The organism is Vibrio porteresiae DSM 19223 (assembly GCF_024347055.1).
Taxonomy (GTDB): domain Bacteria; phylum Pseudomonadota; class Gammaproteobacteria; order Enterobacterales; family Vibrionaceae; genus Vibrio; species Vibrio porteresiae.
On the sequence record NZ_AP024895.1, the window covers coordinates 2,248,461 to 2,360,337 of the forward strand.

133 protein-coding genes, 5 tRNA genes and 2 pseudogenes (2 of these 140 only partly in view) are annotated in these 111,877 nt (G+C 44.0%); 53 read left to right on the forward strand and 87 right to left on the reverse strand.

From position 1 onward, the window contains the following. The 20 genes from OCV11_RS10130 to OCV11_RS10225 all read right to left on the reverse strand — a co-directional run. Positions 1-1,030, reverse strand: partial view of a terminase large subunit gene (locus tag OCV11_RS10130; protein WP_261892741.1) — the 5' portion only. 683 nt of this gene lie to the left of the window's left edge; the window shows 1,030 of its 1,713 coding nt (coding positions 1-1,030); the start codon lies at positions 1,028-1,030; the stop codon falls past the left edge of the window. Continuing rightward, positions 1,027-1,503 (reverse strand): phage terminase small subunit P27 family, encoded by a 477-nt coding sequence (locus tag OCV11_RS10135; RefSeq protein ID WP_261892742.1) that lies wholly within the window; start codon positions 1,501-1,503, stop codon positions 1,027-1,029. Before OCV11_RS10135 ends, OCV11_RS10130 begins: the two co-directional genes overlap by 4 nt. A 7-nt stretch (positions 1,504-1,510) precedes the next feature. Continuing rightward, positions 1,511-1,870 carry an HNH endonuclease gene (locus OCV11_RS10140; RefSeq protein ID WP_261892743.1) on the reverse strand — a complete coding sequence of 120 codons (360 nt, stop codon included), beginning with the start codon at positions 1,868-1,870 and terminating at the stop codon, positions 1,511-1,513. Further along, positions 1,870-2,175, reverse strand: coding sequence for a hypothetical protein (locus OCV11_RS10145; RefSeq protein ID WP_261892744.1), 306 nt, complete (start codon positions 2,173-2,175; stop codon positions 1,870-1,872). The genes OCV11_RS10140 and OCV11_RS10145 overlap by 1 nt, the downstream gene beginning before the upstream one ends. Positions 2,176-2,460: 285 nt before the next feature. Next, the gene (locus OCV11_RS10150) at positions 2,461-2,673 is read right to left on the reverse strand and encodes a hypothetical protein (protein WP_261892745.1); all 213 of its coding nucleotides are present in this window, start codon (positions 2,671-2,673) and stop codon (positions 2,461-2,463) included. Between the two features lie 339 nt (positions 2,674-3,012). Then, a complete protein-coding gene (locus OCV11_RS10155; RefSeq protein WP_261892746.1) occupies positions 3,013-3,207 on the reverse strand; it encodes a hypothetical protein in 195 nt (64 codons plus the stop codon). 4 nt (positions 3,208-3,211) lie between these two features. Further along, positions 3,212-3,688, reverse strand: coding sequence for a lysis protein (locus OCV11_RS10160; RefSeq protein WP_261892747.1), 477 nt, complete (start codon positions 3,686-3,688; stop codon positions 3,212-3,214). Next, a complete protein-coding gene (locus OCV11_RS10165; RefSeq protein ID WP_390903397.1) occupies positions 3,667-4,089 on the reverse strand; it encodes a lysozyme in 423 nt (140 codons plus the stop codon). Before OCV11_RS10165 ends, OCV11_RS10160 begins: the two co-directional genes overlap by 22 nt. Positions 4,090-4,139: 50 nt before the next feature. Beyond that, complete coding sequence (locus tag OCV11_RS10170) at positions 4,140-4,331, reverse strand: phage holin family protein (RefSeq protein WP_261892749.1); 192 nt, start codon at positions 4,329-4,331, stop codon at positions 4,140-4,142. Between the two features lie 110 nt (positions 4,332-4,441). Beyond that, complete coding sequence (locus OCV11_RS10175; RefSeq protein ID WP_261892750.1) at positions 4,442-5,125, reverse strand: hypothetical protein; 684 nt, start codon at positions 5,123-5,125, stop codon at positions 4,442-4,444. A gap of 115 nt (positions 5,126-5,240) precedes the next feature. Then, on the reverse strand, positions 5,241-5,465 hold the full coding sequence (locus OCV11_RS10180; RefSeq protein WP_261892751.1) for an Acb2/Tad1 domain-containing protein: 225 nt from the start codon (positions 5,463-5,465) through the stop codon (positions 5,241-5,243). An 8-nt stretch (positions 5,466-5,473) separates the two neighbouring features. Beyond that, positions 5,474-6,484 (reverse strand): DUF968 domain-containing protein, encoded by a 1,011-nt coding sequence (locus tag OCV11_RS10185; protein ID WP_261896272.1) that lies wholly within the window; start codon positions 6,482-6,484, stop codon positions 5,474-5,476. An 18-nt stretch (positions 6,485-6,502) separates the two neighbouring features. Further along, positions 6,503-6,694, reverse strand: coding sequence for a helix-turn-helix domain-containing protein (locus OCV11_RS10190; RefSeq protein ID WP_261892752.1), 192 nt, complete (start codon positions 6,692-6,694; stop codon positions 6,503-6,505). 61 nt (positions 6,695-6,755) lie between these two features. Beyond that, complete coding sequence (locus OCV11_RS10195) at positions 6,756-7,244, reverse strand: hypothetical protein (RefSeq protein WP_261892753.1); 489 nt, start codon at positions 7,242-7,244, stop codon at positions 6,756-6,758. Further along, positions 7,241-7,525, reverse strand: a complete 285-nt coding sequence (locus OCV11_RS10200; RefSeq protein WP_261892754.1) for a hypothetical protein — start codon at positions 7,523-7,525, stop codon at positions 7,241-7,243. Before OCV11_RS10200 ends, OCV11_RS10195 begins: the two co-directional genes overlap by 4 nt. 377 nt (positions 7,526-7,902) lie before the next feature. Then, on the reverse strand, positions 7,903-8,760 hold the full coding sequence (locus tag OCV11_RS10205; RefSeq protein WP_261892755.1) for a phage antirepressor KilAC domain-containing protein: 858 nt from the start codon (positions 8,758-8,760) through the stop codon (positions 7,903-7,905). Positions 8,761-8,813: 53 nt separating this feature from the next. Further along, positions 8,814-9,518, reverse strand: coding sequence for a replication protein P (locus tag OCV11_RS10210; protein ID WP_261892756.1), 705 nt, complete (start codon positions 9,516-9,518; stop codon positions 8,814-8,816). After that, positions 9,502-10,293 (reverse strand): helix-turn-helix domain-containing protein, encoded by a 792-nt coding sequence (locus tag OCV11_RS10215; protein WP_261892757.1) that lies wholly within the window; start codon positions 10,291-10,293, stop codon positions 9,502-9,504. Before OCV11_RS10215 ends, OCV11_RS10210 begins: the two co-directional genes overlap by 17 nt. Further along, positions 10,293-10,577, reverse strand: coding sequence for a hypothetical protein (locus tag OCV11_RS10220; RefSeq protein ID WP_261892758.1), 285 nt, complete (start codon positions 10,575-10,577; stop codon positions 10,293-10,295). The genes OCV11_RS10215 and OCV11_RS10220 overlap by 1 nt, the downstream gene beginning before the upstream one ends. Position 10,578: 1 nt before the next feature. Continuing rightward, positions 10,579-11,277, reverse strand: a complete 699-nt coding sequence (locus OCV11_RS10225) for a phage N-6-adenine-methyltransferase (protein WP_261892759.1) — start codon at positions 11,275-11,277, stop codon at positions 10,579-10,581. Positions 11,278-11,766: 489 nt separating this feature from the next. Here OCV11_RS10225 and OCV11_RS10230 point away from each other — a divergent pair, with 489 nt between their 5' ends. After that, on the forward strand, positions 11,767-12,231 hold the full coding sequence (locus OCV11_RS10230) for a hypothetical protein (protein ID WP_261892760.1): 465 nt from the start codon (positions 11,767-11,769) through the stop codon (positions 12,229-12,231). An 82-nt stretch (positions 12,232-12,313) separates the two neighbouring features. Here OCV11_RS10230 and OCV11_RS10235 read toward each other — a convergent pair whose 3' ends face one another. Next, positions 12,314-12,760: a YmfL family putative regulatory protein gene (locus tag OCV11_RS10235; protein WP_261892761.1), complete on the reverse strand. Its 447-nt coding sequence runs from the start codon at positions 12,758-12,760 to the stop codon at positions 12,314-12,316. 28 nt (positions 12,761-12,788) lie between these two features. Further along, complete coding sequence (locus OCV11_RS10240; RefSeq protein WP_261892762.1) at positions 12,789-13,016, reverse strand: helix-turn-helix transcriptional regulator; 228 nt, start codon at positions 13,014-13,016, stop codon at positions 12,789-12,791. A gap of 102 nt (positions 13,017-13,118) precedes the next feature. Between OCV11_RS10240 and OCV11_RS10245 the strand changes: the two genes are divergently transcribed. The 22 genes from OCV11_RS10245 to OCV11_RS10350 all read left to right on the forward strand — a co-directional run bounded on the left by OCV11_RS10245 (position 13,119) and on the right by OCV11_RS10350 (position 27,009). After that, on the forward strand, positions 13,119-13,841 hold the full coding sequence (locus OCV11_RS10245) for an XRE family transcriptional regulator (RefSeq protein WP_261892763.1): 723 nt from the start codon (positions 13,119-13,121) through the stop codon (positions 13,839-13,841). A gap of 18 nt (positions 13,842-13,859) precedes the next feature. After that, positions 13,860-14,435, forward strand: a complete 576-nt coding sequence (gapS2, locus tag OCV11_RS10250; RefSeq protein WP_261892764.1) for an anti-phage protein GapS2 — start codon at positions 13,860-13,862, stop codon at positions 14,433-14,435. A gap of 9 nt (positions 14,436-14,444) precedes the next feature. Then, on the forward strand, positions 14,445-14,855 hold the full coding sequence (locus OCV11_RS10255) for a DUF2846 domain-containing protein (RefSeq protein WP_261892765.1): 411 nt from the start codon (positions 14,445-14,447) through the stop codon (positions 14,853-14,855). Positions 14,856-15,002: 147 nt separating this feature from the next. After that, positions 15,003-15,524: an Ail/Lom family outer membrane beta-barrel protein gene (locus OCV11_RS10260; protein ID WP_261892766.1), complete on the forward strand. Its 522-nt coding sequence runs from the start codon at positions 15,003-15,005 to the stop codon at positions 15,522-15,524. 1,492 nt (positions 15,525-17,016) lie between these two features. After that, complete coding sequence (locus OCV11_RS10265; protein WP_261892767.1) at positions 17,017-17,208, forward strand: hypothetical protein; 192 nt, start codon at positions 17,017-17,019, stop codon at positions 17,206-17,208. Continuing rightward, positions 17,201-17,344 (forward strand): hypothetical protein, encoded by a 144-nt coding sequence (locus OCV11_RS10270; RefSeq protein ID WP_261892768.1) that lies wholly within the window; start codon positions 17,201-17,203, stop codon positions 17,342-17,344. Before OCV11_RS10265 ends, OCV11_RS10270 begins: the two co-directional genes overlap by 8 nt. Before the next feature lie 11 nt (positions 17,345-17,355). Then, on the forward strand, positions 17,356-18,363 hold the full coding sequence (yejK, locus tag OCV11_RS10275; RefSeq protein WP_261892769.1) for a nucleoid-associated protein YejK: 1,008 nt from the start codon (positions 17,356-17,358) through the stop codon (positions 18,361-18,363). Next, positions 18,363-18,614, forward strand: coding sequence for an adhesin biosynthesis transcription regulatory family protein (locus OCV11_RS10280; RefSeq protein WP_261892770.1), 252 nt, complete (start codon positions 18,363-18,365; stop codon positions 18,612-18,614). The genes yejK and OCV11_RS10280 overlap by 1 nt, the downstream gene beginning before the upstream one ends. Before the next feature lie 63 nt (positions 18,615-18,677). Continuing rightward, positions 18,678-19,400 carry a hypothetical protein gene (locus OCV11_RS10285; protein ID WP_261892771.1) on the forward strand — a complete coding sequence of 241 codons (723 nt, stop codon included), beginning with the start codon at positions 18,678-18,680 and terminating at the stop codon, positions 19,398-19,400. A gap of 24 nt (positions 19,401-19,424) precedes the next feature. Continuing rightward, positions 19,425-19,637: a hypothetical protein gene (locus tag OCV11_RS10290; RefSeq protein WP_261892772.1), complete on the forward strand. Its 213-nt coding sequence runs from the start codon at positions 19,425-19,427 to the stop codon at positions 19,635-19,637. An 8-nt stretch (positions 19,638-19,645) separates the two neighbouring features. Further along, complete coding sequence (locus OCV11_RS10295; RefSeq protein WP_261892773.1) at positions 19,646-19,915, forward strand: hypothetical protein; 270 nt, start codon at positions 19,646-19,648, stop codon at positions 19,913-19,915. Between the two features lie 124 nt (positions 19,916-20,039). Continuing rightward, positions 20,040-20,480 carry a hypothetical protein gene (locus tag OCV11_RS10300; protein WP_261892774.1) on the forward strand — a complete coding sequence of 147 codons (441 nt, stop codon included), beginning with the start codon at positions 20,040-20,042 and terminating at the stop codon, positions 20,478-20,480. Beyond that, on the forward strand, positions 20,470-21,150 hold the full coding sequence (locus tag OCV11_RS10305; protein WP_261892775.1) for an ASCH domain-containing protein: 681 nt from the start codon (positions 20,470-20,472) through the stop codon (positions 21,148-21,150). The genes OCV11_RS10300 and OCV11_RS10305 overlap by 11 nt, the downstream gene beginning before the upstream one ends. Continuing rightward, complete coding sequence (locus OCV11_RS10310; RefSeq protein ID WP_261892776.1) at positions 21,140-21,970, forward strand: DNA adenine methylase; 831 nt, start codon at positions 21,140-21,142, stop codon at positions 21,968-21,970. Before OCV11_RS10305 ends, OCV11_RS10310 begins: the two co-directional genes overlap by 11 nt. After that, positions 21,963-22,346, forward strand: a complete 384-nt coding sequence (locus tag OCV11_RS10315; RefSeq protein WP_261892777.1) for a hypothetical protein — start codon at positions 21,963-21,965, stop codon at positions 22,344-22,346. Before OCV11_RS10310 ends, OCV11_RS10315 begins: the two co-directional genes overlap by 8 nt. Positions 22,347-22,395: 49 nt before the next feature. Beyond that, positions 22,396-22,905: a hypothetical protein gene (locus OCV11_RS10320; protein WP_261892778.1), complete on the forward strand. Its 510-nt coding sequence runs from the start codon at positions 22,396-22,398 to the stop codon at positions 22,903-22,905. Between the two features lie 2 nt (positions 22,906-22,907). After that, entirely contained in the window at positions 22,908-23,186 is a 279-nt protein-coding gene (locus OCV11_RS10325) for a hypothetical protein (RefSeq protein WP_261892779.1), read from the forward strand. Positions 23,187-23,258: 72 nt separating this feature from the next. Then, positions 23,259-25,322: an SNF2-related protein gene (locus OCV11_RS10330; protein ID WP_261892780.1), complete on the forward strand. Its 2,064-nt coding sequence runs from the start codon at positions 23,259-23,261 to the stop codon at positions 25,320-25,322. 42 nt (positions 25,323-25,364) lie between these two features. Beyond that, positions 25,365-25,652 carry a helix-turn-helix transcriptional regulator gene (locus OCV11_RS10335; protein ID WP_261892781.1) on the forward strand — a complete coding sequence of 96 codons (288 nt, stop codon included), beginning with the start codon at positions 25,365-25,367 and terminating at the stop codon, positions 25,650-25,652. A 2-nt stretch (positions 25,653-25,654) separates the two neighbouring features. Then, complete coding sequence (locus OCV11_RS10340; protein ID WP_261892782.1) at positions 25,655-25,972, forward strand: hypothetical protein; 318 nt, start codon at positions 25,655-25,657, stop codon at positions 25,970-25,972. Positions 25,973-26,228: 256 nt separating this feature from the next. Beyond that, the gene (locus OCV11_RS10345; RefSeq protein WP_261892783.1) at positions 26,229-26,441 is read left to right on the forward strand and encodes a hypothetical protein; all 213 of its coding nucleotides are present in this window, start codon (positions 26,229-26,231) and stop codon (positions 26,439-26,441) included. Further along, complete coding sequence (locus OCV11_RS10350; protein ID WP_261892784.1) at positions 26,434-27,009, forward strand: 3'-5' exoribonuclease domain-containing protein; 576 nt, start codon at positions 26,434-26,436, stop codon at positions 27,007-27,009. Before OCV11_RS10345 ends, OCV11_RS10350 begins: the two co-directional genes overlap by 8 nt. On the opposite strand, the gene OCV11_RS10355 is transcribed toward OCV11_RS10350, so the two are convergent. After that, the gene (locus OCV11_RS10355; protein WP_261892785.1) at positions 27,006-28,178 is read right to left on the reverse strand and encodes a tyrosine-type recombinase/integrase; all 1,173 of its coding nucleotides are present in this window, start codon (positions 28,176-28,178) and stop codon (positions 27,006-27,008) included. The two genes, OCV11_RS10350 and OCV11_RS10355, sit on opposite strands and share 4 nt — an antisense overlap. Before the next feature lie 173 nt (positions 28,179-28,351). Here OCV11_RS10355 and sbcB point away from each other — a divergent pair, with 173 nt between their 5' ends. The 5 genes from sbcB (at position 28,352) to purT (ending at position 33,530) form a co-directional block, all read left to right on the forward strand. Beyond that, a complete protein-coding gene (gene sbcB, locus OCV11_RS10360; protein WP_261896273.1) occupies positions 28,352-29,779 on the forward strand; it encodes an exodeoxyribonuclease I in 1,428 nt (475 codons plus the stop codon). Positions 29,780-29,813: 34 nt separating this feature from the next. Then, complete coding sequence (locus OCV11_RS10365) at positions 29,814-30,236, forward strand: CidA/LrgA family protein (protein WP_261892786.1); 423 nt, start codon at positions 29,814-29,816, stop codon at positions 30,234-30,236. Then, entirely contained in the window at positions 30,236-30,925 is a 690-nt protein-coding gene (locus tag OCV11_RS10370) for a CidB/LrgB family autolysis modulator (RefSeq protein WP_261892787.1), read from the forward strand. The genes OCV11_RS10365 and OCV11_RS10370 overlap by 1 nt, the downstream gene beginning before the upstream one ends. 242 nt (positions 30,926-31,167) lie before the next feature. Then, positions 31,168-32,061, forward strand: a complete 894-nt coding sequence (gene cdd, locus OCV11_RS10375; RefSeq protein WP_261892788.1) for a cytidine deaminase — start codon at positions 31,168-31,170, stop codon at positions 32,059-32,061. Between the two features lie 293 nt (positions 32,062-32,354). Continuing rightward, positions 32,355-33,530 carry a formate-dependent phosphoribosylglycinamide formyltransferase gene (purT, locus tag OCV11_RS10380; RefSeq protein ID WP_261892789.1) on the forward strand — a complete coding sequence of 392 codons (1,176 nt, stop codon included), beginning with the start codon at positions 32,355-32,357 and terminating at the stop codon, positions 33,528-33,530. A 70-nt stretch (positions 33,531-33,600) separates the two neighbouring features. Here the strand turns inward: purT and OCV11_RS25065 are convergent, their stop codons facing one another. From OCV11_RS25065 to OCV11_RS10395, 3 genes and pseudogenes are all read right to left on the reverse strand, one after another. Beyond that, entirely contained in the window at positions 33,601-34,110 is a 510-nt protein-coding gene (locus OCV11_RS25065) for a methyl-accepting chemotaxis protein (protein ID WP_261896274.1), read from the reverse strand. A 30-nt stretch (positions 34,111-34,140) separates the two neighbouring features. Next, positions 34,141-34,917 (reverse strand): annotated as a pseudogene (locus OCV11_RS25070) (PAS domain-containing protein); the annotation flags it as partial. A gap of 134 nt (positions 34,918-35,051) precedes the next feature. After that, positions 35,052-35,699 carry a thiopurine S-methyltransferase gene (locus OCV11_RS10395; protein WP_261892790.1) on the reverse strand — a complete coding sequence of 216 codons (648 nt, stop codon included), beginning with the start codon at positions 35,697-35,699 and terminating at the stop codon, positions 35,052-35,054. 312 nt (positions 35,700-36,011) lie between these two features. On the opposite strand from OCV11_RS10395, the gene OCV11_RS10400 reads away from it, so the two are divergent. Next, on the forward strand, positions 36,012-36,785 hold the full coding sequence (locus tag OCV11_RS10400; protein ID WP_261892791.1) for a nucleotidyltransferase family protein: 774 nt from the start codon (positions 36,012-36,014) through the stop codon (positions 36,783-36,785). Positions 36,786-36,853: 68 nt separating this feature from the next. Here the strand turns inward: OCV11_RS10400 and ihfA are convergent, their stop codons facing one another. The 3 genes from ihfA to pheS all read right to left on the reverse strand — a co-directional run bounded on the left by ihfA (position 36,854) and on the right by pheS (position 41,017). Beyond that, positions 36,854-37,150, reverse strand: coding sequence for an integration host factor subunit alpha (ihfA, locus tag OCV11_RS10405; protein WP_261892792.1), 297 nt, complete (start codon positions 37,148-37,150; stop codon positions 36,854-36,856). A gap of 465 nt (positions 37,151-37,615) precedes the next feature. Then, a complete protein-coding gene (gene pheT / locus OCV11_RS10410; RefSeq protein WP_261892793.1) occupies positions 37,616-40,003 on the reverse strand; it encodes a phenylalanine--tRNA ligase subunit beta in 2,388 nt (795 codons plus the stop codon). A gap of 30 nt (positions 40,004-40,033) precedes the next feature. Beyond that, positions 40,034-41,017 (reverse strand): phenylalanine--tRNA ligase subunit alpha, encoded by a 984-nt coding sequence (gene pheS, locus OCV11_RS10415; RefSeq protein WP_261892794.1) that lies wholly within the window; start codon positions 41,015-41,017, stop codon positions 40,034-40,036. Positions 41,018-41,315: 298 nt separating this feature from the next. On the opposite strand from pheS, the gene OCV11_RS10420 reads away from it, so the two are divergent. Further along, positions 41,316-41,798, forward strand: coding sequence for a GNAT family N-acetyltransferase (locus OCV11_RS10420; RefSeq protein ID WP_261892795.1), 483 nt, complete (start codon positions 41,316-41,318; stop codon positions 41,796-41,798). Between the two features lie 105 nt (positions 41,799-41,903). Here the strand turns inward: OCV11_RS10420 and OCV11_RS10425 are convergent. Beyond that, positions 41,904-41,990: transfer RNA gene (locus OCV11_RS10425), tRNA-Leu, on the reverse strand. Between the two features lie 220 nt (positions 41,991-42,210). After that, entirely contained in the window at positions 42,211-42,390 is a 180-nt protein-coding gene (locus OCV11_RS10430) for a hypothetical protein (RefSeq protein ID WP_261892796.1), read from the reverse strand. A 564-nt stretch (positions 42,391-42,954) separates the two neighbouring features. Between OCV11_RS10430 and OCV11_RS10435 the strand changes: the two genes are divergently transcribed. Next, the gene (locus OCV11_RS10435; protein ID WP_261892797.1) at positions 42,955-43,854 is read left to right on the forward strand and encodes a bestrophin family protein; all 900 of its coding nucleotides are present in this window, start codon (positions 42,955-42,957) and stop codon (positions 43,852-43,854) included. Between the two features lie 154 nt (positions 43,855-44,008). Next, a complete protein-coding gene (locus tag OCV11_RS10440) occupies positions 44,009-44,902 on the forward strand; it encodes a LysR family transcriptional regulator (RefSeq protein WP_261892798.1) in 894 nt (297 codons plus the stop codon). Between the two features lie 357 nt (positions 44,903-45,259). On the opposite strand, the gene OCV11_RS10445 is transcribed toward OCV11_RS10440, so the two are convergent. The 7 genes from OCV11_RS10445 to uvrY form a co-directional block, all read right to left on the reverse strand. Then, positions 45,260-45,335, reverse strand: a tRNA-Gly gene (locus tag OCV11_RS10445). Between the two features lie 31 nt (positions 45,336-45,366). After that, positions 45,367-45,453: transfer RNA gene (locus tag OCV11_RS10450), tRNA-Leu, on the reverse strand. Between the two features lie 82 nt (positions 45,454-45,535). Further along, positions 45,536-45,611, reverse strand: a tRNA-Gly gene (locus tag OCV11_RS10455). Positions 45,612-45,613: 2 nt separating this feature from the next. Then, positions 45,614-45,687: transfer RNA gene (locus OCV11_RS10460), tRNA-Cys, on the reverse strand. A gap of 327 nt (positions 45,688-46,014) precedes the next feature. Then, positions 46,015-46,572, reverse strand: a complete 558-nt coding sequence (gene pgsA, locus OCV11_RS10465) for a CDP-diacylglycerol--glycerol-3-phosphate 3-phosphatidyltransferase (protein ID WP_261892799.1) — start codon at positions 46,570-46,572, stop codon at positions 46,015-46,017. 46 nt (positions 46,573-46,618) lie between these two features. Further along, a complete protein-coding gene (gene uvrC / locus OCV11_RS10470) occupies positions 46,619-48,448 on the reverse strand; it encodes an excinuclease ABC subunit UvrC (protein ID WP_261892800.1) in 1,830 nt (609 codons plus the stop codon). Further along, on the reverse strand, positions 48,448-49,092 hold the full coding sequence (gene uvrY, locus OCV11_RS10475; protein ID WP_261892801.1) for a UvrY/SirA/GacA family response regulator transcription factor: 645 nt from the start codon (positions 49,090-49,092) through the stop codon (positions 48,448-48,450). The genes uvrC and uvrY overlap by 1 nt, the downstream gene beginning before the upstream one ends. 461 nt (positions 49,093-49,553) lie before the next feature. On the opposite strand from uvrY, the gene OCV11_RS10480 reads away from it, so the two are divergent. Continuing rightward, positions 49,554-51,917 carry a DNA polymerase II gene (locus OCV11_RS10480; protein WP_261892802.1) on the forward strand — a complete coding sequence of 788 codons (2,364 nt, stop codon included), beginning with the start codon at positions 49,554-49,556 and terminating at the stop codon, positions 51,915-51,917. An 8-nt stretch (positions 51,918-51,925) separates the two neighbouring features. Here OCV11_RS10480 and OCV11_RS10485 read toward each other — a convergent pair whose 3' ends face one another. Then, entirely contained in the window at positions 51,926-52,693 is a 768-nt protein-coding gene (locus OCV11_RS10485) for a nucleotidyltransferase domain-containing protein (protein ID WP_261892803.1), read from the reverse strand. Between the two features lie 298 nt (positions 52,694-52,991). On the opposite strand from OCV11_RS10485, the gene yeiP reads away from it, so the two are divergent. Together yeiP and OCV11_RS10495 are read left to right on the forward strand one after the other, a co-directional pair. Further along, positions 52,992-53,558: an elongation factor P-like protein YeiP gene (gene yeiP, locus OCV11_RS10490; protein ID WP_261892804.1), complete on the forward strand. Its 567-nt coding sequence runs from the start codon at positions 52,992-52,994 to the stop codon at positions 53,556-53,558. Positions 53,559-53,565: 7 nt separating this feature from the next. After that, complete coding sequence (locus tag OCV11_RS10495) at positions 53,566-53,886, forward strand: HI1450 family dsDNA-mimic protein (RefSeq protein ID WP_261892805.1); 321 nt, start codon at positions 53,566-53,568, stop codon at positions 53,884-53,886. 45 nt (positions 53,887-53,931) lie between these two features. Here the strand turns inward: OCV11_RS10495 and yqfB are convergent, their stop codons facing one another. After that, positions 53,932-54,249, reverse strand: a complete 318-nt coding sequence (yqfB, locus tag OCV11_RS10500) for a N(4)-acetylcytidine aminohydrolase (RefSeq protein WP_261892806.1) — start codon at positions 54,247-54,249, stop codon at positions 53,932-53,934. A gap of 650 nt (positions 54,250-54,899) precedes the next feature. On the opposite strand from yqfB, the gene OCV11_RS10505 reads away from it, so the two are divergent. Continuing rightward, on the forward strand, positions 54,900-55,628 hold the full coding sequence (locus tag OCV11_RS10505) for a DUF3581 domain-containing protein (RefSeq protein WP_261892807.1): 729 nt from the start codon (positions 54,900-54,902) through the stop codon (positions 55,626-55,628). A gap of 80 nt (positions 55,629-55,708) precedes the next feature. Here OCV11_RS10505 and OCV11_RS10510 read toward each other — a convergent pair whose 3' ends face one another. Both OCV11_RS10510 and ydiJ read right to left on the reverse strand, forming a co-directional pair. Beyond that, a complete protein-coding gene (locus OCV11_RS10510; RefSeq protein ID WP_261892808.1) occupies positions 55,709-56,176 on the reverse strand; it encodes a methyltransferase family protein in 468 nt (155 codons plus the stop codon). Positions 56,177-56,290: 114 nt separating this feature from the next. Beyond that, complete coding sequence (gene ydiJ / locus OCV11_RS10515; protein WP_261892809.1) at positions 56,291-59,326, reverse strand: D-2-hydroxyglutarate dehydrogenase YdiJ; 3,036 nt, start codon at positions 59,324-59,326, stop codon at positions 56,291-56,293. Between the two features lie 209 nt (positions 59,327-59,535). On the opposite strand from ydiJ, the gene OCV11_RS10520 reads away from it, so the two are divergent. From OCV11_RS10520 to OCV11_RS10545, 6 genes are all read left to right on the forward strand, one after another. Continuing rightward, positions 59,536-60,219, forward strand: a complete 684-nt coding sequence (locus OCV11_RS10520; protein WP_261892810.1) for a DUF3334 family protein — start codon at positions 59,536-59,538, stop codon at positions 60,217-60,219. A 116-nt stretch (positions 60,220-60,335) separates the two neighbouring features. Continuing rightward, positions 60,336-61,019: a DUF2786 domain-containing protein gene (locus tag OCV11_RS10525; protein WP_261896275.1), complete on the forward strand. Its 684-nt coding sequence runs from the start codon at positions 60,336-60,338 to the stop codon at positions 61,017-61,019. Between the two features lie 192 nt (positions 61,020-61,211). Next, on the forward strand, positions 61,212-62,303 hold the full coding sequence (locus OCV11_RS10530) for a J domain-containing protein (protein WP_261892811.1): 1,092 nt from the start codon (positions 61,212-61,214) through the stop codon (positions 62,301-62,303). Between the two features lie 178 nt (positions 62,304-62,481). Beyond that, complete coding sequence (locus OCV11_RS10535) at positions 62,482-62,679, forward strand: hypothetical protein (RefSeq protein ID WP_261892812.1); 198 nt, start codon at positions 62,482-62,484, stop codon at positions 62,677-62,679. 372 nt (positions 62,680-63,051) lie between these two features. Continuing rightward, the gene (locus tag OCV11_RS10540; RefSeq protein ID WP_261892813.1) at positions 63,052-63,447 is read left to right on the forward strand and encodes a hypothetical protein; all 396 of its coding nucleotides are present in this window, start codon (positions 63,052-63,054) and stop codon (positions 63,445-63,447) included. A gap of 310 nt (positions 63,448-63,757) precedes the next feature. Beyond that, complete coding sequence (locus OCV11_RS10545; protein WP_261892814.1) at positions 63,758-64,864, forward strand: phosphoribosylaminoimidazolesuccinocarboxamide synthase; 1,107 nt, start codon at positions 63,758-63,760, stop codon at positions 64,862-64,864. Between the two features lie 97 nt (positions 64,865-64,961). Here OCV11_RS10545 and OCV11_RS10550 read toward each other — a convergent pair whose 3' ends face one another. Beyond that, on the reverse strand, positions 64,962-65,363 hold the full coding sequence (locus OCV11_RS10550) for a transporter (protein ID WP_261892815.1): 402 nt from the start codon (positions 65,361-65,363) through the stop codon (positions 64,962-64,964). A 468-nt stretch (positions 65,364-65,831) separates the two neighbouring features. Here OCV11_RS10550 and OCV11_RS10555 point away from each other — a divergent pair, with 468 nt between their 5' ends. Then, on the forward strand, positions 65,832-66,836 hold the full coding sequence (locus tag OCV11_RS10555; protein WP_261892816.1) for a substrate-binding domain-containing protein: 1,005 nt from the start codon (positions 65,832-65,834) through the stop codon (positions 66,834-66,836). Between the two features lie 119 nt (positions 66,837-66,955). On the opposite strand, the gene OCV11_RS10560 is transcribed toward OCV11_RS10555, so the two are convergent. Beyond that, on the reverse strand, positions 66,956-67,255 hold the full coding sequence (locus OCV11_RS10560) for a PAAR domain-containing protein (protein ID WP_261892817.1): 300 nt from the start codon (positions 67,253-67,255) through the stop codon (positions 66,956-66,958). 416 nt (positions 67,256-67,671) lie between these two features. Between OCV11_RS10560 and OCV11_RS10565 the strand changes: the two genes are divergently transcribed. Beyond that, entirely contained in the window at positions 67,672-68,967 is a 1,296-nt protein-coding gene (locus tag OCV11_RS10565) for an L-cysteine desulfidase family protein (RefSeq protein WP_261896277.1), read from the forward strand. A 77-nt stretch (positions 68,968-69,044) separates the two neighbouring features. Here OCV11_RS10565 and OCV11_RS10570 read toward each other — a convergent pair whose 3' ends face one another. The 4 genes from OCV11_RS10570 to galE all read right to left on the reverse strand — a co-directional run bounded on the left by OCV11_RS10570 (position 69,045) and on the right by galE (position 72,996). After that, on the reverse strand, positions 69,045-69,428 hold the full coding sequence (locus OCV11_RS10570; protein ID WP_261892818.1) for a VOC family protein: 384 nt from the start codon (positions 69,426-69,428) through the stop codon (positions 69,045-69,047). A gap of 226 nt (positions 69,429-69,654) precedes the next feature. Beyond that, positions 69,655-70,809, reverse strand: a complete 1,155-nt coding sequence (gene galK, locus OCV11_RS10575) for a galactokinase (RefSeq protein ID WP_261892819.1) — start codon at positions 70,807-70,809, stop codon at positions 69,655-69,657. 58 nt (positions 70,810-70,867) lie between these two features. Further along, a complete protein-coding gene (locus tag OCV11_RS10580) occupies positions 70,868-71,920 on the reverse strand; it encodes a UDP-glucose--hexose-1-phosphate uridylyltransferase (protein ID WP_261892820.1) in 1,053 nt (350 codons plus the stop codon). A gap of 59 nt (positions 71,921-71,979) precedes the next feature. Continuing rightward, on the reverse strand, positions 71,980-72,996 hold the full coding sequence (gene galE / locus OCV11_RS10585) for a UDP-glucose 4-epimerase GalE (RefSeq protein ID WP_261892821.1): 1,017 nt from the start codon (positions 72,994-72,996) through the stop codon (positions 71,980-71,982). A gap of 471 nt (positions 72,997-73,467) precedes the next feature. On the opposite strand from galE, the gene OCV11_RS10590 reads away from it, so the two are divergent. From OCV11_RS10590 to OCV11_RS10600, 3 genes are read left to right on the forward strand one after another with little or no spacing between them, the layout of a single operon-like run. Continuing rightward, the gene (locus OCV11_RS10590) at positions 73,468-75,156 is read left to right on the forward strand and encodes an NAD-dependent malic enzyme (RefSeq protein ID WP_261892822.1); all 1,689 of its coding nucleotides are present in this window, start codon (positions 73,468-73,470) and stop codon (positions 75,154-75,156) included. A 47-nt stretch (positions 75,157-75,203) separates the two neighbouring features. Next, entirely contained in the window at positions 75,204-75,533 is a 330-nt protein-coding gene (locus OCV11_RS10595) for a DUF3392 domain-containing protein (protein ID WP_261896278.1), read from the forward strand. Then, entirely contained in the window at positions 75,506-76,282 is a 777-nt protein-coding gene (locus tag OCV11_RS10600) for a SanA/YdcF family protein (RefSeq protein WP_261892823.1), read from the forward strand. Before OCV11_RS10595 ends, OCV11_RS10600 begins: the two co-directional genes overlap by 28 nt. Positions 76,283-76,373: 91 nt before the next feature. Here OCV11_RS10600 and arsJ read toward each other — a convergent pair whose 3' ends face one another. From arsJ to OCV11_RS10690, 18 genes and pseudogenes are all read right to left on the reverse strand, one after another. Next, positions 76,374-77,594 (reverse strand): organoarsenical effux MFS transporter ArsJ, encoded by a 1,221-nt coding sequence (arsJ, locus tag OCV11_RS10605; protein WP_261892824.1) that lies wholly within the window; start codon positions 77,592-77,594, stop codon positions 76,374-76,376. Positions 77,595-77,599: 5 nt separating this feature from the next. After that, positions 77,600-78,109: a cyclin-dependent kinase inhibitor 3 family protein gene (locus tag OCV11_RS10610; protein WP_261892825.1), complete on the reverse strand. Its 510-nt coding sequence runs from the start codon at positions 78,107-78,109 to the stop codon at positions 77,600-77,602. A 12-nt stretch (positions 78,110-78,121) separates the two neighbouring features. Next, positions 78,122-79,123 carry an ArsJ-associated glyceraldehyde-3-phosphate dehydrogenase gene (locus OCV11_RS10615; protein WP_261892826.1) on the reverse strand — a complete coding sequence of 334 codons (1,002 nt, stop codon included), beginning with the start codon at positions 79,121-79,123 and terminating at the stop codon, positions 78,122-78,124. Positions 79,124-79,132: 9 nt separating this feature from the next. Then, entirely contained in the window at positions 79,133-79,477 is a 345-nt protein-coding gene (locus OCV11_RS10620) for a metalloregulator ArsR/SmtB family transcription factor (RefSeq protein WP_261892827.1), read from the reverse strand. A 142-nt stretch (positions 79,478-79,619) separates the two neighbouring features. Further along, complete coding sequence (locus OCV11_RS10625; RefSeq protein WP_261892828.1) at positions 79,620-80,408, reverse strand: AraC family transcriptional regulator; 789 nt, start codon at positions 80,406-80,408, stop codon at positions 79,620-79,622. Positions 80,409-80,427: 19 nt separating this feature from the next. Then, on the reverse strand, positions 80,428-80,961 hold the full coding sequence (locus OCV11_RS10630; protein ID WP_261896279.1) for a YbhB/YbcL family Raf kinase inhibitor-like protein: 534 nt from the start codon (positions 80,959-80,961) through the stop codon (positions 80,428-80,430). Between the two features lie 212 nt (positions 80,962-81,173). Further along, complete coding sequence (locus OCV11_RS10635) at positions 81,174-82,466, reverse strand: histidine-type phosphatase (protein ID WP_261892829.1); 1,293 nt, start codon at positions 82,464-82,466, stop codon at positions 81,174-81,176. A gap of 18 nt (positions 82,467-82,484) precedes the next feature. Beyond that, on the reverse strand, positions 82,485-83,174 hold the full coding sequence (locus tag OCV11_RS10640; RefSeq protein ID WP_261892830.1) for an oligogalacturonate-specific porin KdgM family protein: 690 nt from the start codon (positions 83,172-83,174) through the stop codon (positions 82,485-82,487). 588 nt (positions 83,175-83,762) lie between these two features. Then, a complete protein-coding gene (locus tag OCV11_RS10645; RefSeq protein ID WP_261892831.1) occupies positions 83,763-84,950 on the reverse strand; it encodes a carbohydrate-binding protein in 1,188 nt (395 codons plus the stop codon). Between the two features lie 247 nt (positions 84,951-85,197). Next, the gene (locus OCV11_RS10650; RefSeq protein WP_261892832.1) at positions 85,198-86,013 is read right to left on the reverse strand and encodes a 6-carboxytetrahydropterin synthase; all 816 of its coding nucleotides are present in this window, start codon (positions 86,011-86,013) and stop codon (positions 85,198-85,200) included. Positions 86,014-86,190: 177 nt separating this feature from the next. After that, positions 86,191-86,832, reverse strand: coding sequence for a glutathione S-transferase family protein (locus OCV11_RS10655; protein ID WP_261892833.1), 642 nt, complete (start codon positions 86,830-86,832; stop codon positions 86,191-86,193). A 23-nt stretch (positions 86,833-86,855) separates the two neighbouring features. Next, on the reverse strand, positions 86,856-87,266 hold the full coding sequence (locus OCV11_RS10660) for a GFA family protein (protein WP_261892834.1): 411 nt from the start codon (positions 87,264-87,266) through the stop codon (positions 86,856-86,858). Between the two features lie 292 nt (positions 87,267-87,558). Further along, the gene (locus tag OCV11_RS10665; RefSeq protein WP_261896280.1) at positions 87,559-87,984 is read right to left on the reverse strand and encodes a bifunctional diaminohydroxyphosphoribosylaminopyrimidine deaminase/5-amino-6-(5-phosphoribosylamino)uracil reductase RibD; all 426 of its coding nucleotides are present in this window, start codon (positions 87,982-87,984) and stop codon (positions 87,559-87,561) included. Between the two features lie 60 nt (positions 87,985-88,044). After that, positions 88,045-88,449: pseudogene (locus OCV11_RS10670) on the reverse strand (GNAT family N-acetyltransferase); the annotation flags it as partial. Positions 88,450-88,468: 19 nt separating this feature from the next. After that, the gene (locus OCV11_RS10675; protein ID WP_261892835.1) at positions 88,469-88,795 is read right to left on the reverse strand and encodes a hypothetical protein; all 327 of its coding nucleotides are present in this window, start codon (positions 88,793-88,795) and stop codon (positions 88,469-88,471) included. Further along, positions 88,792-89,223 (reverse strand): GNAT family N-acetyltransferase, encoded by a 432-nt coding sequence (locus tag OCV11_RS10680; protein WP_261892836.1) that lies wholly within the window; start codon positions 89,221-89,223, stop codon positions 88,792-88,794. The genes OCV11_RS10675 and OCV11_RS10680 overlap by 4 nt, the downstream gene beginning before the upstream one ends. A gap of 193 nt (positions 89,224-89,416) precedes the next feature. Continuing rightward, the gene (locus OCV11_RS10685) at positions 89,417-89,665 is read right to left on the reverse strand and encodes a DUF3297 family protein (RefSeq protein ID WP_261892837.1); all 249 of its coding nucleotides are present in this window, start codon (positions 89,663-89,665) and stop codon (positions 89,417-89,419) included. A 148-nt stretch (positions 89,666-89,813) separates the two neighbouring features. Beyond that, a complete protein-coding gene (locus OCV11_RS10690) occupies positions 89,814-90,266 on the reverse strand; it encodes a GNAT family N-acetyltransferase (protein ID WP_261892838.1) in 453 nt (150 codons plus the stop codon). A 256-nt stretch (positions 90,267-90,522) separates the two neighbouring features. Between OCV11_RS10690 and OCV11_RS10695 the strand changes: the two genes are divergently transcribed. Continuing rightward, complete coding sequence (locus tag OCV11_RS10695) at positions 90,523-91,227, forward strand: outer membrane protein (RefSeq protein WP_261892839.1); 705 nt, start codon at positions 90,523-90,525, stop codon at positions 91,225-91,227. Between the two features lie 63 nt (positions 91,228-91,290). Here the strand turns inward: OCV11_RS10695 and OCV11_RS10700 are convergent, their stop codons facing one another. The 9 genes from OCV11_RS10700 to OCV11_RS10740 form a co-directional block, all read right to left on the reverse strand. Next, positions 91,291-91,677: an NUDIX hydrolase gene (locus OCV11_RS10700; RefSeq protein ID WP_261892840.1), complete on the reverse strand. Its 387-nt coding sequence runs from the start codon at positions 91,675-91,677 to the stop codon at positions 91,291-91,293. A gap of 45 nt (positions 91,678-91,722) precedes the next feature. After that, positions 91,723-92,322 (reverse strand): pentapeptide repeat-containing protein, encoded by a 600-nt coding sequence (locus tag OCV11_RS10705; RefSeq protein WP_261896281.1) that lies wholly within the window; start codon positions 92,320-92,322, stop codon positions 91,723-91,725. 179 nt (positions 92,323-92,501) lie between these two features. Further along, positions 92,502-93,134: an HAD family hydrolase gene (locus tag OCV11_RS10710; protein ID WP_261892841.1), complete on the reverse strand. Its 633-nt coding sequence runs from the start codon at positions 93,132-93,134 to the stop codon at positions 92,502-92,504. Positions 93,135-93,157: 23 nt separating this feature from the next. Then, positions 93,158-93,889 carry an NUDIX hydrolase gene (locus OCV11_RS10715; protein WP_261892842.1) on the reverse strand — a complete coding sequence of 244 codons (732 nt, stop codon included), beginning with the start codon at positions 93,887-93,889 and terminating at the stop codon, positions 93,158-93,160. After that, positions 93,879-94,115: a hypothetical protein gene (locus OCV11_RS10720; RefSeq protein ID WP_261892843.1), complete on the reverse strand. Its 237-nt coding sequence runs from the start codon at positions 94,113-94,115 to the stop codon at positions 93,879-93,881. Before OCV11_RS10720 ends, OCV11_RS10715 begins: the two co-directional genes overlap by 11 nt. A 430-nt stretch (positions 94,116-94,545) precedes the next feature. Beyond that, a complete protein-coding gene (locus tag OCV11_RS10725; protein WP_261892844.1) occupies positions 94,546-94,863 on the reverse strand; it encodes a MazG nucleotide pyrophosphohydrolase domain-containing protein in 318 nt (105 codons plus the stop codon). 28 nt (positions 94,864-94,891) lie between these two features. Continuing rightward, a complete protein-coding gene (locus OCV11_RS10730) occupies positions 94,892-95,449 on the reverse strand; it encodes a nucleotidyltransferase family protein (RefSeq protein WP_261892845.1) in 558 nt (185 codons plus the stop codon). 255 nt (positions 95,450-95,704) lie between these two features. Further along, positions 95,705-95,995, reverse strand: a complete 291-nt coding sequence (locus OCV11_RS10735; protein ID WP_261892846.1) for a YkgJ family cysteine cluster protein — start codon at positions 95,993-95,995, stop codon at positions 95,705-95,707. 153 nt (positions 95,996-96,148) lie between these two features. Further along, positions 96,149-96,775, reverse strand: coding sequence for an HD domain-containing protein (locus OCV11_RS10740; protein WP_261892847.1), 627 nt, complete (start codon positions 96,773-96,775; stop codon positions 96,149-96,151). Between the two features lie 175 nt (positions 96,776-96,950). On the opposite strand from OCV11_RS10740, the gene OCV11_RS10745 reads away from it, so the two are divergent. Further along, positions 96,951-97,241: a type II toxin-antitoxin system RelB/DinJ family antitoxin gene (locus tag OCV11_RS10745; protein ID WP_261892848.1), complete on the forward strand. Its 291-nt coding sequence runs from the start codon at positions 96,951-96,953 to the stop codon at positions 97,239-97,241. Positions 97,242-97,250: 9 nt separating this feature from the next. Here OCV11_RS10745 and OCV11_RS10750 read toward each other — a convergent pair whose 3' ends face one another. Then, complete coding sequence (locus OCV11_RS10750; RefSeq protein WP_261892849.1) at positions 97,251-98,378, reverse strand: ISAs1 family transposase; 1,128 nt, start codon at positions 98,376-98,378, stop codon at positions 97,251-97,253. Between the two features lie 191 nt (positions 98,379-98,569). Between OCV11_RS10750 and OCV11_RS10755 the strand changes: the two genes are divergently transcribed. Then, on the forward strand, positions 98,570-98,848 hold the full coding sequence (locus OCV11_RS10755; RefSeq protein ID WP_261892850.1) for a type II toxin-antitoxin system RelE/ParE family toxin: 279 nt from the start codon (positions 98,570-98,572) through the stop codon (positions 98,846-98,848). 119 nt (positions 98,849-98,967) lie between these two features. Here OCV11_RS10755 and OCV11_RS10760 read toward each other — a convergent pair whose 3' ends face one another. The 9 genes from OCV11_RS10760 to OCV11_RS10800 form a co-directional block, all read right to left on the reverse strand. Then, complete coding sequence (locus OCV11_RS10760; RefSeq protein ID WP_261892851.1) at positions 98,968-99,321, reverse strand: VOC family protein; 354 nt, start codon at positions 99,319-99,321, stop codon at positions 98,968-98,970. 106 nt (positions 99,322-99,427) lie between these two features. Continuing rightward, positions 99,428-99,871, reverse strand: a complete 444-nt coding sequence (locus OCV11_RS10765) for an NUDIX hydrolase (RefSeq protein ID WP_261892852.1) — start codon at positions 99,869-99,871, stop codon at positions 99,428-99,430. 116 nt (positions 99,872-99,987) lie between these two features. Further along, a complete protein-coding gene (locus OCV11_RS10770; RefSeq protein ID WP_261892853.1) occupies positions 99,988-100,641 on the reverse strand; it encodes a hypothetical protein in 654 nt (217 codons plus the stop codon). Positions 100,642-100,756: 115 nt separating this feature from the next. After that, positions 100,757-101,209, reverse strand: a complete 453-nt coding sequence (locus OCV11_RS10775) for a GIY-YIG nuclease family protein (RefSeq protein ID WP_261892854.1) — start codon at positions 101,207-101,209, stop codon at positions 100,757-100,759. Between the two features lie 130 nt (positions 101,210-101,339). Beyond that, a complete protein-coding gene (locus OCV11_RS10780) occupies positions 101,340-101,840 on the reverse strand; it encodes a flavodoxin family protein (RefSeq protein ID WP_261892855.1) in 501 nt (166 codons plus the stop codon). 104 nt (positions 101,841-101,944) lie between these two features. Further along, positions 101,945-102,523, reverse strand: a complete 579-nt coding sequence (locus OCV11_RS10785) for a GIY-YIG nuclease family protein (RefSeq protein ID WP_261892856.1) — start codon at positions 102,521-102,523, stop codon at positions 101,945-101,947. Between the two features lie 141 nt (positions 102,524-102,664). Beyond that, positions 102,665-103,492 (reverse strand): DUF2971 domain-containing protein, encoded by an 828-nt coding sequence (locus OCV11_RS10790; RefSeq protein WP_261892857.1) that lies wholly within the window; start codon positions 103,490-103,492, stop codon positions 102,665-102,667. A gap of 106 nt (positions 103,493-103,598) precedes the next feature. Continuing rightward, positions 103,599-104,204: a HEPN domain-containing protein gene (locus OCV11_RS10795; RefSeq protein ID WP_261892858.1), complete on the reverse strand. Its 606-nt coding sequence runs from the start codon at positions 104,202-104,204 to the stop codon at positions 103,599-103,601. Between the two features lie 295 nt (positions 104,205-104,499). Then, positions 104,500-105,627 carry an ISAs1 family transposase gene (locus OCV11_RS10800; protein ID WP_261892859.1) on the reverse strand — a complete coding sequence of 376 codons (1,128 nt, stop codon included), beginning with the start codon at positions 105,625-105,627 and terminating at the stop codon, positions 104,500-104,502. A gap of 461 nt (positions 105,628-106,088) precedes the next feature. Between OCV11_RS10800 and OCV11_RS10805 the strand changes: the two genes are divergently transcribed. Further along, positions 106,089-106,916 (forward strand): DUF2797 domain-containing protein, encoded by an 828-nt coding sequence (locus OCV11_RS10805; protein ID WP_261892860.1) that lies wholly within the window; start codon positions 106,089-106,091, stop codon positions 106,914-106,916. Positions 106,917-106,981: 65 nt separating this feature from the next. On the opposite strand, the gene OCV11_RS10810 is transcribed toward OCV11_RS10805, so the two are convergent. Continuing rightward, positions 106,982-108,214 carry a cysteine desulfurase-like protein gene (locus tag OCV11_RS10810; RefSeq protein ID WP_261892861.1) on the reverse strand — a complete coding sequence of 411 codons (1,233 nt, stop codon included), beginning with the start codon at positions 108,212-108,214 and terminating at the stop codon, positions 106,982-106,984. After that, entirely contained in the window at positions 108,214-108,855 is a 642-nt protein-coding gene (locus OCV11_RS10815) for a 2OG-Fe dioxygenase family protein (protein WP_373332788.1), read from the reverse strand. Before OCV11_RS10815 ends, OCV11_RS10810 begins: the two co-directional genes overlap by 1 nt. A gap of 413 nt (positions 108,856-109,268) precedes the next feature. On the opposite strand from OCV11_RS10815, the gene trxB reads away from it, so the two are divergent. After that, positions 109,269-110,228: a thioredoxin-disulfide reductase gene (gene trxB / locus OCV11_RS10820; protein WP_261892862.1), complete on the forward strand. Its 960-nt coding sequence runs from the start codon at positions 109,269-109,271 to the stop codon at positions 110,226-110,228. A 137-nt stretch (positions 110,229-110,365) separates the two neighbouring features. After that, a protein-coding gene (cydD, locus tag OCV11_RS10825) for a heme ABC transporter permease/ATP-binding protein CydD (protein ID WP_261892863.1) crosses the window boundary here: on the forward strand, positions 110,366-111,877 show its 5' portion. Its footprint extends 273 nt past the window's final position; only the first 1,512 of its 1,785 coding nucleotides appear in the window; the start codon lies at positions 110,366-110,368; its stop codon lies off the right edge, out of view.

A 111,877-nucleotide genomic window follows, 5' to 3' on the forward strand; every position in this document is an offset into this window, starting at 1 on the left:
TGCACCTTTCCCACTGAGCAAGGTTATAAAAGCTACTTTTGGCAGAAACCCAAATACCTAGATGCTTTGTTTTAAATGTATTTGCAAAACGAGGCTGACGAATCGCTCGCTGTTGCTGGCTTACCAAATAGTCAAAGTCTACTGAGACACCCATATTTGGGTTGGCTTTCTTGAGAGCTTCTGGATCTTTCCAGTCGTCGGTATCATCGATAGTCCAAATCCAACCGAACAGCTCATCATTTCTGACAGTGCCTTCAAGCATTTCTATAACTTCTCGGCGCTTGTCGTAGCAAGGGCCTTCGATGTTATATCCAGCCGTCGTGATCGTAAATATTAACCCTTGCTCACGCGCCCCCATACCTGTAAGCATGGTCGTGTAAAGACTATCACTATCATGTTCGTGGTATTCATCGACAATGGCACATGACGGAGAGGCACCGTCGCCAGGGTTACCGATAATCGGCTCAAATCGAGCATCATCAATGGGGCGATTTAAATTGGATGCATTAACTTCAATTCCAGCGGCATCTTTTAGTGCTGGAGTTCTCATAACCATTAGCCTAGCAGGTCTAAACACCTCCCACGCTTGCTTCTCAGTCGTTGCGCCTGAGTAAACTTCGGCACCGTTCTCTCTGTCTTGCACAAAACAGGACAAACCGACACCAGCTGCGATCGCTGACTTTCCATTCTTACGGTTTACTTCCCAGTAAGATTCTCTAAATCGACGGAGCTTGTTCTTTTTTTTCAGCCAGCCAAATGTCATGGCTATGCCAAATTTTTGCCACGGCTCTAGCTCTAGACGGCGACCAGCCCATTTACCTTTGGTATGAGGAAGCATTTCTATAAAGGCAATCCGTCGCTCTGCCTCAGCTTTATCGAACTTATATGGATAGTCTTTACTTCTGGATTTTTTTACATCATCAAAATGGCGCTGACATGCAAGTATGATGTATTTACACGCGGGTATTTTCCCAGCTATGACGTTTCTAGCAAACCTTTCAGCCTGAACGACTGCAGGGAATTTACTCATAGAACGTCCTTAAATGGATTTTCCCCCTCTTTTCCTTTTCCAGAACCTGTGAGTCTTTGACGGCTTGAAGGATCTAGTCCAAGCATGCCACCGAAGGAGGACATTTGTTTTACAGCTTCATTCTTGGCAGTAAGGGCGGGGTTCTTGACCGGACCACCAGTCGCTCCAGTAACAACCAGTCCAAACTTACCTATATTGATTTCACACTCCCTAAACTGATGATAAGCAGTGCAATACACTTCTAAGTTTTGGATGTCTGTCGCACTAAGTATTTTTTCCCTGCAAAGCAAAGGAGCAACCGTCTCCCATAACTCTCTTCCGTACTCACCTATCCAGTCAGGGCAAATAATATTGGTGACCAAACCAAAGTCTGGCTCATTTTTATTGAGAGCTCGCTTTCCGGGGTTGCCTGCAAGCTCCTTTTTAGCCGAAGGCTTTTTTGGCCTTCCAGATCTTCCCGATACACCAGGCATTCAAACCTCACTTTCTGGATTCTGACTGAGTCTTCTCCTTGTGGCATGACTTACAAATCGACTGGAGGTTGTACTCGTCATCAGTACCGCCAGAGGCCTTATTGATAATGTGATCCACCTCTGTTGCAGCAGTGATTTGCCCTTTAGCCAAGCAGGGCTGACAAAGATACTCATCACGACTTAAGATCTTTTCTCTCAGTTTTCTCCAAGAGTAACCGTAACCACGCTTGTTTGAACTGCCATTTTTGAATTGAGTTCGCTTCCAGCCCATGGCGTGCTCTGAATGTTCATCGCAATAACCATTAGCATTTCGATGCAAGGTATTACAACCTTGCAGACGACATTGTTTTTGAATTCGTCTGGGCATTATAAAGTCTGCGGTATTTTCAATTCATCTACAGGCTCTTCATCCTGAAATGCAGAAATCTCATCAACTATTGCGATATTGCTTGAGGCTAAATTGTTAAGTGCCACCGTCTGATTTTTCAGAGCATCGATCAGCTCACCAATCGGTTGGTGAAATTGAATTTCTGACTCAAGCGGACAAATAACGCAAGCGACATTTAAGTCAGCAAGGCCGCGGTTGATTCGATCTTGGATTTCATCCGTCTGTTCAAGAGTTAGAGGAGTTGTCAGTTTTACTATTAGCAATGATTTTTCTTGAACGCTCATAAGCAATCTTGCTCCATTTCTTGATCCATTGTTTGCGACGTTCGCACCCTGAACATTTTGGGAATTTCATTTAGATTTCCTCAACAGTCACTTCACCTTTCAGAACTCTCGAATATACATAATCGGAATTCTTTTTGGTTCGGATTGGTTCCGGGCTGAATCTTACGATGCCTTTTTTTGTGTCGGCATAAAATACATGTGGAATTTCATTTCCGTTCACAAAAACTTTTCTAGGGCCTCTGCCATCCATTGGAGTGTGGATGTGTTCGTTTGTACTTGAGTGTTTCATATCAGAGGCTCACCGGTATATTTTGAATAAACTTTTTTAGCCCTAGCCCAACATCCGAGAAAATTTTTCACACCGCAGGTTTGTGGCTCAGCTGCATAGCCAATTGCTGCCTTTTCAAATTCCTTTGCTGTTAGAACAAGTTCATGGTCGTCAGAGAGAGAGTCACGCTGAGCAATTTCCATCATTCTCTGTGCCAATTGGGTTTCCATTGCCGACCTCAAGTTGTGCAAAAAGTTATTCACATAAGTGAGCTAATCATTTCTTATCAGAAAAATGAGCAGCCAAAACACTCCGGATTTAAATTTCATTTTTCGCGGGTATAAAAATATACTGGAGGGCGCGGTGTACACTCAAATGTACACAAGGTTTTGACCCGCCCTCCCCATATTTAATCCACAATCAAAACAACACGTAAGTTATTGTTTAATAATGTTTTTCACCAAAGAAAGGCCAAAGAAATAATACTTATCCACACTTTGACATTCTTTGAAAGTTGTGAATGATTTTGCGGGCTAGTTTGATTAGATTATCCCGTCAAAACGAGTGATTTATTCAAATTCAATAGAGCTAATTTGCACTTTATTTGATGTTTGATCGCCAGACTGAATCGTCATAGATTGGAAAGAAATGCTCTTTACCGTTACGCCTGCTTTGTCTTGCACGCGCTGAGCAAGTCGGTTTACTTCATTGATCAACATCTGTTGTTGAGAGGCCTTGCTGGCCGCTAAGTCTTGGTCTGCCATGTAATCACCTTAAACATTGAGTTTTAATATAGTCCTGCAGATAAATAACCTGCTGGTTAACCTCAGCCATCATTTGTCTGAGGTGTATATAATCTTCTCTAGCTGAGCTGCTAAGTCGGGCGGGGCTTTCATGCTCCATGCCTCCGGAGCTGGTGGAGCTAGACATTGAGACTGGACACTCGGCTTTGACGAGCAACCTGTCAGAGCTAGAGCGCAACCTATCGTTAAGACGATCGATTTCTTTCTTTGCGGCAGTAAGTTGCTCACTGTTCTTTATCCCAAGAGTATTGAAGGATTCAATCCGCTCTTTCTGCTCAACTATGGTGAGCAATAGCGAATCCCTTTGCTTTGTTACATTGTCACGCTCAAGCTCAGCAAGTAACCGGCCTTTACGTTCTACAGCGTAAAGCGCAGACAAGGTAACAATTAATAGGAAAATCAAACCGACACTCAAGACCTTCAGGGAGGACGATAGCTGCATATGTCTTCTTCCACCTTTCTTCTACTAACCAGGCCATTCCACTTCTTGCCTCCAGCGTATACCCATCGCTTAAGCTCTAAGCACGCGCCATTAATATCGGAGGCATTCAGCTTTCTTAGGAGGGTGGAATGAGTAAAGGCTCCAGTACCAACATTATAAGCAAACGAATAAAGTGCAGCCCTCGTGTGCTCAGGTATGTCTACCAGAATTACAGGATCGACTTGAGCCTTGACCCTTTCCAAGTCTTTCTTTAAAAGATCGTCACACTCTTGTGGAGAGTACGTTTTACTTTCAATGATGTCTGGTCCTGTATGACCATGACAAACAGTTGGAACACCAGCGACGTCGTAATAGACCTTATTCTCTGAGCCCTCAAAGGGAACAATCATTACGGTTGCCATAGCCAAAGCGCTAGCTCCAGCCGCAATCATTCGAGATATAGCGCTCTTCATTAACTTTTGTTCTCAGGAAAGTTGGCCTTGAATGTTTTCTTTTGCCAGTAATTATTAATGAACGCAGTTAATAGCATGCCAACAAGAGCAATAATAACCATATACGCGTCAGTAGATACCGAACCGAACACACCAATCATCGTGTTCCAGAAGTAAGACAGAGAGCTGGAAACTTTTTCATTCATACGCATACCCACCCCCTAAGGATGGACCTTATTCGAGCTGGATAAACAGGAGAGAATTTGAGGCACAAAAAAACCGCCGAGTGGCGGTTTATGTTGTTCAGGCGTAATAACCCAAACTAGGAATTCATAGTATAATTTGACATCATTTTGTTTTCAAGCTCTTCTTTAAACAATTTCTGAGCATACTTGTCATAGTTAATGAGAATGGTTCTAGCAATCTCTATATGTTCCTGCCATCGTGACCAGTTGGCCTGATAATAACGCTTTCTCTTTTTCTTGAACGCATCGCTGTATTCTCCTTTCAGTATGCAATCATCATCCACCAGCATTGATATTAAAGACTCTCTCTTCACAGCTGATGAATAATAGATATCACCGTTTACATTATCCACCTTAGCACCTGAAGCCTGCTCAAGAGCAAAAGCACTAGCTATAAGCGGTAGTATTACCCTGAATTTTGAACCGGTTCGTTCTTGAACGACAACTCCTTTCGCCAACCAAGCAAAGGCCCAGTCATTAAGTGCAGTGGTTAGGAACCGCTCTCGATTTCTAGTATCATTCCAACCTGGTGATGCATATGCAAATAGCATCCAATCTTCTAAATGCTTAAACTTCTTTCCGATGCATTCAATGACGGCAAGAACCTTTGCTCCATCTAGTTTGGATCCTATCTCTCTATCAGTCGCGCCAAAGCCGCCGCCAAACCCTCCACCATGGTTGTAGCTTGCTCTAACGCCTTCGGTAGCCAAGGCAATTGCCGCAGCCATTGGCCAATGTTCAATATTGACAACTAATCCCATAAACTTCCCCTCGCGAGAGCTGAATTAACAATGAGAACAGTAGCGTAGCAAACGCAACGAAAAATACTACAAGCACATCTAGAAGAGCCACCAAAGCAGCTCTTAACAATGCCTACTAAAAAGACTCTGGCTGAGCCACCGCTCGAACAGCAGCCATGACGCCTTGCTGCAAATGCGTCTCAGCGATTGAAACCCATCTTTGATCTAACTGAAGATTGGCGCGCATTTCCTCGATAAGAATGCCTAAGCGTTCCCCTTCTTTTTTTATCGCATTCATCGCGTCGATCTCCTCTTGAGTCAAATCCCGATACCCTTTGATTTTCTTATGTTGATTATCCATGTTGTCTCCTAAATGATGGCGCCCATCTGAAGGGCCTTGCTGATAGTTTGTTTCACGTAAAATAGTTGAGAACCATGTTTTTCTTCCCACCCTTTGGGGTCATCGTGAAAAACTCTATGCTCGTCTGCATGCAGAGGGATAGTAAACAAGTCGTGGGCCTTTCCCCCTGTTTTTCCTTCGCCGTGGCCGATTAAATGATGAGCCACCACTCCTTCTGTCTTTCCTGTAATAACGCACGGGAGCGATCTAACAAAACCGAGGTACTTCTCATTGTGCCAAGTGATTTCTTTCGGCTTCGCCATGTACAGGGCTGGTGGTTCTTCATCAATATTTAAGATCACAGCCTTTGCTAATCGTGAAATTGATTCCTTTGAATCTGGCTTTAATCTATCGTCGGATTCAAGTCGTCTCGGATTTAGCTTTCCTTGATCATGCTTCTGTTTTACCCCAATAACCTCATCCGCAATCGATTTGGGTAATGCGTCATAAACGCCGTTTATAACACTCCACCAGCAGAGTTCTTGTAATGAAACAACGCGGTCCCTTTCCAGCCTCAACTGTCTATGGATACGCTCGAGAGAAAACAACATTAGGTTTTTTTCGGCCAAATCAATGCAGCGATCGTCAGCGCTATCCCTGAATTCATTATCATGATGCCAGCAAACTCTTAGCGCACCTCGTCCACATTTCATTATCGTAAGATTGTGATCGCAATATTCCCCATCAGATAGCTGGCAGTGGGGTATCTTTTCCACCCACGATTGGAAATTACCAAGGCGCTTCCTCACTTCGGAGTGGGTGAAAAATTCAATTAAACTCACCTTATCAGCCAGCGTCTTAGAACCACTTTGAAATACAGGGTAATTTAGCTTTCCGCTGGGAACGTTAACTAGCTCATCAGGCAAAGGCATTAATAGAAGCCGGTTTCCTTTGCTCATCTTTGTCAGCTCGTTTAATAATGTTTTCCCCGGCTTGAACATCATTATTCCAAGGTCGAACTGCAAGAATGGTTGAAGCACTAACAATGAACTGAACTCCTAATCTTCTAGGCTGTATTCATAAAACCAGTAACGGCCATCACTATTTACTACCGATACAACGCGGTATCCATGAGCTTTTAAATCGCCAATTACTCTACTTACAGACTCTCTCTTCATTCCCAGCACTTTCGACAACGCCTCTGTAGTCATCTTTTTCTGAACTCGTAGAGCTTGGAGTGCAATATTCATATTGGCTCTTCTCGAAGAACTTAACGACTTGCCTCTTATTAGATCTGATAAATTCATGGCATCACCCATTCCAGCTCTTCATGGCAGAACGCCCCATTGCAATGGCATTGCCCATCCCAATGAAACATATATAGGCAGCGCTTCTGGTATCCTCATTACTACGCCCATTCCAGCCAGTGATAAGCTCAAACTGTTTCTTTCCAGACTTAGAGTCTTTCCATGCGCTACTTATACGTTGTTTGGTATATCGAATGCCGACTGAGACCAATAACCGCTCTACCTCCACCTGAGCCTGCTGAACTTTTCCAATGGACCTATCAATGGCAGTAGCTGCCTTTTCGTTCTTAACGCCTTTTTTTTCGAATCTAGTATTGATAACAGTGGTGTCCTCTATGTGCGCTACCACACAGCCCTCATTCAGCATGTTTAACAACAACTCTCTTATTTCGAGTAACTGGAGGTTATGTAGTTGTACAAGAGTTCCATTAAGGTAGACGGCAATACCATGGCGATCTGAGTCAGGGTCGATTCCCACATTATATGCATTCATTCTCTTCTACCCTTCCCCGTTCTGAAAACCGCTTCAAGATAACGGTTGTAAGCTCTTGCCCTTTCTTTGGACTGAAATGTCTGCATCACTGCACATTTAGCACCTATTAGCATGCGTCGAGAAGCGTTGTAATAGAACCACTCATCAAGAAGGGTTTGATACAGCTTAAAGAGCGAAGCAAATACAGCACGAGAGAACGACGCAATGAAGTACGCAACGATCACGTCCAGATAAGTCAGTGCCATTAGCTGGTCATACAACAAGTCAAAGAGTTTAATCACAGCTCATCATCCCATCCGTTGGGCTCTTTCTTTGTTGACATATCGGATATGACGTAGACAACATAAAGGTAGGAGCACAGCGAAATATAAAGGGTAGACATCTTCCACCCCACCGAGAGTTCTAGACGTTCTACAAGCATTACAATAAAAATTACCCCAATTATTGCAGCCAAAAGCAGAGCCAGCTTTTTAATTATTTCCACAATCGACCTCCCATACAGATCTTAAAACGGCCTCAATCCTAGAAGATCGCCCAGCACCGGTGACACTTAAACTCTCGACAAAGTACCTCTCGCCGTTGTGCGTATAAGTACGATTCTTTTTGTAGCAGATGACTAGTGCGTCAATTGCGCGGCTTTTAGGCAACACTCTTATAATCAACATTTAGCCACCGCCTTAAGATGCCCAGTGTCTATAAGTTTCTTACGCAACCACATCTCCCCTTTCCCTGTAATCAATGCTGTGTGACTAATACGAGTCTCCGTGTTTGTTTCATAAGTTCCCTGCTTCACAGTGAAGTAGCCGCGGTTCACATACTCTTGATAAGGCATATTGTATTGACCCGAAGAGCTCATAAAGATACCAATCTCGCGTAACACCCTAAAAATGGTTACAGGCCCCATTCCAACCGTCTTAGCAAATTGACCAAGAAGAACCCCTTTACTAGCGCCAGCGATAGCATCCGCAAACTCAGCTTTTGGTGCAGCGATCGCCAGTTGCTGATCTTTAAACTCCAATTCTTTGGCCTGATCGGCCGCAAGCTGTAAAGCTTCCGCGTAGGTTCTTGGCAGTTGGGGTTGCGTTAGGTTCTTTATCCATTCAAGAACTTTCTTGCGAACCACCTTGGATTCTCTCATTCCAACGAGAAGGGCTTGATCGGGATTGAGTTTATATACACGAATGTTCTGGTGATTTTGTGGGTGTGCGAAAATTTCGTGCCCCCCTAAATCGTCGATTTCGTCCTCCACTCTCGCAAGAAAATCACCATGGCGTATCGGAGGGTGAGACTCTTCTCTTCGAAACTCATTTAACTTATTCCATAAATCAAAGGTGCTGATAAATTTAGAATCGTTTAAAATCAAGCTTCCCATCATCATTCTCCTATCCAAGCCATGCCTTGTTTGTAAATCCTGTGGTACCGCAGGAATCAAAGGAAATGTGGCCGTCGTTTCGCGCTTTAGAAATAATTCGAACCAATTCAAAAACTGAGATACCCATTTCTCTGCATATTTCATCCGGACTCCAAGCTTTTCTCCTTGAAGTCATGAGAGATAAAAGATCGCTTTCCTTAGCCATTTGTCCTCCCCAATCTTTTTGCTCGTAGGCTTGGGTACTTGGCCCGAAGATTTTCTATGTTTTTAAATCCACTCTCTTTTCGCTTTTGCTTTTGTTCTATTGTCTCGGTCACTTTATTCTTTGGCAGAGCCTTGGGGCATAACTGTGAGATGTCCTCACCACGAGACACCTTCTCGATCAGTTTCTGGTAATGTGCCTTAAAAATCGGGAATAGATCTTTTTCGGACAGGTGAGTTAAATCCCAATACTCAATCTGATTAAACGCCGCTTGAATCACCTCAGGAGTGGTTCGCTTGGTCACTGAATCTCTCATTAGCCCGATCATAGAAAACGCCTTTTCCACCGAAGGTAGACCTAGATCTTCTGGTGTAAGTCGACACCAGTTAATGAACTGACCAGCACTTGGAATATGAGGACTTCCTGAAGCCCTCGCTTTTCGAAGTCCAAGTTTGATCTGCTCAGAGTGATGGATGCCATTCTCGAACAATGCCAATGTCCAGGTTCGTTTTGCATTATCAAGAGCCGTCTGAGTTGGGAATGCGAGTCTCCATGCAGGGAATATGACCTGCAGATCAGCAAACAGACGATTCACCAACATCACCGCAGACTCAGGAACGGAACGCTGAGCTCCCATACTGTGCTCTGCACGATCAGAACCAGGGTGAAAGGATTTTGCTAGTTCAGTAACTTGTTTCATTGCTGCCTCCCAAGTCCAAGCCATTAGCCCAAGTAGTGTCCCCGCTGTGAAAGTCTGGAACGCCACCAGCTGGAACCGCTTGAGAATAACCACCACCGCGATTTTGCTCTCGACCAAGCCAAGATTGAATAAAACGACTTACTCCTGACGCTGTTTTTTGACGCGTTGGATTCCCCAAACACCACCCAATCATGTTTCTAAGCTGCTGGTGTATATCTACAGCTGGATATAGTTCGCCCCACTCCCTTATGTCTGACTGAGTTACTGGGTGAAACTTATTCTTTCCCTTAACGGGTATTTGAAATAAAACAGGTTCACTCGCCAATGCGGTTTTGAGCTCGCTCGAAACAAGATCTTCTAATGGTTCATTGACTGGTTCTAAAGAGTGACTGGTTCTGGGTGCAGCTCCTGCACTAGGGGGTAGTGAATCTCCTGCACTAGTGGGGTGAATCTCCTGCACCACCCCTAGTGAATCTCCTGCACTAGGGGGTAGTGAATCTGCTGCACCATTAAAGTTGATATAAAATAAATTCGAAGAATTGCCTTTTGGACCACCCTTTCTAATTTCTTTTCTAAGCAATCCCGCACTAATGAGAGCATCAATGTGATTTATTGCTGAGCGTCTGCTAATTTCACACTGTTCAGCAATGTGTTCATACGAAGGCCAGCACTCACCTTGATCGTTGGCATTATCTGCAAGTTTAATGAGCACCAATTTTCTAAGTGGATTACCCACCTTGCATTTCATGGCCTTAACCATTAACTCCATGCTCATTATTCTGCCTCAACCTTCTTCTGCTTAAATTTCATGCCTAACGACAAGCGCCATAGCGGAGATAACTCATCTGGGAACCTGACGCCGAACACAGTCTTGACAGAAATAGCATCTACTTTTTTTGCAGTTCTAGAACCGGCCTTTTTAACCGGAGTATTTACAGCTTTTTCGATCGGCCACTTATGCTCAATAACGCGAGTGGCAAGGGTGCTAGGATTCATTCCGACATGCTTAGCGATATTCTTAAGTCCAGTAATACCCTGATATTGATGAACCTTGTTCATATCAAACTCCTTGCTCTACATGGCCATATTTCGAAAACAGCTTGTGTATTTTTTGAATTTCGATTCCAGGGAATGAGATAACGCAGCCTTTAGGCGCCCCCTTAATCTCGTTACCACTAGCATCAATGAAGTTGACCCGGTCATACAGCCAGCAATGCGGAAATTGATAAAGAGGCTTAAACCAGCCTTCTGAAGTGCTGGCAAAGGTTAAGGCGCAACCGCGTCTGAAATGGTCGTTCTCGTATTCATCAACGAGTTTATTTATCCAATCTGCATTGCCGGGCACATAACTCTCATTGTGATACCCGCGACTTTTGCAGCGTTCCTTATTGCAAAGGAACTTGCTTGGTTCTGACTTGCTACGCTTGCACGCGACTTCTGGCTTACCAAACGGATGGTTCATAAAAACGTTCCCGAACCAGTCTTTATGAAGACCATCATCTTCTTTCGTGTAAAAATTCTTTGCACCAACAAACTTATTTGCCACCTCACAAGATGCAGGATCCAAATCAATCCCCCCCATCAGTTCAGCGCACAAATCTGTTATCCACTTTGGTGTGTACCACTCGACGCATCCAGAATTTTGGTTAACAAGTTGATCGTTACCTAACTTTTTAGCTAGCGAGACTTCATCCCAGCTCTTCTGCCACTCGGAACGATTAATGTCATCAATATCGATCTGATTTTTTTGGTCAACCACGATTAGCCTCCTCGAACTTTGCAAGAACAAGTTCACGAGCGACAGCCACACACTTTCCGTGAAGAAAACAGAAATAGGATAATTTGTTATTCACGAAACGGGCTTTCAGTGCTACTCTTTTCATCGCCTTAAGATCCTTAATCATTTGGCAAGGTGTAATTCCTCGCGAGAATGTCACCAGGCGTTAAGTCGTTGCCACGGCTTAACGCCATCTCTCAAGCCATCCTCAGTTCAAAGTCATCAATAAAAAATCAATAACAATCAATTTGTGTACGTCTTTCTTTAAGCCAGAACGCACAAACTGCCTCTATTGCTTGATGTGCGACCAAACAACCAATAGACTGCATTGGCGACCAAATAATCACCAATAGAAGGATTTTGATATGTATTTGTTCTGCGAGTCAGGCAGTGGGGAAACTTATATCCCAAACAAACAAGGGAACGGACCAAGAGACCCCGTCCCACCACCAAAGCGTTAAGGAAACAACAATGAGCCGTCACGAGATCGTATTCACCATTCATCACAACCGGTATTTCGAATCCTATTTGTGTACTTTCTGGGGCAGAGTTGACCGAGTTATTACATTTGGTCAGTTGCTTCTTGGCACAATTATTTTTGCCCAGGTGTCTGGGACATTTATTTATGGTGCTCTCGTGACAGTTCTTTCTCTCTTCGCCGTGGTTTACAGCCCAGCAGAGAAGGCTATAAAGGCAGATAACCAAACCGGAAAATATGCACAGCTTATTGCCCTTAGTGAAACAATGAGTGATGAAGAACTCATTGAGAAATCGAACGAACTCGGCCTTACGGACTCCGACCCAATTGGTCTGTTCTACGGTCCGAGCCACTTGAGAGCGGCTATCAGACTTGACTTGGATACTAACTACGTAAGACCACTGACAAGGCTTGAAAAAATATTCGCGTGGATAGGCGGTGACCTTCCCAGACCATAACTCCACGTTTTGCTTTTCGTTAGCTACTTGCATCGGTTCTTCTCTTATTTGATTAATATTACTTATCAGTTTTGTGAGTGAATCACTCTGCATATAACGCATCGAGTTTGACCATAAAGGCCTCGAACGTAGCCTGATATTCCTGTTTTAGTTCCTTAATGGCTTTGCGTTCTTCTCTGTCAAACACACCATCGGCTTTGGCTTCTTCGATAGTTTTGTCCAACATGCCTTTGACAGAATTCAGATGAAGATGACAATCGAACATGTCAACGCTGTCTAAATTGGCAATCTCAGGGCGTTTAACAACCATGTGTCCAACCTTGCCGGCAAAGTAATCAGCCACAAAAGCCGTCTCTGTCAGATCGGCCATTTCCACCAGCTCATCAACAGTGAAAAAGCGAGACCCTTTTTTCTCGTAAAGGTGGTTGTTAAAGCTATCTATCGACATACCCAAAACTGCCGCAACAGCCTCTTTGCCACCTGTAACGCCAGCAATTGTCTTATTAACCATTTCTTTCTTATTCACCATTTGATCCTCTAGTTGGTGGTTACCGCCTTTACTGGCTTGCGGTAGAATCTTTCTGTGGCTCCGGGAAAACATCATCAAATAGGCAATCGCCACCCAGCTGATTTAGTGCCTTCACTATTTTCCAGCACATTTCGACATTTATGTTTCGAACGCCCGATTCGTAATTGCCGATCGCAGAAGGTGTCACACCTACGATCTTGGAGAGTTTTGCTTGGCTAACTCCAATTTTGTTTCTGTACTCTGAAATTCTATTCATCGTGCACCCCTATCACTATGAGACTAATGTACACAAAACGTGTGCGGTAGTAAACACAAAAAGTGTGCATACAGTAAACACGGAGCGTGTTAATTTCTGCTTATGAGTAAAAAAATCGAAGTGGGGCTGCGACTTAAGCAGCTGAGAGAAAATCAAAACCTGAGTCAGAGAGCCTTAGCTACAAAATGTGGGTGGGGAGCTTCTCGTATCAGTAATTACGAATCTGGGATTCGCAGCATAAGCCTTGATGATGCGGAGGTAATATCATCGGCCTTAGGAGTTCCTACAGAATCTCTCTTATTTGGCTCGACTTTGGAGCAGGAAAAGAAAGTAAGCAGCAATGCCGAAATCCTCGGAAACATGCAGGTATGGGACAGCAGCACCCCGATCGGTTCGGATGAGGTTGCAGTGCCGTTTTTATCAGAAGTAAAACTATCAGCAGGGAATGGTTTTGTCAGCGATGTAGAGCATGATCATGGATTTAGACTTCGCTTCGCCAAATCAACTCTAAGAAGATATAACGTTTCACCAGAAAACGCGGTTTGCGTTGCGGTTCATGGCAACAGCATGGAGCCGGTTCTTCCAGATGGCTCTACAGTAGGAATCGACACAGGCGATAAAAGGCTGGTGGACGGCAAGATATTTGCCATTAATCACAATGGTGAGCTTTTTATTAAGCGGCTTTATAAACTGCCTGGCGGCGGAATAAGAATTTTTAGCTTTAACGAATATGAATACCCACCAAGAGAGTACACAGCATCTCAGGTCTTGGAGCAAAGAATTACGATTATAGGCAGAGTGTTTTGGTACTCGGTTTTACTCTAACCAGCCAAGGAACACAAAATGACAGTTTTTGAGCTACTAGGAATTTCTCAAGGGGATGCAATTATTGCAGACAACCCATGGTCCGACTACGGAGAAAGAGAGATGATCCCTTTAGCCTTATCTAAAAATGGGATATCGATTCGCGCTATTGATACTCGTTATGGAGACATTCGGTACATATCATCTGAATGGGCCATTACCATGCAGAATGGAGATAAGGTGTATTTAAAAGACATACCTTACATCTCAGAAAAATTGGACGAATGGAATAAAGATAAGTCAGAGGCCAAAGAACAACAGAAGCTAGCGCAAAAACAGATTAAAGAAGCTGAAATAGAAAGAGAACTAGCGTCTCTTGACGAATTGCTTAGCGCCTTAAAGCTTGAGAATGTAAAGGTGGCTATAACTGGGACGCTTCCAGCCCCAAGAGCCAAAGTAAAAGAACTTCTTGAGGAAAAGGGAGCAACTGTACTGGGTGGTGTTAGTAAAAAACTTGATTTATTGATCATGGGTGACACGGGTAAGTTTGAAATAACAAGCAAGATGCAAAAGGCCCATGAACTGGGTGTAAAAATTGTTACAGTTGCTCAATAGGCTTTATTCATGAAAAAAGCTTTATTTGTCACCGCTAGTTTATTTCTACTTTGGGGGTGCGCAACGGCGCCCGTATCAAATGAAGATGCTGTTCAATCAAAGAACATCTTTAAGAACGGTCAGTTTCTACCAAAAGAAGGAAATGCCACGTTAATAGTCAAACGAGACAAGGGATTTTCCGGATCTGGATGCTCGAGTAGAGTTTATGTTAACGGTTCAGCCGCGGCAGATCTTGATTCAGGAGAATATTTCAAGGTAAGCGTGATACCTGGTAACTACATAATAAGTGCGCAGCCAAACGGCGTGTGTGGTGGCGGAATGTTTGAAACAAAAGTCTCAGTCGTTAAGGATGAAGTTGCTACATATCGCATAGGCTACGGCTCAAACGGCGACTACTTCATTGTACCAACAGCATTCTAGAACATTCATGGCAATTCAAAACACTGCGCCCAACGGATTGACTTCTATTTTTTTACAAAGATTTACTATTTAATTAGACATCGGTTCACACTTTGTTAGAGAATGGAATTGATTCATATCAACAACATTCATAAGAAAGGAAAAACGATGAAAAAGGTTGTCTTAGTAGCGTTAGCTCTTGCTGGGGTATCAGCGAACTCACTGGCGGCAGATGATATTGAAAAAGCGAAGCCAGAGAACACTATTTCAGTTGGGTATGCCAACAGCACTGTTGAAGTATCAGGTGTTGAGCTCTTTGATGATGCACCAGGCTTTAGCTTAAAGTGGCGCAGAGATATCGATGAGTCATTTGGCTTTATTACTACATTCACTCACACATCCAAAAGCATCTCTGGTAATGGCATTAGCCTAGATCTTGATTATTACTCATATATGGTAGGGCCAACCCTTCGCGCTAACGACTATTTTAGCGTGTATGGTTTGGTTGGTTTAGCTCAAGGTGAATACTCAGGCTTCGCGTCAGCTGACGATGATGCGTTTGCTTACGGACTTGGCCTGCAAGTAGATCTAACCAAATCTGTCGCTCTAGACGCATCATATGAAAAAACTGAATTTTCTGGTGACATCGAAGTTTCAACATGGACTCTCGGTGTTGGATATCGATTCTAAAACCTCACCATCTCATTAGAACCCCGCTTTGCGGGGTTTTTTATTGCCAAAACACACCCGCCAGCGTCACCCATCACATTTCTCATCAGAAAAAACACTCCGTTCTATTCATTTTTTTGCAATGTAGCTCACAAAAAGATCCTCAATCAAATAAATACACACAAAACGTGTTTACTAGCAAACACGTTTTGTGTACATTGGCTTCATCGGTTAGCCGATACGCTCTTTAAAAACATGAACCATGAACGATAACTTTAGTATCAACATCAGCTAAAGAGGTCAGCCCAAGCTCCACGAATGGGCGACAGTAATTTCGTGAAACAAACCTTGTTCAACGTTACAGCAATTTGTATGTGAGCAAGCCCCGCCCAGTCTCGGCGGTATGGTAGAGGCAAACTTATTAATAATCTTGGTTTTCTTTCTTTGGTAAGAGGATAGAAAACAACCTGACTCAGATAACTCTGGCGAGAAGCCAACTCGAAAAATAAAAAACAACAAAGTTGGGCAGTAAGTCTAGCAATGCCAACATTGGCAAGTGCATTGGCAGTGCGCTGAAAAATAGTTAGCGGCCCACCAATAAGACGACGTATCCAAGATTATATTCGGCTCTTGTAAAGAGCCAATTTGAAACGCCTTTATGATCGGACAGTGTAGCGAGGAAATAGCCGATAAAGCCTAGTGAACTGCATAGAGGTGTTTCAAATTTAATAATCATGATTAAGCAGGCGATAGCTTAAGGTGACCCAAGGTGGTGTCGATGATATAGACGTAATCCACGCCAATCAGAAATGAATGGAAGCTGAAGCTAGGTGGAATTCCTTCCTAGCCGTAGACGAGCAGCAATATCTTATCGGAATGGGCATTCTTTACCTCGAATGTGACCATTATGACAGTTGGAAAGACAACATAATCGGTTAGTTAGCCAGGGTGTTTATCGCACCGCTAATACTAACGACGGACGACGTAACCGTATGACCAGCGGAAAGGCGTTAATCGCGTAACTACTTATCGGTATTTATGCGTCGATGGCAGGCTTGTCCCGCCATTTTGAGAGTGGCTTGGCAGATAAATAGCTCGGTACGGATGAAAGGCGAAACGAATCCGTTGTAAAGGAAGGAGAATAAACTCCCAAAGGCTCACACCGACATCGCAGGCCACTCTCAAAATAGTAAATTGCGAGAACAAGTAAAACTACCTTCCTATTTTGAATATCGGGCTGAGTTATCCATTAATTGCGTCTTAACTAACCAGCAGTCCTGACAGCCTGCGCAGCCCGATTTCAACCAGTTGTCCCGCGAACCAGCACTGGCCTTCTAAGCCAGTACGTAAAAAGCTGGAAGGACGTGAGAGGTTCGATTCCTCCGCGGGATGCCATACCACTGCTTTTCCACGAATTGGATTGTGGTTCACAGCCTCTTTAGTTTTAGGTTTCGCTTACCTATCGGGACTAAAGAGGCTTCTTTTTGAACTATCAAAAAGTACGGAGGCGCAAATGTGGGTTCTTATTCTTACTGTCATTTTTGGACCAGAACACTCGGATGACAAACAGAAATTGGAAATAGAAAACTTTCAGGAAAAACAATCTTGTATTTCTGGAGGTGAACGTTTCATTAAGAACAACAATAGCGAACTTGTTGTCATTTCCTACCAATGTAAAAAGAAAGCTGGGTTTGATCATGAATAAGCATGAGCGAATAGAGCAGGAAAAAATACTAAGTCCTAGGAATTGGGAAGAAAAACGAGCGATGGAAGCCAAAACCATCACTCGCTTCCAGTTAGCGCTGGCCTTCATTCTTTTAATCTTAGCTATTACTTACTAAAGGAGTTTTCCGTGTCCATTAATGTCAAAAGTTTCCAAATCCACCAGCTATCAAAATCTGATGATGGTGAGCTAACTATTTCATTCGGAAACCACGAGCTTCCTATCGCAAGCACTTGCGATGACCTAGTTAACGATCTTCACTTTACTTTCCGTGGTAAACCTAAGGCCTTTGGCGTGTTTAAGTCGGACAGTGAATTTAAGTCTGTTTATGATTCATATGTTGACGGCTCAACGTCGTGGTACGACATGACCAAAACCTATGGCGAAGGCATTGTTCGCGAACTGTCAAAATATCCTTTCGCAGATACTGGCGTATTGGTCATCACCCAATACCAATGCTTAGCTACAGATTACTTGATGATCTGCGTTGTTCCATCTAAGCACGGATTGTCTGTCTTGCCAGGCGCCCACCAGATTAACCAAACGGATTATCTGGACATCCCTCAAATGACCATCGCTGCACAGTTCAATTTATCTAGCTACTTTGCGAGGAATAGTGACGACTATTACCACCTGTCTTTTATAAAGGGCCGGGCTGGTCGACGCGTTAGCGATTTCTTCCTCGACTTTCTTTGTGCGGATGTCGCCTTTGACGCCAAGCAACAAAATACAGTTTTGCTTCAGGCTGTTTCTGATTTCATTTCGGACTCAAAGCTCGAAAAATCAGAAAGCCTGCAGTTGAAAAAGCAAGTGTCCGACTACTGTAAAGACAAGAAAAACAATGGCGATAACATCGTCGTAAGCGATCTGTCTGCGGAGCTGCCAGTGTATGAATCCGGACAATCATTCAATCAATACATTACCTCTAATGGCTACGACCTTGAGAGCGAATTCCCCACCGAAGATTCTGTCATCAAAAAACTAACTAAGTACGTTGGTGCAGGCGGTGGCTTAAATATTAGTTTTGACGCCATGATTTTCGGTGAGCGAGTCTTCTACGATCCGGAAACTGACACTTTAACCATCAAAGGAACGCCTCCTAACCTAAGAGACCAGCTGACGAGAGATAGCAAATAATGATTCAGGGTTTAGAAAAGAAAGAGCGCCTGGAGCTATTAATATCTCTTACCAATATAAGAAGTGAATCTCAAATCACAGCGTTGGAAAGGTATTTCGTCGACGGTCTTAACTTTGAAGCAGCCGCGGCCATTGCAGAAATTCCTTCTTCCAACTTCAAAAGAGTATTGGATCGAGTTCAGGAAATTGATGCCGTAGTCGAAAAGATCAAAGAGATTGACTGGTGTAAGTTCAAATCAGAAAACCGATAAGTACACCCACCCCAAGCGTAATGATCGAGATTTCCCCGAATAACTTAATTAATAAGGAACAACATGAACATTTTGAAAAATGCTCTAGGTATTGATATCCCGCCACGTCCAGAGCTGACCGATGAGATGAAGAAAGCTGGCGCGCTGAAGGCAGTTAAAAGCGGTCACCTAGCCAGTGTATCCGAAAGTGAAGCTGAGGATTTCGCCAGCGATATTGTTAAGCATTACTACAGTGGTATTGACGCTTACGATTTGGCTAAGTACATGGATACCCACGGCAGTTGGGACGTCGATTCGATGTTTGTCGATGACATGGATCAAGTTAGCTTTTACATCCAAGATATCCATCGCGAAGCAATTAAAGACTGGGCTGATACTTACCAGCCTGCCCCACCTTTTGAACTGGGGGTTGAGCTGGATGTTCGCTCTTTTGAAGGCCCTAGCCATGGCGTTATTGACCGTATCTTTGAATATGAACCTGCAAAGTACTGCGTCAAAATGGCAGGGACTACAGAAGATAATACCTCCCGTCGCTTAATCAATTTCGAAGACGCAAAGCTGCGCAAAGTAGCGGTTGGTGATGTGGTTGAGCCAATAAAGCCTGACTATCAGCTGGCTAGTGGTGCTCAACGTTACGAAAGAGCGATAGTTGTATCCACCTCCCCTTTCGTTCTTATCTCAGAGCTTGCCGATATGCGTTGGGAATCTACCGTGAAACGCGAGCAATTTAAGATCATTGGCAAGGCAACCGATCAGCAATTAAAAGAGTGTATCGCTCGTCTATAACGTGGATTCTCGCGAGGAATTACCATGGCAAAAGTAATAAGTACTCAGTTTGGTACCGTCACCGTTTCCGACGAATATTTTAGCACTTTATGTTTTATGAACGTTGTAAATCTCACCTTGATAAAGCCAGAGAACGATAAGAATGGTTATGGAGTCTGCAGAGAGATTCCGTCAGGAGTTTCTATAACCGAATCGTTTGTTGACATGTTTGCAAGTGAAGCTAGCCAATTACTTTAAGGATCATTATGGAACAGTCAGATATCGATAATGCGGTTAATGGAATAATGGAAATGCGCCCAACCGCAATACCTGCCGATGCAAAAACAAACCAAACGCTATCCCATCGTCGTGAAGTCGCGCGTCGATTGAGTGAAATTGAATTTGAGCGTGAAATATCACGAATACTCGAAGGCGAAATGCCTGAACATAGCGCTTTCTTTTTCAAAAGCCACCAGCCTTATAAAGGTAAAAGTAAAAATGGTGCCTTCAATTCATTCAATAGCAATAACTCTTAGCCCTCCCCATAAACCACACCAGAGGCTTAATTAGCCACCGGTGTTGGTTATTGTTCAAAAAGCGTTCTCTGTGAGCAGACACGTTCAAAAGAGCCACGCTGATAATAAAGGAAGTGTGACCATTATGACCAAACAATGGTGCTACAGCTTTGACGACAAGAACTTTGCAAACGGCACTTACGACACAAAAAAAGCTTGCCTGGAAGCCGCTCGTAAAGATGGACATACCAAAAGACAAGTTGGCATGAGTGATGTTAAGCATGCTTATTTGGCCCAGTGCGAGACGCCGCCAAATGAACGAATGTTTCCCGATGCTGACTTTATTCTTGAATACATGGCAGATCAAGCTGGCTTGATGGCTTGGGGCGCTGAGAACGACTATCCAGATGTAACTCAACAACAGGAAGATGACCTAACTATTCAGTTACATGAACTACTAAGCAACTGGTGTAAAAAGTACGGCGTATCTCCATCATTCTTTATGGTTTATAAATCTATAAAATACGACTTAAGCTCCTTGAAACCAATAATGACAAATAAAGGGGCGAAGAAGAATGAAGATTAAACCGATGATCTTTAACTCTGAAATGGTTAAGGCACTTCTTTATGGTAAAAAATCCGTCACTCGCAGACCTGTAAGCATTAAAGACGGCTGGGCTCTGAAAGATAACAAGCCAACCAAGATAACATCTCCCCACCCCAAAAAAGGGAAATGGGGTGCGCTTATTCGAAAAGAGACTTTTGATAACAAATATCAACACGACATCGTCTCTGCACCTTGCTGGATCGGGGATCTGATTTACGTTCGAGAAACGTTTACTCCTGACCCAGACGCAGATCATGAATCTTGGGATAATCACGAATTCACTTATCACGAATGGATAGGATGTAGACTTTCCCCGCAATTTCTCCCCCGACAACTGAAGACGGAACGCCACTGCTTATACAAAGCGGACTGCGATCTAGATATGGTTTGGACTCCTTCAATTCATATGCCTAGATGGGCTAGTCGACTAACTCTAAAAGTTACCGATGTCCGAATTGAAACACTGAACGAGCTACGAAAGTGCGAAGATCAAATCAAAAAAGAAGGCTTTGAGAACTGGCCGCAGTTCAAGCACGTATGGGAAAGCATATACGGACAATCAAATCCAAATGATTATGTCTGGGTAATTGAGTTCGAAGTGATCCACCAGAATGTAGACAAGTATTTAGAGGCTATTAATGGCAATTAAACACCCGGTGATTAGATATCATGGAGCAAAATTTCGTTTGGCTAAATGGGTAATTTCTCACTTCCCGCGACATACCTGCTATGTCGAACCTTTTGGTGGAGCAGCTGGCGTTCTTATCCAAAAGCCAAGATCATACGCAGAGGTTTATAACGACCTTGATAATGACATAGTGAACCTTTTCCAAGTCCTTCGTTGTGAGGAATCAAATAAAAGGCTTCAAGAGCTTTGTTTGCTAACGCCATATTCACGAATCGAGTTTGAAAGATCATTTGAACCATGTGAAGAGCCCATAGAAAAAGCGCGAAGACTAGTCGTTAGGGCTACGATGGGATTTGGCACAGCGGCTGCAAATAAAGGAACGACAGGATTTAGGCTAGACACAAAAAGAAAATGCGCCACCGCGATGCACCTTTGGGCTCGATACCCTGACAATTTATCATCGATATGCGAACGATTAGCGTCAGTTTTAATTGAGAGCAAGCCCGCAGTCGAAGTGATGAGAAAGCATGATGCCATCACAACCCTTCATTACCTTGATCCTCCTTACCTCCCTCAGACTAGAGTTTCTGGTAATCGATATTATCAGCACGAGATGACAATCGAAGACCATGAACAACTCCTTTACCAGATCAAGGAACTGAAAGGCATGGTTGTTCTTTCTGGCTACGATTCTGAACTATATAACGACCTACTCCCTGACTGGAGAAAAGAGGTCAAAAGTTCTCGCATCTCTGCTGGACGAGGTACAGCTGTTAGAACTGAATGTTTATGGATTTCCCCCAACTGCAAAGCCTCTCAGGCCGGAGTAACCAATGATTGATCTTAAAGACCAGACCAAACTGCAAATCTCAAAAACTGAAAATGAGATTCGAGCGGATGCTGTTGCGAATTTTGTTGGTGTAATTACTGGGGCATACTGCAGCGGCCTTGTTGATAACCACCCCACCACTTTTGATATTCACAATACTGCAGTACTTCATGTTAAGACGCGTTATGGTGTCGACATTCCTATTTGGGATGACGAGGATGCCAAACGCAGTCGCACAGACACCTACGAGTTAGGTGTGGAAGCCCTGAAAACTGAAATTGCCAACTTGAGAGACTGGCTTCAGCACATCGCCGTCAATTCAGGGAATGAAAATGAAGTAATCGACGCAGTTCAATCCGCTTTGTGCGGAGAAGCAAGAAACTATTAGATATCATTAAAAGGACGCATCATGATCGTCTTACACGATGGAACCGAACATGAATTCCACCCCTTCAATAGAAACAATCGCTTTTGCATTATCAAACATCAATCGATTCACCGGCCATGTTGGCCAGTATAGCGTGGCGCAACATTGTGTAATGATTGCGGAAAAGCTACCTACTGAACATAAATTGTCAGGACTCCTGCACGATGCTCCAGAAGCCTACCTTGGTGATGTGTCAGCGCCTCTCAAACGGCTACTTCCGGATTATCGAGACATTGAGCAATATTACCATTCAGTGATCGACCAATGCTTTAATGTAGAAACTCAACACCCTGCAGTGAAGGAATTCGATCTTAGTATGCTCGTTGCGGAGGCCGCTCGGTTTGGTCTCCCTCTTGAACACTTCCCCAAGAAAGTCCCCTTATACACGAACCAATTCTCAACTTGGCCTGCGTGGATGGCTGAAAAGCGCTTTCTTGACATGTATCAAAAACTGACGGGAAACCCAGTAAAGCAGAGAGTAAAAGAGTCAACGATAACTCACAAAATAGTGGAAATTTAGAAATGAGACATTGGGAACTTCAAGAATTAGCAGGCGCAGCTTTAGGTTTAACGGAAGATCAAACAGAGGAGATAATAGATAGCGACGAAGACTTTGATACACCTCTCTTAAAGAAGTTTAATATTGATTTTGAACAATTCTCCAATGTTGCTGAAGCGCTTTTAAAACTAACTCCGGTTTTAAAATCTCCACTATCAGGAGAACTCGATCATGCATTCGTTAAACAAGTAGACGGAGGATACTTAGCAATAATTAAAACTCCTGCCATTATAAAATATTAACGTCTAGATCGCTCTTTCAGATCGCCAATCATAGGCTGCTATTAACAAACATATCTACTGTGTGGACCAAGCATGACAAATTACTATGGAAACTTATCCAGAGTTGATGGCGCGTGGTTATTATCTGAGATTAAACCTCACGTATCACTTCGGTTAAAAAAACTTTTCCCTCGAATCAGCACATATCAATCACCTCCTTTCTCTCTCAATGATACACCAGATACTGCAGCTGACTTGGTTTGGTTTATGTCTCGTTACCCATTAAATATAAATATTGTTGATAAAGGTTACTTATTCGGGCAAAACCATTTATATCTGGAAACGCAAGCAGCCAATGAGGCCATTCTAAATCCGGACTACAAACCTAAGGAGCGAATCGGTTTTCGCACTGGGAAATTGATGCGTATATATCAGCGCATCGCTGTTGATTTTGTCGAATCAGTAAAGTCAGTTTTAATTCTTGATGAAATAGGACTGGGGAAAACGATTGAAGGTCTGGGTATAGCAACGATACCTGGCGCTTTACCATTGGTTATTGTTGTCCAGCCACATTTACAGCAACAATGGTACGAAAAGGCATTAGAATTTCTAGAAGCGGAAGTTCACAAGGTGAATGGCAATAAGCCATATAGCCTACCACCAGCTGATATCTACATCATGAAATATAACCAGCTTTCCCCTTGGGTTGATGTTCTCACTCAGGGATGGGTAAGAGCTATTGCATTTGATGAAATCCAAGAACTCCGAAGAGGGAGGGACTCAGCCAAAGGAGCAGCTGCAGCAGCAATATGCCAGAGTATCGAGTATAAAATAGGTCTTACTGCGAGTCTGGTATACAACTACGGCATCGAATCTTTCAATATTGCTAGCATTATTCGCCCAGGCATCTTAGGAACAAGAGACGAGTTTCTTCGCGAATGGTGCTCAGATAGAAGTGACAAGGGGATAGTTAAAGATCCAAGCGCCCTCGGAGCCTACTTGCGTGAGCAAAGCATGGTAATTCGACGTACAAAGCAAGATGTTGGTCAGCAAGCAAAACAGCTTACTCCGCATTTGGAGTGGGTTGAACATAATGCTAAAGCCGTGTCGGATCTTGAAGATTTAACCAAGCAATTAGCCATGAAGACGTTCAGTGCCAATTTTTCAGAAGCTGGTCAAGCATCACGAGAATTTGATCTTCGTATGCGCCAAATGACTGGTGTGGCCAAAGCTAAACAGGTAGCGGCTTACGTGCGCATGTTCGCAAGCTCCGGAGAACCAGTATTACTTTATGGTTGGCACAGAGAAGTCTACGACATTTGGATGAAAGAGTTGCACGATCTAAACCCGGTCATGTTCACCGGCTCAGAATCTGCGACAAAAAAAGAGCAAGCAAAGCAAAGCTTCATTAACGGAGAAAGCAAGGTTCTAATCATGAGCCTTGGTTCTGGAGCTGGCATAGATGGACTACAACATGTTTGCTCAACAGTCATATTTGGAGAGTTTGCTTGGTCTAGTGAAATTCACCGCCAATGCGTTGGCCGGATAGATCGAGATGGGCAAAAGAAAGAGGTGTTTACCTTCTATGTTGCAACTGATTTCGGTTCTGACCCAGAAATTATTGATGTGCTAGGTCTTAAAGCTGATCAAAGCAAGGGCATAATGAATCCATATCAAGGCGGGGAAATAGCAAAACAAACTGATTCAAATCGAATTAAGAAACTGGCAGCAAGTTACCTTAAGGCGCAAGGAATAGAGCCCCCTCGAAAAACCCACGAGAATGGCACATCACCAACCCTAAAAGACATGTCTGATTTGACAAGTCTGTTATCAACAACTTCGTTTTCCGTTACGGATGAAAAAGAAACCCAAAGCCAAATAGAGCATCTACTTCAGAGAAGTGGAATTAAGTTCGAGAAAGAACACCGGCTCGATAGTGGCATTGTCGATTTTTTCCTTCCCGACACTGGGCTAGCGATCGAAGTTAAGGCAAACAAGCAATGGAATAAATTGGAGGTTTTCCGACAATGCGAACGCTACTGTAGTGAGGACAAGGTTAAAGGGCTCATTCTCGCAACCGCGAAAATTCAAGGCCTACCAGATATGATTTCAGGAAAACCAGCAAAGGTATTTCAGCTAAGCATTGGCTCTCTTTAGAAGAGTAAGAGTAGTAAAAAGTGATAACACCAAGGAGCGTTAATGACCTATCAGCAATCAATGTACACTTTCCAAGCTCCCTGCATGTCAACTCCACCAGCTAAACAGCCAGATGTGCAGGCTTCATATGACCAAGATAAATACCCAGATTCAAATGAACAGCTCATGTGCCATCAGGAAGTATTGGACCTATTTGGCGTTAAGCGCGGCGCAATCATTCAATGGCGTAAAAATCGCGGGTTCCCAGAGCCGATTACAAGCTGCCCTCTTCGATGGTTAAGAAAGGCGGTTTTTGATTGGATGAATTCAGCCGGCGGATGTAAGGAGTGAGCATGAAATTAGCGCCAGAAACAAAGGATCGGCTACACAAAGACCTAATTAAGTTGGGCGATATGATGGGTGATGGCTTGCATCATGAGCCTGATGGTAAGTGGATAAGTCGAGAGTATAGGAAAACGTTAAAAGCTCTTGGTTATGACGTTCCAACAAAACCAAGGGTAAACCGTTCGCCACAAATCAATGAACGCATGGAACAGCGAGTGAAAGAGGTTCAGTGCGGTAAGTGTGGAGGCGAGTTAAAACAGACTCGTTCAGGCTCAAAACGCGCTGTTTGCCAGTTATGTGGCGGCAAATGGCAACTACTCAAATAACACGGAATTTACTGATTCAGGTAAACCGCAATAACAAACCTCAGGCAACGCCATTTCCGCTATAGAAACCCGAAAGCGCAGCTCCGACACACTGCTAATGAACATTCGTTGCTAAGTCGACACCACTGTTCGAATAGAGCTTAATCATTAGTGCAATGGGCGCAACTGGACTAGCACGGAAGGTTACGCGCATTTGTCGTTGCCTGTCTCATCAATTCATTCAATGGCGTTCGCCGCTCTCAAAGAAGGATCGATTATGCCTGAAAACCGAGCATGTCCATTTTGTAAATCAATATGGGCCCCTGAAGAATTAGGACTTGAATGCCCAAAATGCAAGAAAGGATCATTTTTTACGATGCGACTTGGAGACATTGGAACGGCGATGCAATTCCATGCTCACAATTGGAGCTTGGATGATTTTTCAGTAATACCAAACAACAAAAATCAGGAGCAGAAAGAAAATGAGTGAAATCAATGACACTACAGTATTCGACACTGAAACGTGCGGGCTTTCCGATAAATCAGTTATCCTCACATTATCCGCAGTGCGATTTAACCGAAACGAAAGCAAGCTGGCGCTAGATAGAAAAGCGGAATTCCACGCTTCCTTATCAATACCAGAACAACTCTTAAAACAGAGAGTGATAGAGCCCGGAACAATGAAATGGTGGGATAAACAAAGTGAAGACGCAAAAAGCGCCGCATTTTTTGGTTCTGTCATAGGCAAGAATAAAGACATCCTTGAGAAATTCTTCCAGTTTATCTCTGGTTCCCAGCTATTTTGTCGCGGTACTGACTTTGATCCACCAAAGCTAATTAGTTTATGCAAAGACTTTGATGTGGAAGTACCATACAAATACAACCAGTATCGTGATGTAAGGACTTACATTGATGCCTTTACCGATGGAAACACTGGCTACCTTGACGACCAATCTCTAACAGACGACCTCATTCCCCATAATAGTCTTCACGACTGCTGGCGAGATGCCATCCAAATGGTGAGAGCTCGCCAGATTTTCATTGATAAAATAATCTAGATTTCTTTCTGCACTTGCTCAAAAAGGCAGTCTGCGAATTTTTCGTAAGCCTCTTTCTGTTCCGCTAGCCAATCGTGCTTATTGTACACAGCCATAATTCCACCAAGCTCATGACCAAGCATTTTCTCAGTAACATGAGGCATTGTTCCCAGCTCGGAGCATATCGTTGAAATACTCCGTCGAAAGTCATGTGTCCTCCAGTGCGCAAGAGGCAAAATATCCCTCATTCGCCTAATGTACCGATTGGCTGCGGAAATTGTTAAAGGCTTCTTCAATGAACTACCAGGGAATAGATAGTCATCATAGATATTCATGAGTCGTTCCAGCATGGGCTTAATTTGCCTTGGAATAGGTCTTCTGATTGGCTTTCCCATCTTGCTTAGCTCGGGTGGGACAGTCCAAATATCATTATCCATGTCAAAGTGTGCCCTTCTCGCTAGACGCAACTCAGAAACGCGATTCCCCCACAGCATAGTGATCAAGTGAAGGTTCTTGGTCGATGTGCCCGCCTTACTCCTTTCGATACAAATCCATATCTTCGCCAACTCAGGCAAACTCAACACTCTAGATCCAGTTTGAGCACTAGTTCCAACATCCTGTTGTTTAATTTTGGAAAGGTTAGTGCCCGATATAATAAACTTAGATTTACAGAAATTAAGGCACGCTCTCATCTTTGAAAATGCAGAGTTTGCTGTCTTTGGGTTCTTTTTAGCTATATCGTCAAACCACCGCATCCACTCCCTAGCTGGTATTGTTTCCACATTTTCACCAACAAAGGCAGGATAAAAATAATTACTGGCCACAGAAACATAAAGAGTCCTTGTCCCTTCTTTCAAAGTTGACACTTTATTTTCAAACCAAAAGTCTAAACAATCCTGCAACGTCACAAAATCGGTTTCACCTGTTAACGCTATTTCTGGATTTTTACCCTCTTCTTTAAGCTCAAGCATCCTTCTGTGAATTTCTCTTGCTTGCTTTAAATTTATGAAAGGATATCGCCCAATGCGAAAACGCTTATTTACGCCATTGTATCGACAGCGGTACTGAAATATGATGGACGCCTTAGGAGTGATTTTAGCGACGAGACCGTTACCGTCTTTTAGTTCAGACGGCCCAGAATACTCGCTCAAGCGCTCAATAGCTTTTAGCTGTTTATCGGTAATGCTCACGACGGCACCTCAGAGGACACACCCGAACACAAAATAGGACGCATTTAAGGACGCAACCCATGATGTGAACGGATGAAAAACGAAAAAACTGTCGTAAAAATATAGCACACCATAAATCAGCAATCGACTGATAGATAAGGCCTGTTTTGCAAAACAACGAACATCAAAAGAAAATTACAAAAAATAGCGAACAACCGTCATTCTTCTTCTTTGACTATGAAACATGGGGCACCAGCCCAGCCAAAGACAGACCAAGTCAGTTTGCTGGCATTCGTACCGATGCAGACTTCAATATTATTGGTGATCCACTGGTCATGTATTGTCGCCTTCCAGCCGACTATCTCCCTGGCGCTGAAGCCGCGCTGATCACCGGAATCACCCCACAAAAAGCGATGAGCCAAGGCGTATCTGAGCCTGAGTTTATCGGGCGTATTTATGAAGAGCTTGCTCGTCCTAATACCACCAGCCTAGGTTACAACAGCATTCGCTTTGATGATGAAGTCACTCGTTACACCTGTTACCGCAACTTCTTTGATCCTTACGAGTGGAGCTGGAAAAACGGCAACTCGCGTTGGGATCTACTTGATGTGCTGCGTGCTTGTCATGCTCTGCGTCCGGAAGGCATTGTTTGGCCGGAAAATGACGAAGGCTTTCCTAGCTTTAAACTGGAACACCTCTCTAAAGCCAATGGCATAGAGCACGATAATGCCCACGATGCGCTCGCCGATGTTATCGCTACTATTGAAATGGCAAAACGTGTCAAAGCGGCTCAACCTAAGTTGTTCGACTACTTTTACAGTATGCGTAACAAGCGTAAATTGACGGAGCTGGTTGATATCGTCAATATGACACCACTAATGCACGTCTCTGGAATGCTGGGGCGCGAATGCCAATACACCAGTTGGATTGTGCCCGTGGCTTGGCATCCAACCAATCAAAACGCAGTGATTACGGTGGATTTGGCCAAAGATCCGACGCCACTACTTGAGCTTTCTGCACAAGAGTTGCAGACCCGCCTGTATACGCGTAGAGAGGATCTAGCTGACGATGAGTTGCCTGTACCCGTGAAATTAGTTCACCTTAATAAATGCCCCATTTTGGCCCCTGCCAAAACGCTGACGGCGGAAAACGCCAAAGTCATCGGCATTAATCGTGAACAATGCTTGGCGAATTTGGCGACCTTGCGTGAGCATCCAGCCATTCGCGAAAAACTCATTACTCTCTTTAGCCAAGAACGTGAATTTGCTAAAGATGACGATGTAGACACACAGTTGTATGACGGTTTCTTCTCCCCAGCGGATAAAGCAGCAATGGAGATCATCCGTGAAAGCAACCCAGAACAATTGGGTTCGTTAGATTTGCAGTTCAGTGATAAACGCATTGAACCTTTGCTGTTCCGTTATCGTGCGCGTCATTATCCATGGACATTAAGCGATACAGAGCAACGTCGTTGGGCTAATCACTGCCGAGAGTATTTTGAAAACAATATTGAGGCTTATATGCTCAATTTGGAAAATTTGGTTCACGAACATGAAAGCGATGCTCAGAAAATCGCGATATTAAAAGCCGTATATCGGTATGTAGAACAACTCGCCTCTTAAATTTGGTTTGTCTTTCTTCTGATGTGACATTTTTATGATAAACACACTTCTAAAATACGTGGTTTCCTTCGCCCTGATCTTTATCTGTTTGACGATCGGAAACTGGATACAACACCTGCTGGGAGTTGCGATTCCTGGCAGTATCTTTGGCATGCTCCTTCTTTTTGCTCTCTTGGCCAGCGGTTTCGCGCCCGTTGACTGGGTCCGTCCTGGAGCGCACCTTTTTATCCGCTACATGATGTTGTTATTTGTCCCTATCAGCGTAGGGCTTATGAACCACTTTGATATGCTGCTCTCCAATGCGTGGGCCATTCTGGCAAGCGCCATCGGTGGCAGTGCACTGGTCATGGTGACGTTGGGCTTAATTTTGGACCGTTTTTTAAACGCCGACAGTAAGCGCATCAATGTGAAAGCCGATATCAAAGCCGACACCAAAAGCGTTAAGGGGAAAGCATAATGTGGCTCGTACTTACCTTAGTGGTCTTTTTTATCTGTCGCTGGATTGCGACAAAAATTCATTCACCCATCGCTAACCCGCTGTTAATGAGTATCGTGGCGTTAATCGTTATTTTGATGGTATTTGGTATCGACTTTGACACCTACTACGCCGATAACGTCTACATTAGTGACTTGCTTGCTCCTGCCGTGGTCGCCCTTGCATTTCCGCTCTACGAGCAGTTACCGCAAATTCGCGCTAATTGGCGCATTATCATGCTGGCTTGTACCGTTGGTAGCTTAATGTCGATGATAACGGCGAGTTTTATTGCGGTGGTGATGGGGACGAACTTGACCCTGATTGCCTCTCTTATGGCAAAATCGGTGACCACGCCAATTGCGATGGAAGTTGCCCGTAACTTAGGTGGCGAACCCTCTATCGCAGCGATTGTCGTGGTGTTGGTGGGTTTGTTTGGGGCGATTTTGGGGTATCCAATTTTTAAACTACTGAATATCACCCACCCCATTGCACGCGGCTTAACCATGGGGTCAGTCTCTCACGCGTTGGGCACCGCAACCTGCGCTGAACGTGACGGCCAAGAAGGTGCATTCAGCTCACTCGCGCTTGTGCTCTGCGGGATTATCACCTCAATATTGGCACCGATTGTCTTTACTGCTGTTCTTTGGCTACATCATATTGTGGTTGGCTAAAAAGACAAAACAGCTCAAATAACGAGCTTCGCAAATCCAGTGTGAATCAATATGTGATGGCGGGTTGCTGAAAAGTTAACCCGTCTTATTTTATCGGTTGCATGGATGTAATCGATCCCAAGTGTGATCTCACTCTCTTTATGTAACAATAAACAATCGTTTCATTTTAAATGTGACATTTATCACACCTTTGTTTTGTGTGTCTCTTACACTATTGTTCCATAAACAAACAAGGACAGCTTATGAAAGGCCGTATTCAGGAGGCACTGAACAGCTTACCACCGCAGATCGCTGAGTATCTGACTCCAATTGTATTAGCTCACGATTTTGACGCGACTATCTCTGCGGAACAATTCAGCCAACTTATTGAAATCTCAGGTTATCAAGACGCTGATTTGCGAGTCTGTTTACTGCCATTAGCCGCCGCTTACGCTTATGTTCCTATTTCCAATTTTTATGTGGGAGCATTGGTTCGTGGCCTAAGTGGACGCCTCTATTTTGGCGCCAATATGGAATTTTCCGGCGCGCAGCTTGGTCAAACTATCCATGCCGAACAGGCAGGTATCAGCCATGCGTGGACCAAAGGTGAACAAGGTATTGTGGATGTCACCGTGAACCACACACCTTGCGGTCACTGTCGTCAATTTATGAATGAATTGACCACCGCCAAAACACTGAAAATTCAATTGCCACAAAGAGTTGGACAAACTCTACAACACTACTTGCCTGAATCGTTTGGCCCAGCGGATCTCGACATCACCACGCTACTCATGGGTAAGATCGATCACGGTTATACCAGCGACAGTGACAGTGAACTGGTCCAGTTAGGCGTTCAAGCATTAAATCGCAGCCATGCTCCTTACACGCAAAACTTCAGTGGCGTGGCTTTAGCAACGAGTACCGGCAACAGCTACAGCGGCGCTTATGCGGAAAACGCAGCGTTTAACCCTAGCCTACCACCACTGCAAGTGGCTCTGGTTCAGTTGCGCATGGGTGGAGATGAGTTTTCCACCATGACTCACGCTGCGTTAGCAGAAATGGCGACCGCATCGATTAGCCATCTTGCCTGCACTCAATCAACGTTAGAAGCGATTAATCCGGATATTGAGCTTGAGTACGTAGCACTCTCCTCATAATGATGGTTTGGGCAAAAGCCTCACCTGTGGCTTTTGCCCTAATTTACCTACAACAATTGGTTGAATATCTGAAGTACCGCCAAGCTCTCTTTTTTTCCACCCGACTCACCGCATAATGATTAAAATTTATGTGCTAACCGTTATGGTTCAATGACATAAAGACGTCATTATTCCAGCGTATACTAGCCCACATTATTTCCATACCAGCGGCACGCAAACGTTTGCTTTTCTATTTTTTTTGCGTATCATTGCCGCAACTTCACAAAGTGATACAAACGTAATAAGGATTCCGTATGTTGGGGACTGCAACCCGAGCTAATGCTACTCGTGTTTTACTTCTTGGTTCTGGTGAGCTAGGCAAAGAAGTGGCGATTGAATGTCAACGCCTAGGCCTAGAAGTGATTGCCTGTGACCGATACGCTGATGCGCCTGCTATGCAAGTGGCACATCGCAGCTATGTGTTCAATATGCTTGATGGCGAAGAGCTACAAAAAGTCATTGAAGCAGAAAAGCCACACTTTGTGGTCCCAGAAGTTGAAGCCATTGCCACCGCTAAGTTGGTTGAATTGGAAGCACAAGGTTTAAACGTTGTTCCTACCGCTAACGCGACACGTTTAACCATGAACCGTGAAGGTATTCGTCGCCTAGCAGCAGAAGAGCTGTCTCTTCCAACGTCACCTTACCGTTTCGCAGACAACTACGAAGATTTCGCAGCGGCTGTCACTGAAGTGGGTATCCCTTGCGTGTGTAAGCCAGTAATGAGTTCATCAGGCAAAGGCCAAAGCGTTATTAAGACTGAAGCCGACATCGACAAAGCGTGGCAATACGCTCAAGAAGGCGGTCGCACTGGCGCTGGTCGTGTAATTGTGGAAGGCTTTATCGACTTCGATTACGAAATTACCCTGCTGACCGTTCGTGCTGTTGATGGCGTTCACTTCTGCGCACCTATCGGCCATCGTCAAGAAGACGGTGACTATCGTGAATCATGGCAGCCACAAGTGATGTCTGAAAACGCGCTAAAAGCAGCTGAATACGTTGCAGAACAAGTGGTTAATGCCCTTGGTGGTTACGGCCTATTTGGTGTTGAGCTGTTCGTTAAAGGCGACAAAGTGATCTTCAATGAAGTGTCACCTCGTCCACACGATACCGGCTTAGTAACACTGGTTTCTCAAGACATGTCTGAGTTTGCGTTGCACGTACGTGCCTTCACTCGTATGCCTGTAGGTAAAATTACCCAATACGGTCCTTGTGCATCTGCCGCCATTCTTGGTCAAGGCACCTCACAAAACATCGCTTACAGTGGTTTAGAAGAAGCGCTAGCAATGCCACAAACGCAAATTCGCCTATTCGCAAAACCAGAAATCAATGGTCGTCGCCGTCTAGGTGTTGCTCTGGCTCGTGCTAAAGACACGCAAAAAGCAGTTGATGCTGCGATTGCCTGTGCAAAAGCAGTTAAAATCGAATACTGATTTCCAGTTCTGTAGTGATTAAAAAAGCGCGTGTTCAACGCGCTTTTTTGTGCCTGTCATTTAGAAAACTCTAGCGTTCCACATCGGATTTCAGAGCACTGACTGTCTCAGCGATATTCTCGGCCCCCGATTTGATGGCATCGATTAACTCCTGAGTACGATGCAATTGGTCATTACACTCTTCAACACGGCGTTGAATCGATTCCATCGTCTCTTCTGAATTCTGAGTTAATTCAGTATTGCGTTTTACAATCGTGCCAATTTCGTCGGTTGCTTTTGACGTATTGGACGCCAGAGTGCGCACTTCATCGGCTACCACAGCAAATCCGCGACCATATTCCCCTGCGCGAGCCGCTTCTATCGCTGCATTCAATGCCAATAGATTGGTTTGATCGGCAATTTTCGAAATGGTGGTTACGATTTGGGTGATCTGCTGCGACTGTGCCGCCAACTGCTGCATCAAGCCACTCGCCTTGCCAACATCCTTGGTAATGTTGCTCGCCACGTCTACTGCTTGATGTAATGTACTTGCGCCATCAATCGCAATCTCAACGGTTTGTTGCGACGTCTGCTGTGCCATATCAGAGGCGTTTTCAATGGCCTGCTGTTGCTTCACACGCCGGGTAATATCGGTCGCGAACTTAACCACTCGCACGACCTTGCCAGATTCATCCATCACGGGATTATAGGTCGCTTCCAACCAGATCGATTGACCGTTTTTGCCTTTGCGTTCAAACATGCCGCAGGAAAACTTTCCTTTCGCCAAATCAGGCCAGAACTGAGGATTTTGCTGTAAAAAATCTTCTTTGCAGAACATGCGATGATGTTGACCACGTATCTCTTCTACGCGATAACCGACACAACGACAGAAGTTGTTGTTGGCATCAAGAACCGTTCCGTCAGGGGTGAACTCAATAAACGCTAACGATTTTTGCAGGGCAGTAAATACCGCTTGTTGGCGTTCTAACTGATGCTTTTCGGCAGTCACATCACTCGCAATTTTCACGACTTTCGTAATACGTTGTTGGCTATCAGGGACCGGTATGTAAGTCGCATCAATCCAGATCTCTTCTTGATTGCATTTAACGCGCTTAAATACACCGTGCTGCGGTTTCCCTTGCGCCAAATCACGCCAGAATGAGTTATAGGCTGCCAATGAAGTAAATGCCTCTTCACAAAAGATCCGATGATGCTTACCTTTCACCTGCTCAAGAGAGTACCCCATCGCCGCAAGAAAATGCGAGTTAGCGTACTCAATCGTGCCATCACTTTTAAATTCGATATAAGGCACATTGACCTTAATCGCATCCAAGATGTGGTTTTCGGTATGGTCATTGCTCGCCACCAATTCAGGGCGCGCAAAGGGACGTGAAGCAAAAGAGAACATGCAATATACCTTCAATGTATTTATTCAAACTTTATCTCTTCCTAAGGAAGAGTTCGTTCAGTGCCAACCGACGAATCAATACAGCTAAGGTGTACTGCACAGGCGCTTTTCACGCTTCTTAATCGAGGATTGTTTTAACTTTGGATCAGCCAAACCGTTTCTGCAAACCGTGACAATCCTTTTTTTGCTCTTTGTGGATGAGCTGCATCGACATCATTGCAATTGAGTAAAGTCACATCAAAATCTGCGAACAAGTCGGCTATTTCGTGCTGTGGAACACTAAATGGCGGTCCTGACAATTCCTCTTGTGGGTAGTCTAGTGACACCAATAAAATTCGCCCACCGGGGTTAAGCAACTGCTTTAAACGCTCAGCGTAGGTAACACGCATAGATTGAGGTAGAGCAACTAAAGCCGCGCGGTCATAAACAAGGTCAACTTTATCAACGGGAGCAGTAAAAAAATCTCCGGTGTACAACGACAGTTCATCAAACTGATAGAGCTCATGATGGTGGTTTAACTTAGTGACTAATGGCGTGTAAAAATGCTCAGCAAAAAAGGCGCGCACAGCGATTTGGCTGAGCTCAACGCCGATAACGTCATTATGCTTTTCAGCCAACCAAACTAAGTCCTCACTTTTGCCACACAGAGGCACCAACACTTTCTCGTCACGTTTCGGCTGCAGTGCAGGCCAGAACTGAGTCAGCAGAGGATTCACATCGTTAAGATGAAAACCGATTTGGTTACTGGCCCATTTATTGTGCCAAAATTCAGGGTCGTTCATTGCGCTACTCTTGTTCCATTTTGGGGGCAACAGACTACCCTATTCCATTTTGTAAAGGTAGCCATTTTGTATCAAGCCTTGACACTTTTCGTTACATTCTCGCCTGGGAACCAATTAGCTGCGTAACGGTCTGATTAAATGTAGCTTTTAATATTGCTCACGCCAATAGACTGTCAGCTTTTGGTCAGAAGGATTGTAATCGATTTAGTGAGCCCCATATCTTAAGAGCAACACGCTCCAACTCCTAACGCCTTGGTGTCATAGAAACTTTTTGTTCCCATTTTGACCCAATAGCGAAAGCTAAGGAGAGTTATGAGCCTATTGTTACGCACGACCGCGATCATGCTGCTGTTGATCAGCCGCGCGCCTGCATTTGCAGCCATGTCGGTCGATACCAGCGCTAAGGAAGATCGTAGCGAATCGCAAAATGAAATCAGCTCAAGTGTCTTTCGTCATAGTTTGAGTGGTCTTTACGGTATTCAAAGCAACAACACTCGAGTGATTCAACCCTACAGCGACTTTACTGTGCTCTACAGTAAAGCTCACCAAGCACAACATGAATTGGAAAGTTTGTGTAAAAGTGCCGCCCTGCAAACCACCACATCCGTGCATTTCTCAGGCGTGAAATCAGAGCAACGTGCCTTAGATAAAATTGATACCGAGTTTAATGGTCAAGCAGAACGTATCACCGACCTTGCTCGCGCAACGATTGTTGCTGACGATGTGCCAAGCTTAGTTCGAGCTTACGAAGTGCTTAATCGCCAAGCGACCATAGTCAAAGTGAAAAACCGCTTTAAGCATCCTGCACCATCTGGCTATCGTGATTTGAACGTGCTCGTTCGTCTGCCTAAAACGCAAATCGTTGCTGAAGTTCAATTGCACTTGAAAGACATTGCCGCAGTGAAAAACGGGGCAGAACATGACATCTACGAACAGATTCAACAAATTGAGCGTAGAGCGTTAAAAGAGAATAGAGAGTTAAGTACCATGGAAATGGCACAAATAGAAAAAGTAAGACAGCAATCCCAGCAGCTATATCAGCAAGCCTGGCAACCTTATATTACAACTCAGCTGCAGGCCGCTTAACCTGAAATTCCCTATCAGAAATAAAAGCATACAGACCATGTCTCATGACATGGTCTTATGCTCGGTCCTTATTTGACGTCTTTTAGGTTCTCGACACGGGCTTTCAGTTTTTGCCCTGGGCGGAACGTTACGACACGTCGTGCGGAAATAGGAATGTCTTCCCCTGTTTTCGGATTACGACCTGGACGTTGATTTTTATCACGCAGATCGAAGTTGCCGAAACCAGAGAGTTTTACCTGTTCGCCGCCTTCGAGTGCTCGACGAATTTCTTCGAAAAACACCTCAACCGTTTCCTTGGCATCACGTTTGCTGAAACCTAATTTTTCAAACAGGCTTTCTGCCAAATCGGCCTTTGTGAGCGCCATAAAACTTCCCTCAAAGCTTAAGTCAATCTTGCTGTCTTTAGGACAGCGCCTTCGCAGCACTGAGCTGCTTTTTTGCCTTGCCGAATCAACAACATATCGGCTGCACTTGAAAAGTGTATGACAAGCTCATGATTTTCGCCAACTTTTTTCAACGGGGAAAATCGTTCTCTGACAAAAACTAGACGCATATAATTTGAAAAAGTCCAAAATTTGACGTTGAAACAGAGCTTAATTAAGACAATTATCAGATGATAATTCTTATAAAGCAATAATTTATAGTATTTTATATCATTTAAAACGAATTTAAAAATTTTCCCAGTCAGATCAAATTTTTAAATTCTCTAAAAAATCATAAGGTTACTTGACTCCATTCTAACAAAACACGGTGGTCAAGGTTGCGGCACAATAAAAAAAGAGGCTTCCATCGGAAGCCTCTTTTGCAAATTTGCGGTATAGATAACAAATTTAGTCGCGTAGTGTCGCGCCAAATTGTTCGCCAATCGCAGCCACAATAGCATCCACTGCTGTCGCAATATCTGCTTCTTCTAGAGTGCGTTCAGTTGATTGCAGGATAAGTGCAATCGCAAGGCTCTTCTTACCTTCCTCAATACCTTTACCTACGTAAACGTCAAATAGGTCAGCTTCTTTAAGAAGTTCGCCACCCGCTTGCTCACACGCTTTAACAATCACATCCGCAGCGACTGCTTCATCCACTACTACCGCGATATCACGACGGTTTGCAGGGAATTTAGACAGAGAAGCTGCTTCAGGAATGACGCGAGTCGCAATCGCATTCCATTCGATTTCGAACACGATAGTGCGGCCGTTCAGACCAAATTTACGTTCAAGTTCTGGATGAACAGTACCGATCACACCCACTTGTTTACCATCAAGGATAATCGCTGCTGATTGTCCTGGGTGAAGCGCTGGGTGTTTCACTGCAGCAAAGCTGTATGCACGACCGTTAGCAGTTAGCTCTAGAATCGCTTCCAAATCACCTTTTAGGTCGAAGAAATCAACGGTAGTGGTGGTTAGGTTCCAGTGCTCATCGTTTACCGTACCTGAAATCACACCCGCTAGCATTGGCTCTTGGCGCATGCCGTTTTCTGCAGATTGTTCAGGAGTAAAACGTAAACCGTATTCGAACAGGCGAACACGAGGTTGTTGACGTTTTTGGTTACGAACTACGGTGTTTAGCAGACCTTGAATTAGGCTCAAACGCATCGCTGACATATCGGCAGAGATTGGGTTTGGTAGCACTAACGGCTCAACATCTGGCACGATCAGTTTTTGTTGTTCAGGTTCAACGAAGCTGTAAGTGATGGCTTCGTGGTAACCACGGTCAACTAAAAGATCGCGTACACGTTTAAGAGGCAGATTCGCTTCTTTGTGTAGGTTCATGTTTAGACCAGCCACTGGCGCTTGGTTTGGAATGTTGTCGTAACCGTAGATACGGCCGATTTCTTCTACCAAATCTTGCTCAATTGCAATGTCAAAACGCCAGCTTGGCGCTTTCGCTGTCCAACCAGACTCTGTGCTTTCTACCGTCATGCCTAGGCGTTCAAGAATTTCTACCACATCAGCATCTTCAACATGGTGGCCTAGTAGGCTATCCAGTTTAGTACGACGCAGTGAAACAACGTTCGCTTTTGGTAGATCAGTTGCTGATTCAGCAGTTACCACTGGGCCTGCTTCGCCGCCACAAATAGCAAGAAGCAGTTCAGTTGCACGTTCAATCGCAGCAACTTGCAGTTCGAAATCCACACCGCGTTCAAAACGCATTGAAGAATCAGTGTGTAGACCGTAGCTACGTGCACGACCGCGAATGGCTGCGGGTGTGAAGTAAGCACACTCAAGTACTACGTCTTTGGTTTCAGTGCTCACACCAGAGTGTTCGCCACCAAAGATACCTGCAATTGCCAAAGCTTTGTTGTGGTCAGCTACAACCAAAGTATCTGCATTTAGCTCTGCTTCGCTGCCATCAAGAAGAGTCAGTTTTTCACCTTGCTCAGCAAGACGGACAACGATGCCACCTTCGATCTTAGCCAGATCAAATGCGTGCATTGGTTGACCTTGTTCCAACATGATGTAGTTAGTTACATCAACCACAGGGTCGATTGAACGAATACCACAACGACGCAATTTTTCTTGCATCCACATTGGGCTTTGCGCTGCAACGTTAACGTTCTTAACCACGCGGCTTAGGTAACGAGGACATTCAGCTGTTGCTTTAACATCAACTGCCATAGTGTCGTTGATGCTTGCTGCAATCACATTAGTCGCAGGTGCAGTCACATCAGCGCGGTTTAATACGCCTACTTCACGAGCCAGACCACGGATGCTGAAACAGTCAGCGCGGTTTGCTGTAAGGTCTACATCAACCGTCACGTCGTTTAGCGTTAGGAATTCGCGGAAATCAGTACCGATTACAGCGTCTTCAGCCAACTCCATGATGCCGCTTGAGTCAACGTCAATGCCCAGTTCAGAGAATGAACACAGCATGCCGTGAGATGGCTGACCACGTAGTTTTGCTTTTTTGATTTTGAAATCGCCAGGTAGTGTTGCACCGACAGTAGCCACTGCTACTTTAAGGCCTTGACGGCAGTTAGGCGCACCACAAACGATATCAAGAAGTTCTTCTTCGCCCACGTCAACTTTCGTTACGCGTAGCTTGTCAGCGTCTGGGTGTTGTGCACATTCAACAACAAGACCCACTTTAACGCCGTTAAATTCGCCAGCAACAGGAAGAACGTCGTCTACCTCTAGGCCAGCCATAGTGATTTGATGAGTAAGCTCGTCAGTTGTTACCGCAGGGTTAACCCACTCACGAAGCCATGATTCACTGAATTTCATAGTGTTTCTTTTCCCTCTTGGGGCCCCTGATTACTTAAACTGTTTGAGGAAACGAAGGTCGTTTTCGAAGAATGCGCGTAGATCGTTTACGCCGTAACGCAACATAGTCAGACGCTCTACACCCATACCGAAGGCGAAACCAGAGTATTTTTCAGGGTCAATGCCAACGCTACGAAGTACGTTAGGGTGAACCATGCCACAACCTAGCACTTCAAGCCATTTGCCATTTTTACCTTTCACGTCCACTTCTGCTGAAGGTTCAGTGAATGGGAAGTAAGAAGGACGGAAACGTACTTCCAAGTCTTCTTCAAAGAAGTTACATAGGAAGTCGTGCAGAATCCCTTTCAACTGAGCAAAGTTCACATGCTCATCGACCAACATACCTTCCACTTGGTGGAACATTGGGGTGTGAGTTTGGTCGTAGTCGTTACGGTAAACACGGCCAGGTGCGATAAAACGCAATGGTGGCTGGTTGTTTTCCATAGTACGAATCTGTACACCTGAAGTGTGCGTACGAAGCATCAACTTAGGATTAAAGAAGAAGGTATCGTGGTCAGTACGCGCAGGGTGATCAGCAGCGATGTTCAACGCATCGAAGTTATGGAAATCATCTTCGATCTCTGGACCAGACTGAACAGTAAAGCCCAGTTCACCAAAGAAGCTTTCAATACGCTCGATAGTACGAGTTACAGGGTGTAGACCACCGTTCTCGATACGACGTCCTGGTAGAGTCACATCGATGGTCTCTTCTGCTAATTTCGCTTCAAGCTCAGCACGTTGCAATGCGTCTTTACGAGCAAAGATCGATTTCTGAACTTCTTCTTTGGCAGCGTTAATCTCTGCACCAGCAGTACGACGTTCTTCTGGTGGCAATTTACCTAGGCTTTGTAGTTGAGCGGTAAGCTCACCTTTTTTACCTAGATACTGAACACGCACTTCATCAAGTGCGACTAACGACTCGGCAGCCTCAATGGCTTTGGTCGCGTTAGCAATAATCTCTTGTAGATGTTGCATTGTTTCCTCGTCTGCTAATGAGCAGTTTCCTTTAGGAACTCAAAAGGAGTTCCAAGGGTCCCGACAGAGTGTCCAGACGGGTACCCGATAGGTTGACCGTAAGGGATTCTTGGGGTATTTCAAATAGTTTTACATAGTACCGAAAGCCGCTGTTAAAGCCAAATGAAAAGCGTTGTTAGCGGCAACTTCGCGCATTTGTTCGCCAAGTTTTTCCTTGAATGAATCAGAATGCTCTGAGAAAGTAATGGGCAGTTGCCAAGCATCTGGTACTAAGACATTTTTCCCCACTGGAGATAATATGCAAGCACGGATAGTTCCTATTGATTCACATCACGATCAAGCCATTTGTCAGATAATCAAATCCGTTGGCGCTGAATTTGGGGCGATTGGCGATGGCTTTGGCCCATCAGATGCTGAAGTACTGAATATGAGTCAGCACTATTGTGCTACGAAGCGTAGCGGCTATTTCATCGTTGAGCAAAATGGCATTGTTTTAGGTGGTGGAGGTATTGCACCATTTGCTGGCTCCGCCGAATGCTGCGAATTGCGTAAGGTCTTTCTGTCCTCCACAGCCCGAGGACTTGGTATCGGCAGACAACTGGTCGCGCATTGTCTGCAATTTGCTCGCGAGATGGGTTATCAGCAGTGCTACCTTGATACGTTACATACCATGTCGGGGGCGATCGCACTCTATGAAAAGTTGGGCTTTGAACATCTGCCCGCACCACACGCAGGCACGGAGCATAACGGTTGTGATGTCTGGATGGAGTGCCAGCTTTAGCCACCGGATGCTAACTTGGCGCGAGTTCACACAAATCGATAGAACGAAAAAGCCCTGACGTTTCCGTCAGGGCTTTTCAATTCGGTGTGCATAAGCACGAGGTGATGGTGCCCCGGGCCGGACTTGAACCGGCACAGCGCGAACGCCGAGGGATTTTAAATCCCTTGTGTCTACCGATTTCACCACCGGGGCAACGCATAAATGCGATGGAAGACACCATCTGTTCGACACGCTTACGTGAGAACCCCGCTAATGTACCCCATTACTGCGGTAGGTCAACAAAAAATATCGACAATTCAACCAAATGAACAACAAGCACACCAATTGAATGCATTCTCGGCAAATTAGGTTCACTCTCTGTTCGCCATTTTTTGTACCCTTCACTCATCTTAATAAGATGACCGCTTGGGATTTATAAACTCCAACCTGCGAACCCCGCAAGCAGTAGAACCATACCATAGGTAAGCCAATAACTTTGGCGGCGCATCTGCCCGAACCGGCTATCGGCTTTCATCAGTAGCGCCAGCGCTATCACTAACCATTTTCGATGTTTGGGCCGCGCGGTATTGCTCTTTTGTGTATTAACGATCATTTTACTCTCTCTGGCTGATTAATGGACACAGGTTTACCTTCAATCAAACATTGAATGGTGTGTCTCTAATAATTTTTCCGTGAGAATAATAGGATTATTGAGATGCGTCTAATTGAGCTTATCTAATTATTCATTGATATTCTCTATTGGTTCTTTATTAAAATTGAAAAACATTGGCTTATAAAATTTGTCGGATAACTTTAACCTTAAAAATATCACGGTTATTTCTATTTCTAATATATCGCCAACAACTCAAAACTGGAATTCTTGATAGAGCGCCTCTATCACCCAATAAAAACAACCCATTTGACCCGCTGACCTTTGGTCATTAATCTTGATCGAGCGCAATAAAAAGTGCAAATAGGTCAGTTTTGCTCTTAATGAACCCTATTAAGCCGGTGAATCTGGCTAATACTCTCATAATGAATCACTGCTATTTCCTCTATTGGCAAATCTCTTTTATTTATCATTATATATCGTTTATTTTTGGCTTTTTATTTAAAAGGATAAATCGAAAAATAAATAAAAGACAACCCATCGCTATTATTATTTCTTTGGCAAACCATGATCGTTCATCCTAAAATAAATCTCTGGAATATTCTCTTTTCCTTAAAGGGCTCAATAGCAAAACGTATTGCTAAACGTAGCTTTATGATCACGGCACTCGCCTCTTTCATTGTTTTGGTCGAGGGGGCTTATCCAGCGCTATTTGCCCATGTCAATGCAACCCCTTTTACCTTGCTCGGGATTTCTCTCTCTATTTTTATGAGCTTTCGTAACAATGCTTGCTACTCTCGTTGGTGGGAAGGTCGCCAAGCATGGGGAGAGGTGATCACCGAAATACGTTCATTTACCCGTGCAAGCCTATGTATTAGTGATGCCACTTTACGAGAAATGCTACTGAGGGAGCTATGTGGTTTTACCCATGCACTGGCAGCCAAGCTACGGCATGAACCAGAATTTCCCGCAGCTCAAATATGGCTAAGTCAAGATGCACAAAAATACGGTCACAATGTCAGTGAAGGGATCTTACGCCATATTAGTGGCCACTATTTTGCGCTCAGCCAGTCTCATCAAATCACTGGTTGGCACTATATGGTTTTAGAAGAGCGCCTACAGCACCTTGCCCAAGCTCAAGCCACTTGTGAACGCATCAAGAGCACACCACTACCCTTTCCTTATACCCTGCTATTTCATCGCACTATCTATATCTTTTGTTTGTTACTTCCGTTTGCCATGGCTGAACCGCTCGGTTGGCTCGCTCCCATTTTTACTACGATTGTGAGCTACACTTTTCTAGGGCTAGATGCATTAGGTGATGAACTTGAAGACCCATTTGGCCACGAAGAAAATGACTTACCAATAGATGCCATGGTGCGTATCATTGAGCGCGATATATTAGATAGTTTAAACATCGGTGAGCTTCCTCCTCTGCTGCAACCGAAAAACTACGTACTAAGCTAATCATCACGGCTTGCCACTATTTAACCGCTAAGCCACGAATCACTAATTTTAGTTTTCGATAACAAACCAAGATAAAAGAACCGAGAAACATCGGTCATTCGTCTCAACACCGGCCTATGCTGTGCATTTGCGGCAACAGGCTCAAGGAAGCTTCATGGATATTAAGCAATTAAAATATCTCATTGCGCTCGATGAAACCCAACACTTTGGGCAAGCTGCTGCGCTATGTCATATCACTCAACCCACGTTATCAATGCGTATTCGTAATCTCGAGGAAGAACTTGAGCTTACCTTGATCAATCGCGGACAACGTTTTGAAGGATTCACAGAATCGGGAGAACGTATTCTCGCCTGGGCGCGCAGTGTGTTAGCTGCTCATGATGGCTTGCAAGCCGAAGCTGCCAATTGTCGTGGGCAGTTGGTGGGCAGTCTGCGCTTAGGTATGGTCCCTTTGATCAGCCTAAACCCGATGACGCTGTTAACCACTCTAACCCAAACCTATCCAGAATTGCGCTATCAACTGAGTTCGAGTAACTCAGAGCAAGTGATTGAAGGGCTCAATCGTAATCAATTGGACCTTGGCCTGTGTTACATCGACCAAATCGATACTCATCATTTTGAAGTATTGGAATTGGCTGCCACCAGCATGGGGTTACTGTTTGATACACGGCATTATTCGTTTACCGAGCCAGAGATGAGCTGGGAGTCAATAAGTCATATTCCTTTGGGTTTATTAACTAAGGGGATGCATTATCGTAAGTCGATTGACCTTAGTTTCAGTAGCAAGAACCTCACGCCGCAAATTCAATTAGAAAGTGATTCAACCTTTCAACTGTTGCAAGCCGTCAATGCCGGCTTATGCTGCGCGATCATGCCCCTACATTGCGGCATGGAAAGCATGAACGAACATCTTAAAATGGTGCCGATAAGCGAAGCGAAAGTACGCTCTCGCATTGGATTGCTGATGAGGAAAGCCGAACCACGCTCAGCACTTGCCGAACGCTGTTTTGCTGCGGCGCGCGATCTCTTCTCTCATCCCCAACCATAGTCGCAAGATTCATTTACGACGAGTACGCAGAAACAAAAAAGCCCTGACTGCTAAGTCAGAGCTTTCTTATTTGGAGCAACACACGAGGTTCCCTTTTCGTAAACCTAGACGTGACCTCAACCTTGGCAAGGAACTCCGCTTAAATCAGCGCGGTGAACTTTTAATATACGCAGAAACAAAAAAGCCCTGACTGTTAAGTCAGAGCTTTCTTATTTGGAGCGACACACGAGGTTCCCTTTTCGTAAACCTAGACGTGACCTCAACCTTGGCAAGGAACTCCGCTTAAATCAGCGCAGTGAACTTTTAAGGTACGCATAAACAAAAAAGCCCTGACTATTAAGTCAGAGCTTTCTTATTTGGAGCGACACACGAGGTTCGAACTCGTGACCTCAACCTTGGCAAGGTTGCGCTCTACCAACTGAGCTAGTGTCGCATGAAATACGAAATTCGCATTTCGAAATAGATGGTGCCCCGGGCCGGACTTGAACCGGCACAGCGCGAACGCCGAGGGATTTTAAATCCCTTGTGTCTACCGATTTCACCACCGGGGCACGCAAAACTGGTTGCGATGCCTTTACTGAAAAGAGTAAAACACCATCTTGATACCGAACATCTGTTCCATATCTTTTAATTTGGAGCGACACACGAGGTTCGAACTCGTGACCTCAACCTTGGCAAGGTTGCGCTCTACCAACTGAGCTAGTGTCGCAATGGAGGCGCGTCCCGGAGTCGAACCGAGGTTCACGGATTTGCAATCCGCTGCATGGCCACTCTGCCAACGCGCCTCTGTAAGTTCAGGACTCATTCAGTTAACACCGAAGCTCCTGACTACGGGAATGCATTCTACGGATTCGATGCAGCGAGTCAACACTATTTTTTCTAATTTAATATCGTTTGGCTATTTAACATGCAAAACAGATTATTTTGTTCAAATTAGAATCAAAAATATCGATTTTTCCGCGACATAAGTCACATCAAATAAGAAAGAGCGCTACGCAGAAAAACGCTTACCTGCTTTCGTGACAGCTGATCTTACTCTCGCTTATCCTATTTAAAAAACAAAAAAGGCAGGGATTACCCCTACCTTTCTCTAAAATCACGTCTAAACACCGTTACATGCTCTCTTCACTGAGCAAGTCATCTTTTGCGGCCATCAAATATTGCACCATCGACCAATATGTAAGAACGGTTGCTACGTAAATCGCCACATATCCAACCCAGATCATCCAGTCATCGTAGCGCCAAATCAGCACCCAAAGAGAGAACATTTGCGTCAGGGTTTTTACTTTACCAATCCATGAAACGGCCACACTGGCACGTTTGCCAATCTCAGCCATCCATTCACGGAGTGCAGAGATAATGATTTCGCGGGCAATCATGGTCACGGCAGGGATCGTAATCCAAATGGTGTGGTAGTGCTCAGTGATCACAATCAATGCGGATGCAACCAACACTTTATCGGCCACTGGGTCAATAAAGGCACCAAAACGAGAAGTTTGCCCCAGTTTGCGCGCTAACATTCCATCTAACCAATCGGTAAATCCGGCAACCCAGAAAACCATCGCTGCTGCAAATGGCCCCCAACTGAACGGAAGGTAAAATGTCACGACAAATACAGGTATTAGAAAAAGTCGTATTAAAGAAAGAATGTTTGGAATGTTAAAACGCATAATTATAAGCTCTTATCGACGGCGCGTTTATGGTGCGGCATTTTTACTATTGTTTCAATGCCTGATAAATGTTTTCTGCCAAAGAATAACTGATCCCCGGCACTTTGGCGATTTCTTCTACAGTTGCTCGCTTAAGTTCTTGTAATCCTCCCATATATTTTAACAATGCTTGGCGACGTTTTGGTCCGACTCCCTCGATCCCTTCCAACGAACTGGTACGGCGAGTTTTGCCCCGTTTGGCTCGGTGCCCAGTAATCGCATGATTATGGCTTTCATCACGAATATGCTGAATCAAATGCAGTGCTGGCGCATCACTTGGTAAATGTGACTCTTCACCATCTGTTGTAATTAGGGTTTCCAGCCCAGGCTTACGGGTCACCCCTTTGGCGATACCAATAAGACGCGGTCTTTTCGGCCAATCCCCCCAACATTGCTGCAAAATCTCATGGGCTCGATTGAGTTGTCCTTTACCACCATCGATAAAGATGATGTCTGGGATTTTATCTACATCAAGCTGCTTGGAATAACGACGCTCCAAAACTTGCCCCATCGCGGCGTAATCGTCACCACCAGTAATGCCAGTAATGTTGTATCGGCGATACTCTTGTTTTACCGGCCCTTCCTGATTAAACACGACACACGATGCAATAGTACTTTCACCCATGGTATGGGAGATATCAAAACACTCCATCCGCTGAATCGATTCCATATCGAGAACGTCTTGCAGTGCCTTAAAGCGCTGACCAATCGTCATCTTGTGGTTGATCTTAGTGGTGATCGCCGTTAAGGCATTGGTATTGGAGAGTTTAAGATAACGGCCACGAATGCCTGTGGGATTGACGTGAAAATGCACTTTACGCCCCGCCACCTCAGTTAATGCCCCTTGCAAGGTTTGCGTATCATCAAACAAACCCGGGTTAAGAATGATGCGAGTTGGGATGGTGCGCGCTTCGTTGTGACTCAAATAGTATTGGGTCAAAAAGCTTTCAAACACCTCTTCACGGGAAGTGTTATGCGGAATTTTCGGAAAATGGCTGCGACTGCCAAGCACTTTACCTTGCCGAATCATCAAGATATGAATACAGGCGATCCCATTTTCTTGAGCGAAACCCAGTACGTCCATATCTTCCATGGAATCATCGGAGACATATTGCTGTTCTTGGACGCGGCGAATGGCATGGATCTGGTCGCGAAACTTTGCTGCATCTTCAAAACGCAACTGGGCGCTCGCCTGTTCCATTTTTTGAATCAGAATTTCTAGAACTTGCTGGTCTTTGCCTTGCAAAAACAGTCGCACGTAATTGACCAGTTCTGCGTAATCGGCATCGGAAATCACTGAAGAGACACAAGGCCCAGCACAGCGACCAATCTGATACATCAAGCACGGCCGAGTGCGATTGCTATAGACCGTATCTTCACATTGACGGACTGGGAAAATTTTCTGAATCAAATGCAGAGTTTCGCGCACTGCGCCAGCATCAGGATAAGGACCGAAATACTCTCCTTTACGCTTTTTCGCACCACGATGCATCGACAGGCGTGGATGCTTATGGCCGCTCACGAAGATATACGGATAGGTCTTATCATCGCGCAATAACACGTTGTATTTAGGTAGGTATTGCTTGATGTAGTTGTGCTCAAGTATCAATGCTTCGGTTTCGGTATGCGTTACCGTAACATCAATCTTGGCAATATTACTGACTAAGGCTTTGGTCTTTTCGCTGTCGATTTTCTTACGAAAATAACTGGAGAGACGCTTTTGCAGATCTTTGGCTTTACCGACATAAATCACATCAGCCTCGGCGTTATACATCCGATAAACGCCAGGCTGGTGCGTCACTGTCTTTAAAAACGAGATTGAATCGAACTCAGGCACTACAACTTCTCTGTGTCCAGCATCCCATGGCGGATCGCCAAGTGAGTCAGTTCAACGTCGCCGCTGATGTCTAACTTAGCAAACAAACGGTAACGATAACTGTTGACCGTCTTTGGACTTAGATTCAGTTGTTCCGAAATGTCGGTAACTTTCTGCCCTTTGGTGATCATCATCATGATCTGCAATTCACGTTCAGACAAATCAGCAAACGGATTTTCAGAGGCAGGCGAAAATTGGCTTAAAGCCATTTGCTGTGCAATCTCTGGCGAGATGTAACGTTGACCACTGTTCACCATACGAATAGCGTTCACCATTTCGTCTGGAGCAGCCCCTTTTGTCAGATAGCCCGCAGCACCGGCTTGCATTACTTTAGTCGGGAACGGATTTTCTGTATGAACGGTTAAAACGATGATTTTAACGTCTGGATTTGCCCGTAAAATTTTCTTGGTCGCTTCTAAACCACCAATACCCGGCATGTTCATATCCATTAGAACCACGTCGGCATGGTTACCGCGACACCATTTTACGGCTTCTTCACCACTATCAGCTTCCCCTGCTATATTCATTCCACGGACGTCTTCAATAATACGTCGTATCCCTGTGCGCACCAGTTCGTGATCATCTACAAGGAAAACACTTATCAAACTTGTATCTCCACGCTTATCTATCGGCTCTGCGCCACCTAGCAAGAAAGTGGTCAGCAGGATGGATGCTTAGTTAATCGTAATTATCTAATCTTGCATTCTACGAATATGTGCTTAAACGCAAACTTTCGCAAGTACTTATTGGACTGAATTATCGTACAGAGATAAAACATTTCAACATCAAAGAGTTACTTCTCACTGACTGAGAAACTTTTTTTGTACTTTGTGGCTTAAACGACAAGAAGTTAGACAATTAAATCGAAAGAAACACTAAGCTAACTCCATTGAATACACTAAAACCGACAAAATAACAAAGGTTAACCATGACTTTTGTTCGAAAACGACCCAGATAACTCGGTAATTATCTCCGGCATTGATGATCATAATTTGTTATGATTTGCCCTATCTTCTTTGGGTGACGCTGTTAGCGGTGCCACTATGCTATAAAACGGAATAACCATTTGACCCTTCAATCCGGATTTCTCCTTACGCGCCAAGCTCGAGATCGACAAGGCCAAACGCAAATTGAGCTGTGGCTTGCTACCTCCCAAGGCCCAACTCAACTCATCATTCGTGGTGAAAAACCGGTTTTTTTTATTCCCGTCACACAGCAACAACTAGCACAAGAATTAACAAGACAAACATCGGGTTACATCGAGTTTCGCCCACTTGAGCTACAATCATTTGATCAAGAGCCATTAGTAGCAGTCTACTGTGCAACTGTGCAGCATTCTGCGCAAATCCAAAAACTGCTGCTGGAAGCAGATATTTTGGTGTTAGAAGGCGATATCAAACTGGCTGATCGCTATCTTATGGAACGCTTTATTCAAGGAAGCCTTGAATTTACTGGGGATATTCGTCAATACGACCACTATACCTATGTCGACAACGCCAAGTGTCGCAAGGGCGACTACTTGCCCAATCTCAACGTGGTTTCATTAGATTTAGAGTGTTCAGAAAAAGGGATTCTGTACTCCATTGGACTAGATAGCCCAATGGATAGCCGCGTTATTATGATTAGTGAGCCGCAAAGCGCTGAGACAGCTATCCAATGGGTAGCGGATGAAAAAGCCCTGTTGCAAGCAATGGTCGATTGGTTTGAGACCTTTGACCCCGATATTATCATCGGCTGGAACGTCATCGATTTCGATTTTCGTTTACTGCATCGCCGGGCTCAATGGCATCAAATGAAATTGATGTTGGGCCGAGGCAAACAAGCCAGCTATTTTCGTAGCGCCGAACAGACGCAACAGGGATTTATCACCATCCCCGGTCGAGTGGTACTCGATGGCATCGATACCTTAAAAACCGCCACTTACCACTTCCGCTCTTGGTCGCTCGAGTCGGTATCACAAGAGCTGCTGGGTGAAGGGAAAGCGATTCACAACGCTCATGACCGCATGGATGAGATCAACCAAATGTATCGCCACGATAAGCCATCATTGGCGAAGTACAATTTGCAAGACTGTGTACTGGTGAACCGTATTTTTGCTCATACCCATCTGCTTGAATTTGCCATTCAACGCTCGCGTTTAACTGGCTTAGAGCTCGATCGCATCGGCGGCTCCGTGGCAGCGTTTACCAATCTCTATCTGCCACAATTGCATCGTGCTGGCTACATCGCCCCCAATCTGCACTCGGAAAACTGGTTAGCCAGTCCCGGGGGGTATGTTATGGATTCTATCCCTGGACTTTATGACTCGGTGTTAGTCCTCGATTTTAAAAGCCTATACCCTTCGATTATTCGCTCTTTCCTGATTGATCCACTCGGGCTAATTGAAGGTTTGAAATTGGAAATCGGCACGCAAGACGACCAAGCCGTGCCCGGTTTTCGCGGCGGTCAATTTCACCGTACTCGCCATTTCTTACCCCATATGATCGAACAGCTTTGGGCAGCGCGTGATCAAGCTAAGCGCAATAAAGAAAAAGCGTTTTCACAGGCGATCAAAATCATCATGAACTCTTTTTACGGTGTGTTGGGTTCGTCTGGTTGTCGCTTTTTCGATACTCGCTTAGCGTCAAGTATTACCATGCGCGGGCATGAAATCATGAAACAAACCAAGCTGTTGATTGAAGCGCAAGGTTATCAAGTGATCTACGGCGATACCGATTCAACCTTCGTATCGCTTGGTAAAGAGCATACGCAAGCTCAAGCCGATCTTATTGGCAATCAGTTAGTGGAACAGATTAATCTATGGTGGAAAGCGCATTTAGCTCAGACCTATCGTCTCAACTCGATTTTAGAAATTGAATACGAAACTCACTATCGCAAATTTCTTATGCCCACCATTCGTGGCGCAGAAACGGGTTCCAAAAAGCGCTATGCGGGATTAATTGGCGAAGGCGATGCTGAACGCATTATTTTTAAAGGCTTAGAAAGTGCTCGTACTGACTGGACTCCCCTCGCCCAACGTTTTCAGCAAGAGCTGTATCGCATGGTTTTTCATGGGGAAAGTCCTGATGAATACATTCGTCAGATTGTTGAACAAACACAAAATGGGGAATTGGATAGCGACTTGGTCTATCAAAAACGGCTACGCCGCCGCTTGCATGAGTACCAAAAAAACATTCCACCGCAAGTGCGTGCCGCCAAGATGGCGGATGAAATCAATGAGCGTTTGGGCCGACCACTGCAATACCAAAATAAAGGCATTATTGAGTATGTGATTACGGTAAATGGTCCCGAGCCACGGGAATATACCCAGAGCCCGCTCGATTATCAGCACTACATCGACAAACAGCTGCGCCCCGTTGCTGATGCCATACTCCCTTTCATTGGTCTGCAATTTGACCAAATGAATGCCCCTCAATTAGGGCTGTTTTAATCAGCCCCTCACCCGATACGAAATTCGGTCTTTTCGTATTGCTTAGCTAACCACGGGCCAAAGCTATCAATCAGGCCGATGACCGAACGTTTCGGAATCAATTTGCCTTTCAGCAAAATGCCGAGACGTTCAACCTCAACTTGTTTTTCTGGGTGGTAACGAACAAACTCTTCACCACACTTGATAGGGTCATCATACCAATGCTTATCCCGATACATCACCAGTGAATAAGCAGCGCGCAGTAGCTTTTTGCTTACTTCGATTTGCGCTCGAATCTGCTCTTCAGCTTGATTTGTTTTGGCAATCTTAGCTCGGTAGTAAGCAACTCGATAACCAACATCCATGTTCCAATACTTAGCAATTTCCCAGCTGGGTTCGTAATCACCAAAACATTCCCGTAAATCATCACCATAAACGCAAATACTGCAGTGACGCAGCAAAAATCCCCACGAAAAAAGGCTATCAAGAGAGGCCACTTCTTTTGCCAAAGCGGTTTTTACATTCACATCGGTAATAAAAGGATAAGTACGTTGAAAACGATACCGAATCGTATTGACCAAGGTCGCTTTGCTCTCTTCAAAAGGCTGATGGGTCACCAAAATGATATCAACGTTAGAAACGCCCGGTTTTGCCTGACGACGAGCTACACTGCCATAGAGATAAATGCTATGTAAGTTGCTCCCCAAACCAGCGCGAAAAAATTTTACCAGCTCACCTACTGGGGCGGCATATTGGGTTTGAAGGGGCTTTTCAGTCGATAACACACGCAATGGCATAAAAAGGTCGCGCTCCTGTTGATAGTGCGAAGGGAAACAGCGTTATGTTCCCCTATCAAAGCAGATCAATCAATATTTGTCCCACGCTTTAGGTCATTCAGCAGTCAGAATTCGGTGCAGGTCAGTGCAAATGCGCAAATTTTCACTCAAACGTAACATCTTGCTCAGTTTTAACCCGTAATAACCGTTTAAGAATGCGCCATTTAACAACAGACTAGCAATGTTATGCACACAAATATTTTTTTCCCTCGCGACCTTCGCTATAATGCTGCCACTTTATGTATGAAGGAATCTTTCCATGCCAAAGGCAAGTGAATTAAAAAAAGGTCTAGCTATTATTTCTAGCGGTAAGACTCTACTAATTAAAGATATCGAAGTAACCACTCCAGGCGGTCGCGGCGGTTCTAAAATCTACAAACTGCGTTGTACTGACCTAACAACGGGTGCTCGCGTTGACGAACGTTACAAATCTGACGATTTCCTAGATACCGTTGAGATGAACAAACGTTCTGTATCATTCTCTTACGTTGATGGTGATGACCAAATCTTCATGGATAATGAAGACTACTCACAATTTACTTTCAAAACAGCTGACCTTGAAGACGAACTTCTGTTCATCACAGATGAAATCAAAGGCATGCAAGTTGTTCTTGTTGACGGCAAAGCGGTTGCACTAGAACTTCCAGCATCTGTTGAGATGGTAATTGAAGAAACTGACCCTTCAATGAAAGGCGCTTCAGCTTCTGCACGTACTAAACCTGCACGTTTCGCAACTGGTCTAGTTGTTCAAGTTCCTGAGTACATCGCTTCAGGTGAACGCGTAGTGATCAACACTGCAGAACGTAAATTCATGAGCCGAGCATAAGAGACGAATGACTGATTTAATTTCTTACGACGATATTATCGAAACTGCCTATGACATCTTCTTGGAGATGGCACCGGACAACCTTGAGCCTGCAGACGTTATTCTGTTCACAGCCCAGTTCGAAGATCGTGGCGCGGCAGAAGTCGTCGAAATTGGTGATGATTGGGTTGACCATGTCGGTTTTGAAATCGACCAAGAAATTTGCGCGGAAGTCCGTATTGGACTGGTTAACGAAGAAAACGACGTGCTTGACGATGTCTTTGCTCGCCTGCTTCTAAGCCGCGACCCAGATCAGAAATTCTGTCACATGCTATGGAAGCGTGACTAATACTAAAAAGCCAACCCCGCGGTTGGCTTTTTTATTGGTGCGTTTTTACCCTTCGTTGACCAGATGAAAGGTCAACACATAAAGCGCTTCGATACCTGGGTAAATATCGTGAATCACTGCCTTTAATTCTGGCAGCGTCATATTTTCCTGCTGAGCATGGAATTCAGTTAACTCAGCAAATTTTACTGGGTTAACTGACTCAATTTCGATGGTACAAAAATAGCGGTTCTCTTCAAATGTCGCGACGGTTACGATGTCGCCCGTTTGATAATCCTTTTCGCTCTCGTCACGAATCGTGATGACTTTCTTGCCAGCCAAAATATCCGTGGTGAAACGTTCAAAAAAAGTAATGTGTTTGGTCATATCAGTATCGTGATGGCGATTAAATTTCTGCGACACTATATCGGGTTAATGAGCTCGACGCGAATTTGTTCCACGACTTATGCTACGTACTCATTCTACGTAGTAATAGGCAATCAAGGATTAACCGCTGCATCGCTATCGCACTTTGACAATAACAGCACTACCGACAATCAACATTCATCCTGTTTGCTTTAATGTGACAACGTCACTCATGGATTCAATTTTGATCGAACTCGCTACTTGCTATTGCCGATCAAATCGTACACGAAACAACCACTCTCCCCGAGTGATTATGAATTCAAATCCTACGGTAAAAGATTCGTCATCGGCTTTTAGACACTTGGCACAGCCATTTTTGCTGACTGCTGCATGCTATTTATACAAAAAATTGTTCTAAAACAGGTTGTTAAATTAAAACTGTATCATGAAGCGAGATTCAGGCAGTTATTGAATATACATAATAGAAATGGATAGCGTCGTACATAACCTTAATGAGGATGAAATAACACATATTCGCCACTCAGTATTAACCATGCATTAACCTAGCTGTATTATTTCTTAGAGATCTGAGGATTTCTTTCACTGGATAGACCATTTATGGCAATTTGTCGGGTATAATGCGTCACGGTTTCGATGACGTAGCGTATATTATGTTTCTAACTCCTTATTTTTCATCTCACGATGCTCAAATCCAGTTCACTCGCCAACAAGCGAGCCATTTTGCTAAAAAAGTGGCTGGTGACTACAACCCAATTCATGACGAAGACAGCAAGCGTTTCTGTGTTCCTGGTGATTTGTTGTTCGCGGTTCTGCTTCAACAAGAAGGCATCAGCCAAAAAATGCGTTTTGACTTCTCTGGAATGGTGAGCGATGGTGTTCTTTTACACATCGATAATCGTAACGATGAAGAAAGTGCTGTTGTTGACGCTGCGGGCAAAGAATATTTGCATTTGAAACGTTCTGGCGAAACTAGCCATAACGCCGATTTTATCGAACATGTAGTGACAAACTACGTGCGCTTCTCTGGCATGAACTTCCCTCACATCATGGTTCCTCTAATGGAAGAGAAACAGATGATGATTAACTGCCAACGTCCTCTCGTGATCTACGAAAGCATGGAAGTGGAATTCGACCGTCTTGACCTAACTCATCCAGAAGTAGAATTTGCTGGCGCAACATTTGATGTTGATGGCAAACGTGGGGTAGTTACGTTGAACTTCGCATTTAAAGAAGATGGAATCGTGATTGGTAAAGGCGTGAAACGCATGGTTGCTAGTGGTTTGAAACCTTATAGCCAAGAAGATATCGACGACCTTGTGACCCGCTTTAACGAACGTAAAAACGCATTTCTTGCTGAGCACTGCTCTGCGGTCGCGTAATCGTCGTCACCTTAAAGATTTAAAGAGAAAGCCCAATCATTGATTGGGCTTTTTTGTTCTTTGTGTTTGTCTTGCTTTTATTATAACCAGCGTCTTACTTCAGCTTGATAGCGGCGGTAAACATCGCCAAAGTGTTGAGTTAAAAAGCGCTCTTCCGGCTCAATTTGAAATCGCTGTAGATAAAGCACGAATAACCAAACCACCACTAATGCTGCCACATTTTGCAAATAGTAAGCGATACCCAGTAGCAGCAACGATAACCCCAAATACATTGGGTTACGGCTAAATCGAAACACCCCATGGGTCACCATGGTAGATGTTTTTTCTAATCGGATGGGGTCAACCGTGGTTTTTGCCACATAAAATGCCCACACCCCACCTAAGCCAAACCCCAGTGAAAACAGCAGGCAGATCCCATACCCTACCAGCGGATAAGGCCAAAATACGGTTAAACTTTCGAACCATTGCTGCGAAAAATATTGGGCAATGAGAGCCAAGACAAACAACACAACCGGCGGTATTTTTCGCTCTAGTGGATGACTTTGCATGAGACAACTCCCTGAATGCTAATCGAAACACAGTATACCTAAGCCTAAAAAAGGACAATAAAAAGCTCGACTTGAGTCGAGCTTTTGCCTGGAGGTAACAAATATTGGGTCAGGTTAGACCAAACTCAATAGAGCCTGCAGTGGATGTTTTGGCTTAATATGCTCAAACCGTTTTACTTGGCTACGACAGCTATAACCTGAGATTAAGCAGCGTTCACTTGGCAGCTTATCTAGATTAGGTTTCCAGCTCAGTGCGAAGATATCCTTAGACATCTGCAGCTTATCCACTTCATGGCCAAACGTGCCTGCCATACCACAGCAGCCCACAGGTACAGACTGCAGCGTAGCGCCAAAGTGAGTGAATATAGCGCCCCACTCTTTTTCCGCATTCGGCAGTTTGGTTTTTTCAGTACAGTGAGCAAACAGATACCAAGGAGCGTTATCTTGCGCGGATTTAGCAGTGAACTGCTCCAATCGTGGCAATAACCATTCGTGTACCATTAACACTTTAAAGTCACCGCGTTGCTCACCCAACAATTCCGCGTATTCATCGCGATAGCACAATACCATGGCAGGATCGACGCCCACTAAAGGAATGTTGAGTTGCGCGACTTCGTTTAGAAATTCACTCGTGCTCTCTGCGGTCGATTTAAACTGCTTCAAGAACCCTTTAATGTGCTGTGCTTTACCGTTGGGTTTGAAAGGCAATAACACTGGTTTTTTGCCTAATTTCACCAACAGGGCGATAAAGTCCTCTACCACATCCGCTTCGTAGTAACTGGTGAAGGGGTCTTGCACTATGATGGTGTACTTATCGCGTTCTTGTTCTGGCAAAGCGGCTAAACGCTGCAGATCAAAATTAGCGATAGGATGACGGCGAATCCGTTTGGCTAATGTGGGAACCGAGAGCAGCGGTGCGTCCACGTACCCGACCGTTGACGCGGTTATGTTTTTCACCCAACCTTGCTCAAGCATGGTATTGACCACTTTAGGCACGCGCGCCATCAGTGGCAGCATGGTTTCAATATTCGCCACCAAGTAATCTTTCATCGGACGCTGATAACGAGTGTGGTAAATATTGAGGAAACGAGAACGGAAACTTGGTACATCAACCTTAATTGGACATTGACTAGCACACGCTTTACACGCCAAACAGCCATTCATCGCCTCGTAGACTTCGTGAGAGAAATCGTACTCATGACGTTGATTGATCCGGTTGCGCACGCGATCAATTAAACCTTTGATCGATGAATTACGCTGATAAGTTTCTTGTTCCAAACTCAGGATGTCTACCCCTTGTTCGGTCAGTTGCCGTAACCATTCACGCACCAAGCCTGCACGACCTTTCGGCGAATGACGACGATCAGCCAACACCTTCATCGAAGGACACATCGGCGATGCGGTGTCGTAGTTGAAGCATAAGCCGTTACCGTTACACTCCATCGCTTGTTTGAAACTATCGCGTACTTGAACATCGATTTGGCGATCATAATGACCACGAGTGACACTCGCTACTTTCACCAGTTCCGCATCAGAATCGAGTGGTGTACAAATCTTACCTGGGTTCATTTTGTTGCTTGGGTCAAACGCAGCTTTCACACGGCGCAACTCTTTATAGAGCTCTTCACCAAAAAAGGCTGGGCTGTATTCAGAGCGGTAACCTTTACCGTGTTCGCCCCACATCAAGCCGCCATATTTAGCGACCAGCTTGACCACTTCATCAGAGATTTCGAGCATCATGCGCTCTTGCTCTGGGTCACACATATCCAGCGCAGGACGTACGTGCAAAACCCCGGCATCCACGTGACCAAACATCCCGTAGGCAAGGCCTTTAGAATCGAGCAACGCACGAAACTCAACAATGTAATCTGCTAGATGCTCCGGCGGCACACAGGTATCTTCCGTAAAAGGAATCGGCTTAGCTCGACCTTTGGCAGCACCAAGAAGACCCACCGCTTTCTTACGCATACCGTAAATACGGTTGATGCTTGGCAAATCGTCACACACTTGATAGCCGATAATACCCGCTTCGCCCTTAGCCAGTGTTTCATCCAAAGATGCTACCAACTTACGCACTAAATCATCCACTTGCGCTTGGTCTTGATCAGCGAACTCAACAATGTTGATTCCCTGCATCTCTTTGCCAGGGACATCGGTAATCAACTCTTTCACACTGTGCCAAACAATATCCTGCTTAGCTAAGTTAAGCACTTTAGAGTCGACCGTTTCCACAGAGAGTGCATTCGCTTGTACCATCAGCGGCGCATTACGCAGTGCAGAATCAAAACTATCGTATTTGATGTTAACCAGCGTACGTGCTTTTGGAATACGGGTTAAGTTCAGTTTAGCTTCCGTAATAAAGGCCAGTGAGCCTTCCGCACCACACAATACTCGAGTGATATCGAACTGGTTATGCTCTTCATTAATCGCATTTTTCAGGTCATAACCGGTTAAAAAGCGGTTTAATGGCGGGAACTTAGCAACGATTTGTTCACGTTTATCACGGCATACTCGTTCAGTCACCTCAAAGGCGACGGCAGCATAACCTTCCGTAGGATGACCATTAGAAAGATCGGTTTCTAACATCGAACCATCCACAAATACGGCTTGTAAAGAGAGGACGTGATCGGAGGTTTTGCCGTATTTCAATGAACCTTGGCCAGAGGCATCGGTATTGATCATCCCGCCTAACGTAGCGCGGTTACTGGTGGAAAGTTCTGGGGAGAAAAAATAGCCGTAAGGACGAATCGCATCGTTTAACTGGTCTTTAATCACGCCAGCCTGAACACGAACCCAGCCCTCTTCTTCATTTATTTCAAGAACTTTGTTCATATGTCGGGACAAATCGACGACAATACCTTTCGTTAGGGATTGTCCATTTGTTCCCGTACCGCCCCCACGAGGCGAAAAAGTGATCGCCGAAAAGTTCGGTTTTGAACTAATCTTTCCTATTAAGGAGACGTCCTCGGTGGTTCGCGGATGAATCACAGCCTGAGGAAGTTGTTGATATACACTATTATCAGTGGCAACCGAGAATCGACTTGAATATTGAGTCTCGATGTCACCAGTAAAGCCGGCAGCTTCCAGTTCGTGCAAATACGTGAGCACGACCGGGTCAATATCAGATTGGTGGTGAAGTCTTGGTAACATGTGCTTCCTGCCCCTACATCGCTGATCCAATCAGCCGTGGGTGATGGGTTAATTTATAAATTAATCTTTGAGTTTGGTCACTTTACAACATTTAAAAAGGTGTTCAAAACAGAATCTGAATGACAGAATGAATTGAAGCGAAAATTTACGCTCTAACTACGTTGTCTATTTCGTTTCTCATAACAGCTATTTTTTGACGGATTAAAATAATGAGTAAAAACAAGACCATCACTACCGAAGACATTTTGTTGAAATTGTGTCAGTCAGTTTCGACTGTGCTCAGCTCAGCAACAGGTGAAAGCATCACCTATTCAGCCATGGTACAGAAAATCACCAAAACCTCACTGAAACCCGATTTCGGTTGTTTCGTTCTGTTCGATGGCGGATTCTCCGGTCTGGTCGTAATAAACTTCACCGCCAAAGCAGCACTTGAGCTTTATTCCAGTTATATGCGTAATATGGGCATTCCTGAAGATGAGCTAGCGGTATTGCATACATCAGACGAAGTGGGTGACGTGCTCGGGGAACTCATGAACCAATTGGTCGGCGATTTTACCAATAAAGTACGCAAAGAATTGCAAACCAACATCACCCAAAACCAACCTAAGATGTTGTCTCTTAACAAACAAGTAAACTTGTCTGTTGATACTAACCTTGACCGCCCTCAAGCGCGTCGTGTGACTTTCTCAACACAAAACAACAATATCTTCTACCTTGAATTGGCAATGGACAAAACAGAGTTCATTCAGCTAGAAGATTTCGAGATCCGTGAAGACGAAAGTCCAGATGCAATCCTTGAAGCAACACGCAAACGCATGTCTGAAGGTAATTCATCTAACGCACCTGCACACGATGATTCAAACGACGATTTGCTCGACTCACTTGGCATCTAGCTCACTTTTCTTAGGCTATCTCGCGATAGAGATAGCCTCTTCCCTTTCTATTTAAACCGAAAAACGCTAAAATAGCGGACTTTTCCAAACGCCATAAATCGTTTTTTCGCATGCCTATAGATAAACAAAAAGCGCTCAAGAAAATTGCTAAATGTCTTGAATTGGGTAATTCAGCTAACGTAAACGAAGCGGCGAATGCCATTAAAATGGCACACCGTCTAATGATGAAATACGGTCTCGACAAAGACGATATCGAGTTCATCAAAATGGGGAAAACGCAATCTACCCATCTGCTCCCCTCCAATATTGGTTCTAGCATTTTACGTGTGATCCGCGGTATCAATACCAAATTTGGTGTTGAGGCAGTGTTGCTCAATCACAAAGGTTTAAAACGCGTCGAATTTATCGGTGAAGCCGACCGCGCGATTTTCGCCGCCTTCGCCTTCGATATCATTTATCGAGAAATGAACGAGCAAACAGGTCAGTTCCGCAATAGCTTTTCTGGCTCTGGCACATCATCGCTCGAAGTCACGCGCAGAGTGAATTCCTTTGTGTCAGGTTGGATTGAGGGCGCGCTGGAAAAATTGCCCGAAATCACGCCGGATGAAGAGTCTGCGAACAAGATCAATAGCTATATCGATAAAGAGTTTCAAAACATCGATCGCGAAACGTTCAAACAGCAGATGCGCGAGGCCATTAAAAACCTCACTGAAGATTATGAAGTGGGTCTAAAAAAAGGTCGTCGCGTCTCCGTTAGCCGTCCGATCCAAGGTGCACAAGCACCTAAAATGCTCAAGTAATTAGCAAGTTAGTACCATTCGGTGCCTAAGTGGTGTGGTAATCCACACCATTTCCCTCTATTCTTTGTTCTGTACCCTAGCCAACGATACTAACCTCATTTGAGGTTCTGTCTTTAGGTGCAATCTCAATATCCTATTCCCCGGTTTATCGCTTTTGCTCTTAAACCTGTTTCTTATGATGGATTTCATACTGTGTTGCGATTGTTTTTATTGTTAATTCTGTTTTGGACACCTTTAGCCACCAGCGCAGATCTCTCCGCCTTAATCACTCAAGCGCAAGCTAACAGTGTGCAAGCACAATATGCGCTTGGCTTGGAGTATCAACAGGGGCAAAACACCACACGCAGTTTACCTGATGCCTTTTATTGGTTTGAAAAGGCCGCGCAACAAGGTCACAGTAAGGCGATGGAACAAGTCGCTGAAGCCTATTTATATGGTCTTGGAACCGACAAAAACCCGCAACAAGCTGTTTTCTGGCTCACCAAATTGGCCCTACTTGGCCAAACAGCTGCACAAACCACATTGGCAGATTATTACCAAAAATTAGGGGCGCAGCGTATCGATGCCCAAGATTTAGCCCAGCTTTGGTATCACATCGCCAGTGAAAAAGACCCGCAGGCGGAGGCGAAATACACCCAAATATTGGAAGATCAATTTAACCAGCAACGGGCCAGACAGGTTGCCTCTATCAAGCAGCTCGAACAAGCCATTCCCGATGCCAACCCAAGCTCAGCCACAAACAATAACAGTCAACAGATGTCTAACAATGAGAGTGGTAATAATGGCGATGGTTCCGTTGCAAGTGATTACTTACTTTTGGTGTGTTTACTGATTTTATTATTTGCTCTCGTTTGGAGTGCCAACCTTTGGCGACGTCGTAACCAACAAAAAGAGCAGCATGCACGCGACGAGAAACACGCGCAGCAACATCAGGCCAATGAGCAACAAAAGCAGCTAAAAAAACAGAAACAGCAATTAGAAACCCTATTTCATGAAGTGCAACGTTTACAGGGCGATAAACAAAAACTGACGGCATTGTTAACCAAGAAAATGCAAGCCAGCGCGCCACCTCCACCACCAGCGCCAAATGCTGCGGCACAAAATTTAGCTCTGGCCTGTGCATTATTGGGGTTTAATCCCGCCCAGATTCCCGATGAGAAAGCCATCAAACTGCGCTATAAACAGTTATCGAAGATCTACCATCCCGATATGAAAGGCACAGAGGAAGAGATGAAACGCTTAAATGGTGCAGTGAAACTGGTAATGGCACAACGCAAAAAATAGTCTTGCAAAATAGCCCTTTGGAAGAAGTGCTTTTCAATTAAAACGTCACATAATAGAGCGACTCTTTAAGCAATCGATTTCTGTCTCAATCGCGAATAAAGCCTTTGGTCACTGTCGTGGTTTATGAAATAATATACATAATTATTAGCGCCTTAGAATAGAAGGTGGGAGAGAAAAGATGTTACTCAAACAACGGGTATGTGATTGGTGTAAACGCCCGGGTCAACTGACTAAACACGAATACTTTGATGGTAAAGCATTTTACGCCTGTGAAGCCTGCAACGAGCATGCTCGTTTAGATGTTCGCCAATACAATTTGGAAGAATTGGCATTTCGTCAGCAAGTAAAAAACTCACCTTCAGCTCCATCATTATAAGTACACCTCTAGCAGCACTAAGCGCCAATGACTGGCGCTTTTTTGTTTTCTACACCCATGCTCTTTATCCTAATCTAGAGCGCTCCCCTATCCATCAAATGCCCTAATTCCACTGTCTGATATACAGGTAAACAGACGCAACCACTGTATAAGCATGAACAAAAAACGTGCGATAAATCACAATCCACACAGTTCTACGACCAGATATACGTCAGGCGCATCACATTTATTTATTATTAATTTCAATATATTAGAGATCAAGCTCTGTTCAAGACATCGCTAATTGTGCAAATAGCGCACAAAGAAACACTTGATCAGTTACCTGTATAGATATACTGTATAGACATACAGCATGTATGAAAGGACAGTATCATGATTCATTTAAATCGTTCTCTACCCTCACTGGCACAAGAGCATTTTGTTTCATCTTCTTTTGCCAATGCCCATAGCAACCTCGACATGATGTCGCGTTTAGAACGCTTATCTCAGCAGCAGCAATGGATTCTGTTTACTGCCCAATGCCGTCGCCCTCGCGTTAATGAACTTTCTGCTTATCGCATTCAATGTGAAAAAGTCATTCACATGAAACCCTCTCAATCCCGAGATGAACTATCGATTGCAATCCAAGCCATTCAAAGCGGCAACGCTAGTGCCGTGATTGTATCGAAAGGCATTGCGAAAGCGGACCAATCTCGGTTAATTCAGCTTGGCAAACAATTTCAGTGCGAAGTCTTTTTCGTTGATTCACACAGTAGCGCTCTTCACTAAATTCACAGTTGCTACTCTCTCTGCCTTATTTTGTCTCCTACCTTGCTGTAGACCACGTTGATATGTATCTCGTGTTGTCGTAGGAGCGTTTACCCGGAAACCTTATGCTGTCCATTGGTGTTCCGGGTTTATTTCCCCGCTAAAAACTGCGCTAACTCATCAAAACAGTAAAAAATATTATTAATTAGGCAAACGTTTGCTTTTTCTCTGGTAGCCAAGAAAAGTTCTGGTATCATGCACGCAGTAAACGATATCTCTCCTGTTTGATATCTCTTCTCAACGACGTTTGAAATAAGATAGGAATGTCTAAATGAGCCTTGCAGATCAAGTCCTTGCCGTCAACGACGACCTCCCAATTCGTACACACCAACCCGTTCATAGCGGTAAAGTTCGTTCCGTCTACTGGCTAACTGAAGAAGATAGCCGCCGTCTAATCCAAGAAAAAGGATATGATGTAGCACCAGATGCACCGCTTGCAATCATGGTGATCAGTGACCGTATTTCTGCGTTTGACTGTGTGTGGCATGCAGAAGGTGGACTGAACGGTGTCCCAGGTAAAGGCGCAGCATTAAATGCTATCTCTAATCATTGGTTTGATCTGTTTAAACAAAATGGTTTGGCTGACAGCCACATCCTTGATATTCCACACCCATTTGTTTGGATTGTGCAAAAGGCGAAACCAGTCAAAGTGGAAGCGATTTGTCGTCAATACATTACCGGTTCAATGTGGCGTGCTTACACGAAAGGCGAACGTGAATTCTGTGGTATTCAACTTCCTGAAGGATTGGAAAAAGATTCTCGCCTACCAAACCTGCTGATGACTCCATCAACAAAAGGGATTTTGCGCGGTATCCCGGGCGTTCCTGAAGCGGATGATGTGAACATCACTCGCCAAGATTTGGAAAACAACTTTGCCGCGTTCAACTTTAGCAAAGCAGCGGATATCGATTTATACGAAACCCTACTACAACAAGGTTTCAATGTAATCAGTGATGCTCTCGCGGCAATTGGTCAAATCTTCGTCGACACCAAATTTGAATTTGGTTACGTTTCTGATGCCAAAGGCGTTGAAAAACTGATCTACATGGACGAAGTGGGCACTCCAGACTCTTCTCGTATTTGGGATGAAGCAGAATACCGTAACGGTAAGATCGTGGAAAACTCAAAAGAAGGCTTCCGCCAGTTCTTGCTTAACTACTTCCCAGATCCCGACATTCTACTGAACAAAGAACGTATGCCAGAACGTGAAGCGTTAGCTCGTGATAATGCGCTACCACTGGATTCACTGATGGACATTTCTCGTACTTACCTAGGTATTGCCGAAAAAATCATTGGCAAACCAGTAGAACTAAGTACGAACCCTAAACAAGAAATCATCGATATCTTGGATAAAGAATACGGTTTGATCGCCCATTAATCTCAGGCGAGCTTAGCTATAAATAGCAAAACGGGGCAACATGCCCCGTTTCTTTTTGCCGCAATCTTACACTCTGCTGAGCATATAACTGGCAGTGCTATTCAGCCGATTCTAATTGGCTAGACACTTCCACCATAAATTCATCACTGGCTGATGAATGAATGCGCACTTTCCCTTTTTGCTCAATCACTTCTATCTGCTGAGCTTCTAAAGCGTATGGCATGATCAGTTTGATTTCATCAATCCCCTCTTGGCGAGCAAGACGAAATAAATTGATCAGATTTGACTCATCACTCCGGCGACTAGAAAGACGATCTAGAGCAATATCCCATAAACGCTCTTCAGGACCTTTTTGGTTGTTTGGCACATGTTTTAACATTGCACCCGAGAGCGGATACAGCGAACCAAGCACATCGGCAAAGGTCCATTTCTTAGTGCACGAGGCACCTAAAAAACTGGTGTAATCAAAAGTTGCGAAAATTTTCTCATGCTCTTCCATGTTGCCTCCGACCTAATGACGTCTGACATAATTAAATATTGAGCAATTAGGTGCTTATAGCAATGTGATATTAGAAAACGGTCTGATATGACGAACGAACCTATCTAAAGGATATTAAAGCCACAGCTTAGTAACATCCGGTGCACAAACCCATCATAAGGTATAGCTAATTTATTAATCACTATACGAACGAGTTTCCGCCCTCTGTTTTATCCCGAAGATAATCAGGCTCATTCTGACTGATTGGTCAAATCCACCCTTTTTATGCGGCGATAGTTTACCTGTTTTGCACTGAAAAATGGATAAGCAAAATAGCAATTAACACACTGTATATCAGCACATCATGAACAATCTCAAAGATTGGCCTATTTCTCATCGATCTGACGCATAAAATGCCCACTCAAATTTGCCTTAATTCGTTGAAAAGTGTTTAATTCTAGTTAATTACGAATTATCGAGTTAGGTGTTATGGCCACCATCAAAGATGTCGCGAAAGCGGCTGGCGTTTCAGTCGCTACCGTATCGCGCGTGATCAATAAATCACCCAAAGCCAGTGCTTCTTCAATCGAGGCCGTCACCAAAGCCATGAGTGAACTAGGCTATCGTCCCAATGCGGCAGCACGCGCGTTGGTTAACCAAAGTACTGAAACAATGGGGGTTTTGGTCTCTGATGTGTCCGACCCTTTTTTCGGCACCTTAGTCAAATCCGTCGACATGGTGGCGCATCAGAATGGTAAACATGTGTTAATCGGTAATGGTTACCACAATGAAGAGGGCGAACGCCAAGCGATCGAACTGTTGATCAACAACCGTTGTGATGCTTTGGTTATCCACTCTAAAGCATTAAGCGATGCAGAATTGATTGAATTTGCGAAAGAAGCCAAAGGTATGGTACTGATTAATCGCCATATTCCTGAAATAGCTCACCGTTGTATCTCCTTAGATAACTTCAAAGGAGCCTACCTAGCGACGGAATTTTTGATTCGTAACGGCCACCGCCATATCGCCTGTATTGCTTCCAATCACCCTATCGAAGACGTCGATCAACGTATTGATGGTTATAAAGCAGCGTTAGCGGATAACGGTATCGTGCTTTCGCAAGATTACATCGATTATGGAGCGCCAAGTTTGGAAGGGGGCGAAGCAGCAATGACCAACTTGCTGACCAAGTCTATTCCGATTACCGGTGTCGTCGGCTATAACGATTATATGGCCGCGGGTGCACTATCGATCCTAGATGAAAATGGCATCGCGATTCCCGATCAAATATCGATTGTCGGCTTCGATGATGGCTTAATTGCTCGATATATGAAACCAAGATTAACTACAGTGCGCTACCCGATCAGTATGATGGCAGAGAAAGCGGCGTTATTGGCATTACAACTATCAAGAGATGAACCGATTAATCCAGACATCTCGACTCGCTACTCACCAACGATGGTGAAACGTGATTCAGTAAAAGCCTTGGTCTAAACAATGGCTGAATAAACTGCCAATAAAAAAACACCGCGAAAAAGCGGTGTTTTTTTATTGCTTACGACACAGTTTCAATAGCCCTATCGCATTAGCCATTAGCCATTAGCCATTAGCCATTAGCCGATAATAACGGTCCCTGAACCGGCTGCAATAGTACCGCCGCAGTTCACTGCATCACCGATTCGCGCCGCAGCCACACCATCAATTTTTACCGTACCTGAACCAGCGGCAATCGCCCGACCATGGGCACCATGAGGCGTTTTAGGACAAGGACAAGTGTGCATCTGTAATGGGTCCCCAACTCGCGCAGCGGCAATACCATCAATAAATACGCTACCGCTCCCCGCAGTAATAGCCGTCGGTGGAAAACATCCGTGCCCTGTATCTACATCACCTACTCTTGCTGCACCAGCCATAGAAACTCCTTAAACCTAGTCTTTATCGTTAAAAGAGAAAACTATCCTCATCGAGTACCTTCACATCGGCACTGACAACATCGCTTTCTATTTTTTATGCTTAGTAATATGCAATATGTACACCGAAAACAACATCAATACATTTCAATGAGTTAACTTTATTCACTAAGCAAGATCTTACCTAACAAGCAATTTCTTGCCCAATGACTCGACCAATAGGCAAAGCCTAGTTTTCCTCACTAAAAACAGTGCAAAAGATAGCTCGCGCGGCTAAATAAAAATATTTTCTAGTTAAATGAAATATTATAGAAAAAATTACCAAATATTTTGCATTTGTAAGGAAACAAAGCAAAACATTTCTCATGGCAGCTCGGTATAGTTTTAGCCTAACCAAAGGTGGTGAAAAAGGACAATCGATGAAAACGCAAGCATGGGAAAGTTTACTCTCCGTATTAAAAAAAGAAGTGGTTCCAGCATTAGGTTGCACTGAGCCAGTTTCTGTCGCTTTGGCAGCGGCGAAAGCACGCACATTGTTGCCAAATACCCCACGCTTTATCGATGTGTTTGTCTCTCCTAACCTAATGAAAAATGGTATGGGTGTTGGGGTTCCCGGTACGGGCATGGTCGGTTTGCCGATCGCCGCCGCCGTTGGCGCCTTAGCTGGTGATTGTGAAGCAGGTTTAGAAGTTCTAAAAGAGATCACCCCTGACGATGTTAGCGCGGCTAAAGCAATGTTGGATCAAGGTGTGGTTCGCGTTCAGGTTGCTAGCGTTTCCAACATTCTCTATGCCAAAGTGGTCCTCTCTGACGGTGAAAATAGCGTTGCTGTGACCATTGCAGACAGCCATACCCAAATCGTTGCTATTGAAGAAAATGGTATCACCACCTATCGCCAAGCGCTGGTACAACACAGTGACACTGAAGAAGTGTCCACTAACCCATTCACCTCACTGACGGCACAAGACGTTTACGAATTTGCTCTGCATGTACCGTTAGATGACATTCGCTTTATCGAACAAGCCAAAGTGCTCAACGATGCCTTATCTCAAGAAGGTTTATCGGGTCAATATGGCCTGAGAATCGGTGCCACTTTTGCTCGTAACGTAGAGCGCGGATTACTGTCTGGCGGACTATTAACCGACATTCTTGCTCGCACATCTGCAGCATCCGATGCACGCATGGATGGCGCCATGAAACCGGCAATGAGTAACTCAGGTTCAGGTAACCAAGGTATTGCCGCAACCATGCCGGTCGTGGTCACCGCCGATTTTCTCAAATCGAGTGAAGAAGAGACCTTACGTGCATTAGTTCTGGCAAACTTGATGGCGATTTACATCAAAAGTCATCAACACAAACTCTCTGCACTGTGCGGTGCAACAACTGCTTCGATGGGCGCAGCCGCGGGAATGACGTATCTGCTCGGCGGCAACTTTACTCAAATTGGCCAAACCATCAGCAGTATGATTGGCGATATTGCCGGGATTATTTGCGATGGTGCGAAAACCAGCTGTGCGATGAAAGTCTCTTCTTCTGCCGGTGCGGCAGTAAAAGCCTCACTAATGGCTTTAGATGGCGTGTTTGTGACGGGTAATGAAGGGATTGTGGCGAACGATGTGGATACTTCAATCCGCAATTTATCGGCCTTAGCAAATGGTTCAATGACCCAAACCGACGTGCAAATTCTGGATATTATGGTGCGTAAAAGCGCTTAATCATGATTAAACTGCCGACATCGTGGCGGGAAAAGGATCTTCCCGTCACGATGCTCTTAACAGCGAAATATCGTTATCTAGGCAGACAACACATACGCTGCGCAAAGTTTGTTGCCAAACGGATCGCGCAAATAAGCCAGATATAACTGACGAGTACCTGCAACACGCAATCCTGGTGGGTTTTCACAGGTTGTGCCGCCATTAGCAACACCCGCAGCATGCCAAGCATTCACTTGCTCTTCTGATGTAGCAGCAAAACCGATGGTCATGCCATTACCATAAGTGGCCTTTTCACCATTGATGGGTTTAGTGATCATAAAGCGTCCACCATTACCGCTGTAAGCAATACGTCCTTTGGCATCAATAACGCCTGCTGGGTAACCTAACTCTTGCATAATCGCGTCGTAAAAACGCTTTGACTGCTCTATGTCATCTGAGCCCAACATAATATGGCTAAACATGTTAATCCCTTATTTTAAAAAGATATGGTCTTCTGCTGCGCTTGCTACACAGCGGCTTGCTTTAGCAAATCAGATAAGCACTTTCTATGTGTGATTAGGCTAAAGTCCACCACCACATTACCGCGCCACATCAAATTCGTCACCTAATAAACAGGACGAACCAATAAAAAAGCTGACCCAGTTGGATCAGCTTTCATTGGTATTTTATTGGAATTAGATCAATTAGTTAAGCAACAAGACCTGCACCATCTGTCGCATAACAAACATAGATAGTCTCTTTAAGACCGGTCTTCGCTTGATATTGAGCCGCAATTGCTCCTTTAACATCACTGACCAATGCAGGTGGCACAAGAGCAACCACACAACCACCGAAACCGCCGCCGGTCATACGCACGCCACCTTGAGCACCCACAACCTCTTTGACGATATCCACTAGGGTATCAATCTCTTTAACCGTGATTTCGAAATCATCACGCATTGAAATATGAGATTGTTCCATCAGCTCAGCCATACGCTTCATATCACCAGAAGCTAAGGCTTTTGCTGCCTCTTCAGTACGGTCATTTTCGGTGATCACGTGACGCGCACGTTTAGCAACCATAGGGTCGAGTTCATTTTGTTTCATCACAAACTGCTCGATGCTAACGTCGCGTAGTGCTTTTACGCCGAAGATACGCGCAGCTTCTTCACATTGCGCGCGGCGAGTGTTGTATTCACTATCCACTAAGCCACGTTTTTTGTTGGAGTTAATAATCACAACCGCCATATCTTCAGGCATAGAAACCGCTGTTGTTTCTAGGCTACGACAATCGATCAAGAGCGCGTGGTTAGCTTGTCCTTCCGCAGAAATCAGTTGATCCATGATGCCGCAATTACAACCCACAAATTGGTTTTCCGCTTGCTGACCATTCAACGCAATTTCAGCTTGGGTGATATTTAAGCTATAGAGCTCTTTGAATGTTTGGCCAATCACCACTTCCAAAGCAGCTGAAGAACTTAAACCTGCACCTTGAGGAACGTTACCAGAAACAGCGATATCAGCACCGTCAAATTTGTAGCCGCGCTCAATCAAGAACTTCACTACGCCACGGATGTAGTTTGCCCACAGTTTGTTTTCGATAAACTCAATCGGCGCATCTAATGAAAACTCATCTTGTGCATCTTCGTAATCACATGCCACAACACGCACGATACGGTCATCACGTTTCGCCGCTGCCACCACCGTTTGGTAGTTAATCGCACAAGGTAGAACGAAACCGTCGTTATAGTCGGTGTGTTCACCAATTAGGTTAACGCGGCCAGGTGCTTGAATACGGCAATCAGGTTGGTACGCAAACACACGTTCAAAAGAATTGTTCACATTTTGCATAGGTTCAGACATGGTCATTTACTCTTTTTATCAAGACTCAAAACGGCACTTGAGTCTAAGGTTGTAGGGTTTATTGTTCTTTAAAGTGAATGTCGCTGACATCACGAAGGCGCGCAGCCGCTTGTTCTGCCGTTAAATCACGTTGTGATTCAGCCAACATTTCGTAGCCCACCATAAATTTACGCACAGTCGCGCTGCGCAGTAGCGGTGGATAAAACAGTGCATGCAGCTGCCAATGGTCGATATTGGTGCCTTCATCAAAGAAAGGCGCATAGTGCCATCCCATGGAATAAGGGAATGAGCATTGGAATAGGTTGTCGTAGCGACTGGTCAGTTTTTTCAGCGCAAGAGCCAGATCATCACGTTGCGCTTCGGTGAGTTCACTCATACGGCGCACGTGAGTCTTAGGTAACAGCATGGTTTCAAAAGGCCATGCGGCCCAATAAGGCACCACAGCCAACCAGTGTTCGGTTTCCACTACGGTGCGTGAACCGTCTTTCAGTTCCGCATTCACATAATCCACCAGCAGGTTAGAACCTTGTTGATCGAAGTAGGCTTTGAGGTTTTTCTCTTTACGCTCAATTTCATTTGGCAAGAAGCTGTTCGCCCAAACTTGACCGTGTGGGTGAGGTTGAGAGCATCCCATGGTCTCGCCCTTGTTTTCAAATACTTGAACCCAAACGTACTCTTTACCTAGCTCTTCAATCTGTTCATTCCAAGTATCAATCACTTGGCGAATGGCTGGCACTGGTAGTTCTGGCAAGGTCTTGCTGTGATCCGGAGAAAAACAGATCACTCGGCTTAAGCCACGTGCACTTTGGGTACGAAACAGCGGATTGGTTGACTCAGGAGCCTCAGGGGTATCTTCTTTTAGTGCGGCAAAATCGTTACTAAACACATAAGTGCCTTGGTAATCTGGGTTTACATCACCAGACACGCGCTTGTTGGTTGGACACAAAAAGCAGTGTTCATCGTATTTAGGCAGTACCTTAGTGGCAGGCTTTTCATCTTGGCCACTCCAAGGGCGTTTGGCACGGTGTGGTGAAACCAAAATCCATTGGTCTGTTAGCGGGTTATACCGACGGTGCGGATGATCAACAGGATTAAAAGTAATATCAGACATACAACATTTCTCTCAAAATTCGGTAAACAAAACGGCGTTACTTTTTGTAGCCATTAGGATTATTGGTCGTAGCCATTCGGGTTATTGGATTGCCATAGCCAAGTATCTGCGGTCATCTGCGCAATCGTGCGTGTCGCTTTCCAGCCTAATTCGGCTTCCGCTTTTTCAGTACTTGCCCAGCACTCTGCAATGTCACCCGGACGGCGTGGGCAGAGTTTGTAAGGCACATCATGACCACACGCTTTAGCAAAAGCGTGCACCATATCGAGCACACTCGACCCTTGACCTGTACCAAGGTTGTAAATATGCAATCCCGCTTTTACGCCAACACTATTGAGTGCCGCAATATGCCCATCAGCCAAATCAAGCACATGGATATAGTCACGAACGCCCGTGCCATCAGGGGTTGGGTAATCATTACCAAACACGGCTAACTCGGCGCGACGACCGACCGCCACTTGCGCAATAAAAGGCATCAGGTTATTAGGGATGCCTTTCGGATCTTCCCCCATGGTGCCTGATGGATGCGCACCAACTGGGTTGAAATAACGCAGCAGTGTGATGCTCCAATCTGGCTCAGCATGGAACAAGTCACTTAAACACTGCTCAACCATGTACTTACTGCGCCCATATGGGTTGGTAGTATTGCCGGTTGGAAAAGCTTCGGTAATTGGCACAGAAGCCGGATCGCCATACACCGTTGCAGACGAGCTAAAGACTAAGCTTTTGACGCCCGCTTTACGCATCGCACGGGCCAATACCAATGAACCGTTGACGTTGTTATCGTAGTATTCAAGAGGTTTTACGACCGATTCGCCAACCGCTTTTAGGCCAGCAAAATGAATCACCGCATCGATATTCTGTTCACTAAAAACACGATCGAGGAACGCTTCATCACGTACGTCACCTTGGTAAAACACCGGGGTCACATCGGTTAATGCGTTAATGCGGTTTAACACTTCTTTGTTGGCGTTGCACAGGTTATCGATAATCACTGGAGTGATTCCAGCTTGAATCATTTGCACACAAGTGTGGCTACCGATATATCCCATACCACCGGTGACAAGTACTTTCACATTCCACCTCTCAACTTTGTCAGTTTGAACACTTTGAACCGTCAGCTTGAATGCCTAAGTGCTCTGAAATTGACGTCAGTTTAGCAACCTCTTACGTTTGCTTTCTGTGATACTTGACACATTGTGTAAACGTTACCACTAAAAATCTTTTCAGGAAAAATTTACTAAAACAAATAATGTGATTAACTATATGTTTTATATGATTTAAATTTATTTTTAATTCTGAATTAAACGTTTACATTTGTTCAAGATCACAACTCAGTGGGAAATGCCGTTATTCGCGTGGCACCAATTTTACGTGGAACCGATTGCGCATCGGTTTGCTTATTTAGAGAATAATGATGGAATTCGTTATGAAAAGATTGCATAAATATGATGAATAATGTCTTATTCGTTAAGGCTTTCTATTTACAATAACATGTCTAATCCGTATCATTTTTGGGTCTTCTTTCACCCCTACTAAGGCCGAAAATGAACAACGACAAACGTCCTCTATATTTACCGTACGCTGGGGCTGCTCTGATGAGTACTCCGCTACTAAACAAAGGCAGTGCATTTACTGCTGATGAACGCGCAACATTTAACCTTGAAGGCCTTCTGCCAGAAGCAACAGAAACCATCCAAGAACAAGTCGTTCGTGCCTACCAACAGTTCTGCAACTTCGAAAATGATATGGACCGCCATATCTACCTTCGTAACATGCAAGACACCAACGAAACTCTGTTCTACCGCCTAGTGCAAAATCACATCTCTGAAATGATGCCAATCATTTACACTCCAACAGTGGGTGCAGCATGTGAAAACTTCTCTAACATTTATCGCCGTGGACGTGGCCTATTTGTTTCTTATGCTAACCGTGATCGTATTGATGACCTGCTAAACAACGCAGCCAACCAAAACGTGAAAGTCATCGTAGTGACAGATGGTGAACGTATTCTTGGTCTAGGCGACCAAGGCATCGGTGGTATGGGGATTCCAATTGGTAAACTGTCTCTGTATACCGCATGTGGTGGTATCAGCCCAGCTTACACTCTTCCAGTCGTTCTTGATGTGGGTACTAACAACCCTCAACGCCTTGCTGACCCAATGTACATGGGCTGGCGTCACACTCGTATCGAAGGTGCCGAATACGACGCATTCGTTGAAGAATTCATCGAAGCAGTAAAACGTCGTTGGCCAGATGCCTTGATCCAGTTTGAAGACTTCGCGCAGAAAAACGCGATGCCACTGCTACAACGCTACAAAGACCGCGTATGTTGTTTCAACGACGACATCCAAGGTACTGCAGCGATTGCCGTAGGTTCACTACTCGCAGCATGTAAAGCAGCAGGCACTAAACTGTCTGATCAACGTATCACTTTCTTAGGTGCAGGCTCTGCCGGTTGTGGTATCGCAGAAGCGATCATCGCGCAAATGGTGTCTGAAGGCATCAGCGACGAAAAAGCTCGCTCACAGGTTTACATGGTAGACCGTTGGGGACTACTGGAAGAAGGTATGCACAACCTTCTCGATTTCCAACAACGTCTAATGCAGAAGAAATCCAATACTGCAAATTGGACTGCTGAAGGCAACGGTTTCTCACTACTTGAAGTTGTACGTGAAGCAAAACCAACCGTACTGATTGGTGTTTCAGGTGCACCTGGCCTATTCAGTGAAGAAGTGATTAAGACTATGCATGACCATTGCCCACGTCCAATCATTTTCCCACTGTCTAACCCAACTAGCCGTGTTGAAGCAACACCTGCTGACATTTTACGTTGGACGAATGGTGAAGCACTTGTGGCAACCGGTAGCCCATTTGATCCTGTTCAATTGGATGGCAAAACTTACCCAATCGCACAATGTAACAACAGCTACATCTTCCCTGGTATTGGTCTAGGTGTGTTAGCCGTTGGTGCTCACCGTGTGACTGACGAAATGCTGATGATTTCTAGCCGCGCGTTGGCAGAAACCTCTCCACTAGCGATTAATGGTCACGGCGCACTGCTGCCACCATTAGAGTCAATCCACTCAGTATCGAAGAAAATCGCTTTTGCTGTGGCGAAAGTGGCTATCGAACAAGGTGTTGCACCTGAACGTACTGACGAAGCGATTGTTGAAGCGATTGAACAACACTTCTGGCAACCAGAATATCGTCGCTACAAACGTACTGCGTTTTAAGCCATACTTAAGCCCCTACTCTAGGGGCTTTTTTATTTGTGATTATGATGAATCTATTCCATTTGTTTGCGCCAGCTGGCCAGTTTATCGCACCGTATCTTTCTGATATTTCAGTGGCTTTCATCGCTTGCTTACTTGTAATGCTGGGCGGAGAAATCAATGCGGCTATCCGTCGTCTGATGCGTCAGCAGCATTTTCTTGTTCGCACTTTGGTCTTTATCCTAATCAACGCGTTTGGTTACGGATTAATCATTGTAAAAGCAAGCCCTTACCTCGCTCGGACACTAGGCCATCTTGAAAAAGGCATGATGTTCCTCATCGTGGTAATCAGCTTTATTGTTATTGGCCTATGGGCACAAAGAAATCGTCAAATCTGAGTCGTCAATCGACTCAACTCTCTCGTTTCTCGCGTTTAAAACACGCGCTGCGCCGCTGCGTGCTGCTCGGCTCAGTCACCCTGCTCGCGGGAAGCGCTTGCCTCATTGGTATCGACCGATGGATTTCATGGCAAACGCAAAAAGACATCCTAACCGACATCAATGATGTGTCACATTATCAAGTTGCCGTGGTTCTCGGCACCAGTAAGTACCTAGGAAAAACCCTTAACGACTACTACATGAATCGCATCAACGCAGCGATTCAGCTGTTTCATGAAGGGAAAGTCAGTAACTTTTTACTCAGTGGCGACAACGCTCATCGTTCTTATAACGAGCCTTGGACGATGAAACGAGATTTGCTCAAAGCAGGGATTCCTGAAAGTGCCATTCATCTCGACTACGCTGGTTTTCGCACCTTAGATTCGATTGTGCGAGCCAAACGAATTTTCGATACCAGCAACTTTCTCATTATTACTCAAGGCTTTCACTGTGAGCGGGCACTCTACATCGCCCACTATCATGATATTCAGGCCACCTGCCTTGCGGTAGCCGGGCCAACGCATTTTTCTGGCTACAGTGTGCGTGTTCGTGAAGTGTTTGCTCGCGCTAAAGCCTTTGTTGATCTCTACTTACTCAATACGCAGCCAAAATTTCTCGGCCCTAAACATCCCATTAATCCATTAGATGAGGATGACAATGAACCGTCGCTTGAAGCAAATGATCCCGAGATGACGAACGCCACCCCGTGACCTCACATGCGATGAATGCTGGCAAAGCAATCAATGATAAAAAGTGCGCTAGGTAAACCTGCGCACTTATTTACAATCGATCTCACCAAAACTACTGTGCCAGCTTCTTATCTCGCACAGGCAGACCCAATGAGATAAACGTGGTCAGCACAATAAAGGCGAACGACACCCACAAACACGCTGCCATGCCCAGACTTTGAAATACCCATCCTGAAAGCACTGTGCCAATTAAGCGTCCCATGGCATTAGCCATGTAATAAAAACCCACATCCAACGACACACCATCGCCTTTGGCGTAGCTGACAATCAAAAACGAATGCAGCGAAGAGTTAATCGCAAATACAGCGCCAAACACCATTAAGCCAATCACCATCACCCATTGTGGATGCCACTCTTGGCCGATAGCCAAGGCCAGCCCAGCAGTGATTAAACCGAGCACTCCCGCCCACATTACGGCACTTTTGCCATCGGGCGTAATGTTAGAACGGCTACCAGTCACCTTAGGTGCGAATCCTTGAACAACGCCATACCCAATTATCCAAAGAGCAATAAAACCGCCGACGGCGCTGTGGTCCCAGCCAAACACGCTTGCCAAATAAACCGGTAATGCCACCACAAACCAAACATCACGCGCACCAAACAAAAACAGCCGCGCCGCGGATAAAATGTTAACGGAGCGAGATTTAGAAAACATCTCTCCAAATTTTGGTTTGGTTTTCGCTTTACCCAAATCCCCTTTTAGGTTGACGATACTGCCAATAAACACCAGCAAGAGCACAGCCGCCATTAGTAACACGGAATAACGAAAACCGAGCAGTGACAAAAGTGCCCCGCCAAGGAAAAAACCAACCCCTTTCAACGCATTTTTGGAACCAGTTAAGACTGCAATCCAACGAAAGAGCGCCCCTTGCGCATTTTCCGGCACCAAGGTCTTGATCGCACTTTTCGCACTCATTTTATTGAGATCTTTCGCGATGCCAGAAAGCGCCTGAGCCGCCATCACCCACGCAATAGATAACCAAGAAACAGGAACCGCCAACATCAGTAACGCCACGATCTGCATGCCAAGCCCAATGTTCATGGTGCGATTTAAACCCAATCTCGCCCCTAGCCAGCCGCCAACCAAATTGGTGACCACACCGAAGAACTCATAAAACAAAAATAGCGATGCAATCGAGAGGGTTGAATAGCCCAAATCATAAAAATAGAGCACCACTAACATACGTAATGCGCCGTCTGTTAGAGTGAAATTCCAGTAGTTAAACGTGACCAACATATATTGGCGCACGTTGGCATTTAGCTGCGACAACATGATCTCTATTCGGCTCTTAGTAATTGATGTACATACTCAATTTGATTTGGCTTGGTAAACGCACCGGGGCGTAGCGCTTGCACCTTAGTCACCACTTTCTCTAGCGGCCAACCCTTTTCTCCCAGCAGGTGCGCAGCAAGCAAACCTGTTCTGCCCGAACCGCCCATACAATGCAAAGCCACCTTCTCACCGTTATCTAAACAGCGAAGCAGAAATGGGCTAGCCAAATGCCATAAACGCGCAAATTCCGCATCCGGTACTTCATCATCTTCAATCGGTGTGTTGACCCAGCGTAAACCGTAAGCCGCAACCACATCCGGCAAGTCACTAACACCCGCATGCTGCATCTCTTCATCGCTAAGAGCCGTAACAACCACGGTCACCCCCTGCTCTTTTAGCTGCAGGATGCTATCTGCCAAAGAAACCCCTTTGGTTCCTGGGCACGGAGTCAGCACGAGTCCCGCGCTATTTTCCAGCGGCAATAACCACGTTGGATGCACTCTTTCTTGTTCCATTATTAATGCTCCTTATGCCCGACCAACGTGACGAACCAGTTCTGCAGTTCGAGTCGCGTAACCCATTTCGTTGTCATACCAAGCATAGATTTTCACCATGCGCTTACCCACCAGCATGGTTGATAGTGCATCTACCACTGTTGATCGTTGGTCGCCTTTGTAATCTATCGACACTAAAGGTTTTTCTTCAAAACCCAGAATGCCTTTTAGCTCACCGGCTGCCGCTTCTTTAAGCAGTTGGTTCACTTCCTCGACGGTCGTATCTCGTTTTACATCAAACACAATGTCGGTTAACGAGGCGTTAGCAAGTGGGACACGCACGGCATGGCCATTAATTTTGCCAGCCAGATCAGGGAAGATCTCGATGATCGCCGTCGCCGAGCCCGTAGTGGTTGGGATCAGGCTCATACCACAAGCTCGTGCACGACGCAGATCTTTATGCGGCGCATCCAAAATGGTTTGGGTATTCGTTAGATCATGTATGGTCGTAAATGCCGCTTGTTCAATACCCAATTTTTCATGGATTACTTTTACAATCGGCGCAATACAGTTAGTGGTACAGGAAGCGGCTGTCACGATGCGATGAAGGCGCGGATCAAATATGCTGTCGTTCACACCAACCACAATATTGGCAACCCCAGCGGCTTTTACTGGAGCCGACACCACCACACGTTTCACGCCTTGAGCCAGATATTGATTGAGCAAGTTAACGTCACGATGCTTACCCGTCGCTTCAATTACCACATCACATTGCGACCAATCCACCGCATCAATCGCTTTGTGTTGGCTAGTCGCAATAGATTTGCCATCAATAATAATGGCTCCGTCTTTGGCGGAAACACTGTGATGCCAACGGCCTTGAATCGAATCAAATTCCAATAGATGCGCTAATGTCTCAGCATCCCCTGCAACGTCGTTAATCTGCACGAACTCAAACTCTGGCCAATCAAAACTTGCCCGTAGAGCTAAACGTCCAATACGACCAAAACCATTAATACCGACTTTAATTGCCATCTCTTTTTCCTATGCTTGACAACAATTTGAGTGCTCACGCGCAGTGGCGTAGCGTTCCATATCTTGCTGATATTCTTTCGCCAAACATTGCGAATCCACCAGCCCTTGAATCTGCTTTTTCATCCAACCTGGGAGCGCTTCACTAATGCAATAAAACACCCATTGTCCTTGGCGACGATTGAACACGATGCCACTTGAGCGCAATAAGGCTAAATGACGCGACACTTTAGGTTGGCTTTCGTTTAAAGCTTCCGCCAAATCACCCACACAGATATTTGGGTAACGAGCAATCAGCAGCAAGCATCGCACCCGAGTTTCGTCGGCGAGCAATTTAAAAAAATCGTGGGGCAACATAAGAATATCTCCATATACGAATATCCATATATTAGAGAAGAAAGAAATGAAAACAATTGCCTAATGGCGATGTCATAAAAAATTCAAAAAGAGATAATCACAGCTAGGTTTATAACTCTGGCAAGTCGAAGCATTGTTAATCTTAATGGGCGAGTGTACCGACGGTTTTCATATAATCTTTTGGCGTTAAACCAAAGCGGCTTTTAAAACGTTGGCTAAAGCGCCCTTCGGATTGATAACCACAACTTTGTGCGACGATCGCCACGTTATCATGTCCTTTCTGCATCAATTCCAAAGCGAAATTCAAACGTACATCCACCAGAACATCCCGATATTGCGTCCCTTCTTGCTTAAGTTTACGAATCAATGTGGCGCGACTCATCGCAAACTGTTCGGCTACCTCTTCTAACGTGTGCTCCTCACTAGGAGAACGAGCAAGGTAGTGACTGAGTTTCTGACTAAAGGATGTTTGGTGTTGGGGAAATAAGTGGTGTAATGCGCCCTGCTCTGCTAATTGCTGATAGAACCCCATAAGCCAATGACGTTGTACGTCTGGGCTAATTGGGTGTTGGGCTAGAGCAAAGAGTGCATTCAGAGTCTCGCTCAATGCGCTATCTAATCGATGTGTTGGGTTCTTTTCTCCGGCACTCAGAGCTGCACTAAGCTGTAACATGTCAGGCTCTGGAGTACAAAAAAAACTGAACATCCGTGAAAAAAAACGTCCTTTATGCGGCATGTTTTCAAAGGTAAGGGCCGAAGAAGCTTCACAGAGCAACAGCACCTCTGACGTCAATACCACACTCGACTCTCGCCAATAGAGACGCTTACTGCCAGATGTAATTTGAATCACACTAGGGGAATGAATTTTCACATTACGGAGCACCTGCAACTGTTCAGCGCGAAACGTACTGACTTGATAGGCAAAATCCATCCATTCCCCCTTAAGATAATTAACGAGTGTAAGTCGCAGTTAAAACGGCTTTACCTAATGCTTTATAGTGCAGGTTAAAGCCAACAACTGCAGGAGAGACATTATCATCAAGCCCTAGAGTTTCGGTTGGCAATGCCCAAACGGTGAATTGATAACGGTGCATTCCATCGTGCTCAGGTGGACAAGTACCACCAAACGCTTTCAGCCCATAGTCATTGCGCACTTGTACCCCGCCTAACTTGGCAACATCGGCTCCACGGGGCAATTCACGCACGGAGCCCTTAATATCAAAGACAACCCAATGCCAAAAGCCACTTCCTGTCGGAGCATCAGGATCATAGGCAGTAATCGCAAAGCTCTTTGTTCCTTCAGGCACGTCATTCCAACTAAGTTGTGGAGACAAATTGTCACCATCACAGCCCCATCCAGCAAATTCGAAAGTCTTAGCCATTGGAGCGCCTTCTTGAATATCCGTACTGCTCAATTCAAACGCATTAACCGATGTCGCAGCCAATAGCGAAAACGCTATAGTTGATTTCAAAAATATGCCCATCATTCTATCTCCACTTGATTTGTAGATTTCAAGTGTAAAAGAAATCAAGTCTCACAACCTGCCATTAAGTATCACATAACACCACAAAATAGCAATTTTTGATACTTTACGTCATTGCCATGCCAAAACATACGCTTTCAAACCATCTTGGCGATCTAATAACAAAAGGGACGCAAGCGTCCCTTCATCGTTAATTCGCGAGTGTTTGTACTCTATTTGGTTTGAAACAGTGCCAATTGCAAACCGTCTTTAACCAGCAGTTGGCTCGCACGCTTAACCACGGTATCCAGCGGACATAGCACACCAACATCCGTTGATTCACAGCCAGCCACGTTAAGATCTTGATGCGGCAATGGTTGCTGGTCATTCAATGGTGACAGAGAGCGCCATTGGTCTAAGGTACGAGCTTCAAAGCGAACGCGAACAAACTCTTTATCACTACCCGCTTTATGAAAACGAGCAAAGCTGAGAGTAGCGCCTGGAGGAATGTCATTGGCTGGATAGTCAGGCAATTCCCACTCTAGACCAAGCATGGTTTGAATCTCAGCGATGTTAGTATCATGACCCAGTAGCATCACCAATGGGCGCTCTAAGCGTGCATCACCCGGCCATTGCTTCGCTAAATGTGTTCCAGCAGTCAGCGCAGACAGAATTTGACGCATTAACAAAGAACCACTGTGAGCTGCAAATTCAGGAGTATCCAACGCCAAATGGTACTGAGCAGCATGCATTGCCATCAGGGCTTTGACGGATTTTGCATCCACGCCATGACCAAACGCTACATCGGCAATGGGCATATTATCACTGTATTGCAGGCGAATGGTTTCACCAATCGTTGCACCGAATTCGCCTGGGCCTTTCAATTGCGGTTTACCGCTCTCTTTGAACTTCACGCCCCAAGGTTTATCCAGAAACTCGCAACTTGGCTTATCTTTAGCACACACAGTGTTGCGTAGCAGGTCCACCGACTCTTTATAATGTGCCGCCGCTTGTTCAGGCGTCCCCATGCGTTCCATGATCTGCTTTTTCATCACGTTTTTATCCGGATGCGCTTCACCAAGATCATAAAGCTCAAAAAGTGGACCATTTTCTCCGCTAACGCTCAAAGGCATAACACCACAGCCCGGGAACATCCCATCAGCAATGGCTTTGCCCGTCGCCTTGATACGAGGCGATGGACTACTCCACAGGAAGAATTGATCCTCGCTTGGACAGTGATTGCTGACTTTAAGCCCTTGTTCTTGCCACTGAGCCAGCATGTAAGCGCCTTGCTGCAACATGCCGGCATAACCATGACCGGTGAGGTTACCATCAGCAACATCAAAGCTTGGCCAATTAAGATTGGTCGCTTTGTTTAACTTATCTGTATTGGTCTGCGGACGAACACCGTGGCGAGTTAAACTCACCACTTTATCAAGCGTCCACGAACTGGCTAAAGCAGGTTGAACTGTGGCAAATAGACTGATGAGTAGACCTGCTAACTGCATTTGAGATTTCAATTTCATCGCTCTCACTACCTATGCTTAAATCTTGTATTTCACGCCTACTTCGAATTCAGTTTGGCGCTGATCTGTGTGCTTACTGACTGATTCATTTGAGAGTTCAATAAATGGCGTTAGTGCTTTCGTCGCTTTGTATTTGAACTCAATCGCGTGTTCATAATCCGTTTCACGTTCGTTATACAGCTCAACGTTCGCACGATAGAGCGTCAAGGTATAACCCACTTCGAATGCACCAAATTTACGGCTGATGCCCGCATCAAAACGGTTCACACGTTTGGTTTCTTTGAAACTGTAATCAGAAATCTCGTAACGGTAACGTGAAGAGAGATCGACATTTGGCGTCAGTGCATAATCCATCGATAAATACGGTTTGTACTTGTATTCATCTTGCTTTCTCGACCAAGTCACCCCCGGTTCAACCGAGAACTTCTCGTTAACGTCATAGCTGTAACTTAAACCCAGTTCGGTTTCTTGCCAACGTTCATCATGAAAGGCAACACCTGCATCACCGCTTTTTTCATCATTAGGTGAAAATTTCAGCTTCGCCGCCACACCAATACCCGATTCAAAATCGTATCCAAATTTCAGTTCGTCGGTGTGTGCTTTAGACACATCTTCATATTTATGATCATAAGAAAATGATGCAGCGTAAGCGGTTGAAGTGCTCGAAAGCCCTAATAATACGATGGTAAGAAATTTACTTGAATTCATTATTCAACTCCAAAACGATATAAAAATCCATTTTTCTACTAACTGAACAAAGAGCTATCACTCTTTGGACATTGAAATAGGCAACCAATAAAGCAGTGATTAAAACATTAGGAATAACTTATTATTCAATCAGGTCATTCCTATTAACTTTGCAAGTAGGTTCTTACGTTAACCTTGATTAGCAGCACTCAATAAAATCTTATTAATTTACTATTAATCATTAAGTTACAAACCAACCTGCATTTGACGTTGGATAGAATAGTGGCCAAGCATGACAACTCGGTGACAATTTTGCACATATGTGCAGACATTTTTATGACGTTTTTATTGCAGATAAATAATTAGAAAATAAAAGTAACATTATTTAACAAATACTTTTTAAGAATAATATGAACTCAGTTAAATAGAATTGGAAAGAAGAGAGTCGACATAACAAATAGTAATAGTGAATACATCGCAATAGAGAGGAAATATAATAGGTATACGAACATTTAAATAAGACACTGTCACTATATCGACGTTGTAACAGCATCTTATTGCCATTGAAATTACTAATATGTGTAACGTAGCGCTTAGAGAATCTCACGATTACAACTTAGTAATACGCATCCAGTTCAAGCTAAACCCACCCGTTTGTGCGTAGATACCAAAATTGTAACTACCCGCATCAAGCGTGACTTGCTGTGTAACGGTTTGCCAAGTTTGCGAACCTCCCGTTGATCCGAGATCAACATAGCCCACCACATTGGCACCCGCGTTGTAATCCAAAGACAAACGCGCAGCACTGTTGGTACTTGCCACACGATATTCGATTTGGTACTCACCCGATGTCGGGATGGTAACGTTGTTATAAACCACCCAATCGCCCGTATCAAATGAACTGACGTCGGAACCAGCATCCATATCCGTGGTAGTTTCCGTCGCTACCCCACTCATATTACTGTAGTTTTCAGCTTCAATCTGTTGAGAGAACATGTCGGAGTCAGCACTGCCCGTATGGCTACTTGCAGTATTGGTCGTGTCTTGATAGACGCGCACATAATCGACATACATTTTCGCAGGCAAAACCGACTCATCAACGGTGGTTCCCGGCCAATCTCCCCCAACGGCGAGATTAAGTAACAAATAGAACTCGTTGTGAAATTCATCGGTATCACCGGTATTGTTTAGAATGCTCATCTCGTGGAATAGCACCCCATCTACATACCATTTCATCATGCTCGCATCCCACTCAACGGTGTAAACATGATATTGACTCATATCTAATGTGGCACTAGTTCCTGAATAACTGGCGTGCAAATTGGCCCACCAATGCACTGTCCCATACACGACATTCTCGGTGTTAATACGCTCCATGATGTCGATTTCACCACAGTAAGGCCAACCGACTGTTTCCATATTGGTGCCTAACATCCAAAATGCTGGCCACAGCCCTGTTCCGGTGGGAAGCTTAATACGCGCTTCGATTTTGCCGTATTTAAAAGATTGATTCCCCAAGGTATTCATTCGTGCTGAGGTATAACTGTAGCCTCCGGTCGACTCTTTCTTAGCCGTAATCACCAAATTACCATCTTCAACGCTCGCGTTATCTGCTAAATAGTATTCAAGCTCGCTATTACCCCAACCGGACGTACCGTTACCCGTGGCGAAATTCCAACTCGACCCGACGCTATCGGTAAATTCATCATCCCAAACCAATTGCCAATCTGCGCTATTGGCTGCAAAAGAAGCCCCCAGCCCAGCGAGCAATATGATCGCAGCTTTATTATGTTTCATCGTTATCGACTCCTATCCTTTATTTGTCCCATGGTTTCATTCACCTTGAATCAGTAATAGCAGAGTAACCTTATAAAACTCATGGTATTTGATTATTTATTAATCAGGACGAATAGTGAGAGGATTTAAGACAATTTATTGCCCATACAACCCGCCGCCGCTTTAGCTTTTAGTGACACCAAATAAAAAACCAGTGAAGTCTCCCTCACTGGTTTTAGGCATGCAGAATGTATAACCGATGTTTGAATTACAGCAGCGTCACCGCACCTTTAGATAGGCCTTCACTCACGCGCACTTGAATGGACGTGGCGTTAGGTCGCAAAGCGTGTACTTTCTTGGCAATGTGGCGGGAGATGTTTTCGATGGAAGGTTCACCTTCAACCAGTTCAAGCAATGCGTTAGGCAACTGAACTTCAAAATTACCTTGGGATGCACTGTAACGAATCATTGAGCGACCAGAATCAAACATCACATCACTTTCATTAAAAAAGTGCTTACCGTTCAAGCTAGAAACGATTAATCGATGAGTTTCCACACAAGGCTTGCCATCAATGATGACATGCAGATCCGCGCTGTGGCCATGAATAATGCGCTGACAGTTTCCATCATGCAGCTTTAAGCCATGATTGTATTGAAAGCTTGGCGTTGGGTTCGGCTTAAGCTCAATCTGAAAATCAAACATTGGCATCTCAGCGCTGAATTTCTCCAGTAAGAAGCTTTTGATGTTGTCCAGATAATGCTCTGCTGTCATGGCAATTGGGCAATACATCTGCATCGGTCCCATCGAGCTAATCACTCCAGCAGACACCGGAAACTCGCCCTGGCCAATACCATCTTGCACAGTAATAAATTGTGGGTCACACACCAAACGGTGGTCGACTTCTTTATCACAAATCGCTTTGAGTCTGGGTTTGATTTTGCCGAAATCGGAGATCATACCGGAGTCGTTACGATCACCAGCTACAACAACGCAAAGCGAGACGCTGTCTCCGCGGATTTCACCACCGTGATAAACTGAAAAATCAATTGCAGTAAGATCGTCAATGTACATCGCAGTTTTCACGACACTACCTCTTCAATAAATGAGCCTGTTGGCTAAAACCGAGGGATTGTCGGTAAACTGGCTCAGTTTTTCAAGCGCGTTATTGATTTACAAACAAGTTATTTACATAGCCATTAATAAGATTTATCGATTAACTTAACAGCATAACGAAATGTTATACCATAACAGTTTTTCGTGCTAAAAATCTTCTCTGCCTTGCAACTCAGTAAAATCACTCATCACCCATTTTTGATAGCCTGGGCGACTTTGTAGCAAGTCAAACCATCTTGTGACTTGCGGCGGCAGTGTAATAGGTAAGCCCTGCGCAGTGAGTCGATAAAGTACAGCTCCAGCACAAATGTCTGCAAGCGAGATATGTTCGCCAATCAAAAAACGGTTTCCCGTTAATTGCTGCTCTAACTGTGCAAGGCACTCTTCACATTTAGCTAAGTGGCTATTCACTTCTGCCATGTTCCGCTTGGAAGCTGGCATACGGTAGTAGCCCCAAAAGGTGCCCATAAAAGCTTGTTGAAAAATCAGATGTGACCAATCCATCCAGCGTTCATAACGAGAACGCTCATAAGCATCCTTCGGACACCAATATTCATCCCCGTAAGCAGCAGCCAAATAGCGCAAAATGGTGTGTGATTCCCACACGGATTTGTCGCCATCGATCAACACTGGGACTTTACGCATAGGATTGAGCTCACCAAACTCAGGAGCATCAAGCCCGCCAAACCGGCCGCCCAGCTCCACATGCTCATAATTTAGTTCGAGTTCATCGAGTAACCACAACACTTTTTGCACATTAAACGATGTGGTTCGTCCATACAATTTCATTCTAAACTCCGTTTACTATCTCTCTAACTATTCGGAAATCCTGCTTTTTTCTCTGCGCTTAACCCAACCTGATACCAATGAGGCTGCTCGACACAAAACAGTTGGGCATCCACTTGTTTTGATGGCTCTTCATCCAAACATCCCGCTGGCACCACCATGTTGTTACTGGCTTTGGATAGATATGGTAGCGGTGAACCGCATTCAGGGCAGAAGGCTTTGGTAAAAGCACGATGAGGGTCATCATAGCGTTTCACCAACTCAGCACCTTTTAGCCAAGTGAGATTGTCCACTTCTGTAAACAAATTCGCCGCGTGAGCGGTGCCCATCATCTTACGGCATTGGTCACAATGACAGAAATAGAAACGAGAAAACTCGTCTTTGACAATAAACATGATTTTTTGGCAGTAACAACTACCGTGAATCAACTTTGACATAACGTACTCCCTGTACTGGATTATTCCCTGGTATCACTCCCTTTGAGTGAATTTCGATTCGGTTTCTTTGGCATAAAGAAACCGCAAGCATCACGCTTAGCCAGTGTGGGCTGATCCCACGCTCCGCACTGATCTTTTAGATTCTCTTTCGCCCGAACGAAATGCCGACACTGACCGCAGTAATTTCCCACAACTTATCCTTTGTCCTTGGAAAAATTCTGTTATCCGTCAATGCCAGGATGAACTCAAGCGACTGCCTCACAAAAGCTAAAAGATCAGCGTGTTAGGGCAATTACGATTGACCAAGATAAGGGGTAAGAAACTGGGAAACCGCCTCACCTTCTACACCGATGTCGACTTTGATGCCAGCATCTTCCAAGATGGCGATACCTTTGCCGCTATTGCGCGGATCAGGGTCCAGCATCGCCACCACTACGTGTTTAATCCCTGTGCTCACCAAGGTTTTGGCACACGCCGGAGTTCGCCCGACAAAGGAACAGGGCTCTAAAGTGACGTACGCCGTCACGCCATCAAATGAACCTTGATAAGCGTTTAACGCTTCCACTTCGGCATGATTGCCGCCAATGGCTTGCGTGTGACCTTCCGCGACAATCTGATTATCTTTTACCAACACACAACCGACCGGCGGATTTGGCCGACATTTGGGTAACGCTTGTTGAGAAATCTCCAAAGCACGCAACATAAATGGATTAGACATTGACTCTCCCTTTACTTCTTGTAGGTGGATAGATGGAACATCGGTGCGATAACTCATCGCAATTAATGGATGACCACCAACCACTTCACACGCTTTTATGTATTCAAAACCAAAATTTTCGTAGTAACCACGTAGGTGCTGATGAGCATGAATGTCGATATGGTGAACGCGCTGTTTAATCGCGTAATCAATGGCGTGTTGAATCACCGCTCTCGCAACACCCGCACCACGAAAAGCTTTCATGACTGCTACACGGGCCAAGATGGCTGAAGAGGCCGAAGGAAATGAGAGTCGTGCAGTAGCTACCGGGGTCGAATCGTCAATCACCAAAAGATGCATCGATTCTTGGTCAAGTCCATCTAAGTCTAACTCTTGTGGAATCGACTGTTCCTTAACAAACACGGCATACCGAATTTGCTGCGCTTGCTTGATGATTTGTGCGCTGTTACCAATAACCACATCCATATTCGTTATCCTTTTACACTTATTTGGGCTCAGGTAGCGCCTTGCGATAGTAATAATTTTGAATCGCCACAAAGATAAGCCACGCCACACTGACAATGGTCAAAACTGAACCTAACGGTAGCGAAACCAACATTAACCAACCAAAAACCAACATGCTGTAAAGGATGTCACCAACATCAATACCGAAAATGATACATGGATTGGCTCCGCCTTCATCCAGCAGGCAGTGCTTAATATTGGCAATCGCGCCTGCCACCATTACCGAGAGCAGCGGCACAACAGAAAAAAACAGTGAGCACGCCACCGCAATGATCGGCAGCCTCATCTTACGTTTCTTCACGTTCATACTAACTCTCTTTGAAACACTATTTTTCCATTGGTCGGATTTGAACCTGGTTCATAACCAATAATCTGATAACCACTGGAAATTAATAGGCGCAGCATGTTGGGATAAGCATTCATTGACTTAACAGTAATCGCTTGATAGCCCGATGTTCGCGCCCACTTTTCTTGATATAGGCGCAGCTCAGATGCCACACCTTGTTGGCGATGAGACGGAATAACACCACCTAACCAACTGTAAAACTCAGTACTGGAGAGCTGATAGCCAACTTTATACCCCACGATTTGTCCATCGATTTTGGCCAGCAAAATCAAATGTGGGGTATCACATAATCGCTCATTAAGACGCTCACGAGTATTACGTCCATCAAATTCAGGAATCTGCGCGTCGATAAACAAAATGTCATCAATCGAGCCTTGTTCAATCAACATAGGTCATTAACCATCTACAACACAACCACTTAGCTGCGTTTATAGCACATTTAACTGGGTATAGGAAAAGAGAGTCTTTTACAGGGGCAGTCATAGAGGAAGAAGTAGAATCAGTACAAAAACCAAAGCCCGAAAAAAAGAAAACGCATAGAACCACGAGATTCTATGCGTTATTTATTCAGCTCAATTCAGCTTATTTGTAGAACGCTTCTACTTCGCCTTTCAGAGTGATTAGCATTGGGTTACCGTAGCGGTCTTTTGCTTTTGGTGAAGGAATTTTTACCCAACCTTCGCTGATGCAATACTCTTCCACGTCTGTGCGCTCTTTACCGTTAAGGCGAATACCGATGTGGTGTTCAAAGCACTCTTCAACAAAGAATTTGCTGCGTGGATTACCGGATAGACGATCTGGCAGGGTTGGTTTTGCGCTAGCGTCGCTCATAGTTATAACCTGAAATAAATGAATGGTGGCGCATTGTAGTCAATCCACCTAGCCGCGACAAGGCAACAATGCGCAAAGTGAACGGGATAACGATGAATAAATGGAGTTTCCCCACCTGCGAGCGGGATATACCAGACAGTACCGCTAATCACAACATAGACGCCAATGCATGACTCACTTTACCAAAGTCGTAAAAAAGGTCGTCTTCACCAAGCACTTTAAAACCATAGGTTCGATACAATTTAACGGCACGTTGATTGTTCTTAAAACAGCTTAATGTCACCGCTTTACCCTCACCTGCGGCTATTTGTTCTAATTGAACCAAAACTTGCTGCGCGTAGCCATGGCCTTGGTACGGACGAAAAATTGCCAAGAGGTGGATATGCAGGCTCGCTTCTTTGTAGCGATGGCAAACCACCCCAACGCGCTCACTATCGACTTCAACCCAATAAAACCACTCCGGCTTTAGATGCTGTTTGAAATTGCGCTCCTGAAACGCTTCATCCCAACCTAATGCTTCATCGATAATGGGAAACATAGAAGCCTTAAACAGCTCAAACATCTGAGCGAATTCATCTTGCTTAATTGGTGTTAAATCCATTTATTTCCGCGCCTCTCATTACTGTTATATTTGTAATTTATTTTAAGGTTAACTAATAAAAAGAAAAACAAAAAATAAAATCAACAAAAACATCAATTAAAAAAACACAAAAATCTTACTAATACAAGTTCATCTCAAAAATGAAACACCTAATCTCAAGTACGTTTATTGTTCAAAAACCACTCCAAGGATAATATGCGCAACCTCTTTAAAGAATATTCCCTTATTCTATTTCTCCTTTATTTAGGTATTCAGAATGAAATTCTCTATCTACGCAACGTTACTGGCTAGTATTGCAGCTCCGGCATTGGCAGCAAACAACTCCCCTATTCACTACTCCGCAGCGGATGACGCGCCTTATGAAGACGCTATGGTTAACCACGCCTACCTGATTCTTGGCATAGCCAATAACATGATTGAAAAACATAACTTGTCTATTGAAGATGAGAGTGACGTTACCAATTATCCAACAAAGATTGATGATGCGATTGCGTTTAAATTAGGTCTTGGTTACGAGTTACCAACACACCCATCAATCGCAACCGAGTTAACCGCCAACTATCAAACTGAAGCTGATATTTCCCTAACTAATAGTACAGATGAAATTAATTCAGGTATCAAAAGTATCTCTTTGATATACGATATTAAGTGGGATCTTTCTTCCGCACTAAATCAAGATTGGTTTATCCACCCTTATTTAGGCTTAGGCGCAGGCTACTCATGGAATAAACTTTCAGATCTCTCTGATGGTGATAATTCTATCAATTTCAAAGATCAAAATAGTAGCTTTGCATGGCATGCCGTAGCGGGCGCTAAATATTTTATTAATAATAATATCGCGCTGGATTTATCGTACAGCTATAACGACTACGGCAAAGCCGAAGGCTCAGTTGACGGTAGTACAGTCTCTTACGACTACAAATTTGAACAAGTCGCTTTAGCAATGAACATCCATTTCTAATTCGTCATACAAAGGGAGGCAATTGCCTCCCTAGTCATAACTGAATTCACGACTCATCAGTCGTTACAAAAACTGCTCTAACTGATGTTCAATAAAATCGGCATCCGCTGCATGAAATTCCTCAACTGGAATCTGGGTTGGCTCCAACCAGAAGAAAGTTTGCTGACGAGTGCTATCCACTTCTGTCGGCGCAGTTGAACGGTTTCCTTCAAAGACAACGTAATGAATTTTTCCACCAAATTCATTTTCAGCTTGGAAAGCCCCCTTCACTGCGAGTTGCTCCAGGCCTGTTTCTTCCCACAGCTCACGTGCGGCGGCCACTTCGGGCGTTTCACCACTATCAATCGAACCACCAGGGAACTCAAGCACCATGCCTTCGCTACGTCGAAAGCGCTCTTGAATTAAAACTCGACCTTCCCTAACAACGACGGCCATGGAGAGATTTTTCATTGGCTTACTATCCTTATATTGGTGAAAAACAATCGTTATAACCAGTTAATCCACTAACTCGATACCTAAACATTCCAACAAACTCAGTGCTTCAAAACGGGTGAATTTGGCCCCTTTTACTTGGTTCTCTAACACGTTGATCATGTAGTTGCTCGATTCACTGAAATCGACTTGCTGCAGATTGGTTCGGATAAACAAGCTGTTGGTGAAATCACAATAGGTCATCGTAGAATCAGGAAACTTCCCTTCTCGAAAATCGACATCGTGCAATTTGCATTCATCCAACACCAATTCATGCAACGTTAAACCGTAGAAGGAATTGTCGTTCATAATGCAGCGACGAAAGGTCAATTCAAAGTCGACGTGAAACATCGGCCAAGTTACTTTGGTCCAATCCACCCCCACCAATTTGCACTCTGTGAACGTCATGCCAAAGACTTTCGTATTGGGTAACGACACCAAACTCAAATTGCAGCGTTCAAATTCGCAGTTAGTGAATTTGCAGTTCCTAAATTCGGCACCAGAAAAATCACAATCTTCGAAACGGCACTCCTCAAATTCGCTATTTTTCAGTTGCACATCAGCATTCGCTAGTTTGCTAAAAGAGGCATCAAAATAGCTTTCGCCATCGGTTAAGGTATCCATCATGTTCTCCGGTGGATTTAAGGAAAATGAATTTGGCAAACACAATACCAGTTCACACAAGATATCGTATTGTTTTCGCTCACAACAATCATTTTTGCATGATGTGCAGAGAGCCAGCAGGGCCGCCTACATAAAGTTCGTTGGTATCTTCAAATCCACATTTTGTAGCAACCGACTTACTAAAGTGCGGAGGCAATATGATTGCTTAATTCGGACATATGCCGAATTTGCGCGCTAGCCAGTTCATGCTGCACAGACAAGTTAGGCGCGTAGTAGATACTTTTCATTTGTGCACTCTTTGCCGCCTGTAAGCCGATAACGCTGTCTTCAACAACGCAGCAATCTTTAGGATCGAATTTCATCTGCTGCGCTGCATGCAGGAACAGTTGTGGCTCCGGCTTCCATGAACCCACATCGTAAGAACTAAAAATGTTATCGCCAAAACAGTTGGCTAAACCAGTAATCTCTAACGATCGAACTATCTTGGCTTTTGGCGCAGATGAGGCAATACAATATGGGATAGAAAGCGACTCTAACATCTCTTTTACGCCATCGTTGGGTTTTAAATGTTCATCGAATAATGCATTCATTTTCGCCCGATATTCTGCTTCAAATGTTATAGGGAAAACAACTCTGCACTCTTGTTCGAGGCTTGCAATAATTGATGCGAGTTTTCCTCCGCGGAATTTTTCCAACAGCTCATCAACACCGTAATGAATATCGAATTGGGCAAGTTGCTGCTGAAGCGCCAAATTACCCAAACGTTCGCTATCGACCAGCGTGCCATCACAATCAAAAATAACTAACTTCATACTATCGTTCTCTTTCCCCCTAACTAGGCAAAAAAGGTTTCATGCTTTTTATAAGGACCCGCATTGTTGGTGGGTAAAAATGATTGCAGCCCTTTCGCATCATTGCATGCCTCAACCATTTGTCGGTTGAAGCTGGCATTGGTTTCGTCTGACAGATAATCGTCAACCGATATCCATTTTGCTTCAGCCACTTCTTCTATGTCTTGGATGCTTATTTCATCGGAAATGGCGTGAAGTCGACAAACAAAATAAAGATTGGTTTTACCAAATTGAAATGGATGGCGAGTCGTAAAGCCAACTATCGATTGAAACTCAGCGGCAACACCCGTTTCCTCGGCAACTTCGCGAATGATCGCTGTTTCTATTTTCTCCCCTAATTCAACATGGCCACCAGGTAATTTAAACCCTGTCATTCCATGCTCGCGGATGACCAATAGCTCTCCTGCTGCATTTTTCACAATCGCACCAGCGCCTATGGTATGAGTGGGAATAAAAGGAATGAATGTGGTCTCTGGCGCTTTATGAATGAGGGTTAATTCCTGTTCGAGGCAATTATGAAAAACAAAACCCAACGTTGTTGCCACTGAGACGAAATGAGATAGATGAATCGGTAAGGTTAACCAAATAATGTTTTTCTTTTCTACTTGAGAAAAGGTGACGATGTTTTCTAATTCAGCAGTAAACATGTCAATATTGTGCGGGAAATCGTCTTGGCTGATAATAATGCCATTAAATTTATCAAGTTCAAATTTCAAAACTGTCTCTCATCATAATAAAAATACCCTGCTCAGTTTCATGCAGAGGATGAAAACCAAATTGTTGATACAGAATCCTATTTTTGTCTTCCGTTTGTAAATACAGATAGCGAATACCTAAACCATCAGCGTGATAATGGAAGTGAATCAGGGAATGCCTTAGAACTGACAGAATCGAAAAGTGCAGCGCCATCTGCAACGCAAATAGGGCGAAAAAGTAGCTCACTAGTACAAAATTCTTCCTTGAAATTCACTAATGACTCCTAGTCGTGGTGAGCGCTGTAACTAAGGTAAGGTCAACTTTACTGATTTACCAACGCATTCGCTCGGGTACTCCAATAGAAACAGTAAATCCAACCTAATGGCGGAAGGAGAATATTAAGCAATACAGAATAAAAACCGACCCAAACAATATTTTCAGTCTTTCCTTTAGCAAATTTAACGGTAAAGAAAGTCATTAAAATCACTAACGCTATATAAAACTGACCTAATAAGGTAAAGCTAATATTCACACGAACCTCTCACGTTACGTTATCATTAACCAGAATATTATTATGAACAATTAAATATATCCTGTTTACAATAAATGGTAAACGAACAAGATCGATGAACTAGGTAACTTGTTGTTTAAAAGTAGGCTGTAATATAGCAAAATCTTATATCCACTTTCTTTTGCTGTTCTTCAACTCTTTATCCAAAAACGCCGTCTCCAAATCAATGTCATAACGATTGGCAATGGAACAAAGATAAATGAACACGTCAGCTAACTCGTCACCTATTTCGCCCACTTTGGAGTTTGGGTCGATGGCAATACCTTCTGCTTTACGAATTGCTTTAAATAACTCACCGACTTCTTCACCCAGCAATAAACATTTTTCATTCACTTTTTGATCCGCAAATCCTCGCTCGATCTCAAGTTCAGCCACATACTTTTGAAAATCGGCCAAATTAGCATTGGGTTTTAAAGTAGGCATAACATTCCCTTTGAAAAGTGATATCTGACTAAAGCCAAGGTTCCACCGAAATATCGGGCCAGCGTCGACAGTACCCTGCCACCATTTTACGGTAACTCTCTCGCGTCATCGCTTTAGGGTTCGGTTTCACCCGTTTATGAAATGCATCCGCCAAACCTTCGGTAGCATAGATCTGCATTTCGCCATTCTCTCTTAATCGAAATCCTATCGAAAATGCAGAAAGCCAAGAATCGATGCCTTGCTCAACACTTGTATAAGCAGGAATAGTTTGACCAAATTTTTGGGGATACCATTGATGAACAAGTGCTTGATTGACTACATCAATCGGCACTTGATGTGTCACAAAACGATCAATTTGGTCGCTATAACTTGTTTCACTCATCGCACCGGAGGTATCGAAATAGACGACATCGAAATCTTTAATATTGTGCAGCGGACTTTCACCGCACAATGAATTCCAAATAAGCTGCGTTATCGCACCACCCGCAATAAAGTAATCAGGCAGCCTAACCGCTAAACACGCTTGAGCCGTTTCCATAAGCTCCGGGGTATTTCTAATCCATTGCTCTAACTGGTCTTCTAACATCACAATCCCTTGTAAACATTACTTTGATGATGAGTTGTATCGAAGAGTCTGATCTGGCAGGGAGCACTCCGTCGGTGTTTAGGATGCATTAATGAATACATGCGTATGAGAGGCACAATTCTTCGCATAAACTACGAGTGACATCATTTACTTATACAATTCAACAAGCACAGTAATCTTATCGATTGGCGCAACCTACTATCACAAATTGCAGTCTACTGGGCTAATTAAAAAGTGGTTTCACCGCAATTCAAGTTATAGATACTTTACTCGCTCATCAATACATTCATCAGAACCCATGTCGAACTCACGACAGATCCAAGGACGATTTTCATAGATGGTGCACATTAATGTATCTCTATCTAACGCAGCACACCAACCATCATTTAATCGCATCATCGTCTCGCCACCATATTGATCTCGTTCGATAAATTGTTCAGGTACTCCGGTATCGGATATGATCATCACTTCAAGACGGCAACAGCAAGCTTTGCAATTTGAACAAGTGACATCAGGGGTAGGAAGAGTTTGAGTCGGTATAATCATGAATATCTAAAGTTTGGACAATTGCCCATCATACTCCAATTCAAGACAAATGACCGTCATTTATGGGTTTGATTGTTTTATGCCCTCTTCATCGGCATCCACTAAAATCCCTGTAGCTCGAGTAACCCTCGTACCTTTTAAAATTTAAACTATCTATATCTCCGTACCTAACTGTTCTAAATATAATTGCATAAACGACGTTCTTTTTTCCGCTTCTACTTTTGCCGAAGCTGTATTCATCGTGCCTGATAACTTCAACAATTTGCTATAAAAATGGTCTATTGCATGACGTCTATCATCCGGTTCACGTTGCTTACAAAATGGATCATCCACGCTATAGAAATTTACGCCTAGATTTGTATTAACTTGAATACATCTTGCAATTCCGATAGCTCCCAATGCGTCCAATCTATCCGCATCTTGAACTATTTTTGCTTCTAATGTCTCTGGTTTTATATTAGCGCTAAAACTATGTGCCATAATTGCATGACTTATTGCTGGCAGATATTCTGCTGGATATCCAATACTTGATAAAAACGATAACGCTTTACCCGCAGCAATTTTTGAACTTTGAGATCTGTCAGGGTGATTTTTAGGAAATGAGAAACAATCATGCAAATATGCTGCCGGGATAACAACATCTATTACCGCACTCTCTGCTTCACATAAAAATTTTGCTGTTTTAACCACTCTTAACACATGATTGATATCATGAGCTAAATCCTGTTGCATTTCTCGTTGGATAAAATCCAAAAACTGATTTTCGTAATTTTCTACCACTTATACTCCGAACTTTTCATGTACAACTAACGCCAAAATTTGGGGCGAGTGTAAGAGCGTCTAGGACCCGCCGTGATAGCGGTTGGCAGGGCTGCCTAACATTGTCTCTTTGTCAGTTGCCCTTCACCAATGCCAGTGCTAACATTTGTACACACATCAAATTCAGGAGTAACTCATGGATACCAGAATTCAATTTCGTGTTGATGAAGAAACAAAACGTTTAGCCCAACAAATGGCTGAAAGCCAAGGTCGAACTCTTAGTGATGCTTGCCGTGAACTCACTGAACAACTCGCTGAACAACAACGTAAAGCATTATCCCATGATGCTTGGCTAACTGAACAAATTAATCTCGCATTTGATAAATTTGATTCTGGACGAGCTATATTTGTTGACCATGAATCTGCCAAAAATCGTATGGCTGCTCGCAAAGCAAAAATCCGTAACCGAGGCACGGAAACCGCATGAACATCCCCGTCATTCAACGCTTCCGAGAACCTTACTTAAGTAATTCTCATCCATCGCGCAACGCATTCTCTTACGCTGGATACCACCTTTCGCACTCGTTTCTTGCTTCAATAAGTTAAAACAAGCTTGACGGATCCTCGATAATTCCTCAGCTCGATCATCTACTCTGATGCGGCATTTATCTTCTCTAAAACCCACGTCTAATTGCCAGTGCATTGACTCCACTAACCAATGACTTTTGCTCGCATTATGCAGTTCTTCTGCACTCAATTTTTTTGAGCTGATATAGTAGCGGACTGACACCTCTTTCTCTGAAGCGTGCTCGCTTTCTTGTCTTACGTTGACCATGATGCCCATGCACTTCAATTCCGGCCATTCGTACTCAAGGTCACCTAGCACACTCAAGTCTTCATTCACCAGTGCACATCGAGTCTCTAATCGACCATGACTTTTATCCTGACTTGAGTAGCTATCGCCATCAAACTTCATCAACATCGAAGGCTTGTAGTAGTCGTTAAATGCCTGCTCTAAACTGCCTTGATTTCCCTTCACTGCCAGCAAGTAATCTGCACTTTTATCCACGATTTTCTGGGCTATTTTTCGTTGGCAACCCATCGCATCAATTGTGATTAAACAGCCTGCAATATCTAACATTTCCAGTAGCTTAGGTATCTCCGTGATCTCGTTGGTCTTCTCGTTCACTTTGGATTGCGCCAAGCAAACTCCATTCGCTGTCGCAAACACGTTAACCATATGGATCGCTTGATTACCTTTGGCTTTATTGTAAGACCCTCTCACCGTCTTTCCATCAACCGCGACAACCTCACCTTTCGTGAGTTCATGGCAATCTTTCATCCAATTAATAAAAGCCGATTGGAACTCTTTCGGATTGAGCAAACCCACCACTCTTGCCACTGTATCAGCTGACGGAATACCCGCTGAAAAATCGCCATAATGATTGAGAAAATCTCGTCTCATTTCACCAAAATCAACGATGCCTTCCCATGTATCTTGTCCCGATAAAACACCACAAATTGTCAGCAAAATAATGTCTGATAATTTGTGGGTGACTTTCCCCGTTTGTCGGTAATCGGTTAAGGCTGAAAAATGCATAAATGGGTTCGCTAAACTGGTCATGAAAAGGCTCCGTTTTTTAATACGAAACCATTAGAAAACAATGAAAATGATCTACAAATCGATCCTCTGTAAATGTAAAAACATGCGAGAAAGGTCAATAAAAATCGTGGTGATATCAAGAATTCTGTGCTTAGTACACCCCTTTAAAATCAAGGATGTTCATGCGGTTTCCCTGGTAACCGAGGTCAATAATGATTTACTGGGAAGAAGAATCTTTAAACGACCGAGAAAAAATCTTTGAGTTTCTGTACGATTTTAACCCCGATGTAGCTGAAAGAACCGACGACATTATTGAAGCCAAAGTTGAAAACCTAAATGAGCAACCATTAATGGGAGTTCAACGTAATGGCATTCGAGGTCGCTTACTCATTATTCCTGAAGTATCAATGATCGTTTCGTATTTTGTCGATGGGTCTAATATTCGAATTATGCGTGTTCTTCATCACAAACAAAAATTCCCAATCGAGTAGCTGAAGCTGATTAAGCAACTAACGTCTAATTCAATGGTGCATTGATACCATTGTTAGAAAAAACAAGTAATTTCAAACCAAGAATGCCAGACGTTATATGCATCCATAAAAATTTTTCGTTAGGTGACATTGCTACGTAGACCAATTAAGTTTCCAAACGGATCTTCCAATTGGCACATTACTAACCCATTTTCAATTGCCATTGGGCCATGATAAAGTTTTGCCCCTAGAGATTCAAAATGCTTGAGTGACGCCTCTAATTCGAGTACCGACCAATATAAAACTGTTCCATATTTCCCGGTCCCAACTTTCTCATCAGCTTGAACTATTTCGAGTGAAAAACCGTCAAGATCAAGCACAGTAAAGTCAGAATCTGAATAGTAAATAGGATTCGCAGATGGAAATGCTTTTTGATACCAAGCCAGTCCCTGCTCTACATTTGGGACATGGATGAGAATAGCAATTGGATTCAAGTTTTTCTCCTGTCACCTAACGATAAGAAGAGTTGAAAAATATTTGGCACTATATTTTTGGAACCAAAATTAGCCAAAATGCAATTATTGATACCATAGTCTCTTGTTAGGCGTTATCCACCAAGTTCAACCTTTGGTATAACTCCCATACAGCGTTTTTATTTGAGTCATATTGAAGTAACTCTATTGCTTCTCGCTCATCACACCATTTGTATTCTGTGTGTTCACATGACAACACTGGCGATTCTGTTACCAATACTGAAAACGCATATTCAGGAATTACATAGGGATGTTCTTTCCAATTTTCATTTCCACGAAAATGACATTTGGGTACCGTGCATTGAGAATCTAATTTTTGCCAATCAATTCCGGTTAAACCTGTTTCTTCATTTAATTCCCGAATTGCTGCATCAATACTTTTTTCTGCAAGTTCACCTCCACCGGAAACACATTGCCAATATTGGTCGTCGGAACGTTTACAAACTAAAATTTGAATTGAATTATTACAAACTCGATAAGGTAAAACTATTACTTGAAATGGGGCTCTCAAGTGACTCTCCTTTTGACGCCTAACGTTAAGCTCAATGGTGCCCCACGATAGTCACCACAAACTGAAAATTTCAAACCATAAGTGATTGATATGAAAGCATCCATTGGAGCGTGTTGTTAGGCGGATTTAGCCCACTGATGCTTAACCAAAAAATTCGGAATTATATCTCTACCAAAACCACCATAACTCTTTGCAATTCTATTCCACCATTGACTTGAAGGATGGGGAGCTACGATACATTCGACACCCAATCTACGAACAATTAAAGCACCGTATTTCCCTGCTTTTGATGAACAGAAGACCACTAAATCAGGGGTGAGAGTTTTTATGAAGTCTGTAACTGTACGATCAGCCACTTCAAGGTCCAACGACTTTATATTAATACTACCACCTTCACTTTCAGCTGGTCTTTGGAAATAGTTCATAAACGCCACATGGTCTAAAATGTTTGCTGGATTTTCGTATCCCAAAAACACCTTATTAATTTCTTTGGCTACATTTCGGTATATCCAATGCGACTTTTTCGGAAAGTTCTTAGGAATATTGTGCTCAATGATTCCACTTGTGTTAATCCAAGACTTTTCCTTGTCCGTTAAACTCCCTTGGTTACCCGCATACCACTGTTCAGCATCAAGCGCAGATACCGAGCCTTTCGGTAAGTAGTGGCTTTCACCAATGATAAGAAGTTTCTTAACCTCACTTTGACCGTATTTTGAACCAACCCAAGGCTTCAAATTTGGGTATTTCTCGTAATGTGTATTTGAGTACATTTTTACTTCTATTCGCCTAACGCTCCAGTCAATTGCGCTGTTCACTGTAACCAAAGCGTGTGAAATATTTTAAACAGCAAACGTAGATCTTACATGCATCAATTGCACTGGTTTGTTATGTGTGTTTGCCTAACTCATTATCTACTAGAAGTTCACCCAAGTTGAATATCAAATACTCTTCAAGAGCAGAAGCTTCAAAAAATGATTCCGTCGGAACAGCCCATGTAACTACATGGGTCGGCATTCTTGTCCAAACATGCCCGTTCTTAGGTATACCGCTTTGTCTATCTTCACTATAACGGAAATAACTACCTAACCGATTACCTAACGGCTGTAATGAAGCTTTTCCGATATATAACAGTAGTTCATCAGCAAAAATCGCATAGATCCCATACCTGTCACATAATGGCCATGTTTCTGGCCAAAATAGCTTAGCTTCTACTACTGAAGATCTATCTCGATTATATAAACTATATATTTCCCCACGCACGAACGGCGCAAGATTTAAATTTCGATATAATCGCTGGTATTCATCGATTAAGTATTGGATCTGTTGAAGTGATTTCATTTTCTTCCTGACACATAACACCCGGTTAACCTGCTACCAACACCATAACCAACTTACCGTAACGCTCTGTAATCGCATAACTATTTAGAACTAAAAATGCCACTCGTTGGCAGTCGGCTTCAACCGATTGTTATATAACATTTTCAATAGCTTGCGCTGCACTACTGGTAACTTTACCTAAATCCGATTCTGATTGTACAGCAAGGTATTCACATCCTTTAAACTCCAACTGCATATAGCTTGCGGTCAGTTCAAATGGTTGTACAAAACATGCAGGCAAGTCTAAGTTGTAGCCTGTAGATAGCACTGAAATAGATTTACCTTTCAGCTTGCGTCCCAACTCTTTTTCGATTGTTAGAAGATCGGATAATCGGTCAAAGAAAACTTTTAGCTGTGCTGACATTGAGTACCAGTAAACTGGTGAAGCAAACACCAGATGATCGAATCGGAGTAGCTCATGAATAATTGGAAGAAAATCATCTTTGCTATTTTCATGCTCATAATCGTAAAAACTGATATCGAAATCAGATAGATCAAACAGCTTTGCACCTGACTGCTCTACAAATGATTCGACTAGTTTTCGCGTATTACCGTCAGATTTTGAAGTACCTAATATGATTGCGATTTTCATTGAACCTCCATGTTACATAACGCATAGTTCAGTTGCAAAATATATGGCACTACATTTTGGGAACCAAAATTCGTGACATATATTTTGTCAATTGAAACGCCTTGTTAGCTTTCATTTTCAAAAGGGAAGGCTTTTTCTAGATATCCAATTTGCTTATTTAAAATTGGTTTTGAAATACGCAATATTAATGATTCTACATGCTTGGGGTAGTCAACCCATTGTGAATCACCCACATCATAAGCTGAAATGTAACGTACAACTTCATGACGTTTTTCTGGTGATTTTTTTACACCAGTAGGAAATTTTACAGGTACATCTCTCCGAATCGCTGAATAGCATTCATCGAGTAATCTAGTAGCCTTACCTACATAGATTAAATTCGCAAATGCATCATAAAACGCATAAATCCCCATTCTATCCTCATAACCTTTGAATAGATTTCTTAATTGTGGTCTAACGTCACCCTTTGGTTCAAATTCTGCGTATTCAACAATAACTTTGAATTCTGGCACAAATAATTTATGCATAATAAATTCAACTGTCTGTTTTTGTGGATGTTTAACACCAGTCATCCAATCGTGTAACTGTATTTTCGTATATCCAGTGAGATCACTTGCTTGATCTAAATCGCCGCTGAAGTATTCATTGATCAAGTAATTAATCATTACATTTCTTTCTTCCACAAACTACCTCGATTTATAAATTCAAAGCTATATTAGGAAAGCTAACGCAGAGAACAGTTGCAAAATATATGGCACTACATTTTGCGAAGCAAAAATCGTGACATATATTTTGTCAATTGTTTCGTCTTGTTAAATTACAACTCACCGATAGCTAGCGGTAGAAAATTTATATTTTACCTTACCAAAACCATTCATACTTAAAAACGTATCCATATCATATTGACTAACTTTACACTTAGGACCCAAAATTATTTCAGATATTGGAGATACATCTTTAGTTTCCGAGAAATCCAATTCAAAATATGATGTTAATGTTTGACCTGACACTCTATGTTGCATATCTGAAATATTACCCATAAAATAAGTTAAACCTTCCTTATCTCCTGTTATTAATGGGGTATGAACAATTCTAACTTCATCTTCTTCACTAAATGCATCATTCTTACAGATATAAGATAATTTATTTAACACAGTAACAGCACTAATTAAATAATTATCTTCATTATCTTGATCCTTTAATGAAGATAATATTAAGGATAGGATGTTTTCAATTTCTTTTTCTTGAGCATCAACGTCATAGATAACATCACTCATTCCAATTGAATATTTACTTAATGCATTTGGTGAGGGAATATCTACTTTAAAATCGAAAAACTCTCGATTAAACCCGATTGCTATACCATAACCATCATCAGCATATGCTCTCCATTGACTTAATAAATCACCATTTTTGGAGAAGCTACAGACATATGGCATCGGTGAATTAATTGACTTTAATTGCCAAAATTTATTGAGCAATTTTTGATTTTTTTCATTAACTAATTCTTTTAATCTATTGTATACCTTATCAACAAACCAATTCACTTCTCTATAATCATTTAGATTATTTGTAGCAGAAAGCCAAAGTTTTTTATTTTTTATGATATTAGTAAACCCATTAAGATCACTATAGTGATAAATAATACTCAAAGATATCTCCTGTAATTTAACGCCTTGCTAAGGTGCGGCTAACACCACTAAACCTGAGCAAAACCACCGTAATCCCTAAAATCAACCGAACCAAAAATGCCAAAGGTTAGCCGTCACTCTTAAGCAATTTGTTAGCAAACTGCCCAGGAAATATGAACCCATTTAAAGAGCCATCTAAGTTATCCATCAATAACTCGTCTAAGTTTTTAGCCAATTTCAAAAGAAAGCTTCGATAGAAGACCAACCTATCATTAGTTAGTGACTCTGATGTACAACGAGCTTCGTGTGCAATTTCATGTCGACATGTCAGTAGGTCATCGAGGATTTTTTTAGTTTTCTTACTACCTAACTTATCAACTGAAAACATATCCGATATTTTATTGAGACCAAAAACCTCTAATATAATTGTATTGATACCGTTGGCACCGGGTGTATTGAAGCCCCTTTTTGATTTTTCGAGTTTATTCTGCATCACTTTACGAATTGATGGATTATCTAAATCATAGGCTACAAAGTTAAAATAAAACTCTACAAGATTTTCAACATAACCCTGCCACGATGCAACCATGTAAATAATATAAGCCTGATTTAGTAACGTGTTTTTATAGTCATATTGGGAGCAATTGTGCTCCTTAAGATCTGCTGATATATCATGAATCACATCAGCTCTATATAGATTTTTTCTAAAACTATAAAATGGATGTTTTTGCATCTAACTTCCTTATAACCACTTTGTTTGCTAACAGTTCTTAGACAGACAACGTCTGTATTTTCTTGTCTATCTATATTTTACGTTCTTTCCCACTACTTCCCCCTCATCACTAATAACTAAGTATGAGAGAAGTAGGATTTTACGCTTTCGTGATCACAAAATACCGACATTGTCTGTTTAATCTATCCACAGGCATAATTTACAATAACTGTATATTTAAACAGTATTGGTATTTGTATGAAATCGCCTTTTTTAACCAGCCTAAAAGAGCACGGAAACCGCATGAACATCCCCGTCATTCAAGGCTTCCGAGAACCTTACTTAAGTAATTTTCATCCATCGCGCAGCGCATTCTCTTGCGCTGGATGCCACCTTTCGCACTCGTCTCTTGCTTCAATAAGTTGAAACAAGCCTGTCGGATCCTCGATAATTCTTCAGCTCGATCATCCACTCTGATGCGGCATTTATCTTCTCTAAAACCCACGTCCAATTGCCAGTGCATTGACTCCACTAACCAATGACTTTTACTCGCATTATGCAGCTCTTCTGCACTCAATTTTTTCGAGCTGATGTAGTAGCGTACCGACACCTCTTTCTCTGAAGCGTGCTCGCTTTCTTGTCTCACGTTCACCATGATGCCCATGCACTTCAATTCCGGCCATTCGTACTCAAGGTCACCTAGTACACTCAAGTCTTTATTCACCAGTGCACACCGCGTCTCTAAACGACCATGGCTTTTATCCTGACTTGAGTAGCTATCTCCATCAAACTTCACCAACATCGAAGGCTTGTAGTACTCGTTAAATGCCTGCTCTAAACTGCCCTGATTTCCCTTTACTGCCAGCAAGTAATCGGCGCTTTTATCCACGATTTTCTGAGCTATTTTTCGTTGACAACCCATCGCATCAATTGTGATTAAACAACCTGCAATATCTAACATTTCCAGTAGCTTAGGTATCTCCGTAATCTCGTTGGTTTTCTCATTCACTTTTGATTGCGCCAAGCAAACTCCATTCGCTGTCGCAAACACGTTAACCATATGGATCGCTTGATTACCTTTGGCTTTATTGTAAGACCCTCTCACCGTCTTTCCATCCACCGCGACAACCTCACCTTTCGTGAGTTCATGGCAGTCTTTCATCCAATCAATAAAGGCAGATTGAAACTCTTTCGGATTGAGTAAACCCACCACTCTTGCCACTGTATCTGCTGACGGAATACCCGCTGAAAAATCGCCATAATGATTGAGAAAATCTCGTCTCATTTCACCAAAATCAACGATGCCTTCCCATGTATCTTGTCCCGATAAAACACCACAAACTGTCAGCAAAATAATGTCTGATAATTTGTGGGTGACTTTCCCCGTTTGTCGGTAATCGGTTAAGGCTGAAAAATGCATAAATGGGTTCGCTAAACTGGTCATGAAAAGGCTCCGTTTTTTAATACGAAACCATTAGAAAACAATGAAAATGATCTACAAATCGATCCTTTGTAAATTTAAAAACATGCGAGAAAGGTCAATAAAAATCGTGGTGATATCAAGAATTCTGTGCTTAGTACACCCCTTTAAAATCAAGGATGTTCATGCGGTTTCCCTGACCCTTGAATTTCTTCGTTATACGAGCATTCATTTTCTCAAAAGTCTGGTGATTAGCGCTCATCCACTGTGTTTTTTCCACGCTACCGCCCTACTTAAACCGACGTCAGAGCAACGCATCACGAAAGCATTTGAATTGATACAATTTGCATATGTTTATACCAGATTCGTTCCCCGTTGCCTATGCCTGATACCGGTAGTTTGGGTGACATAATTCCCTAACGATTACGGTTCTCATTAAGCCTTTGTTACTATGGCCAAAACCAATAAAAATGATGAGTAATGTCATGTCGTTAATTGCTACAGGCGTATTAGATAAAATGCGCGCTCAACTCAACACTCAAACCCAGTATCAATTGCCGGTGGGCGACGCTTTTGTCGAGCTAAATCCATTGATTGGTCATCATATTGAATTGCGCCATACGGGGAATATTTTCTGCTGTTCGTGCGGTAAGAAAACCAAGAAAAGCTATTCCCAAGGCCATTGTTTTGTCTGCATGAAAAAGCTGGCAAGCTGCGACATGTGTATCATGAAGCCTGAAACCTGCCACTATGCTCAAGGCACCTGCCGTGAACCCGAATGGGCGCAAGACCACTGCATGGTGGATCACTACGTTTACCTATCGAATACTTCAGGCTTGAAGGTGGGTATCACGCGTCATACACAAATCCCAACCCGTTGGATAGACCAAGGCGCAGTGCAAGGTTTGCCGATTTTTAAAGTGAAGACACGTCAAATCTCTGGTCTGATTGAAGTTGAGTTAGCTAAGCACATCGCCGATAAAACCAACTGGCGCACACTGCTTAAAGAAGAAGCCAGCCCAATGCCATTGCTTGATGAGTTTCATGCGTTGCGCCCACTGCTCACCGATAAAATTGCAGAAATCCGTAGTGAGTTTGGCGATGATGCGGTGCAAGAGCTGCAAGAACAATCGACTGAAATTCGTTATCCGGTGACGCAATACCCAAGCAAAATCGTGTCGCACAATTTCGATAAAGAACCGGTGGTGGCAGGCGTGTTACAAGGGATTAAAGGTCAATACCTGATACTCGACACTGGTGTGATTAATATTCGCAAATTCACTTCTTACGAAGTGGAGTTTCATGTCGACTAACTGATGATGGCATCGCCTCTTCCTTGTAGCGAAGAGGCGATGGTGTTTTTACGCTAATAGAATCGTTAACTTAACCACGGGCGTAACCAAGCAAAGAAACGTTCTATTTCCGATTCGGTGTTGTAATGCATGCAGCCAACTCGCAGTACACCCTCTTTTTGATCTATCCCAAGCGCGTTAATCAGCCCGATGGCATAAAAATGGCCACTCCAAACACAGATATTTTTTGCACCGAGCGCCTGCGCTAATTCTTGTGGTGTGTGTCCCTTAAAGCGCAGGGCAAAAGTAGGCGTACGCACTTGATGATTTGCTTCGCTGCGACCGATTAAACTGACGTTAGGGAGCGATTTTAATTCAGCGAGAAAACGGGATGACAATCCCTGTTCATAGTCGCCAATATCTTGATATGCCTGCTTTAACCGAGTTCTAAGCCCACCTTGGTCACCGCCTAAACTAGCCAAATAATCAATCGCCCCTGTCACACCGGCAATCTGCGCAAAGCTCTGGGTTCCGGTTTCAAATCGGGCAGGCCCCACATTAGGTGCAGGCTCGACTTTATAAGGTTCAACGATTTCCAGCCAAGGCGATGCCACATAGGCAATGCCTACTTGCGGTCCAAAGAATTTATACGCCGAACACACCAGAAAATCGCAATCCCACTCTTGTACATCAATCAAATGGTGCGGGGCGAAATGCACAGCATCCAAATAGACTTGCGCGCCAAACCGATGCGCCGTTTCGATAATAGGTTTGATGTGGGTTATCGAACCTGTGGTATTTGAGGCACAACTTACTGCCACTAAACGTGTTTTATCGTTAATCAGCGACAGTAAATGAGGAACATCCAAACTGCCCTCTTTGGTATCGATTCGCGCTTGTTTGATGATAGCTCCTCGATCCTTTGCGGCCTGTTTCCAGGGCGATACGTTGGCGTAGTGATCAAGTTCTGTGACGATCACCTCATCACCGCTGTGCCAATCGCGGCTAATGGCGCGACTTAATGAAAAGGTCAATGTCGTCATATTCGCGCCAAACACAATGTTTGATGCCAAAGGGGCATTGAGTAGCGCTTGGCAATAACTGCGCGCCTCTAACACAATTTTGGTGATCGCCTTGCTGCTAGCAAAAGCTCCGCCCAAATTGCTATTGCCCTTAACCCACACATCACTCATGCGATGAATGACACGATCTGGCACCTGAGTCCCACCGGGACCATCAAGAAAACAGATAGGCTGCCCATCAGAGACTTGATGCAACGCGGCAAATTGCTCTCTGAGTTGAACCACATCAAAAGGCATTAGTGCCTCCTCGCTGTCAGCACAAATAGATCCATATGACCTTCTTTATTATGGTCTATCGCGCGAATCGGACAAGCGTTGTGCCATAACTCTCGATCAGCCAACATCGCAACTTCCCCATTTTCCAATACCTTACGGAAAAATGGCGCTTCGTGATTATCTCGATACAGCATGATCTCGCCACCAACGATGTTGTATCTGTCGATCCCGATGATCGCAATATGGTCAAAACCGTCTTGATGAACGCCCTCTGGCGAGACTAAGGTTTCGTCATACACCGAAGCGACACGCATTTGGTGAATCTCAATCTCTTGCCCATCAGGCAATTCATTGTGTGAGACGAAAAGATCGCACATTTCACGCAAACCTTCACTGTGTAACGTGCTGTTAAGTAGTGGTTCAAAATGGCGTTTGATATTGCCTTGGTAATGATTAATTTTGCTGCTTTGCACAAAATCGTGTTTGCTGGTTTCCACCACATCGCCATGGTAGAACTGAATCACGGAATAGCGTCTGAGGCGAAACTCACCATCAGCATGTTCGGTATGAGGTAGATAAGCAAATGACGGAGCCAGTTGGTGTACTGCCCCATGGGTCAATTGGCTAAGGTTCATTGTGTGGTCGTGGTGATGCAACATCATTGACTCCTTAGTAGGTAAACAAACCCACCAGAATTAACAATTTATTCACATACCTAATATTGATACCATTATCCATAAATGACAATTTTTACCACATCAAATCATAATCAGTTTTAATAAAACGATATTTATGACTAACATTTAACCAAAAGCCAATCATTAAAACCATTTAAGTCACTCACCTTCCAGCTAAAACAAAGTAATTTACTATAATTATTTATAATATTGTTTTAATACATAGAGTTAAAATAACTTAATTGTCATATTGGTGCGTTTTTGTACACATGTTATTCAATTATGGACTGATTAATCTATTTTTTTACCTATTCCCCCTTGTATACCTCTTTTAATGCCCTGATATATTCCCTACAATCACAAAGAAAGTAATATGCATCGCATCGATGGGAGCACTCATGAGTGAAGTGAAACACGCAAAACTATTAATTCTTGGTTCGGGCCCAGCGGGCTACACTGCAGCAGTGTACGCAGCACGCGCGAACTTGAATCCTGTACTCGTGACAGGCATGCAACAAGGCGGTCAGCTTACTACGACAACTGAAGTTGAAAACTGGCCAGGCGATCCAGAAGGCCTAACTGGTCCTGGTTTGATGGACCGCATGAAAGAACACGCAGAAAAGTTCAACACTGAAATCGTATTCGACCACATTAACGAAGTAGACTTCTCTAATCGTCCATTCCGTTTGAAAGGCGACAGCACTGAGTACACTTGTGATGCATTGATCATCGCAACTGGCGCTTCAGCAAAATACATCGGCCTAGAATCAGAAGAAGCGTTTAAAGGTCGTGGTGTTTCTGCTTGTGCAACGTGTGACGGTTTCTTCTACCGCAACCAAAAAGTCGCGGTAGTCGGTGGTGGTAACACAGCGGTTGAAGAAGCGCTTTACCTTGCCAATATCGCATCAGAAGTTCACCTGATTCACCGCCGTGAAACTTTCCGTGCGGAAAAGATTTTGATCGACCGTCTGAATGACAAAGTGACTGCTGGTAAAATCGTTCTACATACCAACCGTACTCTAGACGAAGTGCTAGGCGACGAAATGGGCGTAACTGGCGTACGTTTGAAAGATACTCAAACTGACGCGACTGAAGACCTTGCTGTAATGGGCGCATTTATCGCCATCGGTCACCAACCAAACAGTGGTTTGTTTGAAGGTAAACTAGAAATGCACAATGGTTACCTTATCGTGCAATCTGGTTTGAATGGTAACGCCACACAAACCAGTATCCCTGGTGTCTTTGCTGCGGGCGACGTTATGGACCATAACTATCGCCAAGCAATTACCTCAGCAGGAACAGGTTGCATGGCTGCACTTGATGCAGAACGTTATCTAGACGCACTAAACGATAAGTAAAACTGATAGTTATAAACTTTAGAAAAGTTATTTTTCATTTTTACTCTTGATACGCAAAGCCCAGCGGTATATCCGCTGGGCTTTCTTTTGTATACTACGTGCTCGCTCAAAATACGATTCTAAAATAAGCCTTCATAATGGATAAGAAAAAACAACGCAGCTTGAACCTATGGCTCAAACAGCAAAGTAAACTGGCAAAACGCTGGCTTATGATTGCCGTTGGGCTTGGCGTATTATCAAGCTTTTTCCTCGTTGCACAGGCGGCATTACTTGCTTCCATTCTGCATCAGCTCATCATCGAGCATGTCGACAAATCACAACTCGTTCCCCACTTCCTTGGTCTTATCGCGTTAATCGCTGTTCGTGCCGGATGTTCTTGGGGTCGCGAAATCGCAGGTTTCCACTGTGGCGAACAAATTCGCGTTTATATCCGTCAGCTCATCATGGATAAACTGCGTGAATTAGGTCCTGCTTACATCAAAGGGAAACCCGCTGGTACATGGGCTGCCTTGCTCTTAGAGCAGGTAGAAAACATGCACGATTTCTTCGCTCGTTACCTGCCGCAAATGGCACTTTCGGTCATGATTCCGGTGGTGATTTTGGTCGTGGTATTCCCAGTTAACTGGGCTGCAGGGCTAATTTTCCTTATCACCGCGCCACTGGTTCCGTTTTTTATGGCATTGGTTGGTATTAAGGCGGCGGATGCAGGGCGTAAGAACTTCAAAGCGCTGCAACGTTTGTCCGGTCACTTTTATGACCGTTTACAAGCGATGACCACGATTCGTTTGTTCGACCGTGCCAAAGCTGAAACAGAGCTAATGCGCGGCGCATCTGAGGTGTTCCGCTCACGCACCATGGATGTATTGCGCATCGCATTCCTATCATCTGCGGTATTGGAGTTTTTCACTTCCATTTCTATCGCGTTAACCGCGGTGTACTTTGGTTTTAGCTTTATCGACAAATTCGATTTTGGCTATTACGGCGCAGGCGTTACTCTCTTCTCTGGGATGTTTATTCTGATTTTGGCTCCAGAGTTTTATCAGCCACTGCGCGACCTTGGTACTTTCTACCATGCGAAACAGCTGGCCGTTGGCGCTGCAGAAAGCATCGTTGAATTCCTTGAAGTCGATGTGAGCAAAGTGAAATCTGGCGCAACGGCGATGAACAACACTGATAACATCGAAATCAAAGCGCACGACTTAAAAGTACTGAGCCCTGAAGGCTCAACTTTGGTTGGCCCGGTATCCTTTACCCTAAGTGCGAATAAAGTGACTGCGCTTGTCGGCCCAAGTGGTGCAGGTAAAACCAGCCTTATCAATGCCATCCTCGGTTTTATGCCTTATGAAGGTAGCCTAACCATCAATGGTGTTGAGATGAGTGAACTCAACCATGATGAGTGGCGCAGTTACATTAGCTGGGTTGGACAAAACCCGCTGCTATTGAATGGCTCAATTCGTGACAACGTCACCATGGGTAAAGTCGTATCAGATTCCACGCTGAAAGAGACCCTTGATCGCTCATTCGCTAGTGAATTTGTTGATCAACACGGTTTGGATTATCACATCAGCGATCGTTCTGGTGGTTTGTCAGTGGGTCAAGCGCAGCGCCTAGCATTAGCTCGTGCCATGATTCAAAACGGCTCGTTCTGG

Excerpts from the sequence above, each read along its gene's own strand:
- OCV11_RS10590 (WP_261892822.1), top strand. The coding sequence starts at position 73,468 with ATGAACAACGACAAACGTCCTCTATATTTACCGTACGCTGGGGCTGCT.
- OCV11_RS10285 (WP_261892771.1), top strand. The coding sequence starts at position 18,678 with ATGAACATTTTGAAAAATGCTCTAGGTATTGATATCCCGCCACGTCCA.
- OCV11_RS10675 (WP_261892835.1), bottom strand. The coding sequence starts at position 88,795 with ATGAACGTGAAGAAACGTAAGATGAGGCTGCCGATCATTGCGGTGGCG.
- yqfB (WP_261892806.1), bottom strand. The coding sequence starts at position 54,249 with ATGACCAAACACATTACTTTTTTTGAACGTTTCACCACGGATATTTTG.
- OCV11_RS10540 (WP_261892813.1), top strand. The coding sequence starts at position 63,052 with ATGATTCATTTAAATCGTTCTCTACCCTCACTGGCACAAGAGCATTTT.
- OCV11_RS10695 (WP_261892839.1), top strand. The coding sequence starts at position 90,523 with ATGAAATTCTCTATCTACGCAACGTTACTGGCTAGTATTGCAGCTCCG.
- purT (WP_261892789.1), top strand. The coding sequence starts at position 32,355 with ATGTTGGGGACTGCAACCCGAGCTAATGCTACTCGTGTTTTACTTCTT.
- OCV11_RS10365 (WP_261892786.1), top strand. The coding sequence starts at position 29,814 with ATGATAAACACACTTCTAAAATACGTGGTTTCCTTCGCCCTGATCTTT.
- pheT (WP_261892793.1), bottom strand. The coding sequence starts at position 40,003 with ATGAAATTCAGTGAATCATGGCTTCGTGAGTGGGTTAACCCTGCGGTA.
- OCV11_RS10580 (WP_261892820.1), bottom strand. The coding sequence starts at position 71,920 with ATGTCTGATATTACTTTTAATCCTGTTGATCATCCGCACCGTCGGTAT.
- OCV11_RS10505 (WP_261892807.1), top strand. The coding sequence starts at position 54,900 with ATGTTTCTAACTCCTTATTTTTCATCTCACGATGCTCAAATCCAGTTC.
- OCV11_RS10210 (WP_261892756.1), bottom strand. The coding sequence starts at position 9,518 with ATGAAACAAGTTACTGAACTAGCAAAATCCTTTCACCCTGGTTCTGAT.
- OCV11_RS10345 (WP_261892783.1), top strand. The coding sequence starts at position 26,229 with ATGCCTGAAAACCGAGCATGTCCATTTTGTAAATCAATATGGGCCCCT.
- ydiJ (WP_261892809.1), bottom strand. The coding sequence starts at position 59,326 with ATGTTACCAAGACTTCACCACCAATCTGATATTGACCCGGTCGTGCTC.
- OCV11_RS10815 (WP_373332788.1), bottom strand. The coding sequence starts at position 108,855 with ATGATGTTGCATCACCACGACCACACAATGAACCTTAGCCAATTGACC.
- OCV11_RS10725 (WP_261892844.1), bottom strand. The coding sequence starts at position 94,863 with ATGCCTACTTTAAAACCCAATGCTAATTTGGCCGATTTTCAAAAGTAT.
- OCV11_RS10230 (WP_261892760.1), top strand. The coding sequence starts at position 11,767 with ATGAGCCGTCACGAGATCGTATTCACCATTCATCACAACCGGTATTTC.
- OCV11_RS10305 (WP_261892775.1), top strand. The coding sequence starts at position 20,470 with ATGAAGATTAAACCGATGATCTTTAACTCTGAAATGGTTAAGGCACTT.
- OCV11_RS10435 (WP_261892797.1), top strand. The coding sequence starts at position 42,955 with ATGATCGTTCATCCTAAAATAAATCTCTGGAATATTCTCTTTTCCTTA.
- OCV11_RS10240 (WP_261892762.1), bottom strand. The coding sequence starts at position 13,016 with ATGAATAGAATTTCAGAGTACAGAAACAAAATTGGAGTTAGCCAAGCA.
- OCV11_RS10645 (WP_261892831.1), bottom strand. The coding sequence starts at position 84,950 with ATGAAACATAATAAAGCTGCGATCATATTGCTCGCTGGGCTGGGGGCT.
- OCV11_RS10315 (WP_261892777.1), top strand. The coding sequence starts at position 21,963 with ATGATTGATCTTAAAGACCAGACCAAACTGCAAATCTCAAAAACTGAA.
- OCV11_RS10640 (WP_261892830.1), bottom strand. The coding sequence starts at position 83,174 with ATGAATTCAAGTAAATTTCTTACCATCGTATTATTAGGGCTTTCGAGC.
- OCV11_RS10655 (WP_261892833.1), bottom strand. The coding sequence starts at position 86,832 with ATGAAATTGTATGGACGAACCACATCGTTTAATGTGCAAAAAGTGTTG.
- OCV11_RS10295 (WP_261892773.1), top strand. The coding sequence starts at position 19,646 with ATGGAACAGTCAGATATCGATAATGCGGTTAATGGAATAATGGAAATG.
- OCV11_RS10555 (WP_261892816.1), top strand. The coding sequence starts at position 65,832 with ATGGCCACCATCAAAGATGTCGCGAAAGCGGCTGGCGTTTCAGTCGCT.
- OCV11_RS10625 (WP_261892828.1), bottom strand. The coding sequence starts at position 80,408 with ATGGATTTTGCCTATCAAGTCAGTACGTTTCGCGCTGAACAGTTGCAG.
- OCV11_RS10710 (WP_261892841.1), bottom strand. The coding sequence starts at position 93,134 with ATGAAGTTAGTTATTTTTGATTGTGATGGCACGCTGGTCGATAGCGAA.
- OCV11_RS10340 (WP_261892782.1), top strand. The coding sequence starts at position 25,655 with ATGAAATTAGCGCCAGAAACAAAGGATCGGCTACACAAAGACCTAATT.
- OCV11_RS10620 (WP_261892827.1), bottom strand. The coding sequence starts at position 79,477 with ATGTTGCCCCACGATTTTTTTAAATTGCTCGCCGACGAAACTCGGGTG.
- OCV11_RS10775 (WP_261892854.1), bottom strand. The coding sequence starts at position 101,209 with ATGAAATCACTTCAACAGATCCAATACTTAATCGATGAATACCAGCGA.
- OCV11_RS10350 (WP_261892784.1), top strand. The coding sequence starts at position 26,434 with ATGAGTGAAATCAATGACACTACAGTATTCGACACTGAAACGTGCGGG.
- OCV11_RS10280 (WP_261892770.1), top strand. The coding sequence starts at position 18,363 with ATGATTCAGGGTTTAGAAAAGAAAGAGCGCCTGGAGCTATTAATATCT.
- OCV11_RS10190 (WP_261892752.1), bottom strand. The coding sequence starts at position 6,694 with ATGAATATTGCACTCCAAGCTCTACGAGTTCAGAAAAAGATGACTACA.
- OCV11_RS10140 (WP_261892743.1), bottom strand. The coding sequence starts at position 1,870 with ATGCCCAGACGAATTCAAAAACAATGTCGTCTGCAAGGTTGTAATACC.
- OCV11_RS10270 (WP_261892768.1), top strand. The coding sequence starts at position 17,201 with ATGAATAAGCATGAGCGAATAGAGCAGGAAAAAATACTAAGTCCTAGG.
- OCV11_RS10235 (WP_261892761.1), bottom strand. The coding sequence starts at position 12,760 with ATGGTGAATAAGAAAGAAATGGTTAATAAGACAATTGCTGGCGTTACA.
- OCV11_RS10570 (WP_261892818.1), bottom strand. The coding sequence starts at position 69,428 with ATGTTTAGCCATATTATGTTGGGCTCAGATGACATAGAGCAGTCAAAG.
- OCV11_RS10155 (WP_261892746.1), bottom strand. The coding sequence starts at position 3,207 with ATGGCAGACCAAGACTTAGCGGCCAGCAAGGCCTCTCAACAACAGATG.
- OCV11_RS10730 (WP_261892845.1), bottom strand. The coding sequence starts at position 95,449 with ATGTTAGAAGACCAGTTAGAGCAATGGATTAGAAATACCCCGGAGCTT.
- OCV11_RS10255 (WP_261892765.1), top strand. The coding sequence starts at position 14,445 with ATGAAAAAAGCTTTATTTGTCACCGCTAGTTTATTTCTACTTTGGGGG.
- galK (WP_261892819.1), bottom strand. The coding sequence starts at position 70,809 with ATGTCTGAACCTATGCAAAATGTGAACAATTCTTTTGAACGTGTGTTT.
- trxB (WP_261892862.1), top strand. The coding sequence starts at position 109,269 with ATGAGTGAAGTGAAACACGCAAAACTATTAATTCTTGGTTCGGGCCCA.
- OCV11_RS10485 (WP_261892803.1), bottom strand. The coding sequence starts at position 52,693 with ATGCCATTGCGTGTGTTATCGACTGAAAAGCCCCTTCAAACCCAATAT.
- OCV11_RS10175 (WP_261892750.1), bottom strand. The coding sequence starts at position 5,125 with ATGGGATTAGTTGTCAATATTGAACATTGGCCAATGGCTGCGGCAATT.
- OCV11_RS10135 (WP_261892742.1), bottom strand. The coding sequence starts at position 1,503 with ATGCCTGGTGTATCGGGAAGATCTGGAAGGCCAAAAAAGCCTTCGGCT.
- OCV11_RS10265 (WP_261892767.1), top strand. The coding sequence starts at position 17,017 with ATGTGGGTTCTTATTCTTACTGTCATTTTTGGACCAGAACACTCGGAT.
- OCV11_RS10630 (WP_261896279.1), bottom strand. The coding sequence starts at position 80,961 with ATGGGCATATTTTTGAAATCAACTATAGCGTTTTCGCTATTGGCTGCG.
- OCV11_RS10770 (WP_261892853.1), bottom strand. The coding sequence starts at position 100,641 with ATGTACTCAAATACACATTACGAGAAATACCCAAATTTGAAGCCTTGG.
- OCV11_RS10680 (WP_261892836.1), bottom strand. The coding sequence starts at position 89,223 with ATGTTGATTGAACAAGGCTCGATTGATGACATTTTGTTTATCGACGCG.
- OCV11_RS10545 (WP_261892814.1), top strand. The coding sequence starts at position 63,758 with ATGAGCCTTGCAGATCAAGTCCTTGCCGTCAACGACGACCTCCCAATT.
- OCV11_RS10750 (WP_261892849.1), bottom strand. The coding sequence starts at position 98,378 with ATGACCAGTTTAGCGAACCCATTTATGCATTTTTCAGCCTTAACCGAT.
- gapS2 (WP_261892764.1), top strand. The coding sequence starts at position 13,860 with ATGACAGTTTTTGAGCTACTAGGAATTTCTCAAGGGGATGCAATTATT.
- OCV11_RS10335 (WP_261892781.1), top strand. The coding sequence starts at position 25,365 with ATGACCTATCAGCAATCAATGTACACTTTCCAAGCTCCCTGCATGTCA.
- OCV11_RS10800 (WP_261892859.1), bottom strand. The coding sequence starts at position 105,627 with ATGACCAGTTTAGCGAACCCATTTATGCATTTTTCAGCCTTAACCGAT.
- OCV11_RS10400 (WP_261892791.1), top strand. The coding sequence starts at position 36,012 with ATGAGCCTATTGTTACGCACGACCGCGATCATGCTGCTGTTGATCAGC.
- OCV11_RS10145 (WP_261892744.1), bottom strand. The coding sequence starts at position 2,175 with ATGAGCGTTCAAGAAAAATCATTGCTAATAGTAAAACTGACAACTCCT.
- OCV11_RS10780 (WP_261892855.1), bottom strand. The coding sequence starts at position 101,840 with ATGAAAATCGCAATCATATTAGGTACTTCAAAATCTGACGGTAATACG.
- OCV11_RS10685 (WP_261892837.1), bottom strand. The coding sequence starts at position 89,665 with ATGAGCGACGCTAGCGCAAAACCAACCCTGCCAGATCGTCTATCCGGT.
- OCV11_RS10735 (WP_261892846.1), bottom strand. The coding sequence starts at position 95,995 with ATGATTATACCGACTCAAACTCTTCCTACCCCTGATGTCACTTGTTCA.
- OCV11_RS10535 (WP_261892812.1), top strand. The coding sequence starts at position 62,482 with ATGTTACTCAAACAACGGGTATGTGATTGGTGTAAACGCCCGGGTCAA.
- yeiP (WP_261892804.1), top strand. The coding sequence starts at position 52,992 with ATGCCAAAGGCAAGTGAATTAAAAAAAGGTCTAGCTATTATTTCTAGC.
- OCV11_RS10395 (WP_261892790.1), bottom strand. The coding sequence starts at position 35,699 with ATGAACGACCCTGAATTTTGGCACAATAAATGGGCCAGTAACCAAATC.
- OCV11_RS10300 (WP_261892774.1), top strand. The coding sequence starts at position 20,040 with ATGACCAAACAATGGTGCTACAGCTTTGACGACAAGAACTTTGCAAAC.
- OCV11_RS10290 (WP_261892772.1), top strand. The coding sequence starts at position 19,425 with ATGGCAAAAGTAATAAGTACTCAGTTTGGTACCGTCACCGTTTCCGAC.
- OCV11_RS10560 (WP_261892817.1), bottom strand. The coding sequence starts at position 67,255 with ATGGCTGGTGCAGCAAGAGTAGGTGATGTAGATACAGGGCACGGATGT.
- OCV11_RS10260 (WP_261892766.1), top strand. The coding sequence starts at position 15,003 with ATGAAAAAGGTTGTCTTAGTAGCGTTAGCTCTTGCTGGGGTATCAGCG.
- OCV11_RS10550 (WP_261892815.1), bottom strand. The coding sequence starts at position 65,363 with ATGGAAGAGCATGAGAAAATTTTCGCAACTTTTGATTACACCAGTTTT.
- OCV11_RS10215 (WP_261892757.1), bottom strand. The coding sequence starts at position 10,293 with ATGAGCATGGAGTTAATGGTTAAGGCCATGAAATGCAAGGTGGGTAAT.
- OCV11_RS10310 (WP_261892776.1), top strand. The coding sequence starts at position 21,140 with ATGGCAATTAAACACCCGGTGATTAGATATCATGGAGCAAAATTTCGT.
- OCV11_RS10430 (WP_261892796.1), bottom strand. The coding sequence starts at position 42,390 with ATGATCGTTAATACACAAAAGAGCAATACCGCGCGGCCCAAACATCGA.
- OCV11_RS10170 (WP_261892749.1), bottom strand. The coding sequence starts at position 4,331 with ATGCGTATGAATGAAAAAGTTTCCAGCTCTCTGTCTTACTTCTGGAAC.
- OCV11_RS10700 (WP_261892840.1), bottom strand. The coding sequence starts at position 91,677 with ATGAAAAATCTCTCCATGGCCGTCGTTGTTAGGGAAGGTCGAGTTTTA.
- pheS (WP_261892794.1), bottom strand. The coding sequence starts at position 41,017 with ATGCAACATCTACAAGAGATTATTGCTAACGCGACCAAAGCCATTGAG.
- ihfA (WP_261892792.1), bottom strand. The coding sequence starts at position 37,150 with ATGGCGCTCACAAAGGCCGATTTGGCAGAAAGCCTGTTTGAAAAATTA.
- OCV11_RS10520 (WP_261892810.1), top strand. The coding sequence starts at position 59,536 with ATGAGTAAAAACAAGACCATCACTACCGAAGACATTTTGTTGAAATTG.
- OCV11_RS10600 (WP_261892823.1), top strand. The coding sequence starts at position 75,506 with ATGGGCACAAAGAAATCGTCAAATCTGAGTCGTCAATCGACTCAACTC.
- OCV11_RS10195 (WP_261892753.1), bottom strand. The coding sequence starts at position 7,244 with ATGAATGCATATAATGTGGGAATCGACCCTGACTCAGATCGCCATGGT.
- OCV11_RS10160 (WP_261892747.1), bottom strand. The coding sequence starts at position 3,688 with ATGCAGCTATCGTCCTCCCTGAAGGTCTTGAGTGTCGGTTTGATTTTC.
- OCV11_RS10805 (WP_261892860.1), top strand. The coding sequence starts at position 106,089 with ATGTCGTTAATTGCTACAGGCGTATTAGATAAAATGCGCGCTCAACTC.
- OCV11_RS10510 (WP_261892808.1), bottom strand. The coding sequence starts at position 56,176 with ATGCAAAGTCATCCACTAGAGCGAAAAATACCGCCGGTTGTGTTGTTT.
- OCV11_RS10745 (WP_261892848.1), top strand. The coding sequence starts at position 96,951 with ATGGATACCAGAATTCAATTTCGTGTTGATGAAGAAACAAAACGTTTA.
- OCV11_RS10795 (WP_261892858.1), bottom strand. The coding sequence starts at position 104,204 with ATGCAAAAACATCCATTTTATAGTTTTAGAAAAAATCTATATAGAGCT.
- OCV11_RS10660 (WP_261892834.1), bottom strand. The coding sequence starts at position 87,266 with ATGTCAAAGTTGATTCACGGTAGTTGTTACTGCCAAAAAATCATGTTT.
- OCV11_RS10755 (WP_261892850.1), top strand. The coding sequence starts at position 98,570 with ATGATTTACTGGGAAGAAGAATCTTTAAACGACCGAGAAAAAATCTTT.
- OCV11_RS10370 (WP_261892787.1), top strand. The coding sequence starts at position 30,236 with ATGTGGCTCGTACTTACCTTAGTGGTCTTTTTTATCTGTCGCTGGATT.
- OCV11_RS10610 (WP_261892825.1), bottom strand. The coding sequence starts at position 78,109 with ATGGAACAAGAAAGAGTGCATCCAACGTGGTTATTGCCGCTGGAAAAT.
- OCV11_RS10495 (WP_261892805.1), top strand. The coding sequence starts at position 53,566 with ATGACTGATTTAATTTCTTACGACGATATTATCGAAACTGCCTATGAC.
- OCV11_RS10220 (WP_261892758.1), bottom strand. The coding sequence starts at position 10,577 with ATGAACAAGGTTCATCAATATCAGGGTATTACTGGACTTAAGAATATC.
- OCV11_RS10690 (WP_261892838.1), bottom strand. The coding sequence starts at position 90,266 with ATGGATTTAACACCAATTAAGCAAGATGAATTCGCTCAGATGTTTGAG.
- OCV11_RS10150 (WP_261892745.1), bottom strand. The coding sequence starts at position 2,673 with ATGGAAACCCAATTGGCACAGAGAATGATGGAAATTGCTCAGCGTGAC.
- OCV11_RS10810 (WP_261892861.1), bottom strand. The coding sequence starts at position 108,214 with ATGCCTTTTGATGTGGTTCAACTCAGAGAGCAATTTGCCGCGTTGCAT.
- cdd (WP_261892788.1), top strand. The coding sequence starts at position 31,168 with ATGAAAGGCCGTATTCAGGAGGCACTGAACAGCTTACCACCGCAGATC.
- OCV11_RS10180 (WP_261892751.1), bottom strand. The coding sequence starts at position 5,465 with ATGGATAATCAACATAAGAAAATCAAAGGGTATCGGGATTTGACTCAA.
- OCV11_RS10245 (WP_261892763.1), top strand. The coding sequence starts at position 13,119 with ATGAGTAAAAAAATCGAAGTGGGGCTGCGACTTAAGCAGCTGAGAGAA.
- OCV11_RS10705 (WP_261896281.1), bottom strand. The coding sequence starts at position 92,322 with ATGGATACCTTAACCGATGGCGAAAGCTATTTTGATGCCTCTTTTAGC.
- arsJ (WP_261892824.1), bottom strand. The coding sequence starts at position 77,594 with ATGTTGTCGCAGCTAAATGCCAACGTGCGCCAATATATGTTGGTCACG.
- OCV11_RS10420 (WP_261892795.1), top strand. The coding sequence starts at position 41,316 with ATGCAAGCACGGATAGTTCCTATTGATTCACATCACGATCAAGCCATT.
- OCV11_RS10205 (WP_261892755.1), bottom strand. The coding sequence starts at position 8,760 with ATGAAATATGCAGAGAAATGGGTATCTCAGTTTTTGAATTGGTTCGAA.
- OCV11_RS10635 (WP_261892829.1), bottom strand. The coding sequence starts at position 82,466 with ATGAAATTGAAATCTCAAATGCAGTTAGCAGGTCTACTCATCAGTCTA.
- OCV11_RS10615 (WP_261892826.1), bottom strand. The coding sequence starts at position 79,123 with ATGGCAATTAAAGTCGGTATTAATGGTTTTGGTCGTATTGGACGTTTA.
- OCV11_RS10330 (WP_261892780.1), top strand. The coding sequence starts at position 23,259 with ATGACAAATTACTATGGAAACTTATCCAGAGTTGATGGCGCGTGGTTA.
- OCV11_RS10325 (WP_261892779.1), top strand. The coding sequence starts at position 22,908 with ATGAGACATTGGGAACTTCAAGAATTAGCAGGCGCAGCTTTAGGTTTA.
- OCV11_RS10165 (WP_390903397.1), bottom strand. The coding sequence starts at position 4,089 with ATGGCAACCGTAATGATTGTTCCCTTTGAGGGCTCAGAGAATAAGGTC.
- OCV11_RS10320 (WP_261892778.1), top strand. The coding sequence starts at position 22,396 with ATGAATTCCACCCCTTCAATAGAAACAATCGCTTTTGCATTATCAAAC.
- OCV11_RS10565 (WP_261896277.1), top strand. The coding sequence starts at position 67,672 with ATGAAAACGCAAGCATGGGAAAGTTTACTCTCCGTATTAAAAAAAGAA.
- OCV11_RS10665 (WP_261896280.1), bottom strand. The coding sequence starts at position 87,984 with ATGTCTAATCCATTTATGTTGCGTGCTTTGGAGATTTCTCAACAAGCG.
- OCV11_RS10440 (WP_261892798.1), top strand. The coding sequence starts at position 44,009 with ATGGATATTAAGCAATTAAAATATCTCATTGCGCTCGATGAAACCCAA.
- OCV11_RS10595 (WP_261896278.1), top strand. The coding sequence starts at position 75,204 with ATGAATCTATTCCATTTGTTTGCGCCAGCTGGCCAGTTTATCGCACCG.
- pgsA (WP_261892799.1), bottom strand. The coding sequence starts at position 46,572 with ATGCGTTTTAACATTCCAAACATTCTTTCTTTAATACGACTTTTTCTA.
- OCV11_RS25065 (WP_261896274.1), bottom strand. The coding sequence starts at position 34,110 with ATGGCACAGCAGACGTCGCAACAAACCGTTGAGATTGCGATTGATGGC.